At 50.0% G+C, this 105,315-nt stretch carries 78 protein-coding genes, 4 tRNA genes and 3 pseudogenes; 46 read left to right on the top strand and 39 right to left on the bottom strand.

Annotated features, from left to right (window positions below):
• Positions 1 to 1,272 precede the first annotated feature (1,272 nt).
• Positions 1,273 to 1,346 (bottom strand) — tRNA-Met (locus C7379_RS03230).
• A gap of 180 nt (positions 1,347 to 1,526) precedes the next feature.
• On the opposite strand from C7379_RS03230, the gene C7379_RS03225 reads away from it, so the two are divergent.
• The 5 genes from C7379_RS03225 to C7379_RS03205 all read left to right on the top strand — a co-directional run bounded on the left by C7379_RS03225 (position 1,527) and on the right by C7379_RS03205 (position 5,291).
• On the top strand, positions 1,527 to 1,925 hold the full coding sequence (locus tag C7379_RS03225; protein ID WP_116615989.1) for an START-like domain-containing protein: 399 nt from the start codon (positions 1,527 to 1,529) through the stop codon (positions 1,923 to 1,925).
• Between the two features lie 118 nt (positions 1,926 to 2,043).
• Positions 2,044 to 2,277, top strand: coding sequence for a GlsB/YeaQ/YmgE family stress response membrane protein (locus tag C7379_RS03220; RefSeq protein WP_116615988.1), 234 nt, complete (start codon positions 2,044 to 2,046; stop codon positions 2,275 to 2,277).
• 52 nt (positions 2,278 to 2,329) lie between these two features.
• Positions 2,330 to 3,142: a TPM domain-containing protein gene (locus C7379_RS03215; RefSeq protein WP_116615987.1), complete on the top strand. Its 813-nt coding sequence runs from the start codon at positions 2,330 to 2,332 to the stop codon at positions 3,140 to 3,142.
• Between the two features lie 48 nt (positions 3,143 to 3,190).
• On the top strand, positions 3,191 to 3,784 hold the full coding sequence (locus C7379_RS03210; protein WP_116615986.1) for a LemA family protein: 594 nt from the start codon (positions 3,191 to 3,193) through the stop codon (positions 3,782 to 3,784).
• A gap of 58 nt (positions 3,785 to 3,842) precedes the next feature.
• Positions 3,843 to 5,291, top strand: coding sequence for a sodium:solute symporter (locus C7379_RS03205; protein WP_116615985.1), 1,449 nt, complete (start codon positions 3,843 to 3,845; stop codon positions 5,289 to 5,291).
• 35 nt (positions 5,292 to 5,326) lie between these two features.
• On the opposite strand, the gene C7379_RS03200 is transcribed toward C7379_RS03205, so the two are convergent.
• Positions 5,327 to 7,099: a chloride channel protein gene (locus tag C7379_RS03200; RefSeq protein ID WP_116615984.1), complete on the bottom strand. Its 1,773-nt coding sequence runs from the start codon at positions 7,097 to 7,099 to the stop codon at positions 5,327 to 5,329.
• 85 nt (positions 7,100 to 7,184) lie between these two features.
• The gene (locus C7379_RS03195; protein WP_116615983.1) at positions 7,185 to 7,751 is read right to left on the bottom strand and encodes an L-threonylcarbamoyladenylate synthase; all 567 of its coding nucleotides are present in this window, start codon (positions 7,749 to 7,751) and stop codon (positions 7,185 to 7,187) included.
• A 155-nt stretch (positions 7,752 to 7,906) separates the two neighbouring features.
• Here C7379_RS03195 and C7379_RS12585 point away from each other — a divergent pair, with 155 nt between their 5' ends.
• Positions 7,907 to 8,194, top strand: coding sequence for a hypothetical protein (locus C7379_RS12585; RefSeq protein WP_133241862.1), 288 nt, complete (start codon positions 7,907 to 7,909; stop codon positions 8,192 to 8,194).
• Positions 8,195 to 8,211: 17 nt separating this feature from the next.
• Positions 8,212 to 9,190, top strand: a pseudogene (locus C7379_RS03185) (ROK family protein).
• 982 nt (positions 9,191 to 10,172) lie between these two features.
• Here the strand turns inward: C7379_RS03185 and fmt are convergent.
• From fmt to menA, 5 genes are all read right to left on the bottom strand, one after another.
• Entirely contained in the window at positions 10,173 to 11,168 is a 996-nt protein-coding gene (gene fmt / locus C7379_RS03180) for a methionyl-tRNA formyltransferase (protein ID WP_116615981.1), read from the bottom strand.
• A gap of 63 nt (positions 11,169 to 11,231) precedes the next feature.
• Entirely contained in the window at positions 11,232 to 11,660 is a 429-nt protein-coding gene (locus tag C7379_RS03175; protein WP_116615980.1) for a BT0820 family HAD-type phosphatase, read from the bottom strand.
• A gap of 11 nt (positions 11,661 to 11,671) precedes the next feature.
• Positions 11,672 to 14,176: an exopolysaccharide transport family protein gene (locus C7379_RS03170; RefSeq protein ID WP_116615979.1), complete on the bottom strand. Its 2,505-nt coding sequence runs from the start codon at positions 14,174 to 14,176 to the stop codon at positions 11,672 to 11,674.
• A gap of 27 nt (positions 14,177 to 14,203) precedes the next feature.
• A complete protein-coding gene (gene rfbA, locus C7379_RS03165; RefSeq protein WP_116615978.1) occupies positions 14,204 to 15,094 on the bottom strand; it encodes a glucose-1-phosphate thymidylyltransferase RfbA in 891 nt (296 codons plus the stop codon).
• A 258-nt stretch (positions 15,095 to 15,352) separates the two neighbouring features.
• Positions 15,353 to 16,270 carry a 1,4-dihydroxy-2-naphthoate octaprenyltransferase gene (gene menA, locus C7379_RS03160; RefSeq protein WP_116616043.1) on the bottom strand — a complete coding sequence of 306 codons (918 nt, stop codon included), beginning with the start codon at positions 16,268 to 16,270 and terminating at the stop codon, positions 15,353 to 15,355.
• 68 nt (positions 16,271 to 16,338) lie between these two features.
• On the opposite strand from menA, the gene C7379_RS03155 reads away from it, so the two are divergent.
• A complete protein-coding gene (locus C7379_RS03155) occupies positions 16,339 to 16,977 on the top strand; it encodes an HD domain-containing protein (RefSeq protein WP_116615977.1) in 639 nt (212 codons plus the stop codon).
• A 30-nt stretch (positions 16,978 to 17,007) separates the two neighbouring features.
• Here C7379_RS03155 and C7379_RS03150 read toward each other — a convergent pair whose 3' ends face one another.
• From C7379_RS03150 to C7379_RS03105, 7 genes are all read right to left on the bottom strand, one after another.
• Entirely contained in the window at positions 17,008 to 17,457 is a 450-nt protein-coding gene (locus tag C7379_RS03150; protein ID WP_116615976.1) for a nucleoside deaminase, read from the bottom strand.
• Between the two features lie 265 nt (positions 17,458 to 17,722).
• Positions 17,723 to 20,659 (bottom strand): outer membrane beta-barrel protein, encoded by a 2,937-nt coding sequence (locus C7379_RS03145; protein WP_243406696.1) that lies wholly within the window; start codon positions 20,657 to 20,659, stop codon positions 17,723 to 17,725.
• Positions 20,660 to 20,668: 9 nt separating this feature from the next.
• Positions 20,669 to 21,895 (bottom strand): sugar MFS transporter, encoded by a 1,227-nt coding sequence (locus tag C7379_RS03140; RefSeq protein WP_116615974.1) that lies wholly within the window; start codon positions 21,893 to 21,895, stop codon positions 20,669 to 20,671.
• A 258-nt stretch (positions 21,896 to 22,153) separates the two neighbouring features.
• Positions 22,154 to 23,566, bottom strand: a complete 1,413-nt coding sequence (gene aspA / locus C7379_RS03130) for an aspartate ammonia-lyase (RefSeq protein WP_116615973.1) — start codon at positions 23,564 to 23,566, stop codon at positions 22,154 to 22,156.
• The gene (locus tag C7379_RS12660) at positions 23,532 to 23,801 is read right to left on the bottom strand and encodes a hypothetical protein (protein ID WP_165815009.1); all 270 of its coding nucleotides are present in this window, start codon (positions 23,799 to 23,801) and stop codon (positions 23,532 to 23,534) included. The genes aspA and C7379_RS12660 overlap by 35 nt, the downstream gene beginning before the upstream one ends.
• A 703-nt stretch (positions 23,802 to 24,504) precedes the next feature.
• A complete protein-coding gene (locus C7379_RS03120; protein ID WP_243406695.1) occupies positions 24,505 to 26,631 on the bottom strand; it encodes a TonB-dependent receptor in 2,127 nt (708 codons plus the stop codon).
• 1,684 nt (positions 26,632 to 28,315) lie between these two features.
• Entirely contained in the window at positions 28,316 to 29,329 is a 1,014-nt protein-coding gene (locus C7379_RS03105) for a class II fructose-bisphosphate aldolase (protein ID WP_116615969.1), read from the bottom strand.
• Between the two features lie 436 nt (positions 29,330 to 29,765).
• Between C7379_RS03105 and C7379_RS03095 the strand changes: the two genes are divergently transcribed.
• Both C7379_RS03095 and C7379_RS03090 read left to right on the top strand, forming a co-directional pair.
• Positions 29,766 to 29,978: a heavy-metal-associated domain-containing protein gene (locus tag C7379_RS03095; protein ID WP_116616041.1), complete on the top strand. Its 213-nt coding sequence runs from the start codon at positions 29,766 to 29,768 to the stop codon at positions 29,976 to 29,978.
• 78 nt (positions 29,979 to 30,056) lie between these two features.
• Complete coding sequence (locus C7379_RS03090; RefSeq protein WP_116616040.1) at positions 30,057 to 31,991, top strand: heavy metal translocating P-type ATPase; 1,935 nt, start codon at positions 30,057 to 30,059, stop codon at positions 31,989 to 31,991.
• Positions 31,992 to 32,194: 203 nt separating this feature from the next.
• Here the strand turns inward: C7379_RS03090 and C7379_RS03085 are convergent, their stop codons facing one another.
• The 3 genes from C7379_RS03085 to C7379_RS03075 form a co-directional block, all read right to left on the bottom strand.
• Entirely contained in the window at positions 32,195 to 32,500 is a 306-nt protein-coding gene (locus tag C7379_RS03085) for a DUF4834 family protein (protein WP_036891387.1), read from the bottom strand.
• An 11-nt stretch (positions 32,501 to 32,511) separates the two neighbouring features.
• Positions 32,512 to 33,246 (bottom strand): CDP-diacylglycerol--serine O-phosphatidyltransferase, encoded by a 735-nt coding sequence (gene pssA, locus C7379_RS03080; RefSeq protein WP_116615967.1) that lies wholly within the window; start codon positions 33,244 to 33,246, stop codon positions 32,512 to 32,514.
• 130 nt (positions 33,247 to 33,376) lie between these two features.
• The gene (locus tag C7379_RS03075) at positions 33,377 to 34,069 is read right to left on the bottom strand and encodes a phosphatidylserine decarboxylase family protein (RefSeq protein ID WP_116615966.1); all 693 of its coding nucleotides are present in this window, start codon (positions 34,067 to 34,069) and stop codon (positions 33,377 to 33,379) included.
• Positions 34,070 to 34,201: 132 nt separating this feature from the next.
• Here C7379_RS03075 and dnaE point away from each other — a divergent pair, with 132 nt between their 5' ends.
• The 3 genes from dnaE to trxA all read left to right on the top strand — a co-directional run bounded on the left by dnaE (position 34,202) and on the right by trxA (position 38,936).
• Complete coding sequence (gene dnaE / locus C7379_RS03070) at positions 34,202 to 37,921, top strand: DNA polymerase III subunit alpha (RefSeq protein WP_116615965.1); 3,720 nt, start codon at positions 34,202 to 34,204, stop codon at positions 37,919 to 37,921.
• Between the two features lie 202 nt (positions 37,922 to 38,123).
• Positions 38,124 to 38,537, top strand: a complete 414-nt coding sequence (gene tsaE / locus C7379_RS03060) for a tRNA (adenosine(37)-N6)-threonylcarbamoyltransferase complex ATPase subunit type 1 TsaE (protein WP_036891384.1) — start codon at positions 38,124 to 38,126, stop codon at positions 38,535 to 38,537.
• Positions 38,538 to 38,621: 84 nt separating this feature from the next.
• Positions 38,622 to 38,936: a thioredoxin gene (gene trxA / locus C7379_RS03055; RefSeq protein WP_036891383.1), complete on the top strand. Its 315-nt coding sequence runs from the start codon at positions 38,622 to 38,624 to the stop codon at positions 38,934 to 38,936.
• A 577-nt stretch (positions 38,937 to 39,513) separates the two neighbouring features.
• Here the strand turns inward: trxA and C7379_RS03050 are convergent.
• Genes C7379_RS03050 through C7379_RS03040 form a run of 3 tightly spaced genes read right to left on the bottom strand, consistent with a single transcriptional unit; the run spans position 39,514 to position 42,796 of the window.
• Positions 39,514 to 41,862 carry a putative porin gene (locus C7379_RS03050; protein ID WP_116615963.1) on the bottom strand — a complete coding sequence of 783 codons (2,349 nt, stop codon included), beginning with the start codon at positions 41,860 to 41,862 and terminating at the stop codon, positions 39,514 to 39,516.
• Positions 41,863 to 42,087 (bottom strand): hypothetical protein, encoded by a 225-nt coding sequence (locus C7379_RS03045; RefSeq protein ID WP_116615962.1) that lies wholly within the window; start codon positions 42,085 to 42,087, stop codon positions 41,863 to 41,865. It lies immediately after the preceding gene.
• A gap of 37 nt (positions 42,088 to 42,124) precedes the next feature.
• The gene (locus C7379_RS03040) at positions 42,125 to 42,796 is read right to left on the bottom strand and encodes a DUF4468 domain-containing protein (RefSeq protein WP_116615961.1); all 672 of its coding nucleotides are present in this window, start codon (positions 42,794 to 42,796) and stop codon (positions 42,125 to 42,127) included.
• Positions 42,797 to 43,004: 208 nt separating this feature from the next.
• Between C7379_RS03040 and C7379_RS03035 the strand changes: the two genes are divergently transcribed.
• The 3 genes from C7379_RS03035 to C7379_RS03025 all read left to right on the top strand — a co-directional run bounded on the left by C7379_RS03035 (position 43,005) and on the right by C7379_RS03025 (position 44,276).
• On the top strand, positions 43,005 to 43,511 hold the full coding sequence (locus C7379_RS03035; RefSeq protein ID WP_116616039.1) for a gamma carbonic anhydrase family protein: 507 nt from the start codon (positions 43,005 to 43,007) through the stop codon (positions 43,509 to 43,511).
• 191 nt (positions 43,512 to 43,702) lie between these two features.
• Entirely contained in the window at positions 43,703 to 43,936 is a 234-nt protein-coding gene (locus C7379_RS03030; RefSeq protein ID WP_116615960.1) for a YecH family metal-binding protein, read from the top strand.
• Between the two features lie 40 nt (positions 43,937 to 43,976).
• The gene (locus C7379_RS03025; protein ID WP_116615959.1) at positions 43,977 to 44,276 is read left to right on the top strand and encodes a thioredoxin fold domain-containing protein; all 300 of its coding nucleotides are present in this window, start codon (positions 43,977 to 43,979) and stop codon (positions 44,274 to 44,276) included.
• Positions 44,277 to 44,377: 101 nt separating this feature from the next.
• On the opposite strand, the gene C7379_RS03020 is transcribed toward C7379_RS03025, so the two are convergent.
• The gene (locus C7379_RS03020; protein ID WP_116615958.1) at positions 44,378 to 45,946 is read right to left on the bottom strand and encodes a sulfatase; all 1,569 of its coding nucleotides are present in this window, start codon (positions 45,944 to 45,946) and stop codon (positions 44,378 to 44,380) included.
• 176 nt (positions 45,947 to 46,122) lie between these two features.
• Between C7379_RS03020 and C7379_RS03015 the strand changes: the two genes are divergently transcribed.
• Entirely contained in the window at positions 46,123 to 47,034 is a 912-nt protein-coding gene (locus C7379_RS03015; protein ID WP_116615957.1) for a DMT family transporter, read from the top strand.
• An 18-nt stretch (positions 47,035 to 47,052) separates the two neighbouring features.
• Here C7379_RS03015 and C7379_RS03010 read toward each other — a convergent pair whose 3' ends face one another.
• Positions 47,053 to 48,360, bottom strand: coding sequence for a phosphatase PAP2 family protein (locus tag C7379_RS03010; protein ID WP_243406694.1), 1,308 nt, complete (start codon positions 48,358 to 48,360; stop codon positions 47,053 to 47,055).
• A gap of 14 nt (positions 48,361 to 48,374) precedes the next feature.
• Positions 48,375 to 48,791, bottom strand: coding sequence for an EamA family transporter (locus C7379_RS03005; protein WP_116615956.1), 417 nt, complete (start codon positions 48,789 to 48,791; stop codon positions 48,375 to 48,377).
• Positions 48,792 to 49,548: 757 nt separating this feature from the next.
• Here C7379_RS03005 and C7379_RS02995 point away from each other — a divergent pair.
• The 3 genes from C7379_RS02995 (at position 49,549) to C7379_RS02985 (ending at position 54,767) form a co-directional block, all read left to right on the top strand.
• Positions 49,549 to 53,253 (top strand): glycosyl hydrolase 2 galactose-binding domain-containing protein, encoded by a 3,705-nt coding sequence (locus C7379_RS02995; protein WP_165815008.1) that lies wholly within the window; start codon positions 49,549 to 49,551, stop codon positions 53,251 to 53,253.
• A 378-nt stretch (positions 53,254 to 53,631) separates the two neighbouring features.
• Positions 53,632 to 54,000, top strand: a complete 369-nt coding sequence (locus tag C7379_RS02990; RefSeq protein ID WP_116616037.1) for a 6-pyruvoyl trahydropterin synthase family protein — start codon at positions 53,632 to 53,634, stop codon at positions 53,998 to 54,000.
• A 179-nt stretch (positions 54,001 to 54,179) separates the two neighbouring features.
• Entirely contained in the window at positions 54,180 to 54,767 is a 588-nt protein-coding gene (locus C7379_RS02985; RefSeq protein ID WP_116616036.1) for a 7-carboxy-7-deazaguanine synthase QueE, read from the top strand.
• 45 nt (positions 54,768 to 54,812) lie between these two features.
• Here the strand turns inward: C7379_RS02985 and C7379_RS02980 are convergent, their stop codons facing one another.
• The gene (locus C7379_RS02980) at positions 54,813 to 55,625 is read right to left on the bottom strand and encodes a class I SAM-dependent methyltransferase (RefSeq protein WP_116616035.1); all 813 of its coding nucleotides are present in this window, start codon (positions 55,623 to 55,625) and stop codon (positions 54,813 to 54,815) included.
• A gap of 221 nt (positions 55,626 to 55,846) precedes the next feature.
• Here C7379_RS02980 and C7379_RS02975 point away from each other — a divergent pair.
• Positions 55,847 to 55,989: pseudogene (locus tag C7379_RS02975) on the top strand (restriction endonuclease subunit S); the annotation flags it as partial.
• A gap of 170 nt (positions 55,990 to 56,159) precedes the next feature.
• Here the strand turns inward: C7379_RS02975 and C7379_RS02970 are convergent.
• On the bottom strand, positions 56,160 to 57,086 hold the full coding sequence (locus C7379_RS02970) for a hydrogen peroxide-inducible genes activator (protein ID WP_116615953.1): 927 nt from the start codon (positions 57,084 to 57,086) through the stop codon (positions 56,160 to 56,162).
• A gap of 316 nt (positions 57,087 to 57,402) precedes the next feature.
• Here C7379_RS02970 and ahpC point away from each other — a divergent pair, with 316 nt between their 5' ends.
• Together ahpC and ahpF are read left to right on the top strand one after the other, a co-directional pair.
• Positions 57,403 to 57,969: an alkyl hydroperoxide reductase subunit C gene (ahpC, locus tag C7379_RS02965; protein WP_116616034.1), complete on the top strand. Its 567-nt coding sequence runs from the start codon at positions 57,403 to 57,405 to the stop codon at positions 57,967 to 57,969.
• A 149-nt stretch (positions 57,970 to 58,118) separates the two neighbouring features.
• Positions 58,119 to 59,672: an alkyl hydroperoxide reductase subunit F gene (gene ahpF, locus C7379_RS02960; RefSeq protein WP_116615952.1), complete on the top strand. Its 1,554-nt coding sequence runs from the start codon at positions 58,119 to 58,121 to the stop codon at positions 59,670 to 59,672.
• A 169-nt stretch (positions 59,673 to 59,841) separates the two neighbouring features.
• Here the strand turns inward: ahpF and C7379_RS02955 are convergent, their stop codons facing one another.
• Entirely contained in the window at positions 59,842 to 61,467 is a 1,626-nt protein-coding gene (locus C7379_RS02955; protein WP_116616033.1) for a tetratricopeptide repeat protein, read from the bottom strand.
• Between the two features lie 372 nt (positions 61,468 to 61,839).
• On the opposite strand from C7379_RS02955, the gene C7379_RS02950 reads away from it, so the two are divergent.
• The 6 genes from C7379_RS02950 (at position 61,840) to C7379_RS02925 (ending at position 73,157) form a co-directional block, all read left to right on the top strand.
• Complete coding sequence (locus tag C7379_RS02950; RefSeq protein ID WP_116615951.1) at positions 61,840 to 64,941, top strand: SusC/RagA family TonB-linked outer membrane protein; 3,102 nt, start codon at positions 61,840 to 61,842, stop codon at positions 64,939 to 64,941.
• A gap of 25 nt (positions 64,942 to 64,966) precedes the next feature.
• Positions 64,967 to 66,574 (top strand): RagB/SusD family nutrient uptake outer membrane protein, encoded by a 1,608-nt coding sequence (locus C7379_RS02945; protein WP_116615950.1) that lies wholly within the window; start codon positions 64,967 to 64,969, stop codon positions 66,572 to 66,574.
• A gap of 21 nt (positions 66,575 to 66,595) precedes the next feature.
• Entirely contained in the window at positions 66,596 to 67,351 is a 756-nt protein-coding gene (locus tag C7379_RS02940) for a DUF4843 domain-containing protein (RefSeq protein ID WP_116616032.1), read from the top strand.
• 27 nt (positions 67,352 to 67,378) lie between these two features.
• On the top strand, positions 67,379 to 69,049 hold the full coding sequence (locus tag C7379_RS02935) for a PKD-like family lipoprotein (RefSeq protein ID WP_116615949.1): 1,671 nt from the start codon (positions 67,379 to 67,381) through the stop codon (positions 69,047 to 69,049).
• 115 nt (positions 69,050 to 69,164) lie between these two features.
• Positions 69,165 to 70,265, top strand: a complete 1,101-nt coding sequence (locus tag C7379_RS02930) for a hypothetical protein (RefSeq protein ID WP_116615948.1) — start codon at positions 69,165 to 69,167, stop codon at positions 70,263 to 70,265.
• Positions 70,266 to 70,337: 72 nt separating this feature from the next.
• On the top strand, positions 70,338 to 73,157 hold the full coding sequence (locus C7379_RS02925; RefSeq protein ID WP_116615947.1) for a M16 family metallopeptidase: 2,820 nt from the start codon (positions 70,338 to 70,340) through the stop codon (positions 73,155 to 73,157).
• 162 nt (positions 73,158 to 73,319) lie between these two features.
• On the opposite strand, the gene C7379_RS02920 is transcribed toward C7379_RS02925, so the two are convergent.
• From C7379_RS02920 to C7379_RS02900, 5 genes and pseudogenes are all read right to left on the bottom strand, one after another.
• Positions 73,320 to 74,066: an ATP-binding cassette domain-containing protein gene (locus C7379_RS02920; RefSeq protein WP_116615946.1), complete on the bottom strand. Its 747-nt coding sequence runs from the start codon at positions 74,064 to 74,066 to the stop codon at positions 73,320 to 73,322.
• 244 nt (positions 74,067 to 74,310) lie between these two features.
• Entirely contained in the window at positions 74,311 to 75,183 is an 873-nt protein-coding gene (locus tag C7379_RS02915; RefSeq protein WP_116615945.1) for a sigma-70 family RNA polymerase sigma factor, read from the bottom strand.
• 333 nt (positions 75,184 to 75,516) lie between these two features.
• A tRNA-Lys gene (locus C7379_RS02910) sits at positions 75,517 to 75,589 on the bottom strand.
• A gap of 25 nt (positions 75,590 to 75,614) precedes the next feature.
• Positions 75,615 to 75,687, bottom strand: a tRNA-Lys gene (locus tag C7379_RS02905).
• A gap of 960 nt (positions 75,688 to 76,647) precedes the next feature.
• A pseudogene (locus C7379_RS02900) lies at positions 76,648 to 77,137 on the bottom strand (Abi family protein).
• A gap of 394 nt (positions 77,138 to 77,531) precedes the next feature.
• Between C7379_RS02900 and C7379_RS02895 the strand changes: the two are divergent.
• On the top strand, positions 77,532 to 79,040 hold the full coding sequence (locus C7379_RS02895; protein WP_116615944.1) for a M1 family aminopeptidase: 1,509 nt from the start codon (positions 77,532 to 77,534) through the stop codon (positions 79,038 to 79,040).
• A gap of 160 nt (positions 79,041 to 79,200) precedes the next feature.
• Here the strand turns inward: C7379_RS02895 and C7379_RS02890 are convergent, their stop codons facing one another.
• From C7379_RS02890 to C7379_RS02880, 3 genes are all read right to left on the bottom strand, one after another.
• Positions 79,201 to 79,659 carry a thioredoxin family protein gene (locus C7379_RS02890; RefSeq protein ID WP_262500753.1) on the bottom strand — a complete coding sequence of 153 codons (459 nt, stop codon included), beginning with the start codon at positions 79,657 to 79,659 and terminating at the stop codon, positions 79,201 to 79,203.
• Positions 79,660 to 79,970: 311 nt separating this feature from the next.
• Positions 79,971 to 81,050 (bottom strand): hypothetical protein, encoded by a 1,080-nt coding sequence (locus C7379_RS02885; RefSeq protein WP_116615942.1) that lies wholly within the window; start codon positions 81,048 to 81,050, stop codon positions 79,971 to 79,973.
• Positions 81,047 to 82,117, bottom strand: coding sequence for a hypothetical protein (locus C7379_RS02880; RefSeq protein ID WP_133241861.1), 1,071 nt, complete (start codon positions 82,115 to 82,117; stop codon positions 81,047 to 81,049). The genes C7379_RS02885 and C7379_RS02880 overlap by 4 nt, the downstream gene beginning before the upstream one ends.
• A gap of 735 nt (positions 82,118 to 82,852) precedes the next feature.
• Here C7379_RS02880 and C7379_RS02870 point away from each other — a divergent pair.
• The gene (locus C7379_RS02870; RefSeq protein ID WP_116615940.1) at positions 82,853 to 83,668 is read left to right on the top strand and encodes a hypothetical protein; all 816 of its coding nucleotides are present in this window, start codon (positions 82,853 to 82,855) and stop codon (positions 83,666 to 83,668) included.
• A 223-nt stretch (positions 83,669 to 83,891) separates the two neighbouring features.
• On the opposite strand, the gene C7379_RS02865 is transcribed toward C7379_RS02870, so the two are convergent.
• The gene (locus tag C7379_RS02865) at positions 83,892 to 85,100 is read right to left on the bottom strand and encodes a bifunctional 3,4-dihydroxy-2-butanone-4-phosphate synthase/GTP cyclohydrolase II (RefSeq protein ID WP_116615939.1); all 1,209 of its coding nucleotides are present in this window, start codon (positions 85,098 to 85,100) and stop codon (positions 83,892 to 83,894) included.
• 23 nt (positions 85,101 to 85,123) lie between these two features.
• Positions 85,124 to 87,037 (bottom strand): LptF/LptG family permease, encoded by a 1,914-nt coding sequence (locus C7379_RS02860; RefSeq protein ID WP_116616031.1) that lies wholly within the window; start codon positions 87,035 to 87,037, stop codon positions 85,124 to 85,126.
• A gap of 257 nt (positions 87,038 to 87,294) precedes the next feature.
• Between C7379_RS02860 and C7379_RS02855 the strand changes: the two genes are divergently transcribed.
• The 3 genes from C7379_RS02855 to pyrH are packed head-to-tail and all read left to right on the top strand — an operon-like array spanning position 87,295 to position 89,161.
• Positions 87,295 to 87,678: a YraN family protein gene (locus C7379_RS02855; RefSeq protein WP_116615938.1), complete on the top strand. Its 384-nt coding sequence runs from the start codon at positions 87,295 to 87,297 to the stop codon at positions 87,676 to 87,678.
• Positions 87,653 to 88,447, top strand: coding sequence for a biotin--[acetyl-CoA-carboxylase] ligase (locus C7379_RS02850; RefSeq protein WP_116615937.1), 795 nt, complete (start codon positions 87,653 to 87,655; stop codon positions 88,445 to 88,447). The genes C7379_RS02855 and C7379_RS02850 overlap by 26 nt, the downstream gene beginning before the upstream one ends.
• Positions 88,448 to 88,450: 3 nt before the next feature.
• Positions 88,451 to 89,161 carry a UMP kinase gene (gene pyrH, locus C7379_RS02845; RefSeq protein WP_116615936.1) on the top strand — a complete coding sequence of 237 codons (711 nt, stop codon included), beginning with the start codon at positions 88,451 to 88,453 and terminating at the stop codon, positions 89,159 to 89,161.
• 370 nt (positions 89,162 to 89,531) lie between these two features.
• On the opposite strand, the gene C7379_RS02840 is transcribed toward pyrH, so the two are convergent.
• Both C7379_RS02840 and rsmI read right to left on the bottom strand, forming a co-directional pair.
• Positions 89,532 to 90,389, bottom strand: a complete 858-nt coding sequence (locus C7379_RS02840; protein ID WP_116615935.1) for a Cbp1 family collagen-binding glycoprotein adhesin — start codon at positions 90,387 to 90,389, stop codon at positions 89,532 to 89,534.
• Between the two features lie 11 nt (positions 90,390 to 90,400).
• Complete coding sequence (gene rsmI, locus C7379_RS02835) at positions 90,401 to 91,099, bottom strand: 16S rRNA (cytidine(1402)-2'-O)-methyltransferase (protein ID WP_116615934.1); 699 nt, start codon at positions 91,097 to 91,099, stop codon at positions 90,401 to 90,403.
• Between the two features lie 136 nt (positions 91,100 to 91,235).
• Here rsmI and C7379_RS02830 point away from each other — a divergent pair, with 136 nt between their 5' ends.
• From C7379_RS02830 to folD, 12 genes are all read left to right on the top strand, one after another.
• A complete protein-coding gene (locus tag C7379_RS02830) occupies positions 91,236 to 91,859 on the top strand; it encodes a thymidine kinase (protein ID WP_116615933.1) in 624 nt (207 codons plus the stop codon).
• Positions 91,860 to 91,932: 73 nt separating this feature from the next.
• On the top strand, positions 91,933 to 93,039 hold the full coding sequence (locus C7379_RS02825) for an AI-2E family transporter (RefSeq protein ID WP_116615932.1): 1,107 nt from the start codon (positions 91,933 to 91,935) through the stop codon (positions 93,037 to 93,039).
• Positions 93,029 to 93,694 carry a CatA-like O-acetyltransferase gene (locus C7379_RS02820; protein WP_116615931.1) on the top strand — a complete coding sequence of 222 codons (666 nt, stop codon included), beginning with the start codon at positions 93,029 to 93,031 and terminating at the stop codon, positions 93,692 to 93,694. Before C7379_RS02825 ends, C7379_RS02820 begins: the two co-directional genes overlap by 11 nt.
• 127 nt (positions 93,695 to 93,821) lie before the next feature.
• Complete coding sequence (locus C7379_RS02815) at positions 93,822 to 96,593, top strand: DNA gyrase/topoisomerase IV subunit A (RefSeq protein ID WP_116615930.1); 2,772 nt, start codon at positions 93,822 to 93,824, stop codon at positions 96,591 to 96,593.
• A gap of 13 nt (positions 96,594 to 96,606) precedes the next feature.
• Complete coding sequence (locus C7379_RS02810; RefSeq protein ID WP_243406692.1) at positions 96,607 to 97,392, top strand: DUF3316 domain-containing protein; 786 nt, start codon at positions 96,607 to 96,609, stop codon at positions 97,390 to 97,392.
• 41 nt (positions 97,393 to 97,433) lie between these two features.
• The gene (locus C7379_RS02805; RefSeq protein WP_116615929.1) at positions 97,434 to 98,441 is read left to right on the top strand and encodes a S41 family peptidase; all 1,008 of its coding nucleotides are present in this window, start codon (positions 97,434 to 97,436) and stop codon (positions 98,439 to 98,441) included.
• A gap of 67 nt (positions 98,442 to 98,508) precedes the next feature.
• Entirely contained in the window at positions 98,509 to 100,641 is a 2,133-nt protein-coding gene (locus C7379_RS02800; RefSeq protein WP_116615928.1) for a Tex family protein, read from the top strand.
• A 126-nt stretch (positions 100,642 to 100,767) separates the two neighbouring features.
• Positions 100,768 to 100,849 (top strand) — tRNA-Leu (locus C7379_RS02795).
• Positions 100,850 to 101,206: 357 nt separating this feature from the next.
• Positions 101,207 to 101,722: a DUF4112 domain-containing protein gene (locus C7379_RS02790; RefSeq protein ID WP_116615927.1), complete on the top strand. Its 516-nt coding sequence runs from the start codon at positions 101,207 to 101,209 to the stop codon at positions 101,720 to 101,722.
• A 234-nt stretch (positions 101,723 to 101,956) separates the two neighbouring features.
• On the top strand, positions 101,957 to 102,661 hold the full coding sequence (locus C7379_RS02785) for an SIMPL domain-containing protein (RefSeq protein WP_116616029.1): 705 nt from the start codon (positions 101,957 to 101,959) through the stop codon (positions 102,659 to 102,661).
• A 135-nt stretch (positions 102,662 to 102,796) separates the two neighbouring features.
• A complete protein-coding gene (gene ffh, locus C7379_RS02780; RefSeq protein ID WP_116615926.1) occupies positions 102,797 to 104,152 on the top strand; it encodes a signal recognition particle protein in 1,356 nt (451 codons plus the stop codon).
• A 26-nt stretch (positions 104,153 to 104,178) separates the two neighbouring features.
• On the top strand, positions 104,179 to 105,063 hold the full coding sequence (gene folD / locus C7379_RS02775) for a bifunctional methylenetetrahydrofolate dehydrogenase/methenyltetrahydrofolate cyclohydrolase FolD (protein WP_116615925.1): 885 nt from the start codon (positions 104,179 to 104,181) through the stop codon (positions 105,061 to 105,063).
• The last annotated feature ends 252 nt before the right edge of the window (positions 105,064 to 105,315 follow it).

Raw genomic sequence — 105,315 nt, 5'->3', positions numbered from 1 at the left:
TATAAGAAAATCTCTATCTATTACAGAAATGATGGGAAACAGAGAATGTCCATATTGCCACAAGAATATCTCTATAAGCAGATGTTCTCATTACTTTTTACACGGTACTAATTATAGTATTCGGTGTAACCATTGCAATCAAGAAGTAAAACTTTTAAAAGAACCCATTTCATTTAACTACTGCTTTATCATAGGCTTTTGTATATCATATGGATTTATGTCCTTTTTCTTATACTTTCTAAAATTAGATTTCATAGAATCTTTACTCTATACTTTACCCATTATCATTGTTTTTTTATTAATTACAATGATTTTAACTTTAAAACGAATTATCTTTATGAAAAAATAGACATTTGAGAGGAAAACTACAAGATTTATTCAAAAATTAATACCTAATAGCTGTTTCTTTAAATATAATTTCTTATTTTTACAGCATAAGAAAATCTCTATCTATTACAGAAATGATGGGAAACAGAGAATGTCCATATTGCCACAAGAATATCTCTATAAGCAGATGTTCTCATTACTTTTTACACGGTACTAATTATAGTATTCGGTGTAACCATTGCAATCAAGAAGTAAAACTTTTAAAAGAACCCATTTCATTTAACTACTGCTTTATCATAGGCTTTTGTATATCATATGGATTTATGTCCTTTTTCTTATACTTTCTAAAATTAGATTTCATAGAATCTTTACTCTATACTTTACCCATTATCATTGTTTTTTTATTAATTACAATGATTTTAACTTTAAAACGAATTATCTTTATGAAAAAATAGACATTTAAATCTTCCTTTAATTATTAACTAGTCGACCTTCAAAAATGCGATGTCGCCTTTTTGAGGGTCGACTATTTATATTTTTCAGGCAAACCATTTTTCAAAGCATTAGCTTCAATAACTATTCCTACGCTATTAGTTATGCGCTATTAGTTATGCTTATATATTATGTAATTAACTAAAAAAGTAGTTATTCTCTTACCCAAATATGATGCGTTATAGGTAGTTTAATCACAGGATAAAAAGTGACAACAAGTCCTTGTAAAGAACCATGGAGGTAGGAATATTAATCATCTAATCCTAATCTGTTTGTACTCCCTCATTAGTCTATCGGAGGTGTTAGGATTGTTATGCCTGTAGTACCGCCAGTATTCTGCATCTTCCATCACTTTCTCTGCTCTTTCTTTTTGCAACCCTGTCCATGACACCAAAAGTTCACCAATGGAAACAAAAAAGGAGCTACGTTAATGTAACTCCTTAATAATAAATGTAGCGGGGGTGGGACCCGAACCCACGACCTCCGGATTATGAATCCGACGCTCTAACCAGCTGAGCTATCCCGCCATCACTTCTTTTTGTTTCTGAAAAGCGTGTGCAAAGTTATTACATTATTTTTTCATTTCCAAATTTTTCCAGTAATTTTATCGTCGTTTGTCATAAAATAACTATATTTGCGCACATTAAATATATAATAGCAATCATTCTATCCTTATCCTAAAGGCAAATGCTTTGAAAAAATATTGAATGAAAAAAACCAAGATTACCATTGAGCGCACTCTTCGCTCACGTTCTAAATCTATTATCTGGAAACTCATATCCACCCCCGGAGGCCTTTCGCGATGGATAGCGGAAGAGGTGAGGCAAGAGGGTGACGCACTCATTTTTACATGGGGAAAATCTGGACAGGAATACGAGACCAGACGCGCCGACATTCTGAAAATAGTGAAAAACCAATCGTTGAGGTTCCGTTGGGAAGACGAGGAAGACCCATCAGCCTACACCGAAATAGCCTTGGTGGCACCAGATGTCGCTGATGAGTTGGCACTATGTATCACCGATTATGCTGAGCCCGACGATGAGGACAGCATGACATATATGTGGAACCATGACCTTGATCGCCTGCAATATAAAATGGGCGTTTGATCCATCAGCGATGGGCAAGAAAGATAATTGTATAGCTGGCCTGTTGTTAATAAAATTTGAATAATCTCTGGCTCTATTAAAAAAATGATGTATCTTTGCCATATATAAAAAGATTATTATGATTTGGACTATTGTTGTAGGTATCGTGGCAGGCTTAGTGGCGTGCCTGATTATGGGGCACGAGGGTCAAGGGTGCCTGGTGGATCTGCTTTTGGGTCTCGTGGGCGGCTTTGTAGGCGGCAATGTGCTTGGCTGGATTGGAATTGAGTGGCATGGCGTGATAGGCCAAATAGGCACGTCTGTGGTTGGTGCCGTCATCATTTTGTGGTTGTGGGCCAAGCTCAAGAAGTGACATTCTCGCACTATTTCATGATAGTGGTACGTACTCTGAAAGATTGTTCTTGATGAGAAATAGATTTGGGCTAAGTATCCTCGCGTTTATTTTTGCGTTGGCAGCCATTGCGGCTGACGCAAAGATTTGGTCTGCTGATAATATCCCCATGGTTCATCTCCAAGACCATAACAGATACGTATGCGACCCAGAGAATATCTTGACACCGGCCTCGCGCGATTCTTCAGACTTCTATCTCAAGAGATTACATTTGGAATGTGGTGTCCAAACGGTTTTTGTCGTGGTGGGCAATGTGAAGAACCAAGATTGTTTCCGATTGGCCGAAGATTTGGGAAACCAATACGGTGTAGGTACAAGCAAAGAGCGGCGTGGCTTAATAATCGTCATAGCGGTTAACGATCGCAGATATTTCATCGCGCCCGGAAAAGGCCTTGAGGCAGATTTGACAGATGTTGAGTGTGATGACATAGCCAGGGCTTGCATCGTTAAGAATATGAAAGTGGGCGATATAGACCTTGCGGTGTTTGAGACATCCAAGGCCATATTTAACAAATTGGCAACCGGGAGCACTGGCATTAAACAGGTTGATCAGTCTGAGGAGACAAGTTTGACAGACTGGTTGGTCATCATATTTCTACTTTTGATATTTTTTGGTCGGCCCGTGCTACTGATAATTTGCAGCATCCTTGAGAAGATGGGTATAATAAAACCATCGCCCCGAAAGAAGCGTCATCGCCGAAAAGACAACGACGATTGGTTTCCACCCTTTATCTTTGGCGGAGGCGGAGACTGGGGTGGAGGTTCCAGTGGCGGCAGTTTCGGCGGCGGCAGTTTCGGCGGCGGTGGCGCTGGCGGTGGCTGGTAGACGCACAAAAGGCATTGCTGATATGAAAACTTTTAAATTGTTATATAGATGAAAACTAAAAAATCTTTAGCACTTATCGTCGTAGTACTTATTGTCCTGCTATGTTTCGGGGCTTGTAGCTCTTACAACGGATTGGTAAACAAACAGGAGGCTGCCACCACCGCGCTGGCTAATGTGCAGGCTACTTACCAGCGTCGCGCTGACTTAATTCCAAATTTGGCTAAAACTGTCCAAGCGTATGCCAAGCACGAGCGCGAAACCTTTGAGGCCGTGACGCAGGCGCGTGCGTCGGTGTCGCAAATAAAACTGGACGCTGATAATCTCACACCCGAGGCACTACAAAAGTTTCAAAACGCGCAAGGAGAGTTGTCGCAGGCTTTAGGCAAACTGATGGTAGTGGCGGAACGCTACCCAGAATTAAAAGCGAATGAAAATTTCAAAAGCTTACAAATCCAACTTGAAGGCACCGAGAATAGGATTAACGAGGCGCGCCAACAATATAACGAGGTGGTTCAAGATTACAATCAAAGCGTTAGGCGATTTCCCAATAATATATTTGCAGGCATTTTTGGGTTCAATCGCATGAGTAAATTTGAGGCTTCGGCAGGTGCTGAAAAGGCACCACAACTTAATTTTGATTGAATGAAGCGGTAGGCGACAAGCGGGTTTTTCGTTGTAAAAACTTACCTTTGCAGTCGTTATGTTGATACTTCTCACTGTTTTTGGATATTTCGCCGTATTGTTGTGTTTTAGCAGGCTCACCACTCGGCGCTCGGATAACGACACATTTTATAGGGGCAATCGCCAATCGCCTTGGTATATGGTAGCGTTTGGCATGGTGGGTGCCAGCATCTCTGGCATCACGTTTGTGTCAGTGCCCGGTATGGCGATCAAGACCGATATGACCTATTTGCAGATGTGCTTGGGTTTCATACTCGGATATTTCATCGTGGCGTTTGTGTTGCTGCCCTTCTATTACCGGCTCAATCTCACCACCATCTACGCTTGGTTGGGCCGTCGGTTGGGCCGTCGGTCATACCAGTCGGGTGCTTGGTTTTTCCTTTTATCCAAGATGACGGGCGCCGCCGTGCGCTTTTATGTGGTGTGTTTCATCTTGCAACGGTTTGTGCTTGGACCGGTGGGCGTTCCGTTTCCACTCACGGTTGTGGTTATGGTGTGCCTTATATGGCTCTACACACGGCGCGGTGGCATCAAGACATTGGTGTGGACCGATACGTTGCAAACGGCCTGCATGTTTACAGCGCTCATCCTGATTATTCTTCATGTGGTGTCCAAGCTGGGGTTCACTCCTGTCGAGGCCTTGTCAGCCATAGCCGCCGACGCCCATAGCAGGGTGTTCGAGTTTGACGATTGGATGTCAAGGCAGTATTTCTGGAAACAGTTTCTTAGTGGAATGTTTGTCACCATCGTGATGACCGGACTTGATCAAGACATGATGCAGAAGAACCTGACGTGCAAGACACTGCGCGATGCGCAGAAGGATATGTGCGCGTATGGTTTTGCTTTCTTGCCGGCCAATGCTTTGTTTTTAGGCCTTGGCGTGTTGTTGATGATGCTTGCGCGCCAACAAGGCTTGGCGCTCCCGACTCAGGGCGATGACTTGTTGCCCATGTTCGCGGCTACAGGCAGGTTGGGCACGGTCGTCGTGGTGCTCTTCACCATTGGTGTCTTGGCCGCCGCGTTCTCCTCGGCCGACTCAGCCTTGACAGCTCTCACCACTTGTTTTTGCGTGGATATCTGTGGCAAACCCACTGACGAACGGCTACGCCGAAAAGCCCACATTGGCGTGGCGGTGGTGTTCACGCTTTTCATCATGCTGTTCAAGGCGCTCAATTCCACGAGTGTCATTGATGCCATCTATATTCTTTGCTCTTATACCTATGGGCCGCTCCTTGGCCTTTTTGCCTATGGCCTGCTCACTCGTCGCCCTACGCGCGACCGTATGGTACCTTATATCTGTGTGGCATCGCCATTACTTTGTTATGCTATCGACAGCTTAACCCTTGCCGCTACGGGCTACAAATTTGGCTATGAGTTGCTCATGCTCAATGGCATGCTCACCTTTGCCGGTTTGTGGGTTTGTGGGAGCGGCGCCATTCCAGCCTTGTGGCGCTGCGTTGAAGAGTAGGCGTAGCAGCCTGCTCATGTATAGCTGGCGGTTTCTCACTCGGCGGAGAAGTCGGCGACGAGCTGGCGATAAGCGTGGTACAGGCGTGTCTTGGATACGATGCCTTGCAGGTGGTTGTCAATATCCACCACAGGCAGTGCGTCTGCGTTAGTGTCATCAAACTTGGCCATTACTTCTTCCATGGGCTCGTTGTCGTACAAGATGGCCGGAACGGGCACCATGAGTTGGCTGACACGGAAACGATGGTACAGTTCGGTGCGGAAAACATAATGCCGTATTTTGTTGATGTCTATCATGCCGAGCAGGTGCTTGTTGTCGTCTACCACAGGGAGGAGCATGTCGCGGCTGCTCGTGAGCACGGAGATGAGTTTGTACATGGGCATCTCTGGTGTGACGGTTGTGCACTCTCGCTCCACCACAGATCCCATGCTGAGCATGGTGAGCACGCTGCGATCGGTGTGATGAGTGAGCAATCGCCCCTCGCGTGCCAATCGCATGGCGTATATGCTGTGTGACTCAAAGATGTTGATGACCATGAAACTCACCACCGACACGATGATGAGGGGTACGAACAATTGATAACCGCCCGTAATCTCGGCTATGAGGAAGATGCCCGTGAGTGGCGCGTGCATCACGCCAGCCATCACGCCAGCCATGCCAAGGAGCGTGAAATTTTTCTCGGGCAGGTACATGCCTATTTGCTCCTTGTTCCAAAAGTGCGCAAAGAGAAATCCGGCGAAGCCACCCACGAAGAGCGACGGCGCGAAAGTTCCGCCGCATCCGCCTGCCCCATTGGTAGAGGATGTGGCCACGATCTTGGTAAACATGACAAGCGCGACGTAGACCAAGAGCAGCTCCGGATGCCCATAAAAGAGAGAACCGTCCATTATCTTGGACCAGTCGGCCTCAGTTTGGCCCTCCATGAAGATAGCGATGGCGTTGTAACCTTCGCCGTAGAGCGCCGGGAAAAGGAATATGAGTGAGCTTAGCATCAATCCGCCCACTAAAAGTTTGGCGTAGAAATGATGGCGCATCTTGGCGTACTTGCTCTCGCAAAAATTCATCATGCGCATGAAATAGAGGCTCATCAGTCCGCACATCACGCCCAAGAGAACGGTGCCTGGTATGCGCTCCACGCTCCATGCGCTGTCAAGATGAAACGTGAAGAGCGTGGAAGTGCCCGTGAAAAGGTATGAGAAGATGTCGGCCGTGATGCTCGAGATAAGGATTGGCACCAATGAGGCCATGGTGAGGTCTATCATCAGCACTTCCAAGGTGAACACTAAGCCTGCGATGGGAGCCTTGAAAATGCCTGCGATGGCCGCCGCGGCGCCACAGCCCACCAATAGCATCACGGTGCGTTTGTTCATGTTGAACAGTCTGCCAAGATTGGATCCGATGGCCGACCCTGTGAGCACAATAGGCGCCTCGGCTCCCACAGACCCGCCGCATCCGATGGTGATGGCCGACGCCACCACGGAGCTCCATGTGTTGTGCGCTCGTATGAGCGAGTTTTTGGTGGCGATGGCGTAGAGCACTCGAGTAATGCCATGCGAGATATTGTCACGCACTACGTATTTGATAAAAAGCGAAGTGAGGTAAATGCCCACCACTGGCACCACAAGAAAGAGCCAGTTGGCTCGTTCGGTGAAAAATCCGTAGCTTAGTAGTCGCTGTATCAGCTTGATGAGACCATGGAGCATGAAGGCTGCCACGGAGGCCAAGAAGCCGATGATGAACGCGAGGATGTAGGTGGCTTGCTTATTGGTAAGCGTGTTGTTTTTCCAAGCTATGAGTTTTGCTATCACTTTCTTGCTGTTGTTTTGTCGATGCTAAGAACTTAGGGTGCGCACCTTGCCACGAGATGGTGGACTTGTAAATGTGAAATACTATTTATCTGATGATGGTAACCTCGCCAGTGGGACCGAGCTTGATAATGGAGCTGGGCGTGTGCGGTTTGTGCTCGTTGCGCCTTGAGAAGCATACGTAGTCCACACTGTCTAACAGCTCTTGTGAGATGTCTTGATAGTTTTGGGCGGCTGGCTCTCCGCTGATGTTGGCACTGGTACTGACAATGGCTTTTTGGAAACGATAGCACAGTTGGTGCGAGAAAGGCTCGTTAGTGATACGCAGCGCTATGCTGCCATCGTCGGCGATAAGATTAGGGGCGAGGTTCACGGCACCGTCGAGGATGATGGTGGTGGGCTTCACGGCAGCGTCTATGAGGTCCCAAGCTATGTTAGGCACCTGGCGCACGTATCGCTGCAATCGTGCGTCTGAATCTACGAGGCAGATGAGAGCCTTGGAGTCGTCGCGCTTTTTGATGGCATACACCTTGGCTACGGCTTCGGCATTGGTGGCGTCACAACCGATGCCCCACACGGTGTCGGTGGGGTATAAGATAACACCACCATTCTTTAAGACTTCGACGGCCTTTTTGATATCTTCTTCTTGTGTCATTTTTTAAAGGATATATAGGCAAAGTTACAGAAACTTTACTTATCGCCCAAATCTTTGCGAGTTTTTTTAAAGTCGTATTGACTTGACTTTGCCCAAGTTTTGAAATTCAAAAAAAGCGATGAATATCCTTTTAAATCTCAAATGTTTTGTTATCTTTGCAGAAGATTGGCTTCGCTTCGGCAATTGAGGCTTCGCTTCATTGCGCTCTGCTTGCGCAATCTTTGCAGAAGATTGGCATCGCCTCGGCAATTGAGGCTTCGCTTCATTGCGCTCTGCTTGCGCAATCTTTGCAGAAGATTGGCTTCGCCTCGGCAATTGAGGCTTCGCTTCATTGCGCTCTGCTTGCGCAATCTTTGCAGAAGATTGGCATCGCCTCGGCAATTGAGGCTTCGCTTCATTGCGCTCTGCTTGCGCAATCTAATTATGGTAAGAGACTACGCTAACTTAAAAAAGATATAAAATGAACGAACAAGAATTGATGAAACCGTACGTCATTGGCTTGGACCTTGGCGGTACGAACTCTGTCTTCGGGATTGTAGACAGTCGAGGCGAGATAAAGGCTACGACAGCCATCAAAACACAAGGCTACGATACTGCGGAAGAGTACGTGAAAGCGGCGGTAGAGGCTCTCAATGTCATTATCTACCAAGTGGGTGGCATTGATAAAATCAAGGCTATGGGTATTGGTGCGCCAAACGGTAATTTCTATACCGGGACAATAGAGTTTGCGCCCAATCTCGTATGGGGACACAATGGTATAGTGCCTTTGGCCGACATGTTCTCGAAAGTGCTTGGCGTGCCCGTTGGACTTACCAATGATGCTAATGCGGCCGCTATTGGCGAGATGACGTATGGCGTGGCGCGCAGTTTGAAAAACTTCGTGATGATCACACTTGGCACGGGCGTGGGCTCGGGCATTGTGATAGATGGGCATGTGGTGTATGGCTCTGACGGTTTTGCCGGCGAATTGGGTCACGTCACGATGGTACGTGAGAATGGTCGCTCATGCGGATGTGGCCGCACAAGGTTGCTTGGAGGCTTACTGCTCGGCCACGGGCGTGGCACGCACAGCTCGCGAGATGTTGAGCCAGTCTGATGAGCCTTCGTTGTTGCGCGAGCTTGACGCCGACAATATCACATCGCTCGACGTGAGCATTGCCGCTGGCAAGGGCGATATGATGGCGAAAAATATTTTTGAGTTTACGGGTGATATGTTAGGTCAAGCGTGTGCAGATTTTGCTGCGTTCTCGTCGCCAGAGGCATTTGTATTTTTTGGTGGATTGGCCAAAGCGGGCGAGCTTATCATGGAGCCTATACGTCGCAGCTACGACAAGCATGTGCTTAAAGTGTTCAAGGGCAAGGCCAAATTCTTGGTGAGTGCCTTGGAGGGCAGCTCGGCAGCCGTGTTGGGAGCGTCGGCTATTGGCTGGGAGCTGTAAGCGTTGTCTGTGTATAAAGCAAGGCGCCAAGTCTCATTGAGGCTTGGCGCCTTGCTCTTTGGTGAGGCATGGGGATGGCTCAGTAGAAAAAGTATGGTGTTTCATTTTGCTATTGAGATTAACCCATTGGTACAATAGTGCCCGTATGTTTATTGAAGAGATGCTCGCTATGTACAACATAGGTGGCCGAATGGGGCGTGTGTACGCTTCGAGATGGCGACAGAACATTTGCTCATTTTCGGTTTTTTCTTTAAAAACCTGCTTATCCCGAACGCGGTTTTTGAAAAATTAGAAATAGTCAATTATTTGAACAAAGAACCCTCTCAAATTCGCTTATTTAAAAATAAGTTTGCCTTCGTCCGAAATACGCGAAATCTGCGATAGTTTGTAAACGATTGACATTCAGCGTCTTTGAAAAAATAGCCTTTATTCTCCTATTTTGTGGTCTGCTGTTAAGTATCAAATGGCATGATGATAAGGTTGCAATCGCAACGTGATAGAGGCTCTTCCGCGCTGCCAATAAGGCCTAATCATGCTATGAGAAAGCACCAATCGCAGCCCTCTTATGATTTTTGGTAACGCTCTACTTGGTTTTGACAAAAAAAGATAGCCCTTTTTGCTCTGGATGACTCGAAAATAATGATCAAAAAACAGTAATTATATTTTACAAGATAAAGAATAAGGAGTAAGGAGTGAAGAGTGGGGAGCAAAAAATGAATGAAGACAATTACATCGGATTCAAGAAGCGTCTAAGCGCGGTAGAAATTTACACGTATGAACTTTTATGCCCACATCATATCTTCCTGTCTTTAATCCTGTTTGCGGTTATACATGGTTACCACAATCGTAGGGAGACCTACGGTGCCCCCAAGGTAAATACCTACTGAGCCTTTAGCTCCTCCATTAAATATCAGCTGAGCCATAGAGATGGCGTGCGCGCGTAAGCGTGCCCAAATAAGTTGTCTGCAGTATCGTCGGTGCCCTATGAGAGATGGGCCAAATCTATGTCATGGTTGCCATTAAGGAAGTCGCGGGCGTGCATTCGGCGCTTGCCAGCCAGTTGCAACTCGGTGAGCTCCAGCCACTCGTCGGCGCAAGCCACGAGCAGGCGGTGTCTCTCCACGCGCATACTGCCGGGCTCGTGGCCTGTGGCGGTGATGCCCGTTTTCAAGGTTTTGAATATTTTTAGAGTGAGTGCTTTGTCCGTGCTGTCTTGGCAGAGTGTGGTCCAAGCTGTGGGGTAGGGAGACAAGCCGCGTATGAAATCGTACACTCGCTTGGCGCTTTGGTCCCACCGCACGCGACAAGTGTCCTTGAAAATCTTGGGCGCGGGTTGTAGCTGGCCTCCCGTTTGGTAGCTATCTTTGTCCCATTGATCTTGCGGTGTGGACGCTATGTGCCCGCCGCTGTCGATGACACGGTATAGCGTCTCCACGGCGATGTCCGCTCCGAGGGCGGCCAATCCGTCGTATACATATTCTGCGTCGGCATCATCAGGAATGGAAAATCTTTTTTGTAGGATGATACGTCCGGTATCTATGTCGTGGTCAAGAAAGAATGTGGTAACCCCCGTTTGCGTTTCACCATTGATAATGGCCCAATTGATGGGAGCTGCTCCCCGATACTGGGGCAACAAGGCCGCATGTACGTTAAACGTGCCGCAGGGTGGCATGCTCCACACTATCTCGGGCAACATGCGAAAGGCTACCACCACTTGGATGTCGGCTTTGTAAGTGGCCAGCTCGCTAATAAATTCGGCATCTTTCATCCTCGCAGGTTGCAACACAGGTATGCCATGTTTTATGGCGTACTGCTTCACGGCTGATGGCTGCAAAACGTTCTGGTGACGGCCCACTGGCTTGTCGGGCTGCGTCACCACCGCCACCACGTTGAACCGTTCGTTGACAAGTCTGTCGAGCGTGCTCACTGCGAAGTCTGGCGTGCCCATGAATACAATTTTGAGATCCTGCTTGGTCATTGTTTGGTGTTTAAAAAAGGTTGCGCTGTCGCGAGCGGTGGTCTTGGGCAGTGACTTGCCTCATCATTTCCACCACCATTTTTTGCGCCTTGTGCGTTCCTCAGAAACGTGTCCCATGGCCTCGCGCATGATATCGGCGTATGTACGATGCTCAGAGATAATGCGGTATATCTGTCCCCAATCGGGCAATCCGCCGATACCACGGTCGTCTATGAAATAATCCACTTTTAGTTTGCGGCTGAAGTGGTTGTTTTTTTCCACCTCCTCCTCGGGGTAGTCACGGTTCACGGCCCAAAAATCCACCCCGCGCTCATGACACCAGTCTATGGCCTCTTGCAACAGATGACCCTCGCGTACGGTCCAAAGGATGAGTCGGTGATGGTCGTTGATGAGCATGCGCAGGGTGTCGGTGGCAAAAGGGCGCTCCTCGCCGATGTGTGGATAGCGATGCTCCACGATTGTGCCGTCAAAGTCTACCGCGATGGTTGCCATGTGCCTTGGGGTTATTTCTTGATAGAGTCGTCGTTCACGTCGCCATAGTGGCTTTTGCTGTAGTTGCCATAGCTGCCGTAACTACCGTATGTGCCATGATGGCCGTAGTTGCCGTAACGCCCGTAGCGTCCGTAACGCCCATAGCGTCCATAGCCATAGTAGTAGCCGTATTTTTTCTTGGACATGTCTATGCCGTTAATGACAATGCCTATCTTGGGCAGCTTCTTGGTGGCGGCAAGGTTGTTGATGAGTTCAAAACTCTCTTTGGGTGTATAGTCGGCTCGGCAGGTGTATACTGTGAGGTCGCACACGTTGCCCACTTGTATGGTATCGGTCACGAGGCCCACGGGTGCTGTGTCCACGAGAATGTAGTCGTAGTGTTGGCGCAACTCGGCGAAAATCTCACCAAGACTCTTGCGCGATACGAGCTCGGCGGGGTTGGGCGGAATGGGTCCAGCCATGAGCAAATCAAGGTTGTTGTTGATGCCCGAGGGCAATATCTGGCTTTGTATGGTCGCCCAGTCGGGGTTGTCCCTCACGAGCAGGTTGGTGATACCGTGCGAGTTGTCGTTTATCTCAAACAGTTCGGCCAATCTCGGTTTGCGTATGTCAAGTCCCACCAATATCACCTTCTTGCCTAACAGCGCGAACGACACCGAGAGGTTGGAGGTGATAAAGGTCTTACCCTCGCCCGAGATGGTGGATGTAAACATAATGACCTTCTGGTCACCGGTGAGCATGAATTGCAGGTTGGTGCGCAAAGAGCGGAATATTTCCTCCATCATGTTGTTTTTGTTCTCGTGCACCACGATATCGGCTTTGGTCTTGGCGGTTTCCGATGCCACCGCCACGTCGGCCAGAATGGGTAGCTTGGTGAGCCGTGCCACGTCTTCGTGTCCCTCTATCTTGTAATGGAAGAACTGTATCAAGAATAATATTAAGGCAGGCAGCAATAGTGCCACGAGCAGTGCCACGAGCAGTATGATGTTTCGGTCGGGGCTTACCTGTCCCATGAAGGTGGGTTGGTCTATGAGTTTACCTTTATCGGCGGTGGCGGCGAGCGATATGGAGTTTTCCTCTCGTTTTTGCAAAAGCATGAGGTAAAGCCCCGATTTCACTTCCTGTTGGCGACCTATCTGTGTGAGCATGCGCTCCTGCTCGGGGTTTTGTCCCACCCTGCCTTGGTACACGCTGTATTGCGATGCCACCGAGTTGCGTTGAATGTTCATGTTGCGGCGCGTCTGGTTGAGAGATCGCCTGATGGCTCCTTCAAGTTCGCCTATCTGAGAGGTGAGTGGCGTTACACTGGGCGACGACTCGCTGGCACTTTGCAAAAGGAGATTACGCCTTTGCACCAGCGTGTTGTAATTGGAGATGAGCGATGTTACCGATTGGTCGTCAATGCCCACGTTTGAGGGCAGCGGCTGGTTTTTGTTGGCGGGGTTGTTCATGTATCTCACCATCTCGTCGGCCAATTGCACCTGCGTGTTGGCCTCGGCCAATTTTTTCGCATACTCGTCGGCGTTGCCCATGGCCTGCCCTGCGTTCATGTCTAATTGTACGATGTTGTTGCGACGTTTGTAGCTCTCGAGTTGTCCCTCGGTGTTGCCAAGCTCCGCGTTTATCTTTTCCAAGCGGCCGTTTATAAACTCCTCGGTTCGCATGGCCACCTCATTTTTGTCCTCGTTGGCCTGTCGGTTATAACACAGCGCGAGTTGTTGCAGGTAGTCCATGGCTCGCTGTGGGCTCTCGTCCTTTACCACTAATTGGGCAATTGTGGTCGATTTGTTGGTCTGGGCCACGTTCAGCGCGGCCACGTATTTGTAGGCGGCCATACGTGGCGACGTGATGGTCACTTTCAGTTTCAAATCTTCTGACATGGGGGTCATGCCGTTCAGGCTAAAGCTCAGTATGCCTGCGCGGGTGCCTATGCTGGCCGGTAGTTGCGCCAGCGTTTTGTCTATGGCGTAGGGGCCGTTCACTTTGTTGTCGCCAATCGACACGTAGTAGGTACCTTCCACGTGGTATTTGGAACCTTCTCGCTCTATGGTCAAGGAGATTGGGGCGTTGAGTTTCTCCAAGTGCTCGGGATCGACGTCTACGTTAATGGGCTGCGTTTTGTAATTCAGCACCTCTTTTACCTTGCCCATTGAGTAATAGTTGGTGTAGAGCTTCAGATCTCTTACGGCCTGTTGGGCCAACGAGTGTGAGGTCAATATCTCCATCTCGTTTTCAATGCCGGCCGAATTTGAGATCGTTCCGAACGTGGAACTGTTGAGCATGCCGCGTCGGGTGTTGGTATTGTTGTCTTTGATGAGCAACTTTGCCGAAGCCTGATAAACAGGCGTCTTGTAGTGCAGGTATATGGCTGCGGTACCGAGACAGATAATGATGGATAGCAAAAACCACTTCCAGTTGAGGATGAGCGTGGTGTAGATGGTGGCGAAATCGAAAGTCGAATTTTCGGCTTCGGGCTGTTCGGTGTATTCCGCTACCTTTTTATTGTTTTCTTCCATTGTATGTTTTTTGTATTTTTCTCTTTATTATGATAGTCGCTTGTTTTCTTCGGCCATTTTCAATAGGTACTTGCCATAATCGTTCTTGGCCATTGGCGTAGCCGCCTCAATGAGTTGGTCAATCGATATCCAACCCTGCTTGTAGGCTATTTCCTCTAAGCAAGCCACTTTGAGCCCCTGCCGTTTCTCGATCACCTCCACAAAGTTGCTGGCCTCGGCCAAACTGTCGTGCGTGCCCGTGTCAAGCCAAGCAAACCCTCGTGGCAGTGTTTTCACTTTCAGAGACTCTCTCGCCAAGTATTCTTGATTGACCGATGTTATTTCCAGTTCGCCTCGCTCGCTGGGTCTAACGTTCTTGGCTATGTCTACCACGCTGTTGGGATAGAAGTATAGCCCCACTACGGCGTAGTTGCTTTTGGGTTTTTGGGGTTTTTCCTCTATGCTCAGGCATGTGCCGTCTGTGTCAAACTCGGCCACGCCATATCGCTCGGGGTCGTTCACGTAATAGCCGAAGATGGTGGCCTGATCCTCGTATATGGCGGAGTTCACGCTCTCTTGCAGTATGCGCGTGAAGCCCGCTCCGTAAAAGATGTTATCGCCCAGCACTAAGCAGACGCTATCTTTGCCTATGAATTTCTCACCTATGATGAAAGCCTGCGCCAAGCCGTCGGGCGATGGTTGCTCGGCGTATTCTATCCGCATGCCTATCTCGTGGCCATCGCCGAGCAGGCGCTCAAAGCCTGGTAAGTCGTATGGTGTGGAGATAATAAGCACGTCACGAATGCCAGATAGCATCAGCACTGACAGCGGATAGTATATCATCGGCTTGTCGTATATTGGTATGAGTTGTTTACTAATACCCTTGGTGATGGGGTACAAACGCGTGCCCGAGCCACCTGCCAATATTATTCCTTTCATTTCTTCAGAACGTTAATTATATGAATTATATGTTGCGTGCGTGGCCTGTAGCTTGTGTGCGCACGTTTGGGAGGTATCTGTTTGATAGATAGATACCAATAGTTATGCGCAAAGTTAAGTAATTTTATCGACATACGTAGTCACAAATAGATGAAAAATCCAATGATGACGTTTTTTTTTGTCACGTCGTCATCTTTAGTGTTGTTAGTGGGCATGTTTGTGGTGGCCACATGTGGTTGTTCGTTCGCTACTCTGCCGTCACGCCGAGATGGCTATGCCTGCCGCTACCGCCATGCCATACACTATCATGTTGCGGGCTGTCTGCCCTAACAAATCGTTGAGCTTGTGGTCGCGCTCCATGCCCCTCAGCCGCCGATATGCGCCTATGTGTAGCCACAGGTACGAGACGATTGGAAGCACAAAGCCGCCAGCGTGCCCCCCAGCCACGTAGGCCACACCCAAGGCCACGGCAGCCACGCCCACCCAAAGGTACAGGAGTCTGCCTGCGCTGGGCCCTATCCGAGCCACGAGGGTGAGTTTGCCGTCGCGTATATCGTTGTCAATGTCTCGATAGTTGTTCACTATCAACAATGTGTCTGTTACCAGTCCGCAGGCCACCGCGCCCACCACCACCTCGGCGCTCACACCGCGCTCGTGAGGTGGAAGACTCAAATAATATGTGAGACACACGGGCACGAGTCCGAAAAAAACGATCACCAGCGCGTCTCCTAACCCCATGTAAGACAGTTTGGTGGTGTACAAGAAGCAAAATGCCACGCATGCCACTCCCACGCCCACCATGGGCCAGCCGCCCATCCATGCCAAGGGCAGCCCCACGATGCACGCCACGGTCGTGACGATAGCGATGGCCCGGCGCATGGCGTGGGCCGACACCCACCCCATGGAGCAGGCTCGGGGCGGCCCTAAGCGTGTTGCCGCGTCGTCGTTGCCCCGCCTAAAGTCGAAGTAATCGTTCACAAGATTGGCGTCCACCTGCATCGTCATCGCGAATAGCAGGCAAAGTCCGGCGGCTCCCCACGCTATGTGCCCGCCAGCGTCGGCCCACGCCAGGGCCACACCTATCATTACAGGCACAGCCGCCCCGGACAGCGTCTTGGGGCGAGCGGCGAGCGCCCAGGCACGAAAAGAATTGGTCTTTACGTTTGTTTCGTCCATCATAATGTTGCAAAAATAGCCATTATTTGCTACATTTGCAAGTGAATAAACATTTTAACACTCCCTGTATGCAAGTGAACTTAGACTTGATGGCTTTTGTGGAGACCGCCATCCTCCCTAAATACAATGCTTTCGACCGCGCCCACGGACTGGCCCACGTGCAGCGCGTCATCGCCAACTCGATGGAGCTGGCGCGCCAATTGGGCGCCGACGTCAACATGGTGTACGCCATAGCGGCCTACCACGATCTTGGCATGAGCGGCCCGCGCGCCATACACCATATCACGGGCGGCAAGATACTCGCCGCCGATCGCAGATTGGACAGGTGGTTTTCGCCAGACCAAATAAGCGTGATGAAAGAGGCCGTGGAGGATCACCGGGCCTCGGCCTCGCGCGAGCCGCGCAGTATATACGGCAAAATCGTGGCCGAGGCAGACCGAGACCTTACCCCAGAGGTAGTTTTCGCAAGGGCCGTGGAGTATGGACTGGACCATTATCCCGACTTGGACAGGGAGCGGCAATGGCAGCGGTTCGAACATCACATGGAGCAAAAATACAGTAGCGAGGGTTATATAAAACTGTGGATACCCAACTCGCCCAACCACAAGTATCTCACCGCTGTTCGCGAAGTGATAGCCGACAAGACGTGTTTGCGCGCCGTCTTTGACCGTGTCTACGACAGTCTCAAACTCGCCGATGGTCGATGAGCCGCCAAGGCCAGCCGTTTCGTGGGCAGCTCATCGTCTCTTGTCTCTAAAAAATGCCTGCATCAAGGCCTTGCACTCCCCGGCCAACACGCCTCGTGTCACGGTGGCCTTGGGGTGCAGCGTCATGGGCGCGAGCCGCGTGTAGCCACGCTTTTCCTCGTCCGTGCCATACACCACGCGACCTATCTGCGCCCATCCCATGGCGCCAGCGCACATGGCGCATGGCTCCACGGTCACGTATAGTGAGCAGTCGGGCAGGTATTTGCCCCCAAGGGCGGCCGCCGCGGCGGTGATGGCAAGCATCTCGGCGTGCGCCGTCACGTCGCCTAACGTCTCGGTCTGGTTGTGCGCCCGCGCTATCACGCGGCCTTGACACACCACCACCGCGCCTATGGGTATCTCACCCTCACTATACGCCGCCTCGGCTTCAGCGAGTGCCATGCGCATGAAACGCTCGTCAATGTTTCGCTCTTCGTTCATAGTTTGTCGTTATTTCTTGCCACATATTAAACCTCAGTTTCAAAGGTGTGCGGATCGTGGGATTGTCGCGCGCGGTGTTGCCCGTAGGGGCGTGATTTATCACGGACCGTCAATATGGTGCACCAATGTTCAGAATATATTTTTTGTAGATGACATGGCATGATGGTGGTCGTGCGGCCATGCGCCAAAAATGATGTCATAGCATAGTTGGAAATATTCTGCGTCTCTTTCAAGGCGTGGTGGCTTGTTTGTGCTCATGTTATTGTCAGAAGATTGTGCTGGAGGGTTTTTCCATGCCAAAGGTGAATTTGTAGGCGGCCCGAATCATGAAAAAGCGGTTCAGCGAGTTGGTCCAAGTTTCTGTGCGCCCTTGCGCGTCGAGCGTGAACATGTTGTTGCTCAAGTTGCCCAAGATGTCAAACCCATCTATCGACAGGGCCAGCTTGTCATCCATGAACTGCTTGGTGAGGCGCAGGTTCCACACGGTTTGGTTGGTGTTCATCTGTGGATCGTTGTAGCCTCGGCGTATATAGTCCACGATGCTTGTGGCGCACTCCATTCCCCAAGGCAGTTTTATGCTGCCGCTCAGGCCTACGTTGCAGTCCCACGCGCTCACCGCTTGGAAGTCGTTGCGGTCGCTCGTGGCTCGCTGGTGTGTGATTGCTGTTTTCAGTTCTGCCCTCAAATTGTCTGACAGTTGGTAGCTCACGTTGAGGTTGTTGGCCAGGGTCCAGTTGTGCACCTCGCTGCGCCCGATATTCGTCCCCTTAACGGTGGTGAGATCCACGCTGTTGCTATAGTTGGCAGAGAAGGCTTCTTCCAGTGTGATGCGTTTGCGTCTGTCTATTGGTGTGGTGGTCTGCACGGCGGCTCCAGCGTTCCAGTTGCCGTTGATGTTTACCGGTCGGGTGGTGGTGATGCCTGTCGCTTTGTCATACACGTTAGCCGTTGCGATGGCGTTCTGGATGATGCTGGCGTTCATGCTGACGCTGTAGTTGCGTTGCGAGGCCATATTGAAGATGGACGCCATCATGAAAAGGCCGTGCGTTCTCGATTTTTTCAGGTGCTCGTTGCCGAGGGTCACTATCAAGGGGTTGGCGTCGTCGCGTATGTCGAGCATGGAGGTCAGCGACGGTTGTTGCTGGTTGGTGGAATAGGTGACCGAGGCTAATCGTAGGCCAGTGGAGTCGTTGAAATGGTAAGTGAAGTTCAGCGTGGGCTCAAAGAGCAGCGAGTGTCGTTCCTTGGAGTAGCTTTTGTTGCGGTAATATTCTATCTTCTCGTATCGCTCGCGTATGGGTAGCGTAAGCTCCACGACATATTGCGGTCGGCGCGTTCCGTCGCCGTGGTTGTAGTTGAAGGTCATGCTGGCCGTATGCTCAACGTTTCTCGTTCGGTTACGATAGCTGTTCATTCTGTCGAGCGCGCTGGCCAGGGCCTCGCGCGTGGAGGGCAATACGCCCAATGCGTAGGCCGAGTCGGTGTAATGGGCTAATTGGTCTAATCGGTAGAGGCTGTGGTCGGTGTCACTGTATGTCTGTCTGAATTGGTAACTTGGCCTGATATAGATGGATGCCGTGTTGGTTGTGTCCATGTTTATCAGGCGGGTGTAGTCTATGTTGGCGTTTATCGAGTAGTTGTGAATAGGTGTTTCTTCGTATTGTCTTCGATGGTCGTTCGTGCCTTGTGCGGCCATGTAGTCTATGTGGTTCAGGGCGTGGCTGTCATTATTGGTCCGTTCATAGTTCGCGCTTGCCCTCATGGTCAACATGTTGTTCCAGCTGTTTTCTTTGTCTTTGCCAAAAGCTATGCGGTCTGTAAGGTCGGCGTCATACGACAGGGTGTTGGTTTGGAAAAGCCGGTCGTTTCGCACGCGGTTGATGGTCATGGCCAATAGGCGCTGGCCAGACTTGGGCATGAACAAACTGTCAAGGGTGGCGATTGCGCTTGGTTTGGCATTGAGGCGCGCGGATCGGCTGTTGCTCCATCCATTGCCTTTGCTGATGTTTATGGAGGAGTTTCCCGAGAGCATGTGCTGTCCCGGTGTCAGGCTGAAATATAGCCCCGTGTTCCATGCGGTGTTTTTGTTGCGATTGGTCGATTGTGCCAAGCCATAGTGGTCTCCGCCGGTCAGGAAGTTTTGCGACGTGATGCGCTGTGTCGTCTCGTTGTCTGAGCGTGAGAGTGCGGTCGTACACTCTATATAGTTATCTTCGTCGGCCCCCTCGTAGCGATAGGTCAGCGTTCCGCTTTTGGTGTCGGTTAGTCCGCCTCCTGTGTCGGGTGCTGTCTCCATGTCGACATCCTCGCCGGGTGTGCCGCGGTCGTTCATATTGTTGGCTGCCGCCGTCACGGTGAGTCGCGACCGTTTGGTGTATCGCATGGCGAAGAGCTTGCCATTGTAGCGTCGGTCGGTGCCGCCGGCCATGTCTGCGTTGCCTATCAATCCTTGGTGATATTGCTTTTTCAAGCTCACGTCGAGCACGAAAGTGCGATCGTTCATGTCGCGCCCCATCAGTCGGCTATCCTGTCCGAGCTTGTCATAAGCCTTTATTTTATCCACGGTGTAGGCCGGCAGGTTTTCCAAAGCTTTTTTGGCGTCACCCTTGAAGAAGTCGCGGCCGTCTATAAGGAGCGAGCTGACGGTGCGCCCGTTCACCTTGATGAGTCCGTCTTGCAGCGTGGCGCCGGGCAGTTGCCTGATGAGTGCGTCGAGCATGGAGCCTTGGCTCAGCTTGAACGCTGACGCGTTGTAAACCAAGGTGTCGCCGTGCATCACCATTTTTATCTTGGTGGCGGTTACCGTCACCTCGTCGAGCATAGTGGCCGCGGGCTCCATTTTTACCGCGTCTATCACTTGCTCGTTCACGCGATCGGCCATCTCCACCTTGACCGGGCGGTACAAGGTGGTGTAGCCCACCATCGAGAAGCGCAATATATAAGAGGTATGGTTTGTCACATCTATTTGGTACATGGGCGTGTTGCCGTACCAATAATTGTTCTCAGTGGTGATGGCCGAGCCCACCACTGTGCTGTCCGCGGCCGAGAGCAGTTCCACGCGCACGCCTTTCAGAGGCTGACGGGTGTCGGCTCCTATCACCCATCCCAAGATGTGGCGTGCCGAGACGGTGGCGCACAGCATGGATGCCAATATTGCCAGCGTGAGTTTTGCGATAAGGGCAGATGAGGAAAATCTTGACATGGTTCAGGCTCAAATTATCAGGATAGTGGGCTTTTGTTTGCGTGTAAGCTCCGACGCGAACAACAACACCACGAAAAAGCCTATGAACGGTATAATGAACGGCATGCTCATCATGTGCGTGGAGTCGGCAATGAGGCCCATGAGCAGAAATCCGCAGCCACCGATGGGTGTCATCATGAGTAGCGACGACGCGCTCTTAGTGAGATTGCCCAACCCCCGAAGCGACAGCGAGAAGATGGTGGGAAACATGATGGCCTCACAAACGTAGTTGAGAATGAGGGCCACCATCGACACGACACCAAGGTTGAGCATGACCACGCCTACGCATGTCACGCTGCCAGTGGCGCAATATAGCAACATGCGTTCTGGTTTGACGCGCCGCATGGCCCAGCTACCCGCAAAGCGTCCCACCATGAACAGCCCGAGTGCTACGGTGAGGATGATGGAGGCGGTGTTGTCTGTCATCCAGCCTTTGGCCGTGACATAATTGATGAAATAGCTGTTGATGGATATCTCCGCTATCTCGTAAGCCAGTAGCGCGAGCAGTCCAAAGACAAACATGGGATGGTGATGAAAGAGCTTCATGATGCGAGTGCCCTGGCTGCGGTCCTCGGCGGTAATTCGGTGTTGTATCTCGGGCAGGTCCACCCGTGAAAATACCACCGCTATGATCAGCACCACTATGCCCAGTGCGGTGTATGGAATGACAATATTGCCGCCGCTCTCCGTTCCGTTAAAAAGAAACTGCCCCACGATGAATGTTGCCGATAGCGATCCCAAGCCGTTAAACGATTGTGAGAGGTTTAGCCTGCTGGTGGCGCTGTCGGGGTGTCCAAGCTCTGTGACGTAAGGATTGGCGGCTGTCTCCAAGAATACCAATCCGCAGCCGATGATGAACAGCGCACCCAAGTAAGCGTAGAACGTTCCGGCCTCGGCGCCGGGTATGAAGAGCAACGACCCGATGCCGAATAGTGTCAGCCCGAACACCACCCCCATGCGGTAGCCTTGCCTATTGATGAACCATCCGGCCGGGATGGCCATGATGAAATAGCCCAAATAGGTGGTCACCTGTATCAACGACGATTGCGTGATGGTGATGTCCAGGGCGTTTTGGAAATGCTTGTTGAGCACGTCTAAAATGGCTCGGGCAAAACCCCACAAAAAGAAGAGCGAGGTAACGAGCACGAATGGCAGCAAATATTGCTTGGTGGTTATTTTTGAATGTTGGTCTTGCATCTTGTCAAAATCATGTCTTGAATGGTCGGCCGTCAGCCACCTGCGTGGCCTGGCTTGTATTATTACAACTCACTAACGGCCCCTGATATTGTGGTTTCTTGACAAAAAAGATGTTTTTCTCGGATTTTGGGAATGCTTTTCCTTTTTCTTTTGATGTCTTGGTAAAAAAACCGCGAGGCCATTGTGTTGGCTTCGCGGTTGATAGGTGTTTTAGTGCCGTCTCATTCGGCGTGTGGGTCATGCCCTTTCGTGTAGGCGTCAAATCTTGTTATGTGCCGTGAGCATAGCTTTGGGGTCGAGAATTTCGTCCACCTGCTCCTCGGTGAGCAGTTTTTTCTCCAAGACTATCTCGTGCAGACTCTTGCCTGTCTCCAAGGCTTCTTTGGCCACCTTGGTGCTGTTCTTGTAACCAATGTATGGATTTAGGGCGGTCACGATGCCGATAGAGTGTTTCACGGTGTCCATATTGTGTTTGGCGTTCACCGTGATGCCCTGCACGCATTTTTCCCTCAGGGTGTTCATGGCGTTTGTGAGCCACGACACGCTCTCGAACAAACATTCCACGATAACCGGCTCCATAACGTTGAGTTGCAGTTGTCCGGCCTCGGCAGCCAGTGTCACGGTGGTGTCGTTGCCTATAACCTTGAAACACACTTGGTTTGTCACCTCGGGGATTACGGGGTTCACCTTGCCGGGCATGATAGACGATCCGGGTGCCATGGGGGGCAAGTTAATCTCGTTCAGACCGCATCGTGGGCCTGATGCCATGAGGCGAAGGTCGTTGCAAATCTTGGATAGCTTGGCGGCCAGACGTTTCAGTGCGCCAGAATAGCCCACATAATCGCTTGTGTCTGGTGTGGCGGCAATCATGTCGTCGGCCTTCTTAAATTCGTCGCCAGTGTATTGGCAAAGAAGCTTTGTCACCAAGTCGGCGTAGCCCGGAACGGCGTTCAGTCCTGTGCCGATGGCAGTGGCGCCCATGTTGATGGTGAGCAACAGCTTGGCGTTGTACTCGATATGGGCTATCTCATCTTGCAACGTGTTGGCGAATGCCGTAAACTCTTGGCCGGATGTCATGGGCACGGCGTCTTGCAGTTGGGTGCGCCCCATCTTCACGTCTTCCTTGAACTCCTCGCCTTTAGCACGGAAAGCGTCCGCGAGTTGTTTCAAGCTCTTCAGCAAGTCTTTGTTCATGCGATACACGGCGTAGCGCAATGCTGTGGGGTATGCGTCGTTGGTCGATTGTCCGCAGTTCACATGGTCGTTGGGATAGCAGTGTGGATAGTCGCCCTTCTCGTAGCCCATGAGTTCCAATGCCCTGTTGGCTATCACCTCATTGGCGTTCATGTTCACCGATGTACCGGCTCCTCCTTGCATCATATCCACTGGGAAATTTTCCCAAAGTTTGCCGCCTATCACTTCGTCGGCGGCCTTGCAAATACCTTCCGCTATATTTTTATCCAATGCGCCAAGCTCCGCGTTGGCAGCGGCGGCGGCTTTCTTGACGTAGGCTATCGAGATGACGAACTCTGGATAGTCGCACATCTTGGAGTTAGATATTTTATAATTGTTGATGGCGCGTTGTGTCTGCACGCCGTAATAGGCCTCGGCGGGTACTTGCAATTCGCCCAAGAGGTCAGACTCTACACGGAATTTTGCGTTTTTTTCCATAATAGCTTGATTTAAGTTTGAGATGTTGTGATGTTAAAAAGAGGTGAGAGCGAGGCTTGTTGGCGCTCAACGCCGTATCCTCGTCAGGGCATGGGGCTTGGAAAGCTTTTGTTCTGTGCGCGAGGCCCAATTCGCCGCCATTGGCACCGCGATTGGCCAACGGGCTCTTGCCGTCGAACTTCTTGCGGTGTTTTTTCGGCTCTGCCATCTCGTCAGCGCTGGCGGTCTCGTGCATGCCTTTGGGCGCACCATGCCGACGCCACCCACTCGTGCGCCGATCAATATGAATGCGAGCGCGATGAGCAATTGTGTGCTAATCAGAGTGGTAGCCATGTTTTTTTCTTGTTGTCTTGTTTTAAGTGTCGAAAGGTACTGATTATTCCTATATGCTTATAATTTTGTCATGTTAATAAGTGTGAATATTAATTTTAATTAAGATTTGTTTTTGAGGCCATGTTTTGTTTGAAAGATTTTGTCAAGATTTCTTTTGGATAGAGATACGGCGTGCAGGATAGTTTTTTGGAACTAAAAAGCCGCGGCATGTGTCTTTTTGTCTCGGCAAATGTAACAAAATGCCAACAAGTTGTTTTTCCTGATTTTTTTCGTGATTGCTTCTTTGGAACATTTTGTTAACATTGGCTGTTGTAATATAATAAATATGTTAAAGGTTTTCGCGTGGCTGCTTACGATTTATAATCAGCATGTGAAAGGCATGCTTTTTATGGTCTGATAGCAAAAAAGCCGCCGCGTGCTAAATGGTGGAATATGCGAATCGCGTTTAGTCACGCTTTTATTTCCTGGCGGATTCCATAAGCAAGAGTCATGCCGCTCCATATTGTATTATTCTTCATCAGTGCCTTTCTATGTCAAATTGTCTAATGAAACCAAAAGCTATTGCCAAAATCCTGTATGTGCGAATATAATTTATTTCGGTATTTTTAATATGCTTTCAGAAGTGCATTGTTTATAGACTTGTCTATATTTATTTCACCTTTCTCTGTTTTCTTGCCATAACCAATATTGTATGTTAATTTTAGATTTATACATCTTCCATTACTTTCGCTGTAACTCCAGTTTTCTTGTTTGTAGCAGCCATAATTCATTGATGTATGTGATACATTATAACGTTTGAAAGGATTTCGTATCATCCCTTCAACAGAAAGAGCCTTGTGCTTCCAACTTACAGAGAGTTCGTACACGGGCTTTCTATGTGTAAAACAAGGTTCACTCACAAACAGAGTAGTGTATGGTGTCTTATAAGTAGCTTTAAGTAGTAGATTGCCAATAAGGTAAGTGGCAGACAAATGAGCTCTCAGGGTGTTCTTTGAAATATCATAGTGCTTGCCTTTAAGAGTGTTGTATTCCTCTATAGCCGTAAGGTTCAGGCGCAACTTATCGTTAAAAACATTATATGAGTAGGATGCCGTAAGCATATTTCCATAAAGGGTGCCCTCATTAACTTTCATGTCGGATACAGTCTGCTCATCTGCGCTATACACATGACAAATATTATCGAAGTATATGAAGTTGTTATAAGATACAGATATTTTCGTTTTCCCGAATTGTCCGTTATAAGATAAGGTGTTATCAAGCACACGCATCGTGCCAAGGTCAGGATTTCCTTTTACCACTTCAAAGAAAGATTTCCTTATTGCCATTGTGTTTTTGTTTGAGGGATCAAAGAGAGTGTGAGTGTAGAGCCCATTCAACGATAGTGCGTGATGACCATTTATTATATAATTTCCTCCATAAAAGGCAATAGGATGGCAATAGTCATAACGCTTCGTATTCAGACATACTGCAGTATTGGAAATTCCGGCAGATAGGTAGAAGTAATATTTTTCTGAATTTTTGCCAACTTGAAACATTCCCGTAGTGGCATCTGTTATAAGCGTTTGGTTGCCATCCAAGTTACCATTGTAGGTGTCCTTGTAATAGTTATGGTTGTGAGAGGCGACTGCTGTCAGAGTATAGTTGTTTCTTAATGTTTTGAAATATTGAACTCTTCCCGTTATGGCATGGTTGTTTTCATGACTTTTTGTAGTAACAACAGGATGTTCAGTCTCGTCATATAAACTCGAATATCTATTATGTCCATAAGAGAAAGAACCTGTAATATCAATCGTCTGCTCTTTTGGAAGCCACAGTGTATAGTTTGCATAAACAGAGGGAGAGATATTTCTGCTCTGGGTAGTAACACTCTTCAGCGTAGAGCCCATGAACACACCGCTATATGCAACATCGCTAATTGAAACAGATTGCGGTATCGCTTGGCGGACAAAAGAAGCATATATATTGAGTCGATGGTTGCTGCCGATAGATGTAAGCTTGAGCTTTCCTCCTTGATGGTTGTTCTTGCGGGATGACGATATTGGGGTATTGCTTCTTTCAAGCATATTACCATCAGAGAAAACATATTTGTCCACACCCTCGCTATAGCTATGGTCATGGTTCCAGTCAAACGAGGTTGTAAGCGAAAGGGTCAAGCCTTTGTGAGTGTAGTCTATATAGCCAAGATAATTACCTTGTTTGTAAGCAAATCCTTCCTCTGCTGAGAAATATACATTTCCCCCATATTTGTATTGTATTGTAATAAAATTTAGAACACCTGCCTTCCCAGCATATTTCCCTCCCGGTGTACGAATATACTCAATGGATTGCACGTTCTTTGCCCTGAGCATAGCCACTTCTTCATTCGACACTTCCATTCCATTAACGCATATCACGACACTTCCGCCATTTTTTGTGGTAATGTTATATGTGTGGGCGTCTATTTCTAATTCGGGAGAGTTCATCACGTCCAGCAGTTCAAATCCATTGGTAGCGTGCTTCCTTTCCAATGCTGTCGGACGCAAAATGGTTTTTCTTGGAGTCTCTATCTGATTGGCACCATCAACGATTACTTTTGGCAAGCTTTTCGACCGCAACGTATCCTGACTCTGAGCTGAGGAACCAAAACTATAAATAAAGATAATTATTGCTGAAAATAAGTATTTCATATATACCATTGCTATTCCATCTCTGAGGTTAATATTTAATTGTATTTGGCATACTAAAGATGCCATGTACTTTTAATTAAAGTACCAAACTTATGCCTTAAAGACACAGATAAACTCTAATGATAGAAGGCTTAGGGACTTTCGTGGATCTACAGGCTTAATTGGTTCTTCCGGTTTGGGTTTGGGACGTAAAATGGGGCATTGGCAGTTGCGCGCGGCTGTACCGTCACAATCACTGTCGCTATCTGTTGAGCCACATGGGGTCGCTACAGAAATGGCATGCCCATTCCCGCCCATGACAAACAGATAGATTATAACCTAATCTTTTCTCCGCTTGAGATTTTGTTATAGTCAATTCCTTAAATATCAAAGGCGCGTCGTTTACGCACTCTTTATTTAGGCATTGAGAATCTTTTAACGAGATTGAAATTAATTTGACCACTAATAAATATGACGCACAAAACCATCTCTCATACATTGCGGAAGGTGTACAAGAAAGAGCGTTGTTGCATAGGAGCAACTTGGTCATAAAAGTGTTATTTTCGTCATTAAACATACCCGACATTATATACGATTAATAATTACTTATATGTGGCGAATATAAATAAATTTTCTTGGTTTTGTAAATATTTACTTCTAAAAATTTCACACGGGACGATTTTTAACATTTCGATATGCCAAAATATTGCAGATTTCATCTTTTTTCTGATTTTTCTCACTTCATGTGCCGAGACATTCCTTGGAATTCTTGGATTGTTGGGAATAAATTACTTTCTTTATCCTTTCAATTAAAGTGTTCTTTGAGGCATTGCAAAATAAAGAAGGGGAAAGAAACTCGCTCGTTTCCAAATCGTAACCCCTTTCTTCTTTATTTGTTGTCATTTCATTGATTGCCTGAAAGATACAAAATATTAAAATCTTTTGTGGGGTTAGATCTGTTTTTGTTTTTTATGATGCGACGGAAAAAAAGAGTGTTGAAATAGTGTGACAAAAGCGTGCTGAAAACAAGCGTATTTGTGAGCGAGCGACTCTTTGTTTGCAAATATGCGCTTTTTGGCTGATGTATATAAATCGTTATCAATAAGGAAGATATGCGATTTGTGAATTTCTCGTGGCTCAATGGGTGGGTTGGGCAGCTGCCATTAGGCCTTATTGGAGACGCGATTAAGGTTTAATGACGAGACGTGTACGGCCTAAACGGTGGGCGTTTAGTTACGAAATGTGGTTTGAATAAGTATCATTCATCTCTTGCGCTTATAGAAAATGCGTTCCTGTGCGCGTGTTTTTGCCTGAAAACGCAAAATAGATTTTCTAAAACGATGAGTTTTGACATCTCTTTTTTTGTGATTTATTTTTTACAGATTTGTTTTTGTCTCTATGCTGATTGAGCTATGTGGCGCATGGCATGTATTTGCGATGGTACATGGTCGCTGTTGGTAACAGGCCGCTGGATTTGGGTGGGGTTGCGTGGTGTAGTCGTGACGCGCGGTGTCGCGACGCGTGTCTTATTTGTACATAATCAAAAAGGCGGGCTCGCTGTTGATGTCGAACCCGCCTTTATAATAAAATATTTATAAGAAGTTTCAAAAAAATAGCTTCGATGAATTTTGCCTTTATTTTCAAGGCAAAAATATAAGGGAAGTGATTTTCAGACTCTGTCTTGTTTAATCTTATGAAAAGATTTTCTTGTCATGGCACGCTTGACGGCGAGTCTTCGCGTGCCGATGACGCCGCGTGGGCGGCCAGCCCGTTAGTCTAATTGGGCCAATTTGTTGTCGCTGCCGAGCACGTCGGTAATCTTGCTCTTGTAGAGGTCGATCATGTAGCTGCGTGCCACCTTGCCGTATTGGCGAGGATCGAAGTACTCTGGGTGCTCCGCCAATGTTTTGCGAACGCCGGCGGTGTAGGCCAAACGAGAGTCAGAGTCGATGTTGATCTTGCACACGGCGCTCTTGGAAGCCCTGCGGAGCTGGTCCTCGGGGATGCCGACGGCGTTGGGCAGGTTGCCACCAAACTTGTTGATGATGTCAACATACTCTTGTGGTACGGAAGATGAGCCGTGGAGCACGATGGGGAATCCGGGGAGCTTCTTCTCGATCTCGGCCAGCACGTCGAACGCCAATGGTGGGGGAACCAGACGGCCTGTCTTCGGGTCGCGGGTGCACTGCTCTGGCGTGAACTTGTAGGCGCCGTGGCTGGTGCCAATGGAAATGGCGAGCGAGTCGCAACCAGTGCGCTGCGAGAAGTCTATCACCTCTTCAGGCTTGGTGTAGTGAGACTCTTCGGCCACCACGTCGTCCTCAACGCCTGCCAACACGCCCAGCTCTGCCTCAACGGTCACATCATATTTGTGCGCGTAGTCCACCACTTTCTTGGCCAAAGCGATGTTCTCCTCGTAAGGAAGCGAGGATCCGTCTATCATTACCGATGAGAAACCCATGTCCACGCAGTCTTTGCACAGCTCGAAGGTGTCTCCGTGGTCCAAGTGGAGCACTATCTCTGGATGGGCGCAGCCCAATTCCTTGGCATATTCCACGGCACCCTCAGCCATGTAGCGCAGCAAGGTAGCGTTGGCATAGTTGCGTGCCCCCTTGGACACTTGGAGGATTACCGGCGATTTCAGCTCTGAGGAGGCTGTGATGATAGCCTGAAGCTGCTCGAGGTTGTTAAAGTTGAATGCCGGGATGGCGTAACCGCCACTTACGGCACGCTTAAACATGTCTCTCGTGTTGACGAGACCTAAATCTTTATAACTAACTGCCATTTTATAATAATTTAAAAATGAATGTTTGTGAATAACTATCTATTTGCAAAAATAACATTTTATTTTCTTACTTCAAAGCCGTTTGGCGTTTTTTAATGTTACACGAGGGTTAAAAAAGTTAATAATTGATTAGCATCAAAGCACGCTAAATGGTTTTGCCACATGCGTTTGACAAAATGGCGCGCTGTGGCCTGTTTTATCATGGTGACACGACGCGCGATGCCTCATGCAGATGGCTGGAAGGTTTCTGCCGTGCCGCCAATATTTGTGTGGAGTGGGTCGATAGGGTGAGAATAACTGTTAAACCCTGTCAAATTATGCCAAGGGTGACGCAAAAAAATAGTATCTTTGTCAAGCGAGACGAAGTTTTGGTTTCGTTTTTAAATTTTTAATCGTGACCGCGCCGTGTCGCGGCAAGAAAGAAAGGAAACGCAAAATGACAACGAGAACATTTGCCGTGAGTGGTATGAAATGCGCCCACTGCGCGCGAGCCGTGGAGAATGTCGTCAAGGCCGTTGTGGGCGTGGAGGACGCCCATGTGGATTTGGCGGCTGGAAGTGTGGCTGTGACGTATGACGAGACGACCGTGTCGCCGTCGGCCCTGAAAAGTGCGGTCGATGCTTTGGGCGGCTACGCCATGACCATTTGAAACCGATTTTTGTATAAAGATTTTTTTTTATGAATGGCATCACGCATGTAACGGTGGTGTCAAGAACTTGATATGACTATGAAACAGATTATACCCGTCATTGGCATGGCCTGCTCGGCCTGCTCGGCCAACGTGGAGCGCAAGCTGAACTCGCTCAAAGGCGTGAGCCATGCCACCGTGAGCCTGCCCGGGCGAAGTGCCGCGGTGGAATATGACCCTGCCCAAATATCGCTTGAGACCATGAAAGCCGAGATAGCCTCCATAGGCTATGACCTTGTGATAGAGCAAGACCGATCGGTTGAGGAGATAGAGCGGCGCGCTTTCGCGCTGCTCAGGCGCAAGGCCGTGGTGGCTTGGGTGGCTTCTGTCTTGGTGATGAGTGTGTCGATGGGATGGCTCTACGTGGGCACCCGAGACACGGCCAATCAGGTGAGTTTGCTGCTCTGCTTGGTGGTTATGGGCTATTGCGGCAGGACGTTTTACGTGTCGGCGGCGCGCTCTTTGGCTCATGGCGCGGTGGGCATGGACACGTTGGTGGCGCTGTCAACGGGCGTGAGCTTCGCCTTCAGCGTGTTCAATACGTTTTGGGGCGACCGCGTTTGGGGTGCCATGGGCATGGATTGGCATACCTATTACGATGCGTGCGTGATGATAATCACCTTTGTGCTGACGGGGCGCGTCATCGAGGAGCGAGCCAAGGATAGCATGGCAAGCAGCGTGAGGCATCTGATGGGCATGGCGCCTCGGACGGCCCGCCTTTGCCACAGTTCGGAGCCCATGGCCGAAGACACATGCGAAGTGCCCGTGTCCACCCTTGGCGAGGGCGATATTGTGGAGGTACGCGCGGGTGAGAAGGTGCCTGTGGACGGCGAGGTGACATGGGCCACCTCTTTTATGACACCAGATGCGGCCTACGTGGACGAGAGTATGGTGACGGGAGAGCCCACGCCGGCGGAGAAGAAGGCTGGCGCGTCGGTGCTGGCGGGTACCATTCCGGCGCAGGGCAGGCTGCGCTTGCGCGCCGTGAAAGTGGGCGAGGGCACCGCGCTGGCGGGCATCGTGCGCGTGGTGAGAGCGGCGCAAGCCTCTAAGGCCCCTGTGCAACGCGTGGTGGACAAGGCTGCGATGGTGTTCGTGCCAACGGTGACGGCGATGGCCCTTTTGACCTTGGTGGCATGGTGGGCGATTGGTGGTGCGGTGGCCATTCCGCAAGCCATCATGAGCGCCGTGGCCGTGCTTGTGGTGGCGTGCCCCTGTGCTATGGGGCTGGCCACGCCCACCGCGCTGATGGTGGGCATGGGCAAGGCTGCCGAGCGACATATCCTCATCAAGGACGCGGCTGCCTTGGAGGCTATGCGTAAGATAGACGCCGTGGTGATAGACAAGACGGGCACGCTGACCATCGCCAACCCGAACGTGGACTTCACACGTGTCGACACGCTGGCATTGGATGACAGGGAGACGCTCAAACCTCATGCGCGCGAGGCCGTCGAGACGTTGGGCGCGCAGGGGATAGACGTTTACATGATGAGCGGCGATAAGGAGGAAGCCGTGCGACATTGGGCCAGCAAGGCCGGGATAGCGCACTGGCAGGGCAGGTGCATGCCCGATGATAAAGAGCGTTTGGTGCGACGCTTGCGCCATGAGGGCCATCGTGTTGCGATGGTGGGCGACGGCGTTAACGACACGCGAGCCTTGGCCCTGGCCGACGTGGGCATCGCTATGGGTAAGGGCACGGACGTGGCGATAGACGTGGCGCAAGTGACGATCATGACGGATGACCTTCGTGCCATTCCCTCCGCGGTGAGATTGAGCGCCAAGACCGTCGGGATGATATGGCAAAACCTTTTTTGGGCTTTTGTCTACAACGTGGTGAGCATACCGCTCGCGGCTGGCGCGCTCTATCTCTTCGGTGTTCATTTTCAGCTCACGCCTATGTGGGCAGCTGGATTGATGGCCTTGTCGAGCGTGAGCGTGGCGCTCAACAGCATGCGGCTCAAGTATGTGGCATAGGCGGTATGGAGCCGCCTTGGCAGACGAAAAAACGGGGAACGCCACCTGTGCGCGCCCTATGGCTATGAAGAATGGGAATGGATAGCGCACGAGTGGCTCGTTGGCGGTCAGGGCAGAACTGTTAGCCTACTTGGAATGGGAGCCGTGACGGCGCAACGAACGAGAAAGAGGGGGTGGGCAAGCATGTTGGCGTGGTAAGTCGATTACTTCGTTTCCTCGTAATCGACATATTCGCCTTCGTCCTTGCCGAAAATCTTTTGCTGGGCTTTTTCAGGGTCCCGATGGTCTATGATGACATCGCCGGATGGGGTCTTGGCTGTGCGACGATGATGGCGGCCGCCATCATTGCGAGCGCGATCAGACGGAGATGCCCCGGTGGCTTGCCCACGGAGCGCGTCGAGTACCTTTTTCAACCCAGACCGATAGTATAGGCCACGCAGTACCATTACGGCCATCAAGACAAGGATGACGAGAAATAAGAGTATGAATAAGAGTAGTTGCAGGATCATTGTGGCGTACTTTACAATGTGTCGCGCCGTGCGCCGCGCGCCTTGTCTCGCATGCTCATGCCTATTGACAGCGCGACATACCACGCTACGATGATGGCGAATGCCGACATTTTGAAAATGAGAATGAGGGGCACGCAAGACACTACGAAGATGTACTTGACCTCATTGCCTTTCCATCCCCAGTGCTTGAATTTGAGCGCGAACATGGGTATCTCGGCCACGAGTAGCCAGCAACTCACGAAAATCATCAAGACAACCGCCACAGACATGATGGCGGACGACTCAAGGTAGGTGTGCGCTCCCACGACGAGCGAGCTCCAGAACAGGGCGTTGGCAGGCGTTGGCAGGCCAATAAAACCAAGGCTTTGTCGCTCGTCAAGGTTGAACTTGGCCAACCGCAGGGCCGAGAAGGCAGCCATGACAAAGGCCACGAACGGCAAGTAGTCTTGCATGGCGGGTGTGACAAAGCCGGGATAGTCCATCGCCGAGAGCTGCGAGAACACGATGGTCGATGGTGCGAGACCAAACGTGACAATGTCGGCGAGAGAGTCAAGCTCCTTGCCTATGGGCGACGACACGCCCAAGAGGCGCGCCGACATGCCATCAAAAAAATCAAAAACGGCTCCCATCACTATCCACGCGAAAGCGAGCTTGGGCTCTAAGTACAAGGCACAGGTGATGGCTATGCAACCAGAGAGGAGGTTGCAACAGGTAATGGTGTTGGGGATATGCTTCTTGATGCTCATGGGATGTGTGTTGGCTGTGTTAGGAAACGAGTAGCGCGGCGCCGACCGTGCCCATCTCTCAATGCTCCCGCCTGTGTCTTGGCGGGATTGTCGCGAGGGTTGCCAATGTGGTCGATAACCCCCAGCGAGGTTATTTCAAGCGCGCTATGATGGTTTGGTCGCCCACGGTTTTTTGCCCCATTTTGACAAGTATCTCCGTGCCCAACGGTAAGAATACGTCCACACGCGAGCCGAGCTTGATGAAGCCCAAGTGCTCGTCGATGTAACAATCCTCGCCCTCCTTGGCGTAAGTGACGATGCGACGGGCCATGGCGCCGGCTATTTGGCGGCAGAGCACCTCCGTTCCGTCCTCCGTTTCGATCATGGTGTCGGCCCGTTCGTTCTCCTCGCTCGCCTTGGGCAGCCACGCTTTGTGGTAGTTGCCGTCTTGATGCCGCACGAACTTGACCCTCCCGTCTACCGGAAACCAGTTGGCATGCACGTTGAACAAACTCATGAAGATACTCACCATGATACGCTTGTCGTGAAAATACTCACGCTCTTCCACCTCTTCGATGACCACAATCTTGCCGTCGGCAGGCGCCACCACGATTTTGTTGGTGTTGTCAACTTTGAGGTATCTGATGGGGCATTGGTAAAAATTGAGGATGATAGCGTAAGCTATGCCAAAGATTGTGACAAACGACCAAAACGGCCATTTGGAGTCAAACCCAAACCAAAAGCACGTGGCGACAATGATTATAAAAATCAAACCAAGGAATATGGTGTTGGTTCCCTCACGGTGTATGCGTATTTTTTTTATTTTTTTTATTCTCTTGCCCATATTAAGAAAAGGGTGTGGTAGAATTGTTGCAAAGGTAATTGTTTTTTATTTAAACGACAACCTTTTTTGTATTATTCTTTTGGTCATATCGCTATTAAGCCGTAACTTTACACCTATAAATTTTATTCGGACATGGAAGATTTTGTGCATTTGCACGTACATACGCATTACTCTGTGCTCGACGGCCAGTCTAAGGTGAGGTATCTTGTGGACAAGGCTATCAAGGACGGCATGAAAGGCATGGCCATCACGGATCATGGGGTGATGTATGGCATCAAGGAGCTTTTTGATTATTGTTCCGTCGTGAACAAAAAACGGGTTAAGGAGGGGCTTGAGCCTTTCAAGCCCATTCTCGGATGCGAGATGTATGTGGCCCACCACAACAAGGAAGACAAGGTCAAGGAGAATGGCGACGCGTCCGGATACCACCTTATTGTATTGGCCAAGAATTACCAAGGATACAAGAATTTGATCAAGATAGTGAGCAGGTCTTGGGTGGACGGCTACTATTACAAGCCGCGCACAGACCGCGCCGACCTCGAGAAATACCATGAGGGGCTTATCGTTTGCTCGGCGTGCATTGCCGGTGAGGTGCCCGCCAAAGTGCTCGACGGTGACTTGGAGGGTGCCCGGGAGGCTTGCCAGTGGTATCACAGGGTGTTTGGCGACGACTACTATCTGGAGTTGCAGCGGCACGAGGTGAAAGACCCCGCCATCCGCGCCAACCGCGAGGTGTTCCCTTTGCAGCAGAAAGCTAACAAGGCGCTCATGGAGTTTGCCAAGGAATACGGCATCAAGGTGGTGTGCACCAACGACTGCCACTTTGAGGACCAAGACACCGCCGAGGCCCATGACCACCTGCTATGCCTGTCGACAAGCAAAGACTTGGACGACCCTTTCCGCCTGATGTACACCAAGCAAGAGTGGTTCAAGACAAGAAAGGAGATGAACGACGTCTTCGCCGACGTTCCCGAGGCCCTGAGCAACACGCTTGAGGTGCTCGGCAAGGTTGAGATGTACAGTATAGACAACGGCCCGATCATGCCCTATTTCCCCATTCCAGAGTCGTTTGGCACGGAGCGGTCGTGGCGCGAGAAATACACAGAGGCTGACTTGTACAGGGAGTTCACGACAGACGAGAACGGCCAAAATCCCCTGCCCGAGGACGAGGCGCGCAAGGTCATCGACCGTTTGGGTGGCTACGACAAGATTTACCGTATCAAGCTCGAGGCCGACTATTTGGCCAAGCTGGCCTATGATGGGGCGAGGAAAAACTATGGCGACCCACTGCCGGACAACGTCAAGGAGCATATCAATTTTGAGCTCCACGTGATGAAGACGATGGGTTTCCCGGGCTATTTCCTCATCGTGCAAGACTTCATCGCCGCCGCCCGTAACGAGCTTGGCGTGTGGGTGGGCCCCGGGCGCGGCTCCGCGGCAGGCTCCGTGGTGGCCTACTGCTTGGGCATCACGAGGATAGACCCGTTGAAATACGACCTGCTGTTTGAGCGCTTCCTAAACCCGGACCGCGTGAATTTGCCCGATATTGACACCGACTTTGACGACGATGGGCGCGGCAAGGTGCTCAGGTGGGTGATGGACAAGTATGGCGAGGAAAACTGCGCCCATATCATCACCTATGGCAGTATGGCCACCAAGAACTCTATTGCCGATGTGGCCCGCGTGGAACGGCTGCCCCTTGAGCGTGCCAACATGCTGAAAAAAGCCATACCAGACCGTCTTCCTGACAACAAGAAGATGAACTTGACAAATGCCATCGAGTATACACCCGAATTGCGAGAAGCCGAGGTGTCGACCGACCCGCGCGAGCGTAACACCATCAAATACGCCAAGCAGCTGGAGGGAACGGTGCGCGGAACGGGCATCCACGCGTGCGGATTTATCATCTGCCGGGACCCCATCAGCGAATGGGTGCCGGTGTCAACGGCCGACGACCCTGACTTCCCCGAGTTGAAATGCGCCGTCACCCAATACGATGGCCACGTCATAGAGTCGACCGGGCTCATCAAGATGGACTTCCTTGGGCTGAAGACTCTGTCAGAGTTGAAAGAGGCTTGCAAGGTCGTGGAGCGCACAAGGGGCGTGAAAGTCGACATAGACAACATTCCCATCGACGACGAGATGACCTACCAACTCTACCAGAAGGGGCGCACCATCGGCACGTTCCAGTTCGAGTCGCCGGGCATGCAGAAGTACCTTAGGGAGCTTCATCCCACCGTGTTTGAGGACCTCATCGCCATGAACGCGCTCTACAGGCCTGGGCCAATGGATTACATCCCCGATTTCATCAAGCGCAAAAACGACCCCACGCTCGTCACTTACGACATACCGTGCATGGAGAAATATCTCAAGGACACATACGGCATCACCGTGTATCAGGAGCAAGTGATGTTGCTGTCGCGACAGTTGGCCAATTTCACGCGAGGTGAGAGTGACGCCCTGCGCAAGGCCATGGGCAAGAAGAAAAAGGACATTGTGGACCGCATGAAGCCCAAATTCATCAAGCAGGGGTCGGCTAACGGCCACGACCCAAAGGTGCTCGAGAAGATATGGGGCGACTGGGAGAAGTTTGCCTCCTACGCATTCAACAAGTCGCACGCCACGTGCTACTCGTGGGTGGCGTACCAGACGGCCTACCTTAAGGCCCATTACCCTGCCGAGTACATGGCCGCGCTGATGACGCGTCGGTTCTCTGACATAGGCGAGATAACCAAGCTCATGGAGGAGTGCAAGGTCATGGGCATTCCCACGCTCGGCCCGGATGTCAATGAGAGCTTCGTGGAGTTTGGCGTGAACGGCAAGGGCGAGATCAGGTTTGGGCTGTCTGCCATCAAGGGCATGGGCTCCGCGGCTGCCGAGGCCATCGTGAGGGAGCGACAAGACAATGGTGCGTACAAGGATGTTTACGACTTCGTGGAGCGTGTCAACCTGCGCGACGTTAATCGCAAGGCTCTCGAGAGCATGGCCCTCAGCGGCGGATTAGATTGTTTCGGACTGGCGCGCGAGCAGTATCTTGGTGTCAACGCGCGGGGCGAGGCGTTCCTTGACAGCCTCGTCAGGTTCGGCCAACAGTATCAGCAAGAAAAGGCTGCGGCGGCAAACACGCTGTTCGGCGATTTTGCCTCCGACATCACCATCGTCACCCCGCCGGCTCCCAAGGCCGTGCCATGGAGCGCCATCGAGAAGCTTGGCAAGGAGAAACAGTTGGTAGGTATTTACCTGTCGGCGCACCCGCTGGACGATTACACCCTCGTTCTTGAGAGCCTTTGCAACACCACCTGCGCCGAGGCTGGCAATCGGGAGAAATTCCCTGAGTTGGCCATGCGTAGCGAGATCACGTTTGGTGGCATTGTCACCAAGGTGACGCAGCGTTTCAACAAGCGCGGGGAGCCATTCGGCATCGTCACCATGGAGGATTTCGAGGGGCCGGGCGAGATAGCCCTCTTCGGCGAGGACTGGGGCAGATGGGGGGCGTGGCTCACCGAGGGCAGTGCCGTTTTCGTCACCGCCAAATGCGTCAAGCGTTTTGCCACAAGCCAGTATTTCTCCATGGTGATACAAAAGATAGAGTATTTGCAGACGGTCAAGGACAATCGCTTGGAGCGTTTCACCATCCATCTCAAGAGCGCCCGCATAGACGATGACGTGGTGAACGACGTGCTGTCGATGGTGACGGACGCACCCGGCAAGACCGAGCTGTATTTCAACGTCAACGACGAGGAGACCAATACCAACGTGCTTTTGCGCGCCAAGGCCGGGCGCATAGAGGTGAGAAACAGTTTGGTGCGATACGTGAGCGAGCGCGAGGGCATGAGTTACACGGTTAATTAATTCAAAGTTTATATTTTTTCAATTCACAATTCGGTGCGCGCGACGGTTGTAATAGGCGTACGTTCAGGATGGCCCTCCCAAACATTCGCTCGCCATTGCCCCTGCGGTTTTTCGGTGCTTGCGCCCATCCGTTGGCCTTTCGGGGCTTATAATAGATATTTGGCAAATCGTAATCGTAAATTCGTAACAAAATTTTCATAATATGCAGATTAAAATTAAGTCATTGGAACAGATCCGCGAGGCGGCTCATGAGTTTGTCCAACACATCGGAGACAGCACGGTCTTTGCCTTTTACGGCAAGATGGGGGCTGGCAAGACCACGTTTATCAAGGCCGTTTGCGAGGAGCTTGGCGTGGACGAAGTGATCACCTCGCCCACCTTCGCCATTGTCAACGAGTATCGGTCGGCCACGACAGACGAGCTCATTTATCACTTCGACTTTTATCGTATCAAGAAGCTCGAGGAGGTTTACGACATGGGGTACGAGGATTATTTCTACAGTGGCGCACTCTGTTTCTTGGAGTGGCCCGAACTTATCGAGGAGATCCTGCCCGGCAATGCTGTCAAAGTGACTATCACCGAGCTTGAGGATGGCAGCAGGGTGGTGGAATGTTAATATTTTCGGCCTAATATTTGTAAGGCTGGATGTATTTGCATATCTTTGCAGAAGATACAATCATTAATAACGAAAGGAAAAACTATGGAAGTGGAAATCACATCAGAGAATTTTGAGAATTATAAGAATGGCGACCTGCCATTGGTAATGGATTTGTGGGCCACATGGTGTGGTCCATGCCGTATGGTAAGCCCCATCATGTCAGAGCTGGCCAAAGACTACGACGGCAAGGTGGTCATTGGCAAGTGCAATGTGGAGGACAATGATGACATAGCCATGCAGTTTGGCGTGCGAAACATTCCCACGGTGCTCTTTTTCAAGGGTGGCCAGCTGGTCGATAAGTTTGTAGGTGCGGCCGCCAAGGAGAAATATGCGGAGAAAATAGACGCCCTGCTGTAAGTGGGGAGTCCGATCATTACATGCTTGGGGTGTCACGCTTTTGGTTTGTGCGTGGCACCCCAATTGTTTTGAGGCGGGTGCGTGCCATTCATCACCCTTGCGCTCGCGCTTGTTCTTGTAGGCAGGTTTGTGTCGTTGGGAAAGGGGCGTAATGTCTAAAAGCGTCGGTGTTGGCTGCGCGGAGTGTAAAAAATGTTCATGTGTTTTCGCCATCTGTCGTAGTCTCTTTTTAGAGCGCGAAAACAAGATTATTATACGTTTGTCTCCTTGTTTTGGCCCGACGCTGTTTCCGGGATTGGCCGATTAGGGCTTATTGGCACGGCGGTTTGTGCTTAATCACGTGGAGAATAGTGACCAAACGCTCCGCCTTTAGGGCCTTTTCACGGTGCGAAGAATGCCTAAAGGCGGAGCGTTTGATTAATAAATTGGCTTGGAAATATCGTTTTTCAACATAAAGACGTGACACATAGGCGGTTACGAAAGTGGCTCATTTTGGGCGTATTTACAAACAGACAAACGCTCGCTCACAAATACGCCCAAAATGAGCCACATGTTGTCACGAAATTTCAACGTGTTTTTAGTTGTAGAAGTTCCAGCTTACGCCAAGGCGCAACACCCTTTCATTGAGAGGGTAGTGTGGCGTGAGAAAATATTTTTTGTTGCCCATGCCAGCGTTCAGGTGGCTCATCATCACGAAGAACCGGGTGTGCTTGAGGTGAAAGTTGGCGTAAACATTCACGATGGGATAGTTTCCGGTGGTCACCTTCTCGGCGTTGGCCTGCGCGGCATACTGCCCTATGCCCGGCACATACTCGGGCGCGTTGTATGTGGTGAAGTAGCGCGCGTCGGCCCCGAGATCGCAACTCAGCACGCGCGCCACCCTGAACCGCAGGTACAGGTTGGTGTATGCGTTGAGTAGTGGCAGTGGCAAGGCGGTGTCGTCGCTCGATTTTTGGAGAGTCAGCGAGGTCTCCCAGTTGAGTGGGCCGAGCGTAAACTCTTGTGTCAGTTCAGCTGTCAGCAGGCTGATAGATTTCTCGCTCTGCTTCACGCTCACGTTGTTGAAGAGGCGGGCGTTGTTTTTCGTGGTGTAGCCTGTGGCGAAATAAGTGTAGTTCCTGATCAGGTCGTAGGCCACCCTTAAGCGTGTTCTTGTCTTTTGATAGCCCAACAGTCCTTGCGCCCGTATGTGGTCGTAGTAGGCGAGGTCCTCGTTGTCCCACCAGAAGTGCTTGCTTTGGTAGTGCCTGTAATAGAAAGAGGGCCGCTCGTGATGGTAAAAGCCAGACGCGGCCAGCGTCACGGTGTCTTTGAACAAAGGGAAGTTGAGGTCCACTCCGCCATCTACCTTCACGCTTCCAATGTCGGCTCCTATCACGCCAAACTCTCCCACAGCGTTGTAGTGCAATGTCTTGCCTTGCGCCTTGACGATCTGACCACCCACGTACACGGAGTGCTCGTTCCATGAGCGCATGGCGTCGGCGTCGGGCAGCGTGAAATGTCTAAGCTCGTGGGCGGCAAAAATTTTCAGTCCGGCCTTGGCCCATTTGTTGAAACCCTCGAGCATGGAGATGGCCAAGGTGTTGCGTAGGCTCCAGTGTTTGGTCTGATCGTATATGGAGTCGCCGCCGTAAGTTTCGTTCACGGCGAAGTTGTCAAGGTAAAAATCCTTGGGTGTCTGGTAGGCTTGGTATATGCGTTGGTAGTTGTGAAAATCTACGGTGTGTATGAAACTCGTCACGGGCACATATTCGTTTTTCATCCACGAGGTGTCTTCGGCTTGCTTGTTCTCGGCGGCTATGAGGCTGTCGGCAACGGCCTTGCTACCCACGGCCACGCGCCCTGCGCTGGCTATCGAGTCGGAGGGCTGCCCATTGGCCGGTCTCTTACCGTCTTCCGCTACGCTCGCGTTGGCAGGCCGACCACTGAAAGTGGGGCTTTTGCCTATCTGGTCCTCGTCTATGTCGCGCCCCTCTCGTTTGGCGTCTTTGATGGCTTTTTCCTTGGCGGCCTTTTCCTCCGCTTCTTTTTTGGAAGCCATAGCAAATTTCTTGGCCTCTATCTCGGCTTGAGTCATGGGCACCTTTCGGTTGTAGCCCAAGTTATAGCGGTGCGAGAGAAAGACGTGCTGGTTGTCGTTACGGTTCCAGTTTCGTCTTAGGGCCGTCGGTATCTCTGACGATTGGTAGTTCTCGTTGAATATCTCTGGGTGCGTGATGTAATCGTCATTGGTGATGCCGCCGTTCTCGGTCACTTTCTGATGGTTGGTGCTGGCAAGTAGGTGCGCCTCGTATCGATCGCCGGTGTACGAGCCGTATAGTGAGAAATTGAAATGTGAGGTGGCTTGTTCGTTATAGTATCCGCGTCCGTATAGGTAGTCGGCCTTGAAGCCCACGCCCAATTTCTTGCCTGCGTTCACGGCAAACGAGGCGGTGAGATGGTCCTCGCCGTTGGTGTGGTTGCCGCAATTGTTGTAGCTCAGGTTGGTGAAGGGGGAGAGCGTGTTGGTGAAACGGAAGTTTTCCACCGGCGTGACGATATAGTCGTAAGGCTGTGTGAAGATGAACTGCCCGCGCTCTTTCCGGTCTGTGAACACGCGGGCTATCCTTGGTGCTCCAAGGTTTCCGGTGGTGTTATATTCGCCCCTGAGCCCCGTGGAGAATATGGAGTTCATGTACATGTAGGGCACGGTATCGGGCACGACGGTGTGGCGGTCGCCAAATCGTGGGTCCACGGTCCAAGTGTACAGGCCTTTAGGTATCTCCTTGTCGGCGTTCGTGGAGTCGGTGGCATTGCCGTTGTTGCCTTGTTGTCTCAACGTTCCGTCTTCGCCTATCTCGTTGTATCTGCCTTGTTGTCGCGGCGTCTGCGCCATGATGGGCATGAGTGAGAGCGAGAATATAAAAATAGAAAAGAGCGTTTTCATTTAGTGCATTAATCGCATGGCTGTTTCCACAATCTTGAAAACCATCGCTACCAATACGACGATGGTTCCAATGGTATGATCGCCAAAGAAGTATATCAACACGCCGATCACGGCACCAACCATAAATATGGCATTGAGCCAGTTGCGCAGTTTGAGGGTGGGGTCTTCTGGCGTTGGTCTTTTGTGGTGTCGCTGTGCCAGCATGTTTGGATTTTCGTTGTCCATGAGTGATGGTGTGAGATGTGAGATGAATGTTATGGGGTTAATATTTCACGTTGAGTGCCTTGCACACGAGACCGAATATGTAATCTTTGCGGTCTATGGTCTTGCGTCTGAATTTGCCCGAGCTCTTAGCGAACTTGTTGCCTTTTCGTGTCAAGGCCTGTCGGTCTGTGATCCATTGCTCGGCCGTGATGGCCATACCGCTGTTGGTATCTGTGCGCTCTTGTTCGTATTGGTAGTTCAATCGCTCCATCGTCAAGGTTAGATGCCCATCGTCGGCGCGCGCTATGAGCGTGTAGTTGAAGATGGTGCGGTCGAGCGCGAGAAAAGTGTTTTGAAACACCATCCACTCTTTCAGTCGGGCAGCCACGATGTGCTGGCTTTTGTTTACCACGGCTATTTTGCTTTGCGGAAACTGGTTTTCCTCCTTGGTTATAGCCAGAATGGCGTTGTAAACCTTGGTGTAGATATCATCGGCCGTCATGCCTGGCACGTCTTTCTCGAGCTTAAACACTACCTTGCCATCCACTTCGGGAACGGTTCCTGCGAGGTATTTGGGGTTTTCGCCCGTCTTCGCCTTTTTCTCGGAGGTGTTGTCTCTCTTGCCTCTCTGGTTTTGTTGCGGCGTCTCCTCTTTTGGCAGCTCCCATGTGTTTTGAGCCATGCCCATGAGCGGAAGGCATGCCAGAAGTGCCATAAAAATCTTCTTCATAGTGGAGCGATTACATATGTATAGGTAGCAAAATTACTAAAATATGTTGTATCATGGGCTATACGCATGTATTTTAACTTTTGTTACTAAGCACGGGGCGATGTTTTTTTCGTGTTGCGCCACAATATGTCGTCACTTGCCGGTGTTATCATAATGAGGGATGGGCGGCCTTTCCCCATGGCTTGCCCCACCCACGATAACAAAGACCATGACAATGATATTGGAAGTGAAAGGCAAACGCCCCTCTTTGGGGCGAGCATGCTATATTGCCGACAACGCCACGTTGGCGGGCGATATAGTGATGGGCGATGATTGCTCGGTGTGGTTCTCGGCCGTGCTGCGCGCCGACGTGGACGCCATACGCATAGGCAACAGGGTGAACATACAAGATGGCGCGTGTATCCACGAGTCGGGCGGCGCACCCACGATACTTGAGGACGACGTGTCTGTGGGCCATTTGGCCAACGTGCACGGCTGCGTGGTGCGCCGTGGCGCGCTTGTGGGCATGGGCGCCACGGTGCTCGACCATGCCGAGGTGGGCGAGGGCGCCATCGTTGCGGCCAACGCGCTGGTGACGCAGGGCACCAAGATAGGTCCCGGCGAGATTTGGGCCGGCTGCCCGGCGAGGTTCGTCAAGAAAGCCAAGCCCGGGCAAGCCGTGGAATACGCGCGCCACTACGTGGAGGCCAAGGCATGGTATCTCGCCAACGAATGAGCCTCGCACGTGGCCATGCACGCCAGGGAGGCCGCCGGGCGACGGCCGCCAGGCAAACCTGTCACGATGGGGCGCGACATATAATATAAGTTAAATGACAATGCGCCGCATGCCGTTTTGCGAAGTTTCGGCTTTTGTGGCATTATCTTTGTACGCTAAAGGTTAGTATAAACCCTAAAAATGATTAAGACATGACACACGGACACGAAGTCCTCCACATGATGGAGGGCCACAGTTACGCCACGCGCGAGGAGCTTATAGCGGCCATAAAGGAGAAGTTTGGACCAGACGAGCAATTTTGTACATGCTCCGCTGCTGGCATGAGCGCAGCCCAATTAGTAGAATTTCTTGAGGCGCGCGGCAAGTTTAAACCTGCCGATGGCGCTACGTTCACGGTGGATTCGTCGAAGATTTGCAAGCATTGACACACAATTTTTTAACCCTAAAACACGTGGAGGAATAACGATGATTAAAATTTATGGTATGAATACGTGTCCCGACTGTGTGGCGATCGAAGCCCAAGTTAAGGACAACCCTCGCTACGAGGTGCACGAGATCGGCTCGCATGTGCGCGAGCTCAAGGCATTTTTGCACATGCGCGACACCGAGCCTGCGTTTGACGCGGTGAAGCGCAAGGGCACGGTGGGCATACCCTGCTTTGTCTTGGAGGACGGCACCGTGACGCTGTCGGCCAAGGCTGCCGGACTCATGCCGGCGCCTCGCGACGAGACTCCGTCGTGCAACATTGATGGGTCTGGCTGCTAACCGCGCGCCCATGCGCCCATTTTTATCATTCAAACCCTAACTTGCCGCCCACGATGCTATGTCAACGTAGGAACGAAGTTAGGGTTTTTGTGTCGTTTTTCTCATCTTGTTTCATCCGGCCAAGGGCATGGCAGGCCGGTGCTTTTGAAGAATGGGCGTTGAGCCTGCGTGTTGCGCAGGTATTTTCCCAACATGGAGGAGAGTTGGCGCACTATCCGTGGATGTGTCGCCGCCATGTCGTTACGCTCGCCAATGTCTTGCTTGATGTCGTAAAGTTCCTTGCGGCCAGTCTTGTAGTTGTACACCATTTTCCACTCATTGTAGCGTATGGCGCAATTCAAGCTGATGCCCGGGCCCTCGTTTCCCCAAACGTTGGGATAGTTCCACACCAAGATCCTGTCTTTCGACGGATTGCCCGTGTTTGTCAAAAGGGGCACAAAACTGCGCCCATCCACCACTTGTGGCACTTTGTACGCGTGTATGTGCGCCATTTCCAATATGGTGGGAAAGAAGTCCTCGATAATCAGGTAGTTGTCGCACCTGCTCCCGGGTTTCACCTTTCCTGGCCATTTCACAATCATAGGTTCCCTGATACCGCCCTCGTACATAGAACCTTTGCCACTGGCCAACGGCGCGTTTTGGGTGAAGAGCGGCTCGTCTCGCCAAGCCTTTCCGGTGGCGTAACCGCCGTTATCGCTCATGAAGAGAATGATGGTGTTGTCGGCCTCGCCGTTTTTCTCCAGCCAGTCCATGATGTCTCCCAAACTTTTGTCCATGCCCTCAATGAGCGACGCGTATGCCGCCTCCTTGTCTGACATGCCCTTGCGCGCGTATTTGGCGAAGTAACGGTTGTCTCGTTCTATGGGGATGTGCACCGCGTAGTGCGCCATGTTCAGGTAGAATGGCTGTCCGTAGCGTTTCGCCTTGTCCAAAGCCTTCAAGGCCTCTTGGGTGAGAGCCTCTGTCAGGAAAGTGCCCGTGCCCCAGTATTGATTCAGGCCGGGAATGGCAAAGGGCGACGTGGGGGTGCCGTCGGCTTTGTGCCCGTAGTTTCGCTCGCTCAGATAGGTGGCTTGCCTGCCACCCGCGTGCCCGGCGATGTTCACGTCGAAGCCCCATGCGTTGGGGTTCTCGCCCGGCGTGTCGATGGCTCCCCAGTGGGCCTTGCCACAGTGTATGGTGTGGTATCCGTTTGCTCGCAACAGTTGTACGTAAGACGTTGCCACGAAAGATTGTGGTATGCCCTGCACGGGGCTGATGCCGTTCACGTTCCAATTGGGCGTGGCCACCTCCGCGTCTTCGCTGTCGGTGGATTTTCCTCGCTCCAAGGTCCAGTTGGTAACATGGTGCCGCGCGGCGTTGGCGCCAGTCATCAGGCTGCACCTCGATGGCGAGCTGATGGGCGTGGCGTATGCCTGGGAGAACACCATGCCTTGCCGGGCGAGACGCTCCATGTTGGGAGTCTCGTACAGACGGTTGAGCCTTGTGGGTTGCGTCCAAAAGGGTACGGAGGTGTCTTGCCACCCCATGTCGTCCACCATGAACAGTATGATGTTTGGCTTTTTGTCTTGATGGTTGCTGTTCTCGTTCGTGTTGCTTGCGCGTTCGGCTCCAGCTGATATGGGGAGCGCGGAGAGCAGGCATAATGAATAAAGGCTGCTGTGTTTCATCGTTTGATTGTTTTAGAGAAATATTTGTTGCAAAGATAAGCATTTGCAACTATACTATAATCCAAAATGTGCCATTATTTCCGCTTTGCGTGGGTTGTCGAGGCTTTTTCTATGTTATTGGATGCCCTAACAAGGATAAAATGGTTATCTTTGTAACTCATTTTGAAAATTGTAACATGGATAACAAAAGTATATTCCAACGCCCCGTGTGGGTGTCCCTGTTCGCGCTTACGGCGGCCGTGGCATGGGGCTGGGCGTACCCCCTTATCAAGTTGGGTTTTGCCGAGTTTGGCATCTCTGCCTACATGACGGGCAGCAAGATGGTGTTTGCCGGCGTCAGGTTTTGCTTGGCGGGGCTGCTTGTCTTGTCATTGGCGCGCGCCAAGGGGCTGAGTTTTCATGTCAGGCGAGGCACCGACTGGTGGTTCATATTGCTGTTCTCGTTGGTCAATACTACGCTGCACTACGCTTTTTTCTATTTCGGGTTGTCGCACAGCGAAGGCTCGCGAGCGGCCATTCTCAACTCGCTCAGTGTCTTCGCCGTGGTGGTCATGGCCTGCTTGTTTTTTAAGAGCGACAAGATGACCATGCGCAAGATAGTGGGCTGCGCGGTTGGCATGGCCGGCATTGTGTCGCTCAACCTTGGCGGAGCCGACAGCGGCCGGTTCACGTGGGCCGGCGATGGCATGATTATCCTCAACGCACTCTGTGGCGCTTCGGCCTCGTTGCTCATCCGTGGGCTGGGTCACCGGGTCGACGTGTTTGTTGGAACGGGCCTCTCGCTCACCATCGGTGGGGCGCTCCTTGTCGTGCCAGGCGCGCTTATGGGTGGCCGTTTGGCGTGCATCACGTGGATGGGGTGCCTCTATTTGTTCTTGCTCATAACCATCAGCGTGGTGGGCTTCACCTTGTACAACAAGTTGCTCACGTGCAACCCCGTGGGCAAGGTGGCCATTTTCAACTCGCTCATACCCGTGGTGGGTGCCGTCACCTCGTGCCTGTGCCTTGGCGAGGCATTTCATCCCAAATATGCCTTGGCCGGTTTCCTCGCGGCGTCGGGCATCTATATCATCAATCGCGGCAAGTGACGCGTGCCGCCGTCATGTTCAGAAATTCACCGCGAACGCCGTTCCCCACACCATCATGTGAATGTACTTGGTGCTCATCCTGCTGTGCGGTGGCAGCAACAAGTAGTCTGCGAAGAGTCTGATGCCATAGTGCGTGCTTTCGCGTAGCGTGAGCCACGCCCCCGTGTCATAGCACGCGCCGTCCTTGGTTGGTAACACATGACCGCCGATGGTCAGCTCAGGGTATCTCACATAGCCACCTAACAGTTTGCCGCCCAAGCGCACGCGGCTTGACAATGGGTACGAGAAATATCCGCCACCCATGAGTGTCAATGCGTGGAAAGTGTTGTCTTCCAAGTTGTTGTTTTCGTTGATGATGAAAGAATTTGACACGGCCAGCCTTCCGCCAGCGCCGATATAAGGTGAGAAGTAATAGGCCCCCTCTACGCCTGCCGAGCAGCCTGCCGTGGTGGTGAAAGCGTGCCGCTCGTCTATGTCATACTTGCTCAATGGCACGTTTAGCCCGAGGCAAACGCTGAAAAACGATGGGCGGTCAAATCGTCGTGGCGCCCTCGCGAGGCGTGTGCCGTTGTCTTGGCTCCTCCCCAACAGCAGGTCGGCCAAGGCGTACCCTGCCTCGGTAGACAGTATGCCTATGCCCGCTCCCGTCATCACGTCGCTCAGCCAGTGCCTGTTGTTGGCCATGCGCATCAGCGCGGTGGCGGTGGCCACGCTGTAAGCCCCCACGCCCACCCACGGGCTGATGTGGCCGTACTCCTTGTCAAACATGGTGGCCACCATGAACGCCGTGGCCGTGTGTCCGGACGGAAACGAGTTGTTGGTCGAGCCGTCGGGGCGCGGTGAGCGCACGGTGTACTTCAGTCCGTTCACTACGCCGCCCATCATCGCCCACGACATGGCGTGCGCGGTGAGCATGCGCCCCCACGAGTTGCTACTTTTCACGCCCATCGCTTTCATGCCGTACATGGCCACCGCCGGCACGTATTGCAACAGGTTGTCAGCGCCATGCTTGAAATGGGGTGCGTAGTCGTTGCGCAACTTCCTGAAGTGAGTGTCTTGCCTACGCATCAGCAATCCCTCCACCACCAATGGCGTGCTCAGTATGGCCGCGTTGGCCCATGACGGTAGTTGGCGCACGATGGTGTCGGCACGCTCGAGGGGCTTTGCCACAGCCGTGTCTGCGCTTGGATAGATGGGCCGCGCCACGCTGTCGGCGGCCACGTGGATGGTATCTTGCGCGCGTGCCACACCCACGTGGCACCAACCTGACAGCAGGGCAGCGCATAGTGCAATATTAACCAATTTGTGTTTTATCCTGAAAACCATACTTATTCGTTACGCTATTTTAGCATCATCAATATACTACCCACCGTGATAAGCGCCGCACCCGCCACCACTTTGGGCGTGACCGTCTCTCCCAAAAGCACGAACGCCAGCACGATAGTGATTACCACGCTGAGTTTGTCGATAGGTGCCACACGCGCCACGTCTCCCATTTGCAGGGCTTTGAAATAGAACAACCATGACAATCCGGTGGCCGCCCCCGAGAGAATAAGAAACAGCCATGTTCGCCCTTCGATGGCTCGCACGTCGCCCTGATGCCGCCCCACGAGCACAATGCCCCACGTTATCACCAAGATAACAACCGTGCGGATGGCCGTGGCCAAATTTGAGTCGACGTCTCGTACACCCATTTTGGCAAAGATAGCGGTCAGGGCGGCGAAAAACGCGGACAGCAATGCATAATATTTCCACATGAATTCATGTCTTTTTGGCTCGTTCGCCCATGTGTGCTTGCGTTTGCCTGCAAAAGAGACGCAGTCGTTATTCGAGGCGTGAAAAGCCTATTTGTATATAACGACAGAAGTAAGGCTATTATTTTGCCATACCATAACAAAAATCTTCTTTTTTGCGTCATGGCACCTGCGCAAACCATTTTTGCATGGTGAGACACCCCCAAGTTTTTTGTTTATTAATCTGAAAAAAAACGACAAAACACCTCCTGAGATTTGCTTATTTTCCAACGGCCACTCATTCGCTCGCAAATTCGCCCAAAATGAGCGTTTTTGGTATGTGCGTGGAAAACAGCATGTTATACACATTCTTCATCATTCCTATCTGCCGAAACACTTTCAAACCAAGCCATACAGACGCATGTGCGTTGTGAAAAAGCATTATTCGCATGGCGATTAGGTCCCAATCGTGCCGTGTTCAAGTATTATACGTGTGGCGTTTACATCCCAATCACGCTTCGATTAGGGCTTAATTGTCACGCTCCCAAGTAGCCGTCGTGTCATAGTCATGTCATTTTTGGGCCATTCATGCCCATTCGCCCCTTGTTTTTTTGTGCATATTACCCCAATCTTGTCCTTCCAATCTCTGGATCGGTGGTTGTTCATGCCCCGTTTTTTGTGATTTTTTTCTGACACGGTCACAATCTATGCGACATTTCAAGAATAGCATAAGTTTTCATCAAAATAGTGAAATGATATTCTATCAATAATGCTTATATTTGTGGAGAATAAATCATTTGTCCTGACATTGTCTCTGCGTGATGATGCCGTCGACAAACAATACAAACCCCATGACATGAAAAATATGAAAGTGAAAAATTGGCGTATACGAGTGGCTTGGTTGATGTCTCTATGTCTGCTTATCGGGCATGGCATGGCTGTGGCTGATGATTTCACGCGTGGCATAGGACAATATCCGGGCCGACCAAATGAGTTTGTAGGGCCACGAATGGTCCAAGACAACGCTTACCGCAACCTTGCGTTGCAACGTGCGGCTTACGCATCGTCGTCATTAGACTATAATCTCACAGCCCAACTTGTCACCGATGGCATTGTGACCGACCGCAAGCCGGCATGGCTCGACGTGAAAATCGACGGCAAGCCGCTCACGTTGCGCGACAAAGAGAAAACCATCGATGGCAATATCCACTCGGGCAACTATCTCTTTGGGCCAAAGACGTCTATCGAATACCTATGGCACAACATGCGGATAGACGTGGACACGCTGCGTCTGTATTGCGAGATGGCCTACCATCCGCAGGTCGTTGATGGCCTATACCTCATCCGTGTGATGGGCACCAAGGATGGCCGTAGATGGCAAAAGATAGGCGGAATGTCGGGAATGGGCATGCCCGGTTTCGACACCAAACAAACGGTAAGCTCTGACCCCAACAAACAGGAAGACCCTGTGCGGCTACCTTTACGCCTGATGCGCTCCACCATCAAACTTGACCCACCCGGGCAATATGTGGGTTTGCGTCTGGAGTTTGAGATGAAAGGTTGTGCCTATTGGCGCATTTTTGAGTTTGATAAGGGTAGTGCCGACAGCTTTCAGCGCACATTCACGCGCGAGTCGATAGACTGGCGTGCGCAGGGGCAGCCACAATGGTTGCCAGCCGAGCGTTTTGTCAGCGCATTGGCGTTCAGCCCCAAAGATTTGCACCCTTGGGTATATGTTGATTTGGGCAAAGAGGTCCAGGCCGAAAAGGTGGTGCTTCGGTGGCTGAACAGGCCTCGGAGCGGCGTGGTGGAATGTTCCGAGGATGGCAAATCGTGGACCACGGTGACGGCTCTGCCATCTACGAGGAGGCTCACGGACGAATTAAAGTGCCAACGACGGTGTCGCTATGTCAGGGTGATGATGGACAATACGGGCAACGGCCAACCACTCATGCTCACCGAAATGGAGGTGTGGGGGCGTGGAGGGGTCGTGCCTCGACAGCGTATAGACACTACGGCCGACATTGTCAACTGGGAGCTGCGGCGTGAGGGAGATAGCCGTTGGATACCAGCCACTGTGCCGGGAACGGTGCTGACCAGCTATCGTAACATTGGCTCCATACCCGATAACTGTGTCGCCAACAACATGAGGCAGATCTCCGAGAGCTTCTTTATGTCCGATTTCCACTACCGCGCTGTTGTCAGGGGTAGACGGTTGGCACCCGGCAAGCATGTGTATCTTAACTTTGACGGTGTGAACTGGAAAGCCATCGTATGGCTCAACGGCCATCGTCTGGGACAGATAGACGGCGCTTTCCACCGCGCGCGGTTTGATGTCTCTACACTGTTGCGCGCGGGCGATAACCTGTTGGAAGTTAAGGTGCTGCGCAATAGCCATTTTGGTGCCGTCAAAGTGAAAAACGAAGAGAGTACTGATCTTAACGGAGGGGTGCTCGGTGCAGACAATCCCACCTTTCATGCGTCCATCGGTTGGGACTGGATAACAAGTGTACCCGGACGCGAGGTGGGCATATACAATGATGTTTACCTCAGCTCGGACGATGGCGTGAGCCTGAGTGATCCGGTGGTGACGACCGTTTTGAGTCGCGACAAAGTTCAAACGGCCACCATGACACCACGTGTGCGGGTCACCAACAACAGTGACCAAGCGCGACAGGTGGTGCTCAAGGGTTGGATAGGAGCGCTGCATTATGCCCAGACTGTGGAGCTTGCCGCGCGCCAAGAAAAAGAAGTGACCTTCTCGCCTGATCATTTCGCGCAACTGAAAAATCAGCAAATGCGCCTGTGGTGGCCCAATGGGTATGGCGATGCTTATCTTTATGACGCAGGCTTTGCTATCTGCGAGACTGGCCATCACGACGAGAGCACTCGCCTTACATTCAAGGCTGGTATCAGGGAGGTGTCTTATCGAGACATGGACACGGCCCTGAAAATCTATGTAAACGGCAAGCGTGTAACACCCTTGGGTGGAAACTGGGGCTTCCCGGAGATTAACCTCAACTATCGAGGACGAGAGTATGACGCCGCCGTGAGATACCACCGAGACATACATTTCAACATGATACGCAATTGGGTGGGGCAAATTCCTGATGAGGAGTTTTACGAGGCGTGCGACAAATATGGCATCATGGTGTGGCAAGACTTTTGGTTGGCCAACCCCTGGGATGGGCCGGACCCCGTGGACGAAGCCATGTTCTTGGCCAATTCGGCCGACTACATTAGTCGTGTACGCCGTTATCCCTGCCTAACTATCTACGTGGGGCGTAACGAGGGGTTTCCACCGCAGACCATTGACAATGCGTTGCGCCAACAGATAGCAAGGCTACACCCACAGTTGGGGTTCATATCCAATTCTGCTGATCAAGGCGTTTCAGGGCATGGAGCCTACCGACTGATGCCGACCGAATATTATTTCAAGGAGCAGACTCGCCTGTTACACTCAGAAAGGGGGCTGCCTAACGTGCCCTCCATACAGTCGCTCAGGCGCATGCTACAATCCGACGCGTTGTGGCCCATAGGGCTGGGCTGGGCGCAACACGATTTCACGATGGGCGGCGCGCAACGTGCCAGTTCGTTGGTGAAACTCTTAGAGTCACGCTTTGGGCAACCCAAGAGTGCCGAGCAGTTCTCGCAGTGGGCACAATGGTTATGCTATGATGGATATCGTGCCATGTATGAGGGCTGCCAACAATACCGCATGGGACTGCTCAACTGGATGAGTCACTCGTGTTGGCCAAGCATGGTGTGGTGCACTTACGACTATTATCTTGAGCCTACGGCAGCTTATTTTGGCGCAAAAAAAGCCTGTGAGCCTCTACATGTGCAGTTCAATCCTGTGAGCAGGCAGGTACAAGTGGTCAACATGGGCACTGGCAGGCACCACGCCCTGAACGTCAAGGCGCAGGTTCTCAATATAGAGGGCAAGATAGTGAGCGAACAAACCGCTATTGTGAGTGTTGACGAGGACACCACGGCAAATGTTTTGACGTTGCGAGAACCAGCGGATGCGCTTTATTTTGTGCGTTTGAGTTTGGTGGAAAACAATGTAGAGCTATCGCAAAACTGCTATGTGCAGGGACGCACGGACGCTGACTGGCAGTTGCTGCGCACGTTGCCTATGGCACAAGTGGCAATAGACGCGCGTTTTGAACCGTCATGTCGCAAGGACGGTGACGGCACAAACGCATGCTCCAACTATCTGGATGGCTCTGACACCGATGCCGATTGTTGTGGCAATGATGATGAGATGGTAGGCTGCGTAACGCTAAGAAATACCTCTTCCACGCCTGCCCTGATGATACGTCTTAACCTTGTGGGGGCGGATGGCGAGCAGATTTTGCCGGTGCTCTATTCGGACAACTATTTCCATCTCATGCCCGGTGAGCAAAAGGTGGTGCGCGTGAGCTATCGCAAGGAAGATGGCAGAGGTGTCAAACCTCACGTTGAAATATCGTCTTTCAAATAATATTTTACGCCAATGCGAAGCCGCAAGGGGACGGTTTGACATGCCCTGACGGCTTCGCATGTGTGCTTGTAACCTATCAAATGTTGTCGCTAAGGTGCTAACCGTCACTTTGGGATGGTGGCAAATCATCGTTTCGATATATCCTTTTTTTGTCGGCAAACCGCCTCAGTCTACCAATATTGTTGTAACTTTGTGACAGTTTCTGTGTTGGAGAGGTTGTTCTCACGTCAGTGACGCCATGGCATTATGGTGGGTCGCGCTCGCCCTCGCGCCGTATATTGCGCCTTGACATGGGTGGCGTAGGGCGTTGAGCCTGTGTCGTGAGGGAGGGACAACCATCCAGACGTGAGCCTCAACATAAAAAATGACAAAGCGATGATATACTGTATTTCAAAAAGAATGGAGGTGGCCGCAGCTCACAAGCTCGAGCTTTCGTACGAGAGCAAGTGCCGTCGGCTGCATGGTCACAACTATATCATAACCGTTTATATGGTCTGCCGGGACCAACTCAATAAGGATGGGATGGTCTACGACTTCAAGCATGTGAAAGACAGGGTGCACGATTATCTGGACCACGGCTACCTGAACGAGTTGTTGCCCTTCAACACCACCGCCGAGAACATGGCCCGATGGATAGTGGAGCAGTTTGCCGAGTGCTACAAGGCGGTGGTGCAAGAGAGCGAAGGAAACGTGGCCCAAGCTGTTGACGAGACGAAGATAAAGGGCATTGAGAATTTGGTGATGTGATATTGAGCTTTTTGGGGTGACTTTCGCGCGAGGATAGTTGGTGTCGACGCTAGCAACCGCGTCAAGCTGACAGGTTGCCGAAGCCTCGTCTTGATGGCGTGGGCAGTAGGCCCGTGTGGGCGCTCCCATCCATCTGGCAAACGGCATTGAACTCTATTTTGAAAGCAAGGGACAAGGTGATGACAAGCTATAAGATTAACGAGATATTCTATTCGTTGCAAGGCGAGGGTCGCTGGGCAGGGCGCGCCGCCCTCTTCGTGCGTTTCTCTAAATGCAATTTGGCGTGTCCGTTCTGCGACACCGACTTCGTCACGTATCGTGAGCTGTCTGGGGCTGACATCGTTGCGGCGTTGGGCCGGTATCCTCTATGTCGCTTTGTGGTGCTCACCGGTGGTGAGCCAACGTTGCAAGTTGACCCTGAGCTGTTGCGACGGCTTCACGAGCGTGGCTATTACGTGGCCATGGAGACCAACGGTACCAACCCCATTCCAGAGGGTGTTGACTGGGTGACATGCTCCCCCAAGGCGGCGTTTGTCAAGGGTGGCTTGCCGCGCGTCGGTGCTGTGGATGAGCTGAAGGTGGTGTTCGACGGGCGGCAAGAGGTGAGCGACTTTGGCATTGAGGCGGCCGTGCGTTATGTGCAGCCTTGCGACACGGGCGACGCGAGGCGCAACAAGGCCATATTGGCTGAGGCGGTCGCTTTCGTGAAAGACCATCCCGAGTGGCAACTCTCCCTGCAACAGCACAAGCTCATCGGCATAAGATGACACGCTCTCAGGCACGGGGCGTGCGGGTTGACGCGCCATGCCCGGTCAATCTATCTCCAACCTGATAATGCGCTGGTTGAAGCGACGGTAAAAATAAGGTGTCTTGTAAAGTACGCGGGCAATCCACGGAAACCGTTTGTTGTCATGATCGCTCATGTAATACTCTTGACGCAGATGCAGTTTGGGATGCCAACTCTCCATTTCATTGGACCGTAAGACAGACCACAGAAACTCGGCCTTGTGCTCAGTGTTGCGCACGGCGTCGTGATATTTGGCATGCCTTACCGCCGCAAACGCCAGCACGTCCATCAGAATGGTGGCCTTGTCGAAAGCTTCGCATAGGTGAATGAAGAATTTTTTGACGGTCTCTGGCCTAAAATACATAAGCACGCCCTCTATGATGATGAGGACGGGCTTGTGGTGGCTCTTGACCAATTGTATCCATCCGTCATCAAACATGGATTGCTCTATATAGGTGTTTCTCTCGCTTTCGGGCAGAAAGCGTCTGCGTATATCCAACGCTTCTTTCAAGTCAAGGTCGTACCAATGTGTCACCGGCGGCATGCCTAAACGCTGGTAGCGGGCGTCCAAGCCGGCGCCCAACTGGATGACCACGGCGTCAGGGTGGCGCGAGAGAAAGGAGCGGACCTCGCCGTCTATCAGGCTCGCTCGTATGCAGCATCCCACTTGTGACATTTTGCTGTGGGAAAACTTGCGGAAATCGTAGTCTATGGCCTTGAGTATCTTGATCGAATACTCATCATGCAGCATACCGTCGCCCCGCTTTGTCTCCGTGGCCTTGGCCCAAAGGGGTATGAGCATTGTCTCAGGTATGCTCGAAAGAGATAGTTTTTTCATAATTGTTTCTTTGGTTGTCATTCGCGACGGAATGACCATTGGTGTCTTTTTGTGGCAAAGATAAAAATTGTCGGCCGGGAATGCAATAGCAATTTATGATGATTTCGCACTCTTCCGGATCATATTTCGTGCCCCAAATACTGACATGTGAGTATTGACCATGGCAAGCTTTATGCCCACCTTCCCTCTAAAAAAAAACATTCTTTTTATCCCACTGGATTATAAATCATAATTTAGAGGCGATGGCAAAACAACTGTATGACTATTGGTTCGTACAGTTCGACTTTCCCGATGAGAACGGAAACCGTATAAAAGTAGTGGTGGAAAGGATAAGTTGAAACGTGAAATTCATGAGGAATGGAATGATTGCATATAAGGTGACTATATTGGACGTATAACTAATGGCCTAAATTCCAAAAAAAACTTTGTTTTTTAGAATTGCCCATAAGGCAAATCAAAGCCTGATGGGAGGGGCGGCATGGCCTGTTTGGAAACGCCCGATATATTGCTGGCTATATGGTGTTGGCATGTTTTTTACACGCTGACTTGCGTCTTGCGCAGCATGAGCATGTCTTTGGGCACGGCAGCCTGGATGCTGTCTACGAGCAATCGTAATAACGTTGTGCGCACGAAGTGTGGCGATGTCATCATCACAATCTCTCGTGTTGGTATGGGGAGGGCGAAAGGTTTTACCAATTGCCGTTGGTCGCTGTTGAGCTGGTATATAGCCAACTCTGGTATGAAGGTGATGCCCTTGCCGCTCTCCACGATGCGCATGAAAGTCTCTATGCTGCCAAGGTTGTAGCATTTCTTGGCCCTGTTGGCTGCTTTGAGTTGGCAAAACTTAACCAATTGATCGCGGAAGCAATGTCCTTCGTCCAACAGCCAAAGGTATTCGCCTGTCAGGTCAGATGTCTTGACGGAGCTGTTGGTGTATAGCTGGTTATTTTTTGCCACATAAGCGAAAAACCGCTCGTGGAATAAGAAGTGGCAACGCATGTCTTCCAGTCCGTCTACCCTCGCCAATATGCCAGCATCAAGCTCGCCTCGCTCGATGGCCGTTTTCATCTGCTCGGTTTGCATCTCTGTGATCCTGATGTCCATTTCGGGATGCGCGTTCATGAGTTGTGGGAAGAAACGAGGCACTAAATATGGAGCTACCGTGGGCAGCACGCCAATGTTGAAAGTTCCGCCAAGCGATTTTTTCTCCTCTTCCGCGGTGTCTTTCAGCTGGCGCGCGCAAGCCAACACGCGCGCCGCCTGCTCCACGATGGCTTTTCCCTCTTTGGTGGGCGAGATAGGTTGGCGTTTCCGGTCGAAAATCTTGATGCCCAGCTCGTCTTCCAATTTTTGTATCATTGAGCTGAGAGTGGGTTGCGTCACATCGCACGATTCGGCCGCTTTGGCAAAATGGCGGTGATGGTACACTGCCATGACATATTCTAATTGTTGTAGGGTCATAGCTCCCTCCTTATAATATATTTTATAGTCTGTGGCCGCGCCTTTTTTTGCCTGGACACGTTTGCTGTGCCAAAGATACGAATAATATTATACAAGTAGTGTTATGGCGAATAGATTTTTGTGCTTACACGGTCAAAATCATAATAACTTGGTAAGCCATTGTATACAGGGATCTTGGAGTGTAATATAGATAAACTCTATTGACTAATAAATAATATCATTTGTAAATTAGACAAAAAAGGGTTATCTTTGTATGAAAAGGAAAGCGTGGAAACGCGAAATAATCATTAATAACAATTATAAAAGAAAATTGAATATGGAGACAATTATCAATGCAAGAGTTCCTGAATTTAAGGTTCAGGGTTTTCAAAACGGTAGTTTTAAGGAAGTTAGCAACAAGGATATTGAGGGCAAGTGGGCTTTGTTCTTTTTCTATCCAGCTGATTTCACGTTTGTGTGTCCCACTGAGTTGGGCGACTTGCAGAGCAAGTATGAGGAATTGAAGAAAATGGGCGTGGAGGTGTTCTCCGTGAGTTGCGACACGCATTTTGTGCACAAGGCTTGGCATGACGCTTCCGAGACAATCAAACAGATACAATACACCATGCTTGGCGACCCCCGCGCGGTGTTGGCAAAAGGCTTCGGCGTGTACAAGGAGGACGAGGGCGTCGCTTATCGTGGCACATTCTTGGTGAACCCGGAGGGACTGATAAAAGTGGCCGAGGTGCAGGACAACAGCATCGGGCGCAATGCCGACGAACTTGTTCGCAAGGTGGAGGCCGCACAGTTTGTGGCCACGCACGCCGGCGAGGTATGTCCGGCCAAATGGAAGAAAGGTGGCGAGACGTTGAAACCAAGCATCGACTTGGTGGGTAAAATTTAAGCGGTCACCCTCTTTTGAAATGACTATACAAGGTTACTTGACAAGGTGTTGCGCCATCAAGTAACCTTTTTTCTTACTCCCTGACACCCCTTTTCGATATTGAAAAGCATGACTTGGGACTGTAATTTTAATCGTAATAAAACAAGAAAATGCTACAATCTGATATAAAAGAACAGCTAAAGAGCGTGTTCGCCAATCTTAAATCATCTTTCGTTTTACGCGTAGAGCGCGACCAAGCCTATGCCTATGCGGACGAATACACTGCGTTTGTGGAGGATTTTGCCGCCACGTCTGACAAGTTGTCGGTAGAGTATGTTGCCGGCTCCGATTTCCGTTTCAATATCATTCGTGACGGCAGCGACACCGGTGTGCGTTTCTGTGGCATACCCAACGGCCATGAGTTTACCTCGCTGTTGTTGGCCATCCTCAACGCTGACGGGCAAGGCAAAAATCTCCCCGACAAAGCTATCACCGCCAGAATAAAGGCTCTCAAGGGTGAAGTGAGGTTGCAAACTTACGTTTCGCTTACCTGTACCAACTGCCCCGATGTGGTTCAAGCGCTCAACGTAATGGCACTTGTCAATCCAAACGTGACCAGCGAGACCATTGATGGTGCGCTATACCAAGACGAGGTGACGGCGCTCAACATCCAAGCCGTGCCCTCGGTCTACGTGAATGGCCAGCTATTGCATGTGGGGCGTGGCGACTTGGGCACGTTATTGCAAGAACTTGAGGACACCGTGGGCACCACTCACGACGAGTCTGCCGCCAAGGTGGAACACCAATGCGATGTCGTGGTCCTTGGCGGTGGCCCGGCTGGAGCTACCGCAGCTATCTACTCGGCTCGCAAAGGGCTGAAAGTGGCCATCGTGGCTGGTCGTATAGGTGGACAAATCAACGATACCACGGGCATCGAAAACATTACCTCAGTGCCTGAAATCACAGGCGTGCAGCTCAGTGCCAACCTGCGTTCTCATATCGAGCGCTATGACGTGGACATATATGATAACCGGAAAATAGTGGGGGTAGATCTTGACGGCAAACTCAAGCGGGTGTTCGTCCGCGGTGGCGAGGAGTTCATCGCACCTGCCGTTATCATAGCCACGGGCGCTGGTTGGCGTCGGTTGGGGCTGCCCGACGAGGCCCTGTACCTTGGGCATGGTATACATTTTTGTCCCCATTGTGACGGACCTTTCTACCAAGGCAAGAAAGTGGCTGTTATAGGTGGAGGAAACTCTGGCGTGGAAGCTGCCATCGACTTGGCTGGGATATGTAGCCATGTCACCCTGATAGAGTATGGCGATGCCATGCGCGCGGACGGCGTGCTGCAAGAGAAGGTGCGCTCGCTGGGCAACGTGGACATTCGTATGATGTCACAAACCACCGCTGTTGTGGGTGACGGCAAGCAATTGAGGGGACTGGTGATTAAAGACAGGAAAACCGAGAAAGAGCAGGAGGAGGCTTTTGACGGTGTGTTTGTGCAGATAGGGCTTTCGCCCAACACTGATCCTTTCAAGGGCAATCTGCCACTGTCGGCTCGGAAAGAAATTGTGGTGGATGCGTCCAACCGCACGGCGGTACCCGGCGTTTATGCCGCTGGCGATGTCACCACGGTGCCATATAAGCAAATCATGATAGCCATGGGCGAGGGCGCCAAGGCTGCGCTCTCGGCTTTTGACGACCGAGTGCGTGGTATCGTTTAAAGCATGAGGTGGGGTGGCGGAAACCCTGCGACCTTTTAAGAACATTGTGAATTTTTCCGTATCACTTTGTGGACGGTGAGTGGAGGTGTAGTGATGGTGTGGCGCGCGCATGCCAAGATAGCCTCAACTCCATGCCCACAGAGTGTTTTTTGGTGGGCTCGCCTTGCCGTCATTCTGGCACACGCTTGCTTTTGATACGGCTTTTGATGGAGCGCACACTGCTGGGGCCAATGGCCAAGATGTCTCCCACCTCTTGCTCTGTCTTGCCCATGCGCTCAGTGGCCGTGAGATATAGGTACTGTTTGGGCGATAGGTTGCTGTATGTTTGGTTCAGTTGTTCCACGTAGGGCATATCGATGAGCTTGATGTATTCTAAGAAGTCGAGAAAATCTTGGTTGCTCCAATGTATGGTGTTTCGGTTGCACAGCACGCTCTCGTATAGCATCTTGCCGTTGCTGAGCCTTTGCACCTCTGTGTCTTTGAGCGTGCTCACTTTCTTTTTCAGCTCGCTCAGCTCCTTGTTGGTGATGTGTTGGGTGGCTTTCAGCTCGTGCAACTGGTCGCTGTACTCGTTGAGCAGCAAGTGTTTTTGCAACAGGTCTCGCCTGTCTCGTGCCTGTTTGTACTTGTGGTAGAGCACCATTGTTACTACCGATAGCACCAATATGATGAGTAGTCCGGTGGAGTACGTGCGATAAGTGTCGATTTGTTTCTCGCGCTCTTCTCGCTCATATTTGTTCTGTATGTCGTAAATGTTATTTTGGCTGCGTATGTGTTCTTGCCTCTCTTGAAAGGCGAGCAGCGTGTCGGCTATACGCGTGGCTCCTTGGTAGTCGCGCATGGTTTTTCTCAAAGTGAAGAGGCTGTGCAGCACTTTCTCGTAGGTGTATACGTCGGTGGTGTCCGCAGCCTTGAGCAAGCAGTCGTGGGCACGTTCCAGCTCGCCTCGCTGTATGTAGAAATCGGCCAGTACGGCGTAGGTGTAGCTGCTTGGTCGCTCTCTCAAGGCTCGCTGTATGTACTCTTCGGCCTTGGCTGAATCGTTGTTGCGATGATAGGCGTCGCTGATGTTTGAGAGTAGCACCGACTGGTTTTCGCGGCTCAGGTATGGGTAGTAGTTGAGGCTTTGGCGCAGGTATTCCAAGTTGCTGTCGGGTTTCTCCAATCCACTGTATGCGTTGGCAATGTAGGTGAGGCTGTATCCTATCCACTCTTTGTTGTTGAGCTTGCGCGCCATGTCGCCCGCTTTACGCGCGTATCTGATGGCGGTAGCGTAGTTTTTATTAATCAGGTTGATATAAGAGATAGATGAATAGACTTTGTGTTTCAGGGTGAGGTTCTTGGATTGCTTGACCAAGTTTTCGGCACGTTTGAGCAGAAGGATAGCTCGTCGGGTGTTGCCACGGTAAAAAAAATGTATCACGCCTTTGTAGTAGCATGCTCTTGCGAGTTGCTCTTGGTCGCCGTTCTGCTCGTAGTAGAAAATGGCATAGTCGATGGAGTCGTTGTCCACGGGCAGTTGCTTGCGGAATAGCGTCTCTGTCTTGAGCAGTGTGTAGCGCGCCATGTCGTCGTGACTGTCAAGGCCCTCGGTTGGCATTTCGCGCAGATAGGTGTAGGCTGCGTCGACATTACCTTGAGCGAGCAATGTGTCCACCCTGTCGAGGCTGGCTTGATGGTCGGAGAATTGGTGGCATGCGGTCGTCATAGCTATGGCTGTGGCGAGCATGGTCAAGATGGATATGAGTTTGAGAGAATGGGCGGTTAAATAGAGTTTGTGAAGCTCTTTACGCATGCGTGATTTGATATGGTTTAGGAAATTAGACTTCATTCATGTCGCAAAGATAAGCTAAAATTATGAAATTGTGCACAAAAAACATCACAAAAGTGGCAATTTTGAAAGAAAAATAAGTATTGTTTTGTAACTAAACGTTAACTACCGGTCTTTTTTTTGTTGCAAAAACCGTATGTGCTTCGTTAAGTCAAGGTTGTCACAATATCAATAAACATTGGGATGTTGCACTGCAACACTCTTTTTTACGATGATTTTTTGATTTTGAATTTAAGCCTAAATAACATATATTTGCAGTGAGCATGTTGAAGCCACATGGTTTGAACTCGCTTGAATGAGAGATTTATTCATTATTAATCAAAATTTGTTATACCTATGCGAAAAACCTTTTTTAGCCAATCCCTCATCGTTGGGGTCATAGCGCTGTTTTCGCTAAGTGGACCTGTCTTGGCTCAACAGCCTGCTGGGGGCGACAAGTTCACCATTGAGGGAACCGTGATTGACAACACCAACAACGAGCCAATTGCTGGCGCTACGGTGCGCCTGAAAAATGGGTTACGAGGCACCGCCACCAACGTGGAGGGAAAATTTGTTGTCAAGGACTGTTCTGTCCAAGACGTGTTTCAAGTGAGTTACATCGGCTACAAGCCCAAGTATTTCACCGTTGGTAAGCACCGCAAGTTTACCATCTATTTGGAGGAGAACTCCACGCAGATAGGACAAGTGGTCGTGACGGGTTTCCAGAAACTCAAAAAAAATAGTTTTACCGGTTCGGCCACCATTGTGACAAGTGAGGATCTCAAGAAGGTGAACTCCAAAGACGCTGTGAAAGCCTTGCAGGTTTTCGACCCTTCGTTCCGCATTATGGACAACCTTGGGTTTGGCGCTGACCCCAACCAAATGCATGAGATTAATATTCGGGGAGCGTCGAGCATATCACAGAATAGAGGTTTGGACGTTGAGAACCAACGCCTCACTCAGCGTACCAACCTGCGCGACAACCCCAACATGCCTATTTTCATGCTCGACGGATTTGAGGTGGACGTGCAAAAGATATATGACATGGACATCAACCGCATAGAGAGCATGACCATCTTGAAAGACGCCGCGGCTACGGCACTCTATGGTTCGCGTGCGGCCAATGGTGTCGTGATAGTCACCACGGTGCCCCCCAAGGCCGGCGAGATACGCATAGACTACAATACCACCTTGGAACTGTCCTTCCCAGACCTTTCAGACTATAACCTGACCAACGCCACCGAGAAGTTACAAGTGGAGAAAGATGCCGGGCTGTACGTGGGTACTTTTGGTGTGGCCACGATAGACAAGGAGCGGGAGTACAACGACAAGCTCAACGAGGTGAGGCGCGGCGTGAACACCGACTGGCTGGCGCGACCACTGCGCAACGCCTATAACTGGCGTAACGACGTGTCGCTCTCGGGTGGTGTCAACGAGGTGAGGTACATGCTGAACCTGAACTATGACAAGAACGCCGGCGTTATGAAAGGCTCCAAGCGCAACAGGTACGGCGCGGGGATGATGATTGACTATCGATTGAGAGACTGGTTGCAAATCCAAAACAAGGTGACGCTTAACAGGACATCCTATGAGGACTCACCTTACGGCTATTTCAACGACTATTCACAGCAGCTGCCTTACGACGCCATCTATGACGATGCCGGCGAATTGCTGCGTGAGCTGCCCATGTCGCACCGCGCCAACCCACTGTGGCGGGAGCACTATTTGCAAAGCTACAGTGGTCGCGGTGGTATCACCGACGTGACCGACAACCTGAGCGTGAACATCCATTTCACCCCCAACTTGTATCTTCGGGGCACGTTTAGCGTTAGCCAAGTGAAGACAGACGGCAAGACTTTCAAAGACCCCAAGGACTCTTTCTTGTTTCGCTCTGTGGCCAATAACCGCAAAGGCTCGCTCGACGTGTCGGGCGACACTCGCCTGAAATGGAATGCCAACGCCATGCTCCACTTCAATAAGCGTTTCAAGCGTCACTTCTTGAACCTCACGGCGGGTGTGGATGCGCAGGAGACCAACGATCGCCGCCTGTCGTATAGGCAAGAAGGTTTCAACATTGGCAGCTTGAATGATCCCATTTACTCAGCCACGCAGCCCGACAAAACCATCGACACCAAATCCACGACAAGGCTCTTTGGCGTGTTGGGAGCTCTCAATTATACCTTCGACGAGATCTACTTGTTGGACGCCTCGTTCCGTATGGATGGCTCGTCGCAGTTTGGCGAGGACAAACGTTTTGCGCCATTCGCCTCTGTAGGCGTGGGCTTAAACATACACAACTACCCGTTCGTCAAGAAACTGCCGTGGATTAACACGCTTCGAATGCGTGGCACTTATGGCAGCACCGGAAAGGTTAACTTCTCTCGTTTTGACGTGATCAGCAGTTACAAGGCCGACACAAAGGCGTGGTATTACACAGGGCCAGCAGTCAGGCTCTTCACCATGGGCAACTCAGCGTTGTCGTGGGAAATCACCAAGTCGCTCGATGTGGGTTTCACCGCGGAGCTTTTCAAAAACCGATTGTATATCGAGGCCGCCTATTACAAGAAAACCACGGATGGCATGATAGACCGTATTGGCATAAGGCCATCATCGGGTTTCACCTCTTATAGCGGCAACGTGGGCTCTATCGAGAACAAGGGTTTTGAGCTAAAAACCAATGTCACGCTCTTCCGTAACCGTGACTGGTCGGTGGTGGCCAACGCCAATTTGGGCACAAACAAGAACAGAATATCCAAGTTGGACGATGCCATCGAGGAGTACAACAAGAAAATCAGGGATAATTACGACGCTGAGCATCCACAATACCAAAACTTGCAGAACCGCCCTCTTATCCAATATTACGTGGGCGCGTCCACCACAGCCATCTACGCCATGCCCTCGTTGGGCATTGACCCGGCCAGCGGCAAGGAACTTTTCAGAAAGAAAGACGGTACCATCACCAAGGAATGGAATGCCAGTGACATGGTGGTGTGTGGAGATACCAATCCCGATGCTCAAGGCTCGTTTGGCATCAACGTAGCCTACAAGGGCATCTACGTGAACGCTTCGTTCCTCTATGCTTTTGGTGGGCAAGTGTATAACCAGACCCTTCTTGAGAAAGTGGAGAACGCGCAGATAAAAGATCAGAACGTGGACCGTCGTGTCATCACGGACAGATGGCGCAAGGTGGGTGATATAGCGCCATTCTATGGATTGGGCGAGAAGAGCTCCACAAAGCCCACGTCAAGATTTGTGCAAAATGACAATTACGTGCATTTCAACAGCTTGGCCATAGGCTATGACTTCAGTCGGAAACTCATCTCCAAGCTCAAGCTAAGCGCGCTGTCCATCACGCTCAACGCATCCGACTTGGCTCGATGGAACACCGTGAGGGTGGAACGCGGACTCTCATATCCTTATGCCCACACGTACAGCATAAGCTTGCGAGCAAGTTATTGACCTAAAAAAATCAACGACAACGATTATGAAACAAAAAACATATTCCATCATCATAGCCTGCATGGCACTTTTGGGGCTGAGTGGCTGCAACGACTGGCTTGACGTGCCCGTGGAGGGACAGTCTACGGCCAACGAACTCTTCGAGACCGGCGACGGCTATCGCTCCGCCCTGCACGGCATTTACAAAAGCATGGCCTCGCCCACGCTCTACGGACGAGAGTTGCAATTTGGCGTTATAGACTTCTTCTCAGGTCAGTACGACATCAATGTCAATTCCAATGACCTGAGCAACCCCACCTATATTGCGGCTGGTAAGCGCGACTATAAGGATGCCAAGCTACAGCCATTGATAGATAATATCTGGTTGGCAGCCTTCAACGCTATTGCCGCCGACAACGATTTAATCAAGCATTTGGAGGGCGAGAGTGGCAATAAGTTCAGCGAGGGCAAAATGGAGAGAGACGATATCCTTGGCGAGGCCAAGGCTATCAGGGCTTTCATCCACCTCGATATGCTCCGCCTCTTCGCCCCAGCACCCATTGACGACGATGGCGGCAATTACATTCCCTACGTGACGGAGTTCCCGAACAAGAGAGCCACGCACTTGCCTGTCAAGGAGGTGATGGGTAAAATCATCGAGGACCTTGAACAAGCGCGCGAGCTTGTCAAGCCTTTTGACTTCTCACCCTTGGGATATAGCGCCAGTGTATCGGGCGAGGCGCGCTTCTATAACTCCTTGATGTATGGCATGGAGGGTGCCGCCGACCCCACGAGCGTGGACCCTTTCTTCTTGGGCAGGGGTTACAGATTCTCCTATTGGGCCATCACGGCCCTGTTGGCACGTGCCCATCAGTATAACGCCACGTTCGATCCCTCTTCTTTGGACAAGGCCAAGGCGTATGCGTTGGAGGTGTTGGATGCCACTTTCGAGGGTGCCAATGCCACCAAATTTGAGCCTTTCAAGAGTGAACAGTTCAATTTCGCGTGGGTAGACCAGCCCGAGGAGATGAGCGACATACGCATGGTGGGCACGCTTGTCATGGGTTTGTACAACGAGAAGCAAGTGGACGAGGCAGGTTTGGAACGCCTATTTCCACGAGAGAAAAACCAGCATAGCAGCGACTTGTTTATCGTGAACAAAGATGGCCAAGACATCTTCAAGACCATCTCGGGCATGGATGAGAGCACCACCGACATTCGATCCACTCGCCTTATCTACGAGCCGAAAGGATCTTACCGCAACTTCCTCTCTACCAAATGGTATGTCAAAGAGAGAAACACGATGGAGCGCGACCGCACTGTCACCATCCTGCCCCTGCTGCGCACGTCTGAGTTGAGATACATCGTGGCCGAGTGCATGGCTCGAAAGGGTGATTTCGAGGGTGCTTACGGCTTGCTCAACACTATGCGCGAGCACCGCGGACTGAACGATTATAAGTTGCCCACGCAAACTACATGGGGTGATTTTGTCAAGGACCTTGTGCGAGAGGGACAGCGCGAGTGGATTAGCGAGGGACAACTGTTCTATCTCTACAAGCGACTTAACGCGGGCGTGAAACGCGACGACGGCACCGTCAAGCCATTGACCAAGCAAGAGAGCGTGCTGCCTATACCCGCGGAGGAAACCAAATAAAACTGTAAAAAGATGAAACGCATGAAAAAATACATCTATACACTGCCACTCGCGGCATTGATAGCCTGTGTCTCTTGTCAGGAAGAAGGACTGATGACCTTCGGGCAGGAGCACCATATATATTTTGAGAAGTTCTACAAGGATGCCGCGGCGCCGGGCAAGGAAAAGGCCGACTCGACCATAGCGTCTTTCTTCTTTGAGAACGACGACGTGTCAGAGATAGACGCCAAGGTTGTGGTTAACATGACTGGCCGGCTGCTTGAGCAAGACGCCACGTTCAAACTCAAGGTTGTGCCAGACATGACAACGGCCCTGCCCGACGAGTACAAACTGCAAGACACTTACACGTTCAGGGCGCACAATGTACCAGAAGGAGCCAAAAACCAAAGCGACACCATCGCCATAAGGATGTTTAGGTCGTCCAGGCTCAAAAGCATGCCACACGGCGTGAAGCTCACGGTAGAACTGATTCCCATGGGTGAGATACAGTTGGGGCAGACCGAGCGCACGCGGGCCGTCATTGTGCTCACGCGCGACGCTGTTAAACCCGAGTGGTGGGACACCGACGTGACCAACAATCTCTTCGGCGAATACTCCAGTCGTAAGTACAAACTATTCTTGCTCAACATTGACAAGCAAGCCACGCTCAACGAGGATATGTTGCGCAAGGCGCCATACAAGGCCATCAAACTTGTCAGGCAGTTCAAGCAATGGCTCGTGGAGCATCCGGATCAAGCCAAGGAAGAAGACGGAAGTGCGATGACCGTCAATGTTTAACCATGCAAACAACGAAAGGAACGCATTATGAAAACAATGAGAAACGCCATCGCGTGCGCACTTGTATGCACCACGCTGAGTGCTTGTTTTAGCGACGAGGGAAATTACACTTACGAATCGCTTAAGCCCCCAACGTGGCTCATCAACGTAAACAACGCCCCTATATACGTGTATGGACGGGGTGGCGAGAAAACATATATCGACGCGTCGAGATACTTCAATTGGGGAAAACTCGACTCGCTTGAGAGAAGCAAGGAGGTGCGCTATGAGTGGCGCCTTAATGGCAAGGTATTTTCTACCGAGCTGAAAGAGACCATCCCCACCGATGAGTTCATGAAACGTTTGGGGCTGACCGACTATCCCACTGGGAGCTTTGATGGTGACTTTGCCATCATAGAGAAAGCCACGGGCATTTCTTTCAAGGCACGAACCTATATCACTATCGAGCCTCCCATCGCAGAGTGCGACTTCATCGTCTACTCTGCCAAGAACAACAGCGATCCGCATACAGGTTCCATGTCGGCGTTGAGCCTCAAATACGGGCGCGCCGCCAACGGCACTTTCAGCGTGCCAAAGTTTATCTTCAAGAAGCACTTGTCAGACGATATACCGGGAACGCCCAAACGCATGGATGTCTCGCTGTCGCTCAATGTCAGTCCGACGGGGTCGGTGACGGCCATCACGCAGGAGGGAGACGCGGTGGTTCTCAACGCCTCAACGCTCAAGAAGGCCTGGGAACTTGGTTCGCAGTTTGCTGACGGAACGCCTGCCAACTTCAAGGTTAGCGCTCGCAGAGACCAAGAAATAGATGCTGACAACCCTGCGTTCACGTGGGTGGCCACCCAAGACGGTCGCATTTTCACGCGCCAGACGGGCAAGCACTACCTCGGCGGAAAGTTTCTTACTGAGCCGTATTATCTCGACAAAAAAGGTTACAAGGTGACCAATTTTGGACATACGCTGTGGGGACACACCAACATCCCATGCTACGACGAGAAAAACAGGCGCGTGCTCATCGCGACATCGTTGGAGGGAAACTATCACAGTTACCGTGTCTTTATGACAGATTTGTCAATGCCGGGATGGGCGGGAGCCCCCATCATGAAAATGCCAGCAGATGCGGAGGTGCTCTATCTGACCACCATCAATGGTCAAATGTATTGGGACCGAAACAACAGTTGGTATCAAATATGGTACAACACGGGCGGAAAATCTATGGTTGGAACCTTTGCCGTGGACAATCGGACGCGCAAACTCAACGTGCCGATGGCCAACACCTATTACTTCCCGTACGAGGTGACAGGTCACCAACTCAACAAAGAGACCGTGTTCCTTACCGCGGCCACAACCCGTTTAAGCAATTTGAAGAGCCGTTGTGATCTTTTTTCAGAGGGCAACAAAGTGTTTGTGGTCGTCAGGAGTGGCACATGGGGTTCCACATCCATAGACCAGATAGGCCAACTGCCGCTCAAGGGCATCACCTCCAAAGTTACGGCCATGACCTATGACCGCAACGACCAGTACACGCAGGGGCGTGATTACAAGCACTTGCTCGTGGGATGCGAGAACGGCGATGTCTTAATCTATGAGGTGACAAACCTGCCGGCGCCTGTCCTTGTGGGCAAATACAACGCTGGCGGGCGGGTGGCCGCCATCAAACAGCTGCGCGCGGAGCGCACCACGCTTGACATGTATTGATAAAAACAAGCTAACAATCATAATTCTTTTATCGTGAAGAGAGCCGGGCGTCGCATGGTCGGCGCCTGGATTTCTTTACAATTCCTCGCACATGAACAATCAAAAACAACTATAAATGAACAATAGAAAAACATTCAAAACATTGCTTTGCCTTCTCGCCATTACAGTGGCGACGCAGGTGGCGGCTCAAAACGATACGAAGGCGACTGCCGATGTAACCGTAAATTGCGACACCAATGGCCCGATAACGCTATCGGTCTCGAAAGGTGCCACGTGTGCCTCGTACAGCATGCAGCTTTTCACGTCTGACATAGCCACACGCATCGGTGACGCCGTGTTGGCCAATTATTTCAGTAACCAGAAAATAGAAAAGCGCACGCCCAACCTCAAAAACGCGAAATTTATGGACATGGGGTTCTGTGTCTTGCCCGAGAAGGAATACACATTGCTCACCCTCGCCTATGACAAGAATGGCGCAGCAGGTAGCGTCACGCGCACCTCTTTCACCACGCCCAAGCACAAGCCAGCTGGCAATCCGCGGCTCACGTGCACTGTGACGGCCCTTGGCCCCGACAGCGTTACGGTGAAGTTTAGTCCCAACGCTGATGTGGCAGGTTACGCTATTTGCCAATTCGAGGCTGGAAGCATAGATAGTCTCGTTTCGCATCACGGTCCGATGATGGGTTTCTCAAATTCTTCTGACATGATTAGACGGTTCAGTGGGCAGTCGGCTTACACCAAGGAGATGAGCCACACGTGGGACGATATGATACCCAACTATGACTATGAGATATGCGCGTTGCCTTGGGACAAGGACGGCGTGTACCTCGACATTGTCACCACGCCCGTCAAAACCGCCTTGTTGGGTGGCGAGGGTGTGGCTGCCGTGAGCATCGAGATAGGGCAATTTGGCGGTAGCGACGACACGGGCTACTTCCAGGAAATAGTCTATACGCCCAACGACCAAGCGGCCGTACACCGAGATATCATCATCACCGAGGAGGCTTTCAACGCCAAAGACATGGGCGAGCGCGGCGTTATCGACATGCTGCAAAAGGAAATTCCGCAAGATCCCTATTGGAACCAGTATCGCGTGGATCGCGCCAAATGGAACGCACAACCTGCCACCACATACGTGGCGTGCTCCATGGCACGTAACGTCAAGGGCGAGTGGGGCAAGTTGCACACCAAGAAATTTACCACGCCAGCCAAATAGTAACCATATTGCGTAAGTCACACATGCGCGGCGCCTCGGTTGAGGAGCCGTGCGGCTAACACTATCACAACTATGAAACATTTCCTCAGGAGGGCATTGCTCGGCCTCGCCATGCTGCCCGCCATGACACAAGCGGTCGATTTGCCGCAGGCGTTACCCATAGACACGGCTGTAAGAATAGGCACTTTGGACAATGGCCTTAAGTATTACATCCGCCATAACAACTGGCCCGAGAAACGTGCCAACTTCTATATTGTACAGCGCGTAGGCTCCATACAGGAGGAAGAGAACCAACGCGGTTTGGCGCACTTCCTCGAACACATGTGCTTCAATGGCACCAAAAACTTCCCCGGAAACAATGTCATCAGATATTGCGAGTCTTTGGGCGTGAAGTTTGGTGGCGACCTCAACGCATACACGTCCATAGACCAGACGGTTTACAACATCTCCAACGTGCCTACCAAGCGACAGAGCGCGCTCGACTCGTGCCTGCTCATCCTGCACGACTGGGCCAACGGCCTGACATTGGACCCTCAAGAGATAGACAAAGAACGAGGCGTGATACACGAAGAGTGGAGAGAGCGCACCAGTGCCAACTCGCGCATGTTGGAGCGTAACTTGCCTACACTCTACTCTGGATCCAAGTATGGCTCGCGCTTTCCCATCGGACTGATGAGTGTCGTGGACAATTTCAAACCAGCAGAGCTGCGTGCCTACTATGAGAAATGGTACCACCCATCCAACCAGTGTATCATCGTCGTGGGAGATATTGATGTGGATCACACCGAGCGCATGATACGGCAGATGTTCGGGCCTGTGACCAATCCGGCCGACATCGCTCCCATTGTCGCCGAGCAAGTGCCCGACAACGACACCCCCATTGTCGTGATAGACAAGGACAAGGAACAACCCAACACCGCCGTAGAGGCAATCTTCAAGCATGACCCGTGGCCCGACTCTCTCAAAAACTCCATGGACTACGTCATGGCTAACTATGTCAGAAATGTGGCCATAGGCATGCTCAATGACCGGTATGCTGAGGCGGCGCAAAAGAGTGGATGCCCATACTTTGGCGCTGAGGCGGCTGATGGAACGTTCATTTTTGCCAAAACAAAAAACGCCTTCAGGGTGTCGACGGCGCCAAGGAGCATCGAACTAACGGCCAAAGCCTTGAAAACTGCTCTTGCCGAGGCTCATCGCGCAGCCGACCATGGATTTACGCAGGTGGAATATGACAGGGCCAAGAAAAACCTTCTCAACGGTTTGGAACGCGCGTACAACAACAAGGACAAGCGCGGTAACGCCTCGTTCGCAGACGACTACAAGGGTAACTATCTCTCCAACGAGCCAATTCCGTCTTTTGAGGAGTATTATTATATGATGCGACAGGCCATTCCGCAAATACCTTTGGAGGAGATTAACAGGGTGTTGCCAAGCCTTTTGCCTAAGTCTGACCATAACTTGGTGATTATCAACTTTAACAATGAGAAGGAGGGAAATGTCTATCCCAAGCGAGAGGAATTGCTTGAAGCTGTGAGAGAGGCTCGCCAAGCCAATCTTGAGGCCTACGTGGACACCTTGCAACAACAGCCGTTGATGAAAAAATTACCACGACCCGGCAGAATTGTGAAAGAAAAAAAGAACGCCAAGTTTGGTTTCACCGAGCTGAAACTGTCCAATGGCGTAACTGTGGTGCTTAAGAAAACCGACTTCAAGAAAGGGCAAGTGGGTCTGTCGGCGATGGGTCCCGGTGGAAAGTCGCTCTATGGAGAGAAAGACTTTGCTAACTTGGCCGCTTTTGATGATATCGTGGGCAACAGCGCGTTAGGTGGATTCACGGGTATGCAACTACCTAAAATTCTTGCTGGCAAGACCGTCAACGCCCATCTTTCCATCGGTGATAAATATATGGGTGTGGGCGGATCGGCCACCAAGCAAGACGTGGAGACCATGCTGCAACTTGTCTATTTGTATTTTACTGATATTGGTAAGGATGAGAAAGCTGTGGCCAACCTCATGGATGGATGGCGCACATCGCTCAAAAATAGGAATTTGTCGCATGAGACAATCTACTCAGATTCGCTCACGGCCACGCTCTATGGGCATAATCCAAGACTCAGACCTTTTCTTGAGGAACACCTCAAGGATATAAATTATGACCGCGTGCTACAGATAGCGCGCGAGCGCACGGCCAACGCGTCGGCATGGACGTTCACCTTTGTGGGCGATTATGACGAGTCCACCATTCGTCCGCTCGTATGCCGTTACCTTGGCTCGCTGCCCACCAAGGGCAAGGTGAGACACGGCCATCTGCTCACATCTTATCAAAAGGGCGTGGTTGAAAACGTGTTCCACCGTAAGATGCAGACTCCCAAGGCTATGGCTTGCATGGTGTGGCACAACACCGACATGCCCTATACTATGGATGGCGCCATGAAGATGAACATGATAGGGCAAATACTTAGCATGGTGTATCTCAAGAAGATACGCGAGGATGCGGGCGCTGCCTATTCGTGCGGAGCTGACGGTTCGGCTGAGATAGAGGGCGACTTCCACGCTTACTCACTCGTGGTGACGTGCCCCGTGAAACCGGAGAAAAGCGACATAGCGCTTAAAATAATGCGCGATGAGGCCGAGCGCATGGCCACACATTGCGACGAGGCCATGTTGGACAAAGTGAAAGCCTATATGCTCAAAAACGTCGATTTGGCTGTAAAAACAAACACTTACTGGCGAAACGTCATCGGTATGTACCGCCGTTATGGCATAGACACGCACACTCGATACAAAGAGGTCATCAAGGAGCAAACCGCGCAGGGACTGTGCGATTTTATGAAAAATTTCTTGCAGGCCAACAATCGTGTCACCGTGGTGATGTTGCCGCAAGAATGACGACGGCCCTTGACGTTGCCATTAACAAAATCTCCCGTCAACCAAATAGGCTGACGGGAGATTTTATAATGCCCCTACACGTCATGCGCGCTTCTTTTATGCTTCAGCATGGTGTTTTTTACGCTTAGGCATGATATTCTTCGCACCGTGACACAATGTTTTTTACACTTTGAAATAATCTTCCAATGCTTTCCGTGCGCTGCCGTTGTCGTTTGGCAAGTCCTCAATGACGCGCCCTCGCTCGAGTAGCGCTATGCGAGTGCTTATGTCCACGGTGTGCTGCAAATTGTGGCTGCTAACGAGGATGGTGGCACCAGTCTCGGCATGGTATTCGGTCAGGAGGTTTTTCAAGATGTTCTGGCCCGATGGATCGAGATAGTTAAACGGTTCGTCGAGTACCACCAATTCTGGTCTTGTGAACAGTATGGAGATGATGCCAACTTTCTGTTTGTTGCCCGCGCTGAGATTGCGAATGTATTTTTTTTGACCGAAAATCTCACCGTTTGTAAAAGGCAAGAAGCGTCCAATGGCACTGCTCTCGATGTTTGCCCAGTCGATGGGTGGCGCGCCGTTGGCTTTGGCTATAAAGTCGATATATTCCTCGGGCGTGAGAAAATCGATGAGAAACCCTTCGTCTATATATGCGCCTGTTATATTTTTCCAATCTTCAGAGTGGGCTGGGTTGATGGGCGTGGGTGCGCCCTCGCTGTCCGTTGGTCGGGGCGTTAGCAGCACCTCGCCTTGGTCGGCGAGCAGCAAGTCGAGCATCAGCCTGAACAGAGTGGTCTTGCCTGCGCCGTTATTGCCTACCAATCCGAGAATGTCTCCGTTGTTAATGGTGAAGTGGTCTATATTTACGGCTGTTTTCTCCCCAAATGTTTTAACTAATTGATGAATGTCTATTTGCATATGATAGCGTCGTTGTTTGTTAGTGTGCAATCTACTCGTATGCAAAGTTAACAATAATATTAATACATACCCACTTTTTTATAGGTGTGTTTTGCTTAAAAAAACAGGGCGTTCTATGGTTTGTGCGCGGCGCGTGCCGGTGGATGGCCAAATACGAGACATAAGCGTACAAAACAATTGTCGCCTCTCGTTGTGATGCGAGAGGCGACAATTGATAGGATAGCTCATGGATTGTATTTACGATTTATCCTAAATATTTCATCAATATTTTGATATTGCCACTTGCGCGCAATTTGGCAATGCTCTTCTCCCTGATCTGTCTCACACGCTCTCGTGTCAGTCCCAGTTGGTCTCCAATCTCCTCTAAGCCGAGCTCGTGGCAACCTATTCCGAAACATTCGCGGATGATGGTTATCTCTCTTTCTTTGAGCACGCTCTCAAGCACCGTGTTCAATTCTTGCGCCATACTCTCGTGGTCCACGCTCCTGTCGGTGCGACTTTCATCGCCGCTGGCCATAATGTCAGCCATCGAGTTGGTCTCGTCTTCTTGGAATGGCGCGTCTATGCTCACGTGGTGGCCATCTGCCATCATGCTTTGCTGCACCTTGTTCACTTCCACGTCCACCGCGTCGGCTATCTCTTGTGTGCTTGGCCGACGCTCGTGCTTCTGCTCAAACTTGTTTATTTCTTGATTAATCTTGCTCAGTGTGCCCACCTGATTGAGCGGCAACCTAACGATACGGCTTTGCTCGGCGATGGCTTGCAAGATACTTTGGCGTATCCACCACACCGCATAGGATATGAATTTGAAACCTCGCGTCTCATCAAATTTCTCCGATGCCTTGATCAACCCGATATTGCCCTCGTTGATTAGGTCGGTCAGTGACAGCCCTTGGTGTTGGTATTGCTTGGCTACTGATACCACGAAGCGCAGATTAGAGGTGATGAGTTTCTCCTTGGCGCGTTCTCCTTCCTTTCCGCCTTTTTTGATTTTTTGTGAAAGTTCAATTTCTTCGTCAATAGAGATAAGTGGAGCACGTCCTATTTCCACCAAGTATTTATCCAATGCCTCACTAGCGCGATTGGTGATACTTTTCTGTATTTTTAATTGTCTCATGTTCTATTATACCCCCCTAATGAAAGCTGGCACACTTTCATTATATTATTCAATTTATAAATATAACTATTTTTTTCTACTTTTAGGGTGTATGTCTTTGATATTTATGGATAAATAACATTTGTTGCCCTAAATTAAGTGCTAACTTGTCGTGCCTGTCATGCGATAATGCTCAGTGCGTGATACAAAACTGGTGCACTTGTCAGCGTGTGTTGCCGCTTACTGTTTTGAGGTGCATGGCTTATAAGTGGTTGGTGGCATGTGTAAAGGTGGTGAGTCCACAACGACAAAAGCCAAGCGAACCTGCTGGTTCACTTGACTTCTGTGACGATGTACACCCTTAGGGATTCGAACCCTAGACCCACTGATTAAGAGTCAGTTGCTCTACCAACTGAGCTAAGGGTGCATGAGAAATTGGGTGACAAGCGGTGTACACCCTTAGGGATTCGAACCCTAGACCCACTGATTAAGAGTCAGTTGCTCTACCAACTGAGCTAAGGGTGCAATTTCTCATGCCCATGCAAGCGGCACAATGGTCGTTTGTAAAAGCGTGTGCAAAATTACATATTTTTTTTTATATGACCAAAGGTTTGATGTTTTTTTAGATTAAATCTTCACGGCTCTTTCATTTAAAAAGTCTTGGGCCTTTTATAAATACTGTTATTTATAGCGCGCCAGTGACACGGTGAAAGTTGTTCTTTCCTAAAGATACGAGCATGATCGTATGGAGGTTGGCCATTGAAACTCGTGTGGTATGACACATTCAACTTTTCATCTAACCACATGAAAACCAACAAAATAAGTGCTAATAAAAGTTGGTCAAGCGAGCTGCCTTTCGTAACTTTATAGTAAAGAAAATAGTTGGAAGGCGTTTTTTGTCCAAATAAAGTCATAAAATCAGCCCTCTGATGGCAGGCTGTTCTACGGTGATGATAATGGGTGGAAGTGATGTTTTCTGGCGTTACGCGCCTCGCTTGTGTTATTATCTTTGGTCGATTGCTATCTAATGGCGTGGTGTTTAGGTCTTACTCATGTCGTGATTAAGACCCAAACGGCGTGTGAATAGTGCCTAACCGGCATGCGAATAGTGCCTAAAGGTATGATGTGAGGCGATTTGTGATGGTCGAAACAGCCGTGAAAGTTTGTAAACAGCTTGCTGAAAACAAGTTATGAAAATCGCTGAAAAATCGCGTATTTGCGAGCGGCGAGCCTGTCTTTTGCAAATACGCGAATTTTCAGAGGTTGTTTGTCGTGTTTTTTCAACATTGAGTGCATCGCAGCGTCAACCAGCAAGTGCTAAGAAATAAATCTTTTACTAATTGATTATCAATATTCTACGCACCAAACGGCAGAAAAGTGACTGTATGGATTCTGTGTAGATACAAGAAGCTAAGATTTAACGTATTTAACCTTTGTTAGCTCGGGTTTTTAGTTGTTTGCTTGTGTCCATAATGGTTCTTGCTCCTAACCAACGGGGAAACCAAGGGCTGTTAGATCTATCTCAGGGAACTTACCAAACAATTCATTCATCTTGTCAAGCATATCGTTGCTTGGGGAAATAATGTCAAGGAGATACTTGATGATGCACATGTCAAAGTATACCTTCAATGGGTCTGTTGGCAATGTAATCCACGGACGTGACATTCTGATTGGCATAGTGGCACGAATGGAGAATACTCTGTTTAATATGCGTGTAAGATGACAGCAAGATTTTCTTGTCAAAGCGATACAGCATCATGACTTTGCTGAAAGTTACGCCTGGCTTGAATAATTGCCGTTCCTTGGGAATAGAAAGTAATGGGAACATATAGGCAGACAAACGATAATAACCGATGTGAGAAAGATAATGCTGAGCTTTTTCCTCATCTGTAATATCCATACCTCTTGTTTTGAGTAGTCGCACTAACTCTTGTGTTGTGGAATAAGTTTTCACAAACGTAATTCTTGCTGCCATAGGCCTATAAAAAAAACGACCCGCACATTTGAGCATCGTTGAGAGGCTTGGCGTCAAATTGCTCCATGATTGAAAATAATCCCCCAAAAGGAGTGAGTCTCTCAGATTTAATTTGTATCTTCGCCATGTCTATCGTCGGATTCTCTTGTTTTTTGCAACACTAAGATAAGTGAAAATTCTGACATAGCAAAATCATGAGCAACTTTTTGTTGCTCAGGTACTTAAAAAGTTTAATTTATAATAGTGTTGCGGAATTAAGGGATTATAGAGATCCGAACTGATTACAGTAGAAAAATATTAAATAGGAATTAGAAGAAAGATAGGACGGAAGATCTGAAAAATTCTGTAAATCCTATTTATTTTATCTTAAAAGATAACTAAAAGATTAAGCCTTATGAAAAGATTACTAACCATTTTATTTTTAAGTTTATTCTGCGTTATGTCATACGCACAGAGTAAAGGAGATTATTACGACATGGCTTATAAATTGGCTGGTAAACACCAAATAGATAGCTCATTTATCTACCTTGACTCATTAGCTACGAAGTATGCAGATAAAGAATTATATTTATATTATAATTTAACAGTAAATCCTCGATTTAGACAAATGCATCAGGATAAACGTTGGGATGAGCTTATGAATAAGATACTCAAAGCAAAGCATGAAGTTGAAGATACATTGACTTTGCAATGCCCACAGAAAAAGGATGTTGAAAAGACCATTACAGCAGAGGCAAAGCATTATAAGATGTGTGTAGACATCAATGTAAAGGAAAAGAATTTGAAAGTAGATGGAACTGTAACCGTCAACTTTAACAAGAAAGCTTATATTGATTTTGCTTTGTGGAAATATAGTACTGTGAAAGATATAAAGGTAAACGGCAAGGATTCTAATATTGATTTTACCCCTGAGAGTAAATTCCAGTGGATGCCACAGGCAGGGCGACTTCGTGTTAATAAAGACAATTCAGACAAGGCTACAATCCATTTTACCTATACTGCTCATATTGATAGTGTGGAAGCATGGATGGCTTCTTGCGATACCAACCTTGTGATGCTATCCATGTATATGCCATGGTATCCTTATAATTCAGATAGTGAGCATTTTACGGGTGATATAATATTTAAGATAGATGATAATTTTAAAGTATCAGGGTCTGGTCTTATGTCTAAAAGAGACAAGCAATGGGTGATGCATCAACCATGGGAAGGTTTTGATTTTGACTTTATTGCTGCACCAAATCTGAAGAGTAGAGTTGTAAAAAGTCAGGGAAAATCCATTGAGATTGACTATTTATCGTTTGAAGAAGCTGATGTCGATTCGTTAGCCAATGCTTGTCGAGAGATATTCAACTATTATAGCAAGCTCTATCAAGTTGTTCCTGAGACTAAGGAGTTAAAAGTAGTGTTGCTGCCCGATCTTGGTGGTGCTATCAGTAGGCGTAACTTCATTGTTGCAGAGGCTTATGTCTTTAATGAATATCTTTTTAAACTCATAGCACATGAGATAGGGCATTTCTGGTGGCAGTATGCTCCCACAGATAATTGGCTTGATTGGATGAACGAATCGTTTGCTGAATACAGCTCACTTCGGGCTATTAAGCATCATTTTGGTGATGCTCTTTTCAATGATTATGCCAAAGCATATCGCGAAAGTGTTAGAAAAGTTTGTCCAATAATGGAGTTAGACAGAAATGCCCCTGATGCGCATAAGGTTTTCTATAATAAGGGAGCCATCGTTCTTTATGACTTGCAGAAAAAAGTAGGCGACGAGAAGTTCTTTAAGTTTATGCAGACTTTAGCTAAAAGTCATGTAGAGACTCATGTCCAGCTGATGAATATAGCTAAAAATACGATGGGTTCTAAATGGGCTTCTTGGATAGAGATGCGTTTACAGCAGTAATGTGAACTTTATGAATCTCATCGAACTCGTGTTAAGATAAACTTGCGGGCAAGATATAAAATCCGCCATATAGAGGAAACGAGGGTATTCCTTTTGTATGGTGGATTTTAATATTTAAAAGAGTTATTTATGTTCATCTATATTTGGTGTAAAGAGGGCTTTATTCCACCTTTCCTGCAACAGCGTTGGGTGTCCAATACTTAAAGAAGCTAAGTACTTTCTTCGGGCTATAGCCTTGACCCTCTTCAAGCAAACTGCTGTCTTGAATGTGAACCACCTTTCCATCGCCATTGAGTATGACAAAAACAGGGAAACCGAAACGTTGTGGATAACCTAATCGTTTCAACATACCCTCTGGCGCACTTTTACGAGGATGATAGTTGACATGAATATAAACGTAGTTGTCGGCAATTACTTTGCTGATGGCTGCATCTTTCGTAATGAAGTCGGCAAAGCGCAAACACCAAGGACACCAGTTGCCACCCAACTGGCATACCACAAATTTATTAGCCTGTTTAGCCTTGCTAATGGCCTCATCAATCTGTGTCATCTGATTGATATTTTCATTATATACTTTGGGCAATTGTGCATGGATATTTAGTGCAAATATCACAGTCATTAATAGAAATAAAACTTGTTTCTTCATATATGTTTCTTTTTAACCTTAATTCCGCAACACTATTATAAATTAAACTTTTTAAGTACTTGAGCAACAAAAAGTTCTTGCTTTGGCAAGCGGCAGAGCCGAGCGGCTCAGGATTTTGCCATGTCAGAATTTTCACTTATCTTAGTGTTGCAAAAAAACAAGAGAACCTGACGATAGACATGGCGAAGATACAAATTAAATCTGAGAGACTCACTCCTTTTGGGGGATTATTTTCGGGTCATGGAGCAATTTGACTCCACGCCTTAGTTGTGGATTTGAGGATATCAAGCTTTTTCGAAGGTTTCTGCAAAGATTTTAACAAAATCTTTGTAGGATTTTTCTGAAAGATTATCTTTTGCATAACGTTTAACAGCCACGAAAACCTCTTCTTTAGAAGAACATTTGCTTATTACCTCAGACAAACCATTATGGAATGCTACAGAAGCTGAAGAATTAGCCCTTTCTGCACTAACATGCCCACCACCTGTTTTAAAAACAACGTTTTCTGTTTTTTGAACAAGTTTTGTCAATGCTAACGACATAAAAGGACCATCTTCTCCCCACTTTGGATTGGTTAAAAAATCTTTATAGTTTTTTGTCATAAGCCATTCATGAACACCACCATCTCCACTTCTACGTATAGCTTTTTTTATATATATATTTATATCAGGATTGTCCAACAATAACTCGGTCTGCTTTTTATCTCCCATAGCTAATCGGATAAAAAACTCTTGAAATTTCTTGTTGTCGCCAGCATATTGCTTTATAAAAACTCTTAATTGCTTTGGATTTGCCAACAAATAGTTGAGTTCCTTTTCGCTTAATACTATTGGCCCCTTTGCCATTATAGCTTGTAGTTCCTTATGCAGGAGAGTTTTGCTTATTTTTGTACCTAAGTATATTTTTGAGACCTTATTTACAACTTTATCTTTGAGGCTTGAAACACGCTTACTGTAATCTACATTTTTTGCCGATTTCTCTGCCAAAGCTTTAACGGCAGATTTCTCTGTATGTGCAATCTGCTTTTCGGCACTTACCATGCCATAACGCAAAAGCGAACGAAGTTCCTTCGTTTCTATTTCTTTCAATAAATTCTTGCGTACTGTACTTCTAACAAGCTGTTTAGCTGAAGCATTCTTGACATAGTCCTTACTGATTTCTTTAGCACCAGACTTAAAGGCTCCCTCCAACATTTCCTTATTGGTAGCCTTTATTCCTTCTTTAGTTAATACTTTAGCCTCTGCTCGAAACAGACCTTTCGCTCCTTTATATACCGATCTCACCATTTGCTTTTGCGCAAAAGACGAATAGGGTATAATCAGTATTATGGAAACAACAAATATTTTTAGATTAAAGTTTTTCATAAACTTTTGGATATAGCATTATATAATTTTTTACTATTCTCATCAATATTCTTAAACACTCTTTCTGTATAGTATTTCAGATACGCTTGGCGTATTTGGAAACCGATGTTCTCCATGCAAGCGTACTTAACAACATCATCAGAATCCAGCTTTTGTGATTTTATATCATTAATTGTCACATTGATGTCATAAAGTAAATTGCCCGCATCATATGCCCACGCTACCGCAGGGCCAACACCGCCGCTACATGCTCCTAAAACTACAGGAACGACCCAATCCTTCAATAAAGAAGTTGTCATTTCCTCTTTTTCTTTTTCTGTAAACTTTCTTACTTCACGCACGCATTTCTTTGCCAATAATAAATTCATTGTTGCTTGGCTGATGCGCGTTTCGCTTTTAAACTCGCCATCTCCTACGATATCATTGTAATAGTTGTTTCTCAGAACCGCCAAAGAGTCTAAATATGTATTGATATATTTGGACACACACTCAGTATATTTTGCGTTGTCAATATTTTCGCTCCATATTTTTTCAAAATTATCACTTCCAGTACCAAATAAAAACTTAAGTTTTCTCCAATTCATGAAGCCACCAGCATATTGACTCATAACTTTGTCCATATCTTTCTCGAGCAAAGAGTCTATTTCTACCTCCATAGCGGGAACTATGCAGTCAACGAATGCTTTTTTCTGAGAGATTGCGTTTTCCTTGACTTCTTGGTTGATACTGGCAAGGTAATCCTCCCTCGTATTTTTGTAATAAATTTCCAAAGCATCATCAGCCGGTGTGTTTTCAACCTTTTCTTTAACAACCTTTATTGTGTCAAAGCCGCATAGTCCGATGATGGGAACAATGTCGTCAACATACAATGTGTCAAGAAACGGGAAATCGTCTCTGTTATCCACATAGAACTGAGCTCCCGCTGTTGGCGAAAGTTCAGCAAGGCTATTAATGGCATCTTCTGGACTTAGCTTTGGCCCTTCATCGGAAGAGCCCACGTTACAGGAAGAAAAACTTATTAGGATTGCAAAAACAAAAAATACGCTTTTAATTGCTGATCTATACATTTTTCGCATTTCCCTTAATTCCGCAACACTATTATAAATTAAACTTTTTAAGTACCTGAGCAACAAAAAGTTGCTCAGGATTTTGCCATGTCAGAATTTTCACTTATCTTAGTGTTGCAAAAAAAACAAGAGAATCCGACGATAGACATGGTAAAGATACAAATTAAATCTGAGAGACTCACTCCTTTTGGGGGATTATTTTCGGGTCATGGAGCAATTTGACTCCATCGCAGCGTCAACCAGCAAGTGCAAAAAAATAAAAGCTAAAAAAGCGAATAATTAAAAAAAAATGTACCTTTGCGTCACAAATGGATAAAGTGCGACAAAGTATAGCAACCAGTTTCCTGTCTTTACCACATATATATTATATGTGTAGCTTGCCAATGAAGCTTGCCCCAAAGCAGGACGGCACAAAACACGAAAATGAAAAGTGGTCGAAATTTTAAAGCAAGAAGGCGAACCTTGGGTCTCAGTTTAAGGTTACGTCCAAAATCGCCAGCAAATACAACATTAAAACAACATGCGTTGCACCTTGCCGCTCATGGGCATCCATCTTTGTCCCAAATACGAGATGACATCGTGGCGTGGTTTGCTGTTCCCACTCGTCAATTGACTTTTAGAGCTTGACATAAAACGTAAAGCCTGACAAGGCTTCTTAATGGGCGGGCTTAAATCGCGTTTACGCCCATTTACTATTTTACGAATATTTTTATTATCAATTAAACAATTACGCTTATGAAATTTAAAACTTTACACACCCTTTTGCTGATTATTGCCGCTACGCTGTGGACAGGGCGCATCGACGCACAACAACTCAAAATTGATGGCAACGACGTAAATATAACCAATGACGCCACGCTCACAGGGGTATGGCTCAAATCGGGCAATGTGAGCTGGAACGCGACGACCAAGACTCTCACGCTGGACAACGCCAAGATCGAGAACAGCATGGCATATGACAACACGCTTTTGGTTAGCGGCTTGGACGTTACCATCAAGCTGATTGGAAGCAGTGATATCAGGGCCACCTCCTCGGAGGGTGTCCGTCTCATGAACTCTAAGACCACCATCACTGGCGGCGGAACTCTCAAGGTGAACGCAGGATTTACCGACGTGTATCTACACCATGACGCCACACTGACCATTGACGGCTGCACCGTGGATATGGATCGCAGGTTGGAAGGTTGGAGCATGGGTGACGAGAAAGACAAAAATAACCACCTCGTGGTGAAAAATGCCACCCTGAAGGCCACGTCCGTGAACAAACTAAGCTCCATCACTCTCACAGCTTGCAAGATACAGTCGCCCGATGGTGGCAAGATTGACGGAAACGAGTTTGGCAAGTTCGTAGCCACGGCAGACGGCAGCAAAGCTCAAAACGTTGTCATTGTGCCAGACAAAACTGCCTCCATAGCGCGCGCAAACGTTGAGAACGGCTGCGAGACCAAAGCCATCTACTCCATGGACGGGCACCTTCAGCCCGCTCTTGGCAAGGGCATTAACATTGTGCGCACGAGCGATGGCAAGACCGTCAAAGTGCTCAAGAAGTAGCTCCGCGCGTGCCATGCCGTGCATTCGGTCGGTAAATGTGGCTTGCCCACATATATAACAACCGCCGCTTGTCGGCTTCGCGATTGATCTTTAACAAAAAAGCCATGCGGTAGGCATGGCTTTTTTGATGTGTACGCAATGTTAGTTGACAGGCCTGGGCGGTATGGCCAGACCTGCGCGGTAGCTCCGCAAACCGTACTTTGTGGCACGTGTAGGTTTTGTCTTATAGGTGAAGGTCGTGCCCCATGCGGTCGCGCTTGGTGCGCAGGTAGGTCAGGTCGTATTGGTTTGGCGTGATCTCAATGGGTACGTTCTCGACAATTTCCAGCCCATAGGCCTCTAAGCCCACGCGCTTGGTGGGGTTGTTGGTCATGAGTCGCATTTTGTGCACGCCGAGATGCCGCAGCATTTGGGCGCCGCAACCGTAGTCTCGCTCGTCGGGTTTGAAGCCTAAGTGGATGTTGGCGTCGACGGTGTCCAATCCCTCTTCTTGCAGTTTGTAGGCAGCAATCTTGTTCATCAGTCCGATACCGCGTCCCTCTTGCTGTATATAGATTACCACGCCCTTGCCCTCGCGCTCTATCATCTGCATTGACTTGTGCAGCTGCTCGCCACAATCGCAGCGCAGGCTGCCGAGGATGTCACCGGTGGCGCATGACGAGTGTACGCGTACGAGTATTGGCTCGTCGGGTGTCCATTGTCCCTTGATGAGGGCCATGTGCTCCATGCCGTTGCTGTTTTGCCTGAAGGGTATGAGGTGGAAGTGTCCATAGTCGGTTGGCATATCCACTTCCTCGCCCACCTCAATGATGGTCTCGCGTTGTAGACGGTAGGCTATGATATCCTTGATGGATATGAGCTTGATGCCCCATGCTTGCGCTTTCTCTTTGAGCTGGGGCAGTCGCGCCATGGTTCCGTCCTCGTTCATGATTTCCATGAGTGCGCCCACGGGTTGCAGTCCAGACAGTTTGCATAGGTCCACGGTGGCCTCGGTGTGGCCCGAGCGGCGCAGCACGCCGTTGTCTTGGGCGTAGAGGGGGTTTATATGGCCTGGTCGGCCGAAGGTTTCGGGGCGTGAATTTGGATCTGCGAGAGCCTTGATGGTGGCTGCCCGGTCATGGGCGGACACGCCAGTGGTGCAGCCTTCGAGTTTGTCCACGGTCACGGTGAACGGTGTGCCAAGTACGGATGTGTTGTTTTGCACTTGATGTGGTAGGTCTAACTCGCGTGCCCTTGAGAGCGTGACGGGCGCGCAGAGCACGCCGCGGGCGTTTTTGAGCATGAAGTTGACTTTCTCCGGGGTTATAAGCTCGGCAGCGATGATGAGGTCACCCTCGTTCTCTCGATCCTCGTCGTCTACGACGATAACAAATTTTCCTTTTTTGAAATCTTGGAGCGCGTCTTCAACGCTGCTCATCTTAATATCTGTCATGTTGAATATAAGTTATGGGGTATTTATGTTTTGGATTTGATGTTTTTCTCGATGTAGCTCGTCAACCTTTGGGTGTTTTCCCTGATTGCGCGCAGGTCGTGCAGCAATCGCAGTCGGTAGCGCCACATGCGGATGTATAAAAACAGGCCTAATGGGGCTACGATGGCCATGAGAATGTTGAGCCATTTGCGCTCGAATGGGCGAGTGTGCGCTTTTACAGAGAGTATGGGGTATTGGTTGATGAGGTGCAGCACTTGCATGTCGCGGGTGTTGGCGAGATCATCGATTGTTTGTTCCAGCAAGGCGTTGATGCGCGCTATCTCGTGGTCGGGCTGGTATCTGAAGAATACGTTGATGATATTGGGTGGCGAGATTAAGTTGTGTTTTTGGGCGTAAGCTGTGATATCATGGCTGATGTCTCGCAGCGTGGCGCACGCTTGCTCGTAATGGGGCTGTGTGATGATGACCTCCTTAGCGACAATGTGCCGTTTGGTGCGCAGGCCAAGCAATCGTCTGAACATGCTGACCCAAAGGTCGGCATTGAACACCATGGAGTCGTTGTAGGCCTTGTATGTCACGAATATCGCTACCGGGGTAAGCGTGGCTGGTGCCAATAGTTTGCCAAACCACACCGACCAGTCGCCTATTCGGGCCATGCGATAGCCTGAATTGTCGAGGATGTAATAAACGATAAAGACCAATACCGACACGATAACAGGCACGCCGAGACCACCTTTGCGAATGATGGCGCCAAGCGACGCACCGATAAAGAAGAAGATGAGGCATTGGAAGGCGAGAGTGAACTTGTTGATGGCCTCTATGTAGTGCATGCGAATGATCCATTCGTTGTCTTTGGTGAGCATGCTTTTGAAGTCGAGTTCGCTCACTTGGTTTTGTACATTGCCGAGCGCGTCGGTAACGATTTGGCGTTTTTGGTCTACCTTTAGCCTTTCCCATCGTTTGTCAATGTTGTAGGCAGGAGTGCGCCCACGCTTGACGGCTCGAGCCGAGTCTGCCTTGGATAGGTGGGGCATGGCGTAATAAGATCGTTTTGCCTCGTCGTAAAACACAGAGCCTAAGCTATCGTTGACGTGCGTGATAGAGTCGATGGCATGGTTTATTTGGTCGAGGCTCTTGCCTTTCGCGTTGTTTGAGAGCATGGCGGCGTCGGCCATGTTGAAGCCCGCATCGAAGTCGAGAATGATTTGTTTGGTGATGAAAGTCTCCCTGCGATAAGGCACGGCGGCGCTTCCAGCGAATTGTTGTGACTGCATGTTCTCAAACCATTCGCCTTGCCACAGGCTGAGCAGCAAGTGTTTTTTGTCGGCCGTGGATTGTAACATGCCTGAGTCTGCGAGGATGATGGCGGCGTCTTCGTAGCTTTGTGTCATGCGGTATATCATGATGCCATAGAGGTGCCCTGTCTTCATGTCCTTCTTTTGCACGTAGATATTGCAGTTGGGTATACCGTCGTAGAACACTCCCTCGGGTATCTCCAGTTCTGGACTCTTCTGTTTCATGGACACCAGCAACTGGGTGAGCTTCATGTTAGCCTGTGGGCCGATATTGTTTTGGAAATAGAAAGAGCACAGGCAAATGACAATGGTGACGACAATAAGCGAGCGGAATGTCTGCATGAGTGATATGCCGGCAGCCTTGATGGCGGTAAGCTCGGAGCTCTCGCCGAGATTGCCAAAGGTGATGAGCGAGCTTAGCAGAATGGCCAATGGCAGTGCTTGTGGCACGAGCATAAGCCCCATATACCAGAAAAATTGTGCCATGACCTCCAGCGAAAGCCCCTTGCCGATAAGCTCGTCGACATATCTCCACAGGAACTGCATCATTAGTACAAACTGACAAATGAAAAAAGTTCCTACGAACAAAAGGCCGAATTGGCGGAGAATGAATATGTCAAGTTTTTTAATACGGAGGTTCATATATTTGCTTTCCATGCACCGATGTCGTGCCTTCGAACATGGATGGAATTTGGTATGCAAAGATAATGTAAAATTATCAAGAAAGCGTTGTTTTTGTCATTTTTTATCGATCGGCTTTGGTTTTCTTACTAATGTGAATGGTCCATGCCGTTTCCAACACTCGTTATCGCCCATGGCGGCAAGCGAGGCAAAAATGGCGAGATCGTTTTGCGATATGGAATAAAACCGCTACTTTTGCATCATATATACATGATGTTATGGCAAAACACAACCATTTGGGCTTGTGGGGTGAGCAGGTGGCAGCCCGCTATTTGGCCGAACGGGGATACGTGATCATGGAGCGTGATTGGCGTTTCGGCCGTGGCAAGCCAGACATAGACCTTATCTGCAAGACGCCCGACGGCCGTGCCGTGGTGTTCGTGGAGGTAAAGACGCGCGAGGACGATGTGTCGCAAGCACCGGAGGATGCTGTAGATATGCGAAAAATGCGGCGTATAGGCCGCGCTGCCGATGAATATGTCAAGACGCTCGACATCGTGGACGACTTGCGATTTGACATTGTCGCGATTGTTGGTAGCGAGGGAGATACCAATCCTCAAATCAATCATATAGAAGATGCTTTCAATCCATTGCTTGTTTAAGAAGAAAAAAACAGACGACGGCATACGTTTTGTGGAACTGGACGAGACCGACAGCACCAACCGCTACTGCATGGACCATCTCTGTGACGGCCTTTTGATCGACGGACAGCCCATGCGGATGGTGGTGGTGAGCGCTGAGTACCAGCGTGACGGCCGTGGGCAGGGAATCAATAAGTGGGAGAGCGAACGTGGGGCTAATCTGTTGTTCTCCATGTACTGTCGCCCATCATGGCTCGCCGCCCGCAGGCAGTTTGTCATCTCGGAGTGCGCCGCGCTGGCCATCCGCGACACGCTCGCTACTTTTGCCGATGGCTTCAGCGTGAAATGGCCCAACGACATATACCACCACGATCGCAAGATATGCGGTATACTCATAGAGAACAGATTGAGCGCGGGCCGACTGAAGGACTGCGTGGTGGGCGTGGGGCTTAACGTGAACCAGCTACATTTCGTGAGTGACGCGCCCAATCCCGTGTCGCTTCGCCAGATAACCGGTCGCGAGATGGACTGTAAGGCGATAGAACACGATATAGTGCGGCGTTTTGACGAGCGTCTCGAGATGGGCGAGCGTGGACTGTATGGTGCCATCGCGGAGGACTATACCTCGTGTCTCTACAGGCTTGGTGGCTTTCATGCCTACCGGGATGCCTCCGGCATCTTCGAGGCGGCTATTGTCGAGGTTGAGGACGACGGTCAACTGATATTGCGCGACCGTGACGGACGCATGCGCGCCTATGCTTTCAAGGAAGTGGAATTTATCATATCATAAACTATGGCAAGATTTAAACGTATATTGTTGAAGCTCTCGGGCGAGAGCCTCATGGGCAATCAGGGCTACGGCATAGACGCTGGGCGGCTGGCTGACTACGCCCGCCAAATCAAGGAAACGCACGACATGGGCGTGCAAATAGGTATCGTGATAGGCGGTGGCAACATTTTTAGGGGCCTGAGTGGCAGCCAAAAAGGTTTTGACAGAGTGAGGGGTGACCAAATGGGCATGTGCGCCACGGTGATAAACTCGCTTGCCCTCAGCTCGGCGTTGGAGTCTATAGGCGTGAAGACCAAGGTGCTTACGGCTATCAGGATGGAGCCTATTGGCGAATTTTACAGCAAATGGAAAGCCGTGGAGGCGCTCGAGGCAGGCAAGGTGTGCATATGCTCGGCTGGCACCGGAAACCCTTATTTTACCACAGACACGGGCAGCTCGCTGCGCGGCATAGAGATTGAGGCCGATGTGATGCTCAAAGGTACGCGCGTGGATGGCGTGTACACGGCCGACCCAGAGAAAGACCCCGAGGCCAAGAAGTTTGCCGACATCACCTACCGTGAAGTGATAGAACGAGGCTTGAAGGTGATGGACCTCACGGCCATCTGCATGTGCCAGTCGAACGATTTTCCCATCTACGTCTTTAACATGGACGTGCCTGGCAACCTCAAACGGGTGATGGACGGCGAGGACATAGGCACCTTGGTGCACAATTGACAGGTGGATGGCGCGATCTTCGTGCCAATCGTAAACAGGTTTATAACCAGAGATTAAACCTGATTAGGAACAAGCGTCCACGTATATTTTAGATTTGTAAATCTTGAATTAACATTGCCTGGCTTAAGCCTGAGTGTGGAAGCACTTTGGCATCAATACTGAGTTTAGGTGGGTTGATGGGCTTGTGAATAATTTAGAATTAAAACTTCTTGCGATAAAAACGCCCCGAAAAACCAAAAGCGACATTTCTTTGTCATGCTTTTGACTTTTCGGGGCCTAATTTTTTAATAGTTACAATCACATATTAAACCTGATCAAGGATGCGTCTCGGTTTAAATTGTGAATTGAGAGTAGTGTGTTGTGCATGGCGTCACTTCACCTGTATGACGAGATACTTGCTGGTGCTCCAGAAAATCTCTGCGTTGGTGATGGTCAACACGTATTGGTTGTTGGTGTCACGGGTGAGCGTGTAGCTGCTGGATGGGTGCATGGAGAGCAACTTGGCCCACTTGGAATAGAGCTTAACGCTCTTGAAAGAGCGGATGTCTATCTTCGTGAAATAACTCTTGTTGAAGTTGGATTGCAGCACTTTGCCATCCACCAATATGCGCTGCTCGCGCAATTCTTTCTTGGTGCCGAAGACATACCAAGCGGTGTTGAGTTGTGCGTCTTGTCCGCTGATGGTCTTGTCTTTCTGTGCGTTGTCCTGCTTAAGATTTGAGACATTGCTGTTGAGGTTGTTGATAGCTTCGTCAAGCTCCGTGATATGGATAGCCTTGGCGTCAAGCTCAGCACGCAGTTGTTGCATCTGTTTGTCTTTCTCCTCAAGCTGTTTCTGCAAACCCTCGATAGTTTTTACCATCTCCGAACCCTTAAATTTGCTATCCTTAAGCTGCTTTTGCAGTTTGGCGATGAGCTGGCGGTTTTGTTGCATGCGCGCGGAAATGAACTTAATGTTCTCCCTGATCTGCTGTGTCTTGTTAGCCCCCTCGCCGTCTTTGGCAAGGTTTACGCGGTTTTCAGCCTCAGAAATCTCACGAAAACCATCTTGGATCTCGTTCATGGTGCTCATCATGTCGTTGATCTCATTGTCACGCTGGTCAATGATTTTCTGCAAAGAATCATTCTGCTCCAATGCCCTGTAATCCGTTGGGTTTTCTTTTTTTTGTTTACATCCCGCAGTGACGAGTAGCGTCAGAGCGAAGAAAAATAGCAAAGTCTTTTTCATAATTAGTCATTTTAAAATTGCTTAGACTTATTTTTGATAGTTGTATTACCAGCCAGCACGATGACAATCTCACCTCTCGGGGTTGTCTGTGTGAAATGCTCTATGGCTTCTTGGATTGTGCCTCGCACATGTTCCTCATGTATTTTGGATATTTCTCTTGCAACGCTCACTTGTCTCTCTGCTCCGAAGACCTCGGCAAACTGCGTGAGAGTTTTTAGCAATCGATAGGGCGACTCATAGAACACCATTGTGCGCGTCTCCTCTTCGAGCTCTCTCAACCGGGTGTTGCGTCCTTTTTTCTGTGGCAGAAAGCCCTCAAAGCAAAATCTGTCGCAAGGCAACCCCGAAGATACCAAGGCCGGTACGCATGCTGTGGCACCGGGCAATGTTTGTACCGTTACGCCCGCTTGGGCCGCCTCGCGCGCCAAAAAGAATCCTGGGTCGCTTATTCCCGGCGTGCCTGCGTCGCTGATGAGGGCTATGGTTTGGCCAGCCTTGAGCCAATCTACCACTGTCGCCGCTGTCCCGTGCTCATTGTATTTATGGTGTGACATGAGACGGTTTTTAATCCCGAAATGCTTGAGCAGAATGCCCGACGTGCGGGTATCCTCGGCCAAAATCATATCAGCCTCTTTCAGAACACGTATGGCACGTAGTGTCATGTCTTCCATATTGCCTACCGGGGTGGGCACTATATACAATATACCCATAATTCCGGACAAATATAGATAAATATTACTCACCATCAAAATAAAATCTAAATTCTTTACATTTTTTAAGTAAGATAAAAAAAATATTAGTGCGGTGAGCTTACAATTCGTTTCTTTTGTTATCTTTGCAAATGCTATGATAGAAAACTATACGGGCGAAAACCGCCTACCCGGAAGAATAGAAGTAGTGTGCGGTTCCATGTTCTCGGGCAAGACCGAGGAGCTTATCCGTCGTATGAAACGCGCTATGTTTGCCAAGCAAAAGGTAGAAATCTTCAAACCCGCTATGGACACTCGCTACTCGGATGTAAATGTGGTGAGCCACGACCGTAATATCATCAGGTCAACGCCGGTGCAAAACGCAGCTGCCATCTTGGAGCATTGTGCCGGCCACGATGTGGTGGGCATTGACGAGGCCCAATTTTTTGGTGCTGACTTGGTGGGGGTATGTAACACGCTGGCTAATGGTGGTGTTCGCGTGATAGTGGCTGGATTGGATATGGATTTCAGGGGCGAACCATTTGGCCCCATTCCCCTATTGTGCGCTGTGGCAGACGATGTGACCAAGGTGCACGCTATCTGCGTGAAATGTGGCTCAATGGCTTATGGCAGCCATCGATTGGTAGACGTGACGTCGCAAGTGATGTTGGGCGAGAAATCAGAGTATGAGCCTCTGTGTAGGTCGTGTTTCCAAAAGGCTGTGGAGGCCGACCGGCTCAATGCGCTTTCGGGAAATTTGTTTGACAGCGTGGAGCAATGATGAGCGCGAACCATGTGAGAGAAATCCTGTGTCAAAGCATAGGTATGGAAGATAACTTTTTTAAAATAAAAATATGCAAAAAGAGATAACTTTGGACAAATTGGTGCGATGGGTGGGTGCAATACTCATAGTTTTTGCCGTGCTTTACTTGGTGAACTACCTCAGCACCGTGTTGCTACCTTTTTTCGTAGCTTGGCTTTTCGCCTACCTGTTGTTTCCTGTGGTAAAATTCGTGGAAGACAAGTTGCATGTCAAGATGCGCGCCATCGCCATTCTTATCACGCTTTTGGCGTTGCTCGTTGTAATAGGTGGGATAGTGTGGCTCATCATTCCGCCGATGTTAGACCAGTTTAAACTGCTCATCAACATCTTGAACAACTGGTTGCAGCAGAGCACTGACGCCAACAATATCACCAGCTGGATACAGCAGCGCATCAACGAGAACCGCGAGTCTATCGAAGAGTTTTTGCGCGGTAAGGATTTCAGAGACCTGTTGCAGAAAGCCACGCCCAAGGTGTTTAGCATAGTGGGTCAGACGGCGAGCGTGCTGCTGAGTGTGGTGGCCTCGCTCATCACCATATTATATATGTTTTTCATTTTGTTGGATTATGAGTATCTCACCAACAATTGGATAAAGATTTTCCCCCAGCGCAACCGTCCGTTCTGGCAAGAACTGATGGTAGACGTGGAGCGCGAGTTGAACAATTACATTCGCGGACAGGGTTTGGTGTCATTGTGTTTGGGTATATTGTTCTGTATAGGCTTCACGATCATCGATTTTCCTATGGCTATCGGTTTGGGGGTTATCATCGGCATTCTCAATTTGGTGCCTTACCTGCATACCTTGGCACTCATTCCCACGGCGTTTTTAGCCATGCTCAAGGCTGCTGACACGGGACAGAACTTCTGGTGGGTGTTTGGATTGGCTATGGCAGTGTTTGTCATTTGCCAGCTTATATCAGACACCGTGCTTACTCCAAAGATATTGGGTAAGACCATGCGGCTGAACCCTGCTATCTTGTTGCTGTCGCTCTCCGTGTGGGGCGTGCTCTTGGGCTTTATAGGCCTGATAGTGGCATTGCCACTCACCACGCTGCTCATAGCCTATTGGAAGCGTTATGTCACGCGCGAAGAAGACGCTACGCCCAATGTTAAACATCAAATAGACCATGAAACATAAGGTGAATTTGAACACGTGGTCACGGCGTGACAACTGGAATTTTATGAGAACGTTTGCCAACAGTTGGTATAGCGTGACCTCTGAGGTGGATTGCACAGTGGCCATGGAGGAGTGCAGGCGTGAGAACAAATCATTTTTCATCAGATACTTGTATGCTATGCTCAGGGCGGCCAACGAGATTAAGGAGTTTGGCTACAGGCCCGACGGCGATGGTGTGTGCTGGTACGACAGCATGGGCGCCACTGTGCCAGTGGCCGTGGAGGGTGGCACGTTTTACACGGTGCTGATTGGTTACGTGGAAAACTATGATGAATTTTACAAAAAGGCTAAAGAGACGATGGCCAACATCCCCAAGGATGGTGACCCCTATGGTGTGAACAGGGCATTGATAGAGCGCGGCGACACGGGAGTGGTGAATATCTCCGCCACACCAAGGCTCTATTTCTCGAGCGTGACTTATACTTTTCACAAACCCGGATTGGGTAGCGACTGGCCTTTGATGAACGTGGGCAAGGCGGTGCGACGTGAGGGCAGATGGGTTATGCCCGTGGGGCTGTACGTGGACCATTGCTTCGTGGATGGGGTAAATTTGTCCGACTTCGTAGAGAAAATGCAGTGTTATCTTGATTGCCCCGACCACCATTGTCGTGGATGATAGTATCTGAAATGTCGTACGCACGTACAAAAAACGACAAAGCGAGGATATTAGGACAAAAAATGTTTAACTTTGCGTGAAGAGGTACCTTGTGCCCATCTTCACAACTGATTACACAACCTGAGAAATGAAAGACGACAACAGCGACGACAAAACATTGGATATTCAAGAAGGAGAAACATCACAAAACGCAGACAAAGTCATACATCTTGATGAGCCAGAGAGGCTTGATGACACAGTGGAGCAATCGTTGGGCTACAAGCCTGTGGATCGTTTTGACGCCTCCGCCGTTCACCATCTGAGCAGGATGTACAAGAGTTGGTTTTTGGATTATGCCTCGTATGTAATCTTGGAGCGTGCGGTTCCCGATATCGAGGATGGCCTAAAGCCTGTGCAGCGGCGCATACTCCACTCCATGAAACGCATGGACGATGGCCGATACAACAAGGTGGCCAACATTGTGGGGCACACCATGCAGTTTCATCCTCACGGCGACGCCTCCATCGGCGATGCCTTGGTGCAACTGGGACAAAAAGACTTGTTGGTAGACACGCAGGGTAACTGGGGAAATGTACTCACCGGAGACCGTGCTGCTGCGCCCCGATACATAGAAGCGCGGCTGAGCAAGTTTGCTTTGGAGACGGTGTTCAATCCCAAGACTACGGAGTGGCAACTTAGCTATGACGGCCGCAACAAGGAGCCGGTGACGCTACCGGTGAAGTTTCCCTTGCTGTTAGCGCAGGGAGCTGAGGGTATCGCCGTGGGCCTGAGCAGCAAAGTATTGCCTCACAATTTCGTGGAACTTTGTGACGCGGCGGTGAGCTATCTCAGGGGACAGGAGTTTGAACTTTATCCTGACTTCCCCACGGGTGGAGCCATGGACGTGTCCAAATACAACGACGGTCAGCGCGGAGGCACGGTGCGCGTGCGTGCCAAGATAGAGAAGTTGGACAGCAAGACATTGGTCATTAAGGAGGTTCCTTATACCAAGACGGCTGCTTCGCTACAAGACTCCATCACGCGAGCTATCGAGAAGGGTAAGATCAAGGCACGGCGTGTCATAGACATGACGGCCCGCGACGTGGAGATACAGGTGCAGCTCAGCGCCGCCGTGTCACCTGACAAGACCATCGACGCGCTCTATGCGTTCACCGATTGCGAGATTAGCATCTCGCCCAATTGTTGCGTCATAGACGGCGACAAGCCCGCTTTCCTGACCGTGAGCGACGTGCTCAAACACAGTGTGGACCGAACTATGGGCCTGCTGCGCACCGAACTGATGATACGCAAGGGTGAGTTGGAAGAGCAATTGTTCTTCGCCTCGTTGGAACGCATCTTCATAGAGGAGCGCATGTACAAGGAGCCCAAGTTTGAGCAGGCTGCCAACCAGAAAGCCGTGCTTTTGTTTTTGGACAAGAGATTTGAGCCGTTCAAGAAAGATCTCATACGCGACATCAAGGAAGAAGACTACCTGAGACTGTTGGAAATAAAGATGCAGCGTATCTTGAGATACAACAAGGATAAGGCCGACCAACTTTTGGTGAAGGTGAAAGCCGAGATCAAGGGGCTGGAACACGACTTGGCCCACATGACCGATGTGACTATAGCGTGGTTCAAGCATCTTAAAAGCACCTATGGCAAGGACTATCCGCGACAAACAGAGATACGCAGTTTTGACAATATAGAGGCTGCCAAGGTGGTGGAGGCCAACGAGAAGCTATATATCAATCGGCAGGATGGATTTGTTGGAACAGGGTTAAAGAAGCATGAGTTTGTGTGCAACTGCTCTGACTTGGACGATATCATCATCTTTTATCGCGACGGCAAATACAAGATATTGAGGGTGGCCGACAAGATATTCGTGGGCAAGAACATATTGTGGGTGCAGGTGTTTAACAAGAATGACAGGCGCACTATATACAATGTGGTATACCGAGACGGAAAAACGGGGCCGAGCTATATCAAGCGTTTCAATGTTACCAGCATGACACGCGACCGTGAATACGACGTGACGCAGGGCAAAGCGGGTTCGCGCGTGCTCTATTTCTCGGCCAATCCTAATGGCGAGGCAGAGACAATTAAGGTGACTCTCGACCCGGATCCTAAAAAGAAACGCCAAAATATATTTCTTGAGAAAGATTTTTCGGAGATAGGTATCAAGAGCCGAACGGCCAAAGGTAACCTTCTGACTAAGCGAAGCGTGCATCGTGTGACGCTCAAAAGTCACGGCCGATCTACGCTTGGTGGGCGCAAGGTGTGGTTCGACTCCGACGTTCGCCGCATCAACTACGAGGAGCACGGACGCTTGCTGGGTGAGTTTAACGACGGTGACAGCATCTTGGTGGTGCTGGAGAATGGAGAGTTTTACATCACTGATTTTGACGTGAATAACCATTATGAACATGAATTGAAGGTAATAGAGAAGTGGGATCCCACCAAAATATGGACAGCAGTGCTCTTGGATGCCGACAATGAAGGGTATGCTTATGTGAAGAGATTTATGATGGAGGCGACCCGGCGCCATCAAAACTATTTGGGAGACAACCCTGAGAGCGTGCCACTGCTGCTCACCGATACTGCTTACCCACGTTTGCGTGTAGCCCTTGGTGGCGACGATGCCACACGAGCCGACTTGGAGATAGATGCCGAGCAGTTTGTCGGGGTCAAAGGGTTTAAGGCTAAGGGTAAGCGAATTTGTATTTGGACTGTAGACAAGGTGGAAGAGCTTGAGCCGACACGTCAACTTGAAAGCAACATGCAAACTGCCACAATGGATGACGATGACGACGGGGCAGAAACCGAAAATCTTGACCCCGACGCGGGAAAAACCAAACAGCAGATTATTGATGAGATGACAGGACAACTGAGTCTGTTTAATGATGATGAGTTGGGCAAATAACAACCATAGATGGATGACTTTGGCCGTGGGCTTGGCACTCATGGCAAGTATCTCTTGCGGAGCGCAAACAGACACCGTGAGAGTGTCTAAAGCTCCTATAACGCTGAAACGCATGCGTCTGATAGCGGTGGGGCACACCAATCTTTTGGACACCTATCTCTCGCAAGAGACTTTCAGAGGAACTGAGGTTGGCTATGTGGCGCGGTCGGAGTGGCGACGCAAGGGCAGTAGTGTGTCTCGCGAGATGGAAAGCCATGCGCTGGTGTCGTGGGCTGGTACACGGGGCAACGGCAACTCAATGTTCACGGCTATGTACAATATTTTATTTGGCTGGCATTACAGTTGGAGCCTCGCCGGGACGAGAGTCTCCTTGAAAGCAGGCGGTTTCATGGATGCCACTGTCGGCGGCACTTACAACACCCATAACACCAACAACCCAGCGCAAGCGCGCATGGCGCTCGCCATAGATCCGTCGGCGGGCGTGGAGTGGAATATACGTCGTGGGCGCAGGCCGCTTAATCTGAGCTATGAGGCGCACATGCCACTCGTGGGCTTGGCTTTCATGCCACAGTTCGGGCAGTCTTATTACGAAATATTCACATTGGGCAATTACGACCACAACATCGTGGTTACCTCGCCTTTCAGCGGTTTGCAATGGAGCAACAAACTGTTGCTGGATTTCAAGTTGTGGCGCGCAACATTATGTGTGGGCTATATAGGAGAGATCAGGCAGCTTGAGGCAAACAGCCTTAAATACCATCAATACACACATAGCGTGATGGTGGGATGGAAATTTTGACCGTAGTGAAAGGCTCGTGAGGACAAGACAAAACCAAAACGATGAGAAAATCACACCTTATATATATAGTGCCCTTGCTCTGCGCAATCCTCCTCGGGTGTGTGAAGGAGCAAGAGTTCGACAACAATCCACGTGGCAACTTCGAGGCTTTGTGGAAAATAATGGACGAGCATTATTGTTTTTTCGAGGAAAAGAGCGTGGACTGGAACGCTATACGTGTCAAGTATGCCCAGCGGGTGGATAGAGGAATGACAGACAGCCAGCTGCTCGAGGTCTTGGGCGGCATGCTTGCCGAACTTAAGGATGGGCACGTTAACCTCTTCACCTCATTTGACATGGGTCGTTACTGGGGCTTTCACGAAAACTATCCAGCCAACTATGCAAGTGAAATTGTGGACAATTATCTTAAGACAGACTATCGCGTGGCCAACGGTTTTCGCTATCGTGTGCTGGACGATAACGTGGGATATATCACTTGCTCGTCTTTTGCCAATCCCATAAGCGACGGCACGCTTGACCAAATCTTGACATATCTTGCACCATGTAATGGCCTGATCATAGACGTAAGGCAGAATGGGGGAGGCATGGTGACATCTGCGGAGAAGTTGGCCGCGAGGTTCACCAACGAGGAGATACGCGTGGGATACATGTGTCACAAGACGGGCAAGGGGCACCGCGACTTCTCGCCATTGATGGAACAACGTCTCAAACCAGCCAAGGGGGTGCGTTGGCAGAAACGGGTGGTGGTGATAACCAACCGCCGTGTGTACTCCGCCGCCAACGAGTTTGTGAAGTACATGAGATGTTGCCCTAATGTCATGGTGGTGGGCGACATGACCGGCGGAGGCGCCGGCTTGCCATTTTCGAGCGAGTTGCCCAATGGATGGATAGTGCGTTTCTCGGCCTGTCCTATGTACGACAAGGACAAACGCAGCGTTGAGAATGGCATGGCCCCTGATGTCAAGGTATCCTTATCCGCAAATGATGTAGCGCGAGGGCGCGACACTTTGATAGAGACTGCGCGAGAAAGGCTGCGAAAAGGCTGGTAGGCAGCGGCACTCGCCCCCATGAAATAACCTTTTTACATGGCAGAACAACTTTTCAATCACCACTACAATGAACATTTTCACTCCTTACATTTCGCAGAAACTTAACATTCCGACGCAGCAGGTGGATGCCACGCTGGACCTCTTGGAGGCTGGGTGCACCATCCCGTTCATTAGCAGATACCGCAAGGAGGCCACCGGAAACTTAAACGAGGTGCAAGTGGCCGCCATCAGCGACTTGAGCGAGCGACTCAGGGAACTGCAAAAACGAAAGGACACCGTGCTCAAGACCATAGAAGAGCAGGGCAAGCTCACCGATGAGTTGCGCCAACGTATAGTGAGCAGTTGGAACGCCACGGAGATAGAAGATATCTATATGCCCTATAAACCACGTCGGCGCACAAGGGCGCAAGTGGCGCGTGAGTTGGGTTTGGAGGCGCTGGCGCAAACTATCTTGGCGCAGCGCGAGCGAGATCCGAGACAAGTGGCTGAGCGCTTTGTAAAAGAGGGAGTCCCTGATGTGGAGGCCGCGTTGAGAGGTGCACGAGATATCATCGCCGAGATAATCAGCGAGAGTGAGGGCAGCCGACAGAGCGTACGTAAGGTGTTCAGGCGCGAGGCCACCATCATCTCGAGGGTGGTGCCAAAGATGAAAGACGAAGACGCAGCGCAGAAATATGCCGATTACTTCTTTTTCAGCGAGGAACTTAGGCATTGCTCTTCTCACCGTTTGCTGGCCATGAGGCGCGGCGAGGCTGAGGGTGTGCTGCGGGTGAGTGTAACCGTGGACGACGACGAGTGCGTGGACAGGTTGCGCCGCTATTGGGTGCATGGGGCAGGAGCGTGCCAAGGCTTGGTGGACGAGGCTGTGGAAGATTCGTACAAACGGTTGATAAGGCCATCGATAGAAAACGAGTTTGCCGCCATGAGCAAGGAGCGAGCTGACGACGAGGCTATCAAGGTGTTCAGCGAGAATCTGCGCCAACTGTTGCTCGCTCCACCATTGGGACAGGTCAGGGTGATGAGCGTAGACCCGGGGATACGCACGGGGTGCAAGGTGGCTGTGCTCGACGCGCAAGGTAACTTGTTGCACCACGACGTGGTGTTTGCCGTGGGGCGCGAGGCCGAGCGTCTCAAAGATGGTGCGAGTGCGCCCTTGCGGCGGTTTGAGGAGATAGCCCGGCGGTTTGGTGTGCAGGCCATAGCTGTGGGCAATGGCACTGGCTCTCGCGAGGCTGCCGATATATTGCGGCGAATAGAGGGTGTGGATACCTATGTGGTCAGTGAGGATGGAGCCAGCGTGTATTCTGCCTCGGAGGTGGCGCGCGAGGAGTTTCCTGACCAAGACGTGACCGTGCGGGGGGCTGTGAGCATAGGGCGCAGGCTCATGGACCCATTGGCTGAGCTGGTGAAGATAGACCCCAAGAGTATTGGGGTGGGGCAGTACCAGCATGATGTGGACCAAGGCAAGCTCAAAAGCAGCCTTGACCAGACTGTCCTGCTCTGTGTCAACTCGGTGGGCGTGAATGTCAACACCGCCAGCAAGAATTTGCTTACATACGTCAGTGGGCTTGGCCCGGTGTTGGCGCAAAATATTGTCGACTATCGACGGGATAATGGGCCGTTCGCCTCGCGGGCACAACTCAAGAAGGTGCCACGCCTCGGGCCGGCCGCCTTTCAGCAGTGCGCGGGCTTCTTGCGCGTGCCTCACGCCAAAAACCCATTGGACGCCAGTGCCGTTCATCCAGAGAGTTATCACGTGGTTGAGCAAATGGCGGACGACAGTGGTTGTGCCGTGGCCGACTTAATGGCCAACAACTCATTGCGTGACAAAATAGAAATAGAACGCTATGTGACGTCCGAGGTGGGCCTGCCCACGCTGCGTGACATCATGTCCGAGCTGGCAAAGCCGGGGCTCGATCCGCGCGACAAGCTTGAGACGTTCGAGTTCGACCCGCGGGTCAAGACCCCCGACGACCTTGTCTCGGGCATGGAGCTACCCGGCATCGTCACCAATATCACCAACTTTGGTGCGTTCGTGGACATCGGCGTGCACCAAGACGGCCTTGTGCACATATCGCAGATGGCCAACCATTACGTGAAAGACCCCAACACCGTGGTCAAACTTCACCAGCATGTACGTGTCAAGGTGTTAGAGGTGGATCGTCGACGCCATCGCATAGCCCTTACTATGAAGTTATAAGTGCACCCGGGCATGGTTTGGTGCGGAATGTATTGGCGAAGAGGAAAATTCGCACGGTCGCCCCATAATATTTTTGGACCTTTCCCTTGGGTTTTAAAATTTTATGCGTACCTTTGCATCCCGAATGCGCTTGTGGCGGAATTGGTAGACGCGCCAGACTTAGGATCTGGTGTTGCGAGACGTGCAGGTTCGATTCCTGTCAGGCGCACGCATTCAAATTGCTAAATAGACAGTTGTTGTCTATTTAGCAATTTTGTATATCTGATATTGGTTTTTTAATCTTTTCGTTTCGTGATGGATAGTTTATGCCGCAAAAAAACGTCGTGGCGGCCATTGTGACAACCATGCTCCTCAACAGGGTTTTATTAAGGGCGAGGGTCAATTTTGCGGTGAAAAACAACAGTCAATCGTATTTTTCTATTGGTTGCATGAAACGAAATCCCTGTTTAATACGTTTATAAGTGTGTGCGCAGGTGACAGATAGAGGCATGGGGCATGTTCAGACAAAGTAAACGTGGGCCGAACATGCAGTCGTAGGCTGCACATAAAAAATAAAAAAAAGACAATGGAGAAACGACAAATAAACAATACTGCGAATCAAGACGACATCACATTAGGCAACGAAAAAATTGCTCGACGGTACAAAGTGGTCAACACTTGGTCATATAAAATCATGGATCGCATAGCCAAGATCATGGACCGCTATTATTTGGACCCGTTGCTCGGCTTGGTTCCCGGTGGCTGGGGCGATCTCATCTCATCTATTATGGTGTTGCCGTTCGTGTGGTTCAGCCTATGTGTGGTCAAATCGGTTCCACTCACCTTAGCCGTGATATACAATGCCATGTTAGACGCGGTGAAGGGCCTTTTGCCTTTCTTCGTGGGCGATGTCCTTGATGTTTTCAATCATTCCTACGTGCGCAACATGCGTTTGGTTCAGGGCTTTGTATATGATGATCAAGACGTGGTGCGCGAGGTGAAACGCAAGGCGTGGTTTTTTGCCGCCGCCATCGTGCTTTTCATTGTGCTCATCGTGTTGCTTGTTAGGCTCGCTGTCTATCTCTTTGGCCTTTTGTTCTAACTCGTTGGTAGGAGATGAAAATGCCATAGACAGTTGGAGGCAACGTGCGCGACGCTGTTAAGACTTGTCGCGCCGGATGATTGTAACCTGTAAGATGGCATCTCGCAAAAACTATCTGTCCTCGGCAGACAGTCAAGGCGTGAGGCTATTTTCACGTTAAAAAACAATAACAATATTTGTAGACAACCATATTTATACGTATCTTTGGAAAAATCAACAACTTATCATACAATGATGAAATACAGCAGAATTTTCGAAGCGGCGATTATCGCTGTCGGAATTATAGCGTTAGGACTATGCATACGGTGGGGTATCAACGATTTTGCTAACAAAGACCGCAAGGTAACCGTCAAGGGCTTGGCCGAGCGTGAAGTGCAAGCAGACAAAGTGACGTGGCCCGTGGTGTTTCAAGAGTTGGGCGACGATCTGCCGCAACTCTACGATCACATAGCCCAAAAACAGCAAGCCATCAAGGCGTTTCTTTTAAAAAATGGTATCAAAGAGAGCGAGATGGAACTCAACGCCCCCAAGGTGGTAGACACAAACGCCGACAGGTATTCGTCCAGTCGCATGCCTTATCGCTACAACATAACATCTACCATTACCGTCACTTCGCGCAATGTCAAGCAGGTGCGGGCTATCATAGCCCGGCAAGGAGAGCTTCTCAAGCAAGGTATAGCCATTGTCGAGGGCGATTACAACTCGCAAATAGTGTATGAGTACGTGTCATTCCAGCGCATGAAAGGCAAGATGATGGAGGAAGCCATTGCCAATGCGGAAGCCACCGCCAATCAGTTTGCCAAAAATTCGCACTCTGAGCTCAACAAGATTGTAAGCGCCGACCAAGGCCAGTTCTCCATTAACGACCGCGACCAGAACACCCCTTATATCAAAAAGGTGCGTGTGGTGACCACCGTGACCTACTCGTTAAAAAATTAATTATTGTAAAAACATACTATTATCTGCATGATTTTTTGAATAATTGGCTACCTTTGCGTTCAGCATCCCATGGTGTCTTATGTCATAAGGCACGCTTTTCACGTTAACACTATAAATATTTAGCAAGGCAAAATTATGTTCGAGAATTTATCCGACAAGTTAGAACGTTCGTTCAAAATTCTTAAAGGCGAAGGCAAAATCACAGAGATCAATGTCGCGGAGACCCTTAAGGATATTCGGCGGGCATTGCTCAACGCGGATGTTAACTATAAGGTTGCCAAGACTTTCACCGACACCGTGAAAGAAAAGGCTATGGGTATGAACGTGCTCACGGCCGTGAAGCCCGGACAACTCATGGTGAAAATTGTTCACGACGAGTTGGCCAAGCTCATGGGAGGCGAGGCGGCCCCGCTCCGTTTGGAGGGGCGCCCAGCTGTCATCCTTATGTCGGGCTTGCAGGGTTCGGGCAAGACCACGTTCAGTGGCAAGCTCGCTAATCTCTTAAAAAACAAACAGAAGAAAAATCCTTTGTTGGTGGCGTGCGACGTGTATCGCCCCGCTGCCATAGAACAGCTCAAGGTGGTGGGACAGCAAGTGGACGTACCTGTCTATACCGAGGAGGGTAACAAGAACGTCAACGAGATAGCCCTTAACGCCATCAAGGAGGCCAAAGCCAAATCATACGATGTGGTGATCATTGATACCGCAGGACGATTGGCAGTAGACGAGGCGATGATGAACGAGATAGCCTCGCTCAAGAAGACCGTAAATCCTGACGAGACGCTTTTTGTGGTCGACTCCATGACAGGACAAGACGCTGTGAACACGGCCAAGGAGTTCAACGACAGACTCGACTTTGACGGCGTGGTGCTTACCAAATTGGATGGCGACACTCGTGGCGGAGCTGCCTTGTCCATACGCACGGTGGTGACCAAGCCCATCAAGTTTATTGGTACTGGCGAGAAAATGGAGGCGCTTGACGTGTTCCACCCAGAGCGTATGGCCGACCGCATATTAGGCATGGGCGACGTGGTGTCGCTCGTGGAGCGTGCTCAGGAACAGTTTGACGAGGCCGAAGCCAAACGCCTTCAAAAGAAAATACAGAAGAACAAGTTCGATTTTAACGATTTCCTTGGCCAAATAGAGCAAATCAAGAAGATGGGCAACCTGAAAGATTTGGCCTCAATGATACCCGGTGTGGGCAAGGCTATCAAGGATGTGGACATCGACGACGATGCTTTCAAGGGCATCGAAGCTATCATCAAGAGCATGACACCAAAGGAGCGCACCAACCCCGAGGTGCTTAACCAAAGCCGTCGCATGCGCATTGCCAAAGGCTCCGGCACTTCTATCCAAGAGGTGAACCGATTGGTGAAACAGTTTGACCAAACGCGCAAGATGATGAAAATGGTCACCGGAAACTCTATGAAATCGATGATGTCGCGCATGAAAGACATGAAAGGCGGCATGCCAAAAATGCCAGGAATGTAAACCTTAAAACCTTAACACATAAAGACATGGCTTATACACTGATTGACGGAAAGGCCACTGCGGCCGCCATTAAGAAACAAATAGCCCAAGAGGTGAGCGACATTATGGCCAACGGTGGCAAGCAACCCCATTTGGCCGCTGTGTTGGTGGGACACGATGGAGGGTCAGAAACCTACGTCAGAAACAAGGTCATAGCCTGCGAGCAGTGTGGCTTTAAATCCACGCTCATACGCTATGATGCCGATGTTACTGAGGAGGAACTGCTTCGATGTGTTGACCGCCTGAACCATGACGATGACATTGACGGTTTCATTATGCAATTGCCACTGCCCCCACACATAGACGAGCAGAAAATTATCATGGCTGTCGACTATCGTAAAGATGTGGATGGTTTTCACCCCATCAACGTGGGGCGCATGGCTATCGGTTTGCCTTGTTTCATTTCGGCCACCCCATTGGGTATTCTCACGCTGTTGAGACACTACAAGATAGAGACGTCTGGCAAGAAATGTGTGATATTGGGGCGTAGCAATATAGTGGGCAAGCCTATGGCCCAACTGATGATGCAAAAGCATCTCGGCGATGCCACGGTGACCGTTTGCCACTCGCACTCGGCCACATTGAAAGAAGAATGCCGAGAGGCCGATATCATCATCGCTGCCATTGGTCGTCCTGATTTTGTCACGGCCGACATGGTCAAGGAGGGTGCGACCGTCATAGACGTGGGCACCACACGTGTGCCAGATGCCACAAAGAAGAGTGGCACTCGCCTCAATGGCGACGTGAAGTTTGACGAGGTAGCTCCCAAGTGCGCTTTTATCACGCCTGTGCCAGGTGGTGTTGGTCCCATGACCATCTGCTCCTTGATGAAAAACACACTTGCGGCGGCCAAGAAAGAGATATATTTATAGAATAGTTCTCACAATTACCAGTCTATATAATATTAAACGAAACAAGAATGACATCCTGTCATCTTTGATTTTTCGATTTAAAAGTTAGGCTTCCTAAATTCTTAGGAAGCCCTTTTTGTCTCTGCAAACTGGCTTGAAAATCAATAAATAACTATTATCACTACTGTCCCGTTAAGGTGGACTAATCACTCTTTGAATTAATTGAAATACAGTCTATTAGGTGGTGTTTTGAAATGAAACGGACTTGATTTC

It is taken from the genome of Hallella colorans (assembly GCF_003096815.1).
Classification (GTDB): Bacteria; Bacteroidota; Bacteroidia; order Bacteroidales; family Bacteroidaceae; genus Prevotella; species Prevotella colorans.
This window is presented reverse-complemented; position numbering and strand designations above follow the sequence as displayed.

Excerpts from the sequence above, each read along its gene's own strand:
- C7379_RS12660 (WP_165815009.1), bottom strand. The coding sequence starts at position 23,801 with ATGCACGAGACCGCCAGCGCTGACGAGATGGCAGAGCCGAAAAAACAC.
- C7379_RS02890 (WP_262500753.1), bottom strand. The coding sequence starts at position 79,659 with ATGACTGTGATATTTGCACTAAATATCCATGCACAATTGCCCAAAGTA.
- C7379_RS02865 (WP_116615939.1), bottom strand. The coding sequence starts at position 85,100 with ATGACAGATATTAAGATGAGCAGCGTTGAAGACGCGCTCCAAGATTTC.
- C7379_RS02925 (WP_116615947.1), top strand. The coding sequence starts at position 70,338 with ATGAAACATTTCCTCAGGAGGGCATTGCTCGGCCTCGCCATGCTGCCC.
- C7379_RS03120 (WP_243406695.1), bottom strand. The coding sequence starts at position 26,631 with ATGGCATCTTTAGTATGCCAAATACAATTAAATATTAACCTCAGAGAT.
- C7379_RS03050 (WP_116615963.1), bottom strand. The coding sequence starts at position 41,862 with ATGAAAACGCTCTTTTCTATTTTTATATTCTCGCTCTCACTCATGCCC.
- C7379_RS02955 (WP_116616033.1), bottom strand. The coding sequence starts at position 61,467 with ATGCGTAAAGAGCTTCACAAACTCTATTTAACCGCCCATTCTCTCAAA.
- C7379_RS03005 (WP_116615956.1), bottom strand. The coding sequence starts at position 48,791 with ATGTGGAAATATTATGCATTGCTGTCCGCGTTTTTCGCCGCCCTGACC.
- C7379_RS02985 (WP_116616036.1), top strand. The coding sequence starts at position 54,180 with ATGACAAGCTATAAGATTAACGAGATATTCTATTCGTTGCAAGGCGAG.
- C7379_RS03045 (WP_116615962.1), bottom strand. The coding sequence starts at position 42,087 with ATGGACAACGAAAATCCAAACATGCTGGCACAGCGACACCACAAAAGA.
- C7379_RS03155 (WP_116615977.1), top strand. The coding sequence starts at position 16,339 with ATGCAAGTGAACTTAGACTTGATGGCTTTTGTGGAGACCGCCATCCTC.
- C7379_RS02895 (WP_116615944.1), top strand. The coding sequence starts at position 77,532 with ATGAAAAGATTACTAACCATTTTATTTTTAAGTTTATTCTGCGTTATG.
- C7379_RS02805 (WP_116615929.1), top strand. The coding sequence starts at position 97,434 with ATGAGAAAATCACACCTTATATATATAGTGCCCTTGCTCTGCGCAATC.
- C7379_RS02785 (WP_116616029.1), top strand. The coding sequence starts at position 101,957 with ATGAAATACAGCAGAATTTTCGAAGCGGCGATTATCGCTGTCGGAATT.
- C7379_RS02980 (WP_116616035.1), bottom strand. The coding sequence starts at position 55,625 with ATGAAAAAACTATCTCTTTCGAGCATACCTGAGACAATGCTCATACCC.
- C7379_RS02855 (WP_116615938.1), top strand. The coding sequence starts at position 87,295 with ATGGCAAAACACAACCATTTGGGCTTGTGGGGTGAGCAGGTGGCAGCC.
- C7379_RS02920 (WP_116615946.1), bottom strand. The coding sequence starts at position 74,066 with ATGCAAATAGACATTCATCAATTAGTTAAAACATTTGGGGAGAAAACA.
- C7379_RS03020 (WP_116615958.1), bottom strand. The coding sequence starts at position 45,946 with ATGAAACACAGCAGCCTTTATTCATTATGCCTGCTCTCCGCGCTCCCC.
- C7379_RS02950 (WP_116615951.1), top strand. The coding sequence starts at position 61,840 with ATGCGAAAAACCTTTTTTAGCCAATCCCTCATCGTTGGGGTCATAGCG.
- C7379_RS03105 (WP_116615969.1), bottom strand. The coding sequence starts at position 29,329 with ATGGCAGTTAGTTATAAAGATTTAGGTCTCGTCAACACGAGAGACATG.
- C7379_RS02945 (WP_116615950.1), top strand. The coding sequence starts at position 64,967 with ATGAAACAAAAAACATATTCCATCATCATAGCCTGCATGGCACTTTTG.
- C7379_RS02840 (WP_116615935.1), bottom strand. The coding sequence starts at position 90,389 with ATGAAAAAGACTTTGCTATTTTTCTTCGCTCTGACGCTACTCGTCACT.
- ahpF (WP_116615952.1), top strand. The coding sequence starts at position 58,119 with ATGCTACAATCTGATATAAAAGAACAGCTAAAGAGCGTGTTCGCCAAT.
- C7379_RS03075 (WP_116615966.1), bottom strand. The coding sequence starts at position 34,069 with ATGGGCAAGAGAATAAAAAAAATAAAAAAAATACGCATACACCGTGAG.
- rfbA (WP_116615978.1), bottom strand. The coding sequence starts at position 15,094 with ATGAAAGGAATAATATTGGCAGGTGGCTCGGGCACGCGTTTGTACCCC.
- dnaE (WP_116615965.1), top strand. The coding sequence starts at position 34,202 with ATGGAAGATTTTGTGCATTTGCACGTACATACGCATTACTCTGTGCTC.
- C7379_RS03085 (WP_036891387.1), bottom strand. The coding sequence starts at position 32,500 with ATGATCCTGCAACTACTCTTATTCATACTCTTATTTCTCGTCATCCTT.
- C7379_RS02940 (WP_116616032.1), top strand. The coding sequence starts at position 66,596 with ATGAAAAAATACATCTATACACTGCCACTCGCGGCATTGATAGCCTGT.
- C7379_RS03140 (WP_116615974.1), bottom strand. The coding sequence starts at position 21,895 with ATGCAAGACCAACATTCAAAAATAACCACCAAGCAATATTTGCTGCCA.
- C7379_RS02790 (WP_116615927.1), top strand. The coding sequence starts at position 101,207 with ATGGAGAAACGACAAATAAACAATACTGCGAATCAAGACGACATCACA.
- C7379_RS02880 (WP_133241861.1), bottom strand. The coding sequence starts at position 82,117 with ATGTATAGATCAGCAATTAAAAGCGTATTTTTTGTTTTTGCAATCCTA.
- fmt (WP_116615981.1), bottom strand. The coding sequence starts at position 11,168 with ATGACCAAGCAGGATCTCAAAATTGTATTCATGGGCACGCCAGACTTC.
- ahpC (WP_116616034.1), top strand. The coding sequence starts at position 57,403 with ATGGAGACAATTATCAATGCAAGAGTTCCTGAATTTAAGGTTCAGGGT.
- C7379_RS02820 (WP_116615931.1), top strand. The coding sequence starts at position 93,029 with ATGAAACATAAGGTGAATTTGAACACGTGGTCACGGCGTGACAACTGG.
- tsaE (WP_036891384.1), top strand. The coding sequence starts at position 38,124 with ATGCAGATTAAAATTAAGTCATTGGAACAGATCCGCGAGGCGGCTCAT.
- C7379_RS02970 (WP_116615953.1), bottom strand. The coding sequence starts at position 57,086 with ATGACCCTACAACAATTAGAATATGTCATGGCAGTGTACCATCACCGC.
- C7379_RS03150 (WP_116615976.1), bottom strand. The coding sequence starts at position 17,457 with ATGAACGAAGAGCGAAACATTGACGAGCGTTTCATGCGCATGGCACTC.
- C7379_RS02870 (WP_116615940.1), top strand. The coding sequence starts at position 82,853 with ATGAAATTTAAAACTTTACACACCCTTTTGCTGATTATTGCCGCTACG.
- trxA (WP_036891383.1), top strand. The coding sequence starts at position 38,622 with ATGGAAGTGGAAATCACATCAGAGAATTTTGAGAATTATAAGAATGGC.
- C7379_RS02850 (WP_116615937.1), top strand. The coding sequence starts at position 87,653 with ATGCTTTCAATCCATTGCTTGTTTAAGAAGAAAAAAACAGACGACGGC.
- C7379_RS03210 (WP_116615986.1), top strand. The coding sequence starts at position 3,191 with ATGAAAACTAAAAAATCTTTAGCACTTATCGTCGTAGTACTTATTGTC.
- menA (WP_116616043.1), bottom strand. The coding sequence starts at position 16,270 with ATGGACGAAACAAACGTAAAGACCAATTCTTTTCGTGCCTGGGCGCTC.
- aspA (WP_116615973.1), bottom strand. The coding sequence starts at position 23,566 with ATGGAAAAAAACGCAAAATTCCGTGTAGAGTCTGACCTCTTGGGCGAA.
- pssA (WP_116615967.1), bottom strand. The coding sequence starts at position 33,246 with ATGAGCATCAAGAAGCATATCCCCAACACCATTACCTGTTGCAACCTC.
- C7379_RS03145 (WP_243406696.1), bottom strand. The coding sequence starts at position 20,659 with ATGTCAAGATTTTCCTCATCTGCCCTTATCGCAAAACTCACGCTGGCA.
- C7379_RS02815 (WP_116615930.1), top strand. The coding sequence starts at position 93,822 with ATGAAAGACGACAACAGCGACGACAAAACATTGGATATTCAAGAAGGA.
- C7379_RS03170 (WP_116615979.1), bottom strand. The coding sequence starts at position 14,176 with ATGGAAGAAAACAATAAAAAGGTAGCGGAATACACCGAACAGCCCGAA.
- C7379_RS03220 (WP_116615988.1), top strand. The coding sequence starts at position 2,044 with ATGATTTGGACTATTGTTGTAGGTATCGTGGCAGGCTTAGTGGCGTGC.
- C7379_RS03015 (WP_116615957.1), top strand. The coding sequence starts at position 46,123 with ATGGATAACAAAAGTATATTCCAACGCCCCGTGTGGGTGTCCCTGTTC.
- ffh (WP_116615926.1), top strand. The coding sequence starts at position 102,797 with ATGTTCGAGAATTTATCCGACAAGTTAGAACGTTCGTTCAAAATTCTT.
- C7379_RS03195 (WP_116615983.1), bottom strand. The coding sequence starts at position 7,751 with ATGACACAAGAAGAAGATATCAAAAAGGCCGTCGAAGTCTTAAAGAAT.
- pyrH (WP_116615936.1), top strand. The coding sequence starts at position 88,451 with ATGGCAAGATTTAAACGTATATTGTTGAAGCTCTCGGGCGAGAGCCTC.
- C7379_RS02935 (WP_116615949.1), top strand. The coding sequence starts at position 67,379 with ATGAAAACAATGAGAAACGCCATCGCGTGCGCACTTGTATGCACCACG.
- C7379_RS03215 (WP_116615987.1), top strand. The coding sequence starts at position 2,330 with ATGAGAAATAGATTTGGGCTAAGTATCCTCGCGTTTATTTTTGCGTTG.
- C7379_RS02810 (WP_243406692.1), top strand. The coding sequence starts at position 96,607 with ATGACTTTGGCCGTGGGCTTGGCACTCATGGCAAGTATCTCTTGCGGA.
- C7379_RS02930 (WP_116615948.1), top strand. The coding sequence starts at position 69,165 with ATGAACAATAGAAAAACATTCAAAACATTGCTTTGCCTTCTCGCCATT.
- C7379_RS03175 (WP_116615980.1), bottom strand. The coding sequence starts at position 11,660 with ATGGCAACCATCGCGGTAGACTTTGACGGCACAATCGTGGAGCATCGC.
- C7379_RS03035 (WP_116616039.1), top strand. The coding sequence starts at position 43,005 with ATGACAATGATATTGGAAGTGAAAGGCAAACGCCCCTCTTTGGGGCGA.
- C7379_RS02830 (WP_116615933.1), top strand. The coding sequence starts at position 91,236 with ATGATAGAAAACTATACGGGCGAAAACCGCCTACCCGGAAGAATAGAA.
- C7379_RS03010 (WP_243406694.1), bottom strand. The coding sequence starts at position 48,360 with ATGGTTTTCAGGATAAAACACAAATTGGTTAATATTGCACTATGCGCT.
- C7379_RS02860 (WP_116616031.1), bottom strand. The coding sequence starts at position 87,037 with ATGAACCTCCGTATTAAAAAACTTGACATATTCATTCTCCGCCAATTC.
- C7379_RS03025 (WP_116615959.1), top strand. The coding sequence starts at position 43,977 with ATGATTAAAATTTATGGTATGAATACGTGTCCCGACTGTGTGGCGATC.
- C7379_RS03225 (WP_116615989.1), top strand. The coding sequence starts at position 1,527 with ATGAAAAAAACCAAGATTACCATTGAGCGCACTCTTCGCTCACGTTCT.
- C7379_RS03205 (WP_116615985.1), top strand. The coding sequence starts at position 3,843 with ATGTTGATACTTCTCACTGTTTTTGGATATTTCGCCGTATTGTTGTGT.
- C7379_RS02885 (WP_116615942.1), bottom strand. The coding sequence starts at position 81,050 with ATGAAAAACTTTAATCTAAAAATATTTGTTGTTTCCATAATACTGATT.
- rsmI (WP_116615934.1), bottom strand. The coding sequence starts at position 91,099 with ATGGGTATATTGTATATAGTGCCCACCCCGGTAGGCAATATGGAAGAC.
- C7379_RS03040 (WP_116615961.1), bottom strand. The coding sequence starts at position 42,796 with ATGAAGAAGATTTTTATGGCACTTCTGGCATGCCTTCCGCTCATGGGC.
- C7379_RS03090 (WP_116616040.1), top strand. The coding sequence starts at position 30,057 with ATGAAACAGATTATACCCGTCATTGGCATGGCCTGCTCGGCCTGCTCG.
- C7379_RS02825 (WP_116615932.1), top strand. The coding sequence starts at position 91,933 with ATGCAAAAAGAGATAACTTTGGACAAATTGGTGCGATGGGTGGGTGCA.
- C7379_RS03095 (WP_116616041.1), top strand. The coding sequence starts at position 29,766 with ATGACAACGAGAACATTTGCCGTGAGTGGTATGAAATGCGCCCACTGC.
- C7379_RS03030 (WP_116615960.1), top strand. The coding sequence starts at position 43,703 with ATGACACACGGACACGAAGTCCTCCACATGATGGAGGGCCACAGTTAC.
- C7379_RS02915 (WP_116615945.1), bottom strand. The coding sequence starts at position 75,183 with ATGAGACAATTAAAAATACAGAAAAGTATCACCAATCGCGCTAGTGAG.
- C7379_RS02800 (WP_116615928.1), top strand. The coding sequence starts at position 98,509 with ATGAACATTTTCACTCCTTACATTTCGCAGAAACTTAACATTCCGACG.
- folD (WP_116615925.1), top strand. The coding sequence starts at position 104,179 with ATGGCTTATACACTGATTGACGGAAAGGCCACTGCGGCCGCCATTAAG.